At 65.0% G+C, this 112,441-nt stretch carries 103 protein-coding genes, 3 tRNA genes, 3 pseudogenes and 1 riboswitch (1 of these 110 cut by a window edge); of the genes and pseudogenes, 39 read left to right on the top strand and 70 right to left on the bottom strand.

The window, feature by feature from the left end; all coding sequences use genetic code 11:
- Nucleotides 1-1,063, bottom strand: the 5' portion of a protein-coding gene (locus tag ACTHQS_RS13760) for an adenylosuccinate synthase (RefSeq protein ID WP_175319083.1). Its footprint begins 227 nt before the window's first position; 1,063 of the gene's 1,290 nt are visible here — the first part of the coding sequence; it begins with the start codon at nt 1,061-1,063; the stop codon falls past the left edge of the window.
- A 410-nt stretch (nt 1,064-1,473) separates the two neighbouring features.
- Nucleotides 1,474-1,578, top strand: a riboswitch (SAM riboswitch).
- A gap of 13 nt (nt 1,579-1,591) precedes the next feature.
- Here ACTHQS_RS13760 and ACTHQS_RS13755 point away from each other — a divergent pair.
- The gene (locus ACTHQS_RS13755; RefSeq protein WP_440169858.1) at nt 1,592-2,800 is read left to right on the top strand and encodes a cobalamin-independent methionine synthase II family protein; all 1,209 of its coding nucleotides are present in this window, start codon (nt 1,592-1,594) and stop codon (nt 2,798-2,800) included.
- 210 nt (nt 2,801-3,010) lie between these two features.
- Nucleotides 3,011-3,643, top strand: a complete 633-nt coding sequence (locus ACTHQS_RS13750; protein WP_440169855.1) for a uracil-DNA glycosylase — start codon at nt 3,011-3,013, stop codon at nt 3,641-3,643.
- Nucleotides 3,644-3,730: 87 nt separating this feature from the next.
- Here ACTHQS_RS13750 and ACTHQS_RS13745 read toward each other — a convergent pair whose 3' ends face one another.
- From ACTHQS_RS13745 to ACTHQS_RS13730, 4 genes are all read right to left on the bottom strand, one after another.
- Nucleotides 3,731-4,153 carry a DUF3151 domain-containing protein gene (locus tag ACTHQS_RS13745; protein WP_440169852.1) on the bottom strand — a complete coding sequence of 141 codons (423 nt, stop codon included), beginning with the start codon at nt 4,151-4,153 and terminating at the stop codon, nt 3,731-3,733.
- Nucleotides 4,154-5,173 (bottom strand): class II fructose-bisphosphate aldolase, encoded by a 1,020-nt coding sequence (gene fbaA / locus ACTHQS_RS13740; protein WP_141158310.1) that lies wholly within the window; start codon nt 5,171-5,173, stop codon nt 4,154-4,156.
- A gap of 163 nt (nt 5,174-5,336) precedes the next feature.
- Nucleotides 5,337-6,170, bottom strand: a complete 834-nt coding sequence (locus ACTHQS_RS13735) for a hypothetical protein (protein WP_440169848.1) — start codon at nt 6,168-6,170, stop codon at nt 5,337-5,339.
- Between the two features lie 233 nt (nt 6,171-6,403).
- Nucleotides 6,404-7,063 carry a TrmH family RNA methyltransferase gene (locus ACTHQS_RS13730; RefSeq protein ID WP_440169845.1) on the bottom strand — a complete coding sequence of 220 codons (660 nt, stop codon included), beginning with the start codon at nt 7,061-7,063 and terminating at the stop codon, nt 6,404-6,406.
- 72 nt (nt 7,064-7,135) lie between these two features.
- On the opposite strand from ACTHQS_RS13730, the gene ACTHQS_RS13725 reads away from it, so the two are divergent.
- Nucleotides 7,136-7,972, top strand: a complete 837-nt coding sequence (locus ACTHQS_RS13725) for an HAD-IIA family hydrolase (RefSeq protein WP_440169842.1) — start codon at nt 7,136-7,138, stop codon at nt 7,970-7,972.
- Here ACTHQS_RS13725 and ACTHQS_RS13720 read toward each other — a convergent pair.
- The 5 genes and pseudogenes from ACTHQS_RS13720 to ACTHQS_RS13700 form a co-directional block, all read right to left on the bottom strand.
- Complete coding sequence (locus ACTHQS_RS13720; protein WP_440169840.1) at nt 7,969-9,009, bottom strand: alpha/beta hydrolase; 1,041 nt, start codon at nt 9,007-9,009, stop codon at nt 7,969-7,971. The two genes, ACTHQS_RS13725 and ACTHQS_RS13720, sit on opposite strands and share 4 nt — an antisense overlap.
- A gap of 69 nt (nt 9,010-9,078) precedes the next feature.
- The gene (locus tag ACTHQS_RS13715; protein ID WP_440169838.1) at nt 9,079-9,699 is read right to left on the bottom strand and encodes a hypothetical protein; all 621 of its coding nucleotides are present in this window, start codon (nt 9,697-9,699) and stop codon (nt 9,079-9,081) included.
- An 82-nt stretch (nt 9,700-9,781) separates the two neighbouring features.
- Nucleotides 9,782-10,528: a GAF and ANTAR domain-containing protein gene (locus ACTHQS_RS13710; protein WP_440169835.1), complete on the bottom strand. Its 747-nt coding sequence runs from the start codon at nt 10,526-10,528 to the stop codon at nt 9,782-9,784.
- A 143-nt stretch (nt 10,529-10,671) separates the two neighbouring features.
- Nucleotides 10,672-11,256 (bottom strand): orotate phosphoribosyltransferase, encoded by a 585-nt coding sequence (pyrE, locus tag ACTHQS_RS13705; RefSeq protein WP_440170132.1) that lies wholly within the window; start codon nt 11,254-11,256, stop codon nt 10,672-10,674.
- 48 nt (nt 11,257-11,304) lie between these two features.
- Nucleotides 11,305-12,564, bottom strand: a pseudogene (locus ACTHQS_RS13700) (FAD-dependent oxidoreductase); the annotation flags it as partial.
- A 75-nt stretch (nt 12,565-12,639) separates the two neighbouring features.
- On the opposite strand from ACTHQS_RS13700, the gene nadE reads away from it, so the two are divergent.
- Nucleotides 12,640-13,494 carry an ammonia-dependent NAD(+) synthetase gene (gene nadE / locus ACTHQS_RS13695; RefSeq protein WP_440169832.1) on the top strand — a complete coding sequence of 285 codons (855 nt, stop codon included), beginning with the start codon at nt 12,640-12,642 and terminating at the stop codon, nt 13,492-13,494.
- A gap of 105 nt (nt 13,495-13,599) precedes the next feature.
- On the opposite strand, the gene ACTHQS_RS13690 is transcribed toward nadE, so the two are convergent.
- Nucleotides 13,600-14,397 (bottom strand): IclR family transcriptional regulator, encoded by a 798-nt coding sequence (locus tag ACTHQS_RS13690; protein WP_440169830.1) that lies wholly within the window; start codon nt 14,395-14,397, stop codon nt 13,600-13,602.
- 162 nt (nt 14,398-14,559) lie between these two features.
- Here ACTHQS_RS13690 and ACTHQS_RS13685 point away from each other — a divergent pair, with 162 nt between their 5' ends.
- Genes ACTHQS_RS13685 through ACTHQS_RS13670 form a run of 4 tightly spaced genes read left to right on the top strand, consistent with a single transcriptional unit; the run spans nt 14,560 to nt 18,665 of the window.
- On the top strand, nt 14,560-15,315 hold the full coding sequence (locus tag ACTHQS_RS13685) for a CoA transferase subunit A (protein WP_440169827.1): 756 nt from the start codon (nt 14,560-14,562) through the stop codon (nt 15,313-15,315).
- 29 nt (nt 15,316-15,344) lie between these two features.
- Entirely contained in the window at nt 15,345-16,787 is a 1,443-nt protein-coding gene (locus ACTHQS_RS13680; protein WP_440169825.1) for a short-chain fatty acid transporter, read from the top strand.
- Nucleotides 16,788-16,812: 25 nt separating this feature from the next.
- The gene (locus ACTHQS_RS13675) at nt 16,813-17,484 is read left to right on the top strand and encodes a CoA transferase subunit B (protein WP_440169823.1); all 672 of its coding nucleotides are present in this window, start codon (nt 16,813-16,815) and stop codon (nt 17,482-17,484) included.
- Nucleotides 17,481-18,665, top strand: coding sequence for an acetyl-CoA acetyltransferase (locus ACTHQS_RS13670; RefSeq protein ID WP_440169821.1), 1,185 nt, complete (start codon nt 17,481-17,483; stop codon nt 18,663-18,665). The genes ACTHQS_RS13675 and ACTHQS_RS13670 overlap by 4 nt, the downstream gene beginning before the upstream one ends.
- A 125-nt stretch (nt 18,666-18,790) precedes the next feature.
- Here ACTHQS_RS13670 and ACTHQS_RS13665 read toward each other — a convergent pair whose 3' ends face one another.
- Nucleotides 18,791-19,480 carry an ankyrin repeat domain-containing protein gene (locus ACTHQS_RS13665; RefSeq protein ID WP_440169819.1) on the bottom strand — a complete coding sequence of 230 codons (690 nt, stop codon included), beginning with the start codon at nt 19,478-19,480 and terminating at the stop codon, nt 18,791-18,793.
- 9 nt (nt 19,481-19,489) lie between these two features.
- Complete coding sequence (locus ACTHQS_RS13660) at nt 19,490-20,053, bottom strand: GlcG/HbpS family heme-binding protein (RefSeq protein WP_440169817.1); 564 nt, start codon at nt 20,051-20,053, stop codon at nt 19,490-19,492.
- Between the two features lie 256 nt (nt 20,054-20,309).
- On the opposite strand from ACTHQS_RS13660, the pseudogene ACTHQS_RS13655 reads away from it, so the two are divergent.
- The 5 genes and pseudogenes from ACTHQS_RS13655 to ACTHQS_RS13635 form a co-directional block, all read left to right on the top strand.
- A pseudogene (locus tag ACTHQS_RS13655) lies at nt 20,310-20,930 on the top strand (sensor histidine kinase); the annotation flags it as partial.
- Nucleotides 20,927-21,553 carry a response regulator gene (locus ACTHQS_RS13650; RefSeq protein WP_440169814.1) on the top strand — a complete coding sequence of 209 codons (627 nt, stop codon included), beginning with the start codon at nt 20,927-20,929 and terminating at the stop codon, nt 21,551-21,553. The pseudogene ACTHQS_RS13655 and the gene ACTHQS_RS13650, both read left to right, overlap by 4 nt.
- Nucleotides 21,554-21,685: 132 nt before the next feature.
- The gene (locus tag ACTHQS_RS13645) at nt 21,686-21,889 is read left to right on the top strand and encodes a cold-shock protein (protein WP_013599688.1); all 204 of its coding nucleotides are present in this window, start codon (nt 21,686-21,688) and stop codon (nt 21,887-21,889) included.
- 120 nt (nt 21,890-22,009) lie between these two features.
- On the top strand, nt 22,010-22,345 hold the full coding sequence (locus ACTHQS_RS13640) for a hypothetical protein (RefSeq protein ID WP_440169809.1): 336 nt from the start codon (nt 22,010-22,012) through the stop codon (nt 22,343-22,345).
- A gap of 68 nt (nt 22,346-22,413) precedes the next feature.
- Complete coding sequence (locus ACTHQS_RS13635; RefSeq protein ID WP_440169807.1) at nt 22,414-23,199, top strand: MerR family transcriptional regulator; 786 nt, start codon at nt 22,414-22,416, stop codon at nt 23,197-23,199.
- A gap of 19 nt (nt 23,200-23,218) precedes the next feature.
- Here ACTHQS_RS13635 and ACTHQS_RS13630 read toward each other — a convergent pair whose 3' ends face one another.
- From ACTHQS_RS13630 to ACTHQS_RS13615, 4 genes are all read right to left on the bottom strand, one after another.
- Nucleotides 23,219-23,887 (bottom strand): DedA family protein, encoded by a 669-nt coding sequence (locus ACTHQS_RS13630; RefSeq protein WP_440169805.1) that lies wholly within the window; start codon nt 23,885-23,887, stop codon nt 23,219-23,221.
- A 118-nt stretch (nt 23,888-24,005) separates the two neighbouring features.
- Nucleotides 24,006-24,782, bottom strand: a complete 777-nt coding sequence (locus ACTHQS_RS13625; protein ID WP_440169803.1) for an enoyl-CoA hydratase — start codon at nt 24,780-24,782, stop codon at nt 24,006-24,008.
- Entirely contained in the window at nt 24,779-25,795 is a 1,017-nt protein-coding gene (gene mmsB / locus ACTHQS_RS13620; RefSeq protein WP_440169801.1) for a 3-hydroxyisobutyrate dehydrogenase, read from the bottom strand. Before mmsB ends, ACTHQS_RS13625 begins: the two co-directional genes overlap by 4 nt.
- Complete coding sequence (locus tag ACTHQS_RS13615; RefSeq protein WP_440169799.1) at nt 25,788-26,912, bottom strand: enoyl-CoA hydratase/isomerase family protein; 1,125 nt, start codon at nt 26,910-26,912, stop codon at nt 25,788-25,790. The genes mmsB and ACTHQS_RS13615 overlap by 8 nt, the downstream gene beginning before the upstream one ends.
- 158 nt (nt 26,913-27,070) lie before the next feature.
- Between ACTHQS_RS13615 and ACTHQS_RS13610 the strand changes: the two genes are divergently transcribed.
- A complete protein-coding gene (locus tag ACTHQS_RS13610; RefSeq protein WP_440169796.1) occupies nt 27,071-27,877 on the top strand; it encodes an exodeoxyribonuclease III in 807 nt (268 codons plus the stop codon).
- Between the two features lie 34 nt (nt 27,878-27,911).
- Nucleotides 27,912-28,802: a hypothetical protein gene (locus ACTHQS_RS13605; protein ID WP_440169794.1), complete on the top strand. Its 891-nt coding sequence runs from the start codon at nt 27,912-27,914 to the stop codon at nt 28,800-28,802.
- A 19-nt stretch (nt 28,803-28,821) separates the two neighbouring features.
- On the opposite strand, the gene ACTHQS_RS13600 is transcribed toward ACTHQS_RS13605, so the two are convergent.
- The 5 genes from ACTHQS_RS13600 to ACTHQS_RS13580 all read right to left on the bottom strand — a co-directional run bounded on the left by ACTHQS_RS13600 (nt 28,822) and on the right by ACTHQS_RS13580 (nt 33,514).
- Nucleotides 28,822-29,877, bottom strand: coding sequence for a LacI family DNA-binding transcriptional regulator (locus ACTHQS_RS13600; RefSeq protein WP_440169792.1), 1,056 nt, complete (start codon nt 29,875-29,877; stop codon nt 28,822-28,824).
- Between the two features lie 161 nt (nt 29,878-30,038).
- Nucleotides 30,039-30,287, bottom strand: coding sequence for a hypothetical protein (locus ACTHQS_RS13595; protein ID WP_440169790.1), 249 nt, complete (start codon nt 30,285-30,287; stop codon nt 30,039-30,041).
- The gene (locus tag ACTHQS_RS13590) at nt 30,284-31,183 is read right to left on the bottom strand and encodes a carbohydrate ABC transporter permease (RefSeq protein WP_440169788.1); all 900 of its coding nucleotides are present in this window, start codon (nt 31,181-31,183) and stop codon (nt 30,284-30,286) included. The genes ACTHQS_RS13595 and ACTHQS_RS13590 overlap by 4 nt, the downstream gene beginning before the upstream one ends.
- A complete protein-coding gene (locus ACTHQS_RS13585) occupies nt 31,180-32,217 on the bottom strand; it encodes a carbohydrate ABC transporter permease (RefSeq protein WP_440169786.1) in 1,038 nt (345 codons plus the stop codon). The genes ACTHQS_RS13590 and ACTHQS_RS13585 overlap by 4 nt, the downstream gene beginning before the upstream one ends.
- Nucleotides 32,218-32,224: 7 nt before the next feature.
- Entirely contained in the window at nt 32,225-33,514 is a 1,290-nt protein-coding gene (locus ACTHQS_RS13580) for an ABC transporter substrate-binding protein (protein WP_440169784.1), read from the bottom strand.
- A gap of 140 nt (nt 33,515-33,654) precedes the next feature.
- On the opposite strand from ACTHQS_RS13580, the gene ACTHQS_RS13575 reads away from it, so the two are divergent.
- Nucleotides 33,655-35,478 (top strand): glycoside hydrolase family 13 protein, encoded by a 1,824-nt coding sequence (locus ACTHQS_RS13575; RefSeq protein WP_440169782.1) that lies wholly within the window; start codon nt 33,655-33,657, stop codon nt 35,476-35,478.
- 21 nt (nt 35,479-35,499) lie between these two features.
- Here the strand turns inward: ACTHQS_RS13575 and ACTHQS_RS13570 are convergent, their stop codons facing one another.
- The 7 genes from ACTHQS_RS13570 to ACTHQS_RS13540 all read right to left on the bottom strand — a co-directional run bounded on the left by ACTHQS_RS13570 (nt 35,500) and on the right by ACTHQS_RS13540 (nt 40,405).
- Nucleotides 35,500-36,111, bottom strand: a complete 612-nt coding sequence (locus ACTHQS_RS13570; RefSeq protein ID WP_440169780.1) for a hypothetical protein — start codon at nt 36,109-36,111, stop codon at nt 35,500-35,502.
- A complete protein-coding gene (locus ACTHQS_RS13565; protein ID WP_440169777.1) occupies nt 36,108-36,746 on the bottom strand; it encodes a hypothetical protein in 639 nt (212 codons plus the stop codon). Before ACTHQS_RS13565 ends, ACTHQS_RS13570 begins: the two co-directional genes overlap by 4 nt.
- Complete coding sequence (locus ACTHQS_RS13560; protein ID WP_440169775.1) at nt 36,743-37,123, bottom strand: hypothetical protein; 381 nt, start codon at nt 37,121-37,123, stop codon at nt 36,743-36,745. The genes ACTHQS_RS13565 and ACTHQS_RS13560 overlap by 4 nt, the downstream gene beginning before the upstream one ends.
- Nucleotides 37,120-37,311, bottom strand: coding sequence for a hypothetical protein (locus ACTHQS_RS13555; RefSeq protein ID WP_440169772.1), 192 nt, complete (start codon nt 37,309-37,311; stop codon nt 37,120-37,122). Before ACTHQS_RS13555 ends, ACTHQS_RS13560 begins: the two co-directional genes overlap by 4 nt.
- Entirely contained in the window at nt 37,308-37,757 is a 450-nt protein-coding gene (locus ACTHQS_RS13550; RefSeq protein WP_440169769.1) for an Asp23/Gls24 family envelope stress response protein, read from the bottom strand. Before ACTHQS_RS13550 ends, ACTHQS_RS13555 begins: the two co-directional genes overlap by 4 nt.
- Nucleotides 37,758-38,096: 339 nt before the next feature.
- Complete coding sequence (locus ACTHQS_RS13545; protein WP_440169766.1) at nt 38,097-39,590, bottom strand: tyrosine-type recombinase/integrase; 1,494 nt, start codon at nt 39,588-39,590, stop codon at nt 38,097-38,099.
- Nucleotides 39,591-39,592: 2 nt separating this feature from the next.
- Nucleotides 39,593-40,405 carry a hypothetical protein gene (locus ACTHQS_RS13540; RefSeq protein WP_440169763.1) on the bottom strand — a complete coding sequence of 271 codons (813 nt, stop codon included), beginning with the start codon at nt 40,403-40,405 and terminating at the stop codon, nt 39,593-39,595.
- 116 nt (nt 40,406-40,521) lie between these two features.
- Here ACTHQS_RS13540 and ACTHQS_RS13535 point away from each other — a divergent pair, with 116 nt between their 5' ends.
- Together ACTHQS_RS13535 and ACTHQS_RS13530 are read left to right on the top strand one after the other, a co-directional pair.
- Nucleotides 40,522-40,740 (top strand): hypothetical protein, encoded by a 219-nt coding sequence (locus tag ACTHQS_RS13535; RefSeq protein WP_440169760.1) that lies wholly within the window; start codon nt 40,522-40,524, stop codon nt 40,738-40,740.
- 923 nt (nt 40,741-41,663) lie between these two features.
- The gene (locus ACTHQS_RS13530) at nt 41,664-42,233 is read left to right on the top strand and encodes an HNH endonuclease signature motif containing protein (RefSeq protein ID WP_440169758.1); all 570 of its coding nucleotides are present in this window, start codon (nt 41,664-41,666) and stop codon (nt 42,231-42,233) included.
- Between the two features lie 530 nt (nt 42,234-42,763).
- On the opposite strand, the gene ACTHQS_RS13525 is transcribed toward ACTHQS_RS13530, so the two are convergent.
- Entirely contained in the window at nt 42,764-43,687 is a 924-nt protein-coding gene (locus tag ACTHQS_RS13525) for a hypothetical protein (protein ID WP_440169756.1), read from the bottom strand.
- 238 nt (nt 43,688-43,925) lie between these two features.
- Here ACTHQS_RS13525 and ACTHQS_RS13520 point away from each other — a divergent pair, with 238 nt between their 5' ends.
- Both ACTHQS_RS13520 and ACTHQS_RS13515 read left to right on the top strand, forming a co-directional pair.
- Nucleotides 43,926-45,176 carry a hypothetical protein gene (locus ACTHQS_RS13520; RefSeq protein ID WP_440169754.1) on the top strand — a complete coding sequence of 417 codons (1,251 nt, stop codon included), beginning with the start codon at nt 43,926-43,928 and terminating at the stop codon, nt 45,174-45,176.
- 825 nt (nt 45,177-46,001) lie between these two features.
- Entirely contained in the window at nt 46,002-46,577 is a 576-nt protein-coding gene (locus tag ACTHQS_RS13515; protein ID WP_440169751.1) for a recombinase family protein, read from the top strand.
- A gap of 65 nt (nt 46,578-46,642) precedes the next feature.
- On the opposite strand, the gene ACTHQS_RS13510 is transcribed toward ACTHQS_RS13515, so the two are convergent.
- From ACTHQS_RS13510 to ACTHQS_RS13470, 9 genes are all read right to left on the bottom strand, one after another.
- On the bottom strand, nt 46,643-48,931 hold the full coding sequence (locus ACTHQS_RS13510) for an AAA family ATPase (RefSeq protein ID WP_440169748.1): 2,289 nt from the start codon (nt 48,929-48,931) through the stop codon (nt 46,643-46,645).
- 89 nt (nt 48,932-49,020) lie between these two features.
- The gene (locus ACTHQS_RS13505; RefSeq protein ID WP_440169746.1) at nt 49,021-50,934 is read right to left on the bottom strand and encodes an AAA family ATPase; all 1,914 of its coding nucleotides are present in this window, start codon (nt 50,932-50,934) and stop codon (nt 49,021-49,023) included.
- A gap of 133 nt (nt 50,935-51,067) precedes the next feature.
- Nucleotides 51,068-53,065, bottom strand: a complete 1,998-nt coding sequence (locus ACTHQS_RS13500; protein ID WP_440169743.1) for a hypothetical protein — start codon at nt 53,063-53,065, stop codon at nt 51,068-51,070.
- Between the two features lie 26 nt (nt 53,066-53,091).
- Nucleotides 53,092-54,603, bottom strand: coding sequence for an AAA family ATPase (locus ACTHQS_RS13495; protein ID WP_440169741.1), 1,512 nt, complete (start codon nt 54,601-54,603; stop codon nt 53,092-53,094).
- A 388-nt stretch (nt 54,604-54,991) separates the two neighbouring features.
- Nucleotides 54,992-55,843: a DNA-methyltransferase gene (locus ACTHQS_RS13490; RefSeq protein ID WP_440169738.1), complete on the bottom strand. Its 852-nt coding sequence runs from the start codon at nt 55,841-55,843 to the stop codon at nt 54,992-54,994.
- 481 nt (nt 55,844-56,324) lie between these two features.
- Complete coding sequence (locus ACTHQS_RS13485) at nt 56,325-56,648, bottom strand: hypothetical protein (protein WP_440169736.1); 324 nt, start codon at nt 56,646-56,648, stop codon at nt 56,325-56,327.
- A 296-nt stretch (nt 56,649-56,944) separates the two neighbouring features.
- Nucleotides 56,945-57,020, bottom strand: a tRNA-Phe gene (locus ACTHQS_RS13480).
- 48 nt (nt 57,021-57,068) lie between these two features.
- Nucleotides 57,069-57,142 (bottom strand) — tRNA-Asp (locus tag ACTHQS_RS13475).
- A 90-nt stretch (nt 57,143-57,232) separates the two neighbouring features.
- Nucleotides 57,233-57,305, bottom strand: a tRNA-Glu gene (locus tag ACTHQS_RS13470).
- 164 nt (nt 57,306-57,469) lie between these two features.
- Here ACTHQS_RS13470 and ACTHQS_RS13465 point away from each other — a divergent pair.
- Nucleotides 57,470-58,486: a PHP domain-containing protein gene (locus ACTHQS_RS13465; RefSeq protein WP_440169734.1), complete on the top strand. Its 1,017-nt coding sequence runs from the start codon at nt 57,470-57,472 to the stop codon at nt 58,484-58,486.
- Between the two features lie 40 nt (nt 58,487-58,526).
- Here ACTHQS_RS13465 and ACTHQS_RS13460 read toward each other — a convergent pair whose 3' ends face one another.
- Nucleotides 58,527-59,210 (bottom strand): DsbA family protein, encoded by a 684-nt coding sequence (locus ACTHQS_RS13460; protein ID WP_440169730.1) that lies wholly within the window; start codon nt 59,208-59,210, stop codon nt 58,527-58,529.
- A gap of 79 nt (nt 59,211-59,289) precedes the next feature.
- On the opposite strand from ACTHQS_RS13460, the gene ACTHQS_RS13455 reads away from it, so the two are divergent.
- The 4 genes from ACTHQS_RS13455 to ACTHQS_RS13440 all read left to right on the top strand — a co-directional run bounded on the left by ACTHQS_RS13455 (nt 59,290) and on the right by ACTHQS_RS13440 (nt 63,305).
- Nucleotides 59,290-60,267 carry a DMT family transporter gene (locus tag ACTHQS_RS13455; protein ID WP_440169727.1) on the top strand — a complete coding sequence of 326 codons (978 nt, stop codon included), beginning with the start codon at nt 59,290-59,292 and terminating at the stop codon, nt 60,265-60,267.
- A 9-nt stretch (nt 60,268-60,276) separates the two neighbouring features.
- A complete protein-coding gene (locus tag ACTHQS_RS13450; protein ID WP_440169725.1) occupies nt 60,277-60,705 on the top strand; it encodes a metallopeptidase family protein in 429 nt (142 codons plus the stop codon).
- A 10-nt stretch (nt 60,706-60,715) separates the two neighbouring features.
- Complete coding sequence (locus tag ACTHQS_RS13445; protein WP_440169723.1) at nt 60,716-61,636, top strand: cation diffusion facilitator family transporter; 921 nt, start codon at nt 60,716-60,718, stop codon at nt 61,634-61,636.
- A 184-nt stretch (nt 61,637-61,820) separates the two neighbouring features.
- Nucleotides 61,821-63,305 (top strand): C40 family peptidase, encoded by a 1,485-nt coding sequence (locus ACTHQS_RS13440; protein ID WP_440169721.1) that lies wholly within the window; start codon nt 61,821-61,823, stop codon nt 63,303-63,305.
- A 46-nt stretch (nt 63,306-63,351) separates the two neighbouring features.
- Here ACTHQS_RS13440 and ACTHQS_RS13435 read toward each other — a convergent pair whose 3' ends face one another.
- The 5 genes from ACTHQS_RS13435 to ACTHQS_RS13415 all read right to left on the bottom strand — a co-directional run bounded on the left by ACTHQS_RS13435 (nt 63,352) and on the right by ACTHQS_RS13415 (nt 70,455).
- Nucleotides 63,352-64,236 carry an ABC transporter permease gene (locus ACTHQS_RS13435; RefSeq protein WP_440169719.1) on the bottom strand — a complete coding sequence of 295 codons (885 nt, stop codon included), beginning with the start codon at nt 64,234-64,236 and terminating at the stop codon, nt 63,352-63,354.
- Nucleotides 64,226-65,257, bottom strand: coding sequence for an ABC transporter ATP-binding protein (locus ACTHQS_RS13430; protein ID WP_440169717.1), 1,032 nt, complete (start codon nt 65,255-65,257; stop codon nt 64,226-64,228). Before ACTHQS_RS13430 ends, ACTHQS_RS13435 begins: the two co-directional genes overlap by 11 nt.
- 45 nt (nt 65,258-65,302) lie before the next feature.
- Nucleotides 65,303-66,454, bottom strand: coding sequence for a LolA family protein (locus ACTHQS_RS13425; RefSeq protein ID WP_440170130.1), 1,152 nt, complete (start codon nt 66,452-66,454; stop codon nt 65,303-65,305).
- 87 nt (nt 66,455-66,541) lie between these two features.
- Nucleotides 66,542-69,376, bottom strand: a complete 2,835-nt coding sequence (locus ACTHQS_RS13420; protein ID WP_440169715.1) for a PEP/pyruvate-binding domain-containing protein — start codon at nt 69,374-69,376, stop codon at nt 66,542-66,544.
- Nucleotides 69,377-69,414: 38 nt separating this feature from the next.
- Nucleotides 69,415-70,455: a universal stress protein gene (locus ACTHQS_RS13415; RefSeq protein ID WP_440169712.1), complete on the bottom strand. Its 1,041-nt coding sequence runs from the start codon at nt 70,453-70,455 to the stop codon at nt 69,415-69,417.
- Nucleotides 70,456-70,880: 425 nt separating this feature from the next.
- Between ACTHQS_RS13415 and ACTHQS_RS13410 the strand changes: the two genes are divergently transcribed.
- On the top strand, nt 70,881-71,516 hold the full coding sequence (locus ACTHQS_RS13410) for an NAD(P)-binding protein (RefSeq protein WP_440170128.1): 636 nt from the start codon (nt 70,881-70,883) through the stop codon (nt 71,514-71,516).
- A 55-nt stretch (nt 71,517-71,571) separates the two neighbouring features.
- Here ACTHQS_RS13410 and ACTHQS_RS13405 read toward each other — a convergent pair whose 3' ends face one another.
- On the bottom strand, nt 71,572-72,216 hold the full coding sequence (locus tag ACTHQS_RS13405; RefSeq protein ID WP_440169709.1) for a copper resistance CopC family protein: 645 nt from the start codon (nt 72,214-72,216) through the stop codon (nt 71,572-71,574).
- A gap of 111 nt (nt 72,217-72,327) precedes the next feature.
- On the opposite strand from ACTHQS_RS13405, the gene ACTHQS_RS13400 reads away from it, so the two are divergent.
- Entirely contained in the window at nt 72,328-73,770 is a 1,443-nt protein-coding gene (locus ACTHQS_RS13400) for an NCS2 family permease (RefSeq protein WP_440169707.1), read from the top strand.
- An 80-nt stretch (nt 73,771-73,850) separates the two neighbouring features.
- Here ACTHQS_RS13400 and ACTHQS_RS13395 read toward each other — a convergent pair whose 3' ends face one another.
- Complete coding sequence (locus ACTHQS_RS13395; RefSeq protein WP_440169705.1) at nt 73,851-75,155, bottom strand: cation:proton antiporter; 1,305 nt, start codon at nt 75,153-75,155, stop codon at nt 73,851-73,853.
- A gap of 201 nt (nt 75,156-75,356) precedes the next feature.
- Here ACTHQS_RS13395 and hutG point away from each other — a divergent pair, with 201 nt between their 5' ends.
- On the top strand, nt 75,357-76,307 hold the full coding sequence (gene hutG, locus ACTHQS_RS13390) for a formimidoylglutamase (RefSeq protein WP_440169703.1): 951 nt from the start codon (nt 75,357-75,359) through the stop codon (nt 76,305-76,307).
- Between the two features lie 33 nt (nt 76,308-76,340).
- Here hutG and ACTHQS_RS13385 read toward each other — a convergent pair whose 3' ends face one another.
- Together ACTHQS_RS13385 and ACTHQS_RS13380 are read right to left on the bottom strand one after the other, a co-directional pair.
- Nucleotides 76,341-77,006, bottom strand: coding sequence for a response regulator (locus ACTHQS_RS13385; protein ID WP_440169701.1), 666 nt, complete (start codon nt 77,004-77,006; stop codon nt 76,341-76,343).
- Entirely contained in the window at nt 77,003-78,583 is a 1,581-nt protein-coding gene (locus ACTHQS_RS13380; RefSeq protein ID WP_440170125.1) for a sensor histidine kinase, read from the bottom strand. The genes ACTHQS_RS13385 and ACTHQS_RS13380 overlap by 4 nt, the downstream gene beginning before the upstream one ends.
- A 310-nt stretch (nt 78,584-78,893) precedes the next feature.
- On the opposite strand from ACTHQS_RS13380, the gene ACTHQS_RS13375 reads away from it, so the two are divergent.
- Genes ACTHQS_RS13375 through ACTHQS_RS13360 form a run of 4 tightly spaced genes read left to right on the top strand, consistent with a single transcriptional unit; the run spans nt 78,894 to nt 82,387 of the window.
- Nucleotides 78,894-79,904, top strand: coding sequence for a Bug family tripartite tricarboxylate transporter substrate binding protein (locus ACTHQS_RS13375; protein ID WP_307431234.1), 1,011 nt, complete (start codon nt 78,894-78,896; stop codon nt 79,902-79,904).
- Nucleotides 79,901-80,404 (top strand): tripartite tricarboxylate transporter TctB family protein, encoded by a 504-nt coding sequence (locus ACTHQS_RS13370; protein ID WP_440169698.1) that lies wholly within the window; start codon nt 79,901-79,903, stop codon nt 80,402-80,404. Before ACTHQS_RS13375 ends, ACTHQS_RS13370 begins: the two co-directional genes overlap by 4 nt.
- Nucleotides 80,405-81,943 carry a tripartite tricarboxylate transporter permease gene (locus ACTHQS_RS13365; RefSeq protein ID WP_440169696.1) on the top strand — a complete coding sequence of 513 codons (1,539 nt, stop codon included), beginning with the start codon at nt 80,405-80,407 and terminating at the stop codon, nt 81,941-81,943.
- A 51-nt stretch (nt 81,944-81,994) separates the two neighbouring features.
- Entirely contained in the window at nt 81,995-82,387 is a 393-nt protein-coding gene (locus tag ACTHQS_RS13360) for a universal stress protein (RefSeq protein ID WP_440169694.1), read from the top strand.
- Here the strand turns inward: ACTHQS_RS13360 and ACTHQS_RS13355 are convergent.
- The gene (locus ACTHQS_RS13355) at nt 82,384-83,265 is read right to left on the bottom strand and encodes a fumarylacetoacetate hydrolase family protein (RefSeq protein ID WP_440169692.1); all 882 of its coding nucleotides are present in this window, start codon (nt 83,263-83,265) and stop codon (nt 82,384-82,386) included. The genes ACTHQS_RS13360 and ACTHQS_RS13355 overlap by 4 nt on opposite strands.
- Before the next feature lie 205 nt (nt 83,266-83,470).
- Here ACTHQS_RS13355 and ACTHQS_RS13350 point away from each other — a divergent pair, with 205 nt between their 5' ends.
- A complete protein-coding gene (locus ACTHQS_RS13350) occupies nt 83,471-83,731 on the top strand; it encodes a hypothetical protein (protein WP_440169689.1) in 261 nt (86 codons plus the stop codon).
- A gap of 75 nt (nt 83,732-83,806) precedes the next feature.
- Here ACTHQS_RS13350 and ACTHQS_RS13345 read toward each other — a convergent pair whose 3' ends face one another.
- The 5 genes and pseudogenes from ACTHQS_RS13345 to ACTHQS_RS13325 form a co-directional block, all read right to left on the bottom strand.
- Nucleotides 83,807-84,052 carry a hypothetical protein gene (locus ACTHQS_RS13345; protein ID WP_440169687.1) on the bottom strand — a complete coding sequence of 82 codons (246 nt, stop codon included), beginning with the start codon at nt 84,050-84,052 and terminating at the stop codon, nt 83,807-83,809.
- A gap of 162 nt (nt 84,053-84,214) precedes the next feature.
- A complete protein-coding gene (hutH, locus tag ACTHQS_RS13340; protein ID WP_440169684.1) occupies nt 84,215-85,807 on the bottom strand; it encodes a histidine ammonia-lyase in 1,593 nt (530 codons plus the stop codon).
- Nucleotides 85,808-85,915: 108 nt separating this feature from the next.
- Nucleotides 85,916-87,661: a urocanate hydratase gene (gene hutU, locus ACTHQS_RS13335; RefSeq protein WP_440169681.1), complete on the bottom strand. Its 1,746-nt coding sequence runs from the start codon at nt 87,659-87,661 to the stop codon at nt 85,916-85,918.
- A 170-nt stretch (nt 87,662-87,831) separates the two neighbouring features.
- A complete protein-coding gene (locus ACTHQS_RS13330; protein WP_440169678.1) occupies nt 87,832-88,689 on the bottom strand; it encodes an IclR family transcriptional regulator in 858 nt (285 codons plus the stop codon).
- A 157-nt stretch (nt 88,690-88,846) separates the two neighbouring features.
- Nucleotides 88,847-90,410: pseudogene (locus ACTHQS_RS13325) on the bottom strand (DUF222 domain-containing protein).
- A 189-nt stretch (nt 90,411-90,599) separates the two neighbouring features.
- On the opposite strand from ACTHQS_RS13325, the gene ACTHQS_RS13320 reads away from it, so the two are divergent.
- Nucleotides 90,600-92,084, top strand: coding sequence for an amino acid permease (locus ACTHQS_RS13320; RefSeq protein WP_440169676.1), 1,485 nt, complete (start codon nt 90,600-90,602; stop codon nt 92,082-92,084).
- 81 nt (nt 92,085-92,165) lie between these two features.
- Here the strand turns inward: ACTHQS_RS13320 and ACTHQS_RS13315 are convergent, their stop codons facing one another.
- Nucleotides 92,166-93,029 (bottom strand): SDR family oxidoreductase, encoded by an 864-nt coding sequence (locus ACTHQS_RS13315; RefSeq protein ID WP_440169673.1) that lies wholly within the window; start codon nt 93,027-93,029, stop codon nt 92,166-92,168.
- 121 nt (nt 93,030-93,150) lie between these two features.
- Here ACTHQS_RS13315 and ACTHQS_RS13310 point away from each other — a divergent pair, with 121 nt between their 5' ends.
- Nucleotides 93,151-93,525, top strand: a complete 375-nt coding sequence (locus tag ACTHQS_RS13310) for a winged helix-turn-helix transcriptional regulator (RefSeq protein ID WP_440169671.1) — start codon at nt 93,151-93,153, stop codon at nt 93,523-93,525.
- Nucleotides 93,526-93,692: 167 nt separating this feature from the next.
- A complete protein-coding gene (locus tag ACTHQS_RS13305; RefSeq protein ID WP_440169668.1) occupies nt 93,693-93,956 on the top strand; it encodes a hypothetical protein in 264 nt (87 codons plus the stop codon).
- 4 nt (nt 93,957-93,960) lie between these two features.
- On the opposite strand, the gene ACTHQS_RS13300 is transcribed toward ACTHQS_RS13305, so the two are convergent.
- Both ACTHQS_RS13300 and ACTHQS_RS13295 read right to left on the bottom strand, forming a co-directional pair.
- Nucleotides 93,961-94,710, bottom strand: coding sequence for a 3-hydroxybutyrate dehydrogenase (locus tag ACTHQS_RS13300; protein WP_440169666.1), 750 nt, complete (start codon nt 94,708-94,710; stop codon nt 93,961-93,963).
- Between the two features lie 75 nt (nt 94,711-94,785).
- Nucleotides 94,786-96,165: an MFS transporter gene (locus ACTHQS_RS13295; protein ID WP_440169664.1), complete on the bottom strand. Its 1,380-nt coding sequence runs from the start codon at nt 96,163-96,165 to the stop codon at nt 94,786-94,788.
- Between the two features lie 127 nt (nt 96,166-96,292).
- Here ACTHQS_RS13295 and ACTHQS_RS13290 point away from each other — a divergent pair, with 127 nt between their 5' ends.
- A complete protein-coding gene (locus tag ACTHQS_RS13290) occupies nt 96,293-97,189 on the top strand; it encodes a LysR family transcriptional regulator (RefSeq protein ID WP_440169662.1) in 897 nt (298 codons plus the stop codon).
- A 49-nt stretch (nt 97,190-97,238) separates the two neighbouring features.
- On the opposite strand, the gene ACTHQS_RS13285 is transcribed toward ACTHQS_RS13290, so the two are convergent.
- From ACTHQS_RS13285 to ACTHQS_RS13235, 11 genes are all read right to left on the bottom strand, one after another.
- Nucleotides 97,239-98,153, bottom strand: a complete 915-nt coding sequence (locus tag ACTHQS_RS13285; protein WP_440169660.1) for a spermidine synthase — start codon at nt 98,151-98,153, stop codon at nt 97,239-97,241.
- A 60-nt stretch (nt 98,154-98,213) separates the two neighbouring features.
- Nucleotides 98,214-99,749 (bottom strand): D-glycero-beta-D-manno-heptose 1-phosphate adenylyltransferase, encoded by a 1,536-nt coding sequence (rfaE2, locus tag ACTHQS_RS13280; protein ID WP_440169657.1) that lies wholly within the window; start codon nt 99,747-99,749, stop codon nt 98,214-98,216.
- Entirely contained in the window at nt 99,746-101,188 is a 1,443-nt protein-coding gene (locus tag ACTHQS_RS13275; protein WP_440169653.1) for an aldehyde dehydrogenase family protein, read from the bottom strand. The genes rfaE2 and ACTHQS_RS13275 overlap by 4 nt, the downstream gene beginning before the upstream one ends.
- A gap of 84 nt (nt 101,189-101,272) precedes the next feature.
- Entirely contained in the window at nt 101,273-101,989 is a 717-nt protein-coding gene (locus ACTHQS_RS13270) for an SDR family oxidoreductase (RefSeq protein ID WP_440169651.1), read from the bottom strand.
- 43 nt (nt 101,990-102,032) lie between these two features.
- Nucleotides 102,033-103,430, bottom strand: a complete 1,398-nt coding sequence (locus ACTHQS_RS13265) for a PfkB family carbohydrate kinase (RefSeq protein WP_440169647.1) — start codon at nt 103,428-103,430, stop codon at nt 102,033-102,035.
- Complete coding sequence (locus ACTHQS_RS13260; protein ID WP_440169645.1) at nt 103,427-104,152, bottom strand: D-sedoheptulose-7-phosphate isomerase; 726 nt, start codon at nt 104,150-104,152, stop codon at nt 103,427-103,429. Before ACTHQS_RS13260 ends, ACTHQS_RS13265 begins: the two co-directional genes overlap by 4 nt.
- Nucleotides 104,149-105,414 (bottom strand): glycosyltransferase, encoded by a 1,266-nt coding sequence (locus tag ACTHQS_RS13255; protein WP_440169643.1) that lies wholly within the window; start codon nt 105,412-105,414, stop codon nt 104,149-104,151. Before ACTHQS_RS13255 ends, ACTHQS_RS13260 begins: the two co-directional genes overlap by 4 nt.
- A complete protein-coding gene (locus ACTHQS_RS13250) occupies nt 105,411-106,445 on the bottom strand; it encodes a glycosyltransferase (RefSeq protein WP_440169641.1) in 1,035 nt (344 codons plus the stop codon). The genes ACTHQS_RS13255 and ACTHQS_RS13250 overlap by 4 nt, the downstream gene beginning before the upstream one ends.
- Nucleotides 106,442-107,530, bottom strand: coding sequence for a glycosyltransferase family 9 protein (locus tag ACTHQS_RS13245; RefSeq protein ID WP_440169638.1), 1,089 nt, complete (start codon nt 107,528-107,530; stop codon nt 106,442-106,444). Before ACTHQS_RS13245 ends, ACTHQS_RS13250 begins: the two co-directional genes overlap by 4 nt.
- On the bottom strand, nt 107,530-108,066 hold the full coding sequence (locus ACTHQS_RS13240; RefSeq protein WP_440169635.1) for a D-glycero-alpha-D-manno-heptose-1,7-bisphosphate 7-phosphatase: 537 nt from the start codon (nt 108,064-108,066) through the stop codon (nt 107,530-107,532). Before ACTHQS_RS13240 ends, ACTHQS_RS13245 begins: the two co-directional genes overlap by 1 nt.
- A 128-nt stretch (nt 108,067-108,194) precedes the next feature.
- Nucleotides 108,195-109,151, bottom strand: a complete 957-nt coding sequence (locus ACTHQS_RS13235) for a sigma-70 family RNA polymerase sigma factor (protein WP_440169632.1) — start codon at nt 109,149-109,151, stop codon at nt 108,195-108,197.
- A gap of 146 nt (nt 109,152-109,297) precedes the next feature.
- Between ACTHQS_RS13235 and ACTHQS_RS13230 the strand changes: the two genes are divergently transcribed.
- A complete protein-coding gene (locus ACTHQS_RS13230; protein WP_440169630.1) occupies nt 109,298-110,338 on the top strand; it encodes an NAD-dependent epimerase/dehydratase family protein in 1,041 nt (346 codons plus the stop codon).
- Nucleotides 110,339-110,450: 112 nt separating this feature from the next.
- On the opposite strand, the gene ccmD is transcribed toward ACTHQS_RS13230, so the two are convergent.
- A complete protein-coding gene (gene ccmD / locus ACTHQS_RS13225; protein WP_440169628.1) occupies nt 110,451-111,263 on the bottom strand; it encodes a heme exporter protein CcmD in 813 nt (270 codons plus the stop codon).
- Between the two features lie 126 nt (nt 111,264-111,389).
- Between ccmD and ACTHQS_RS13220 the strand changes: the two genes are divergently transcribed.
- Nucleotides 111,390-112,379: a hypothetical protein gene (locus ACTHQS_RS13220; protein ID WP_440169625.1), complete on the top strand. Its 990-nt coding sequence runs from the start codon at nt 111,390-111,392 to the stop codon at nt 112,377-112,379.
- The last annotated feature ends 62 nt before the right edge of the window (nt 112,380-112,441 follow it).

Genomic DNA, 112,441 nt, shown 5'->3' with positions numbered 1-112,441 from the left:
CGTCATGCCGGACACCGTCCACGTCGTAGGCCACACATACCGGGATCTGCTCGATGCCGGTGAGGACGTCCAGCTTGGTGACGAAGTAGTCAGTGAAGCCGTTGACGCGGGAAGCGTGGCGGGCCAGGACGGCGTCGTACCAGCCGCAGCGGCGCGGCCGGCCGGTGTTGACGCCAAACTCGCCGCCGGTCTTCTGCAGGTACATGCCCATCTCGTCGAACAGTTCCGTGGGGAACGGGCCGGCACCAACGCGGGTGGTGTAGGCCTTGATGATGCCGATGGAGCGCGAGATCCGGGTGGGGCCGATGCCGGAACCAACCGACGCGCCGCCGGCGGTGGGGTTGGAGGAGGTCACGAACGGGTAGGTGCCGTGGTCCACGTCCAGGAACGTTGCCTGGCCGCCCTCCATCAGCACTACCTTGCCCTCGTCCAGGGCGGAGTTCAGGACCAGTGTGCTGTCGATGACCAGCGGGCGGAGCCGCTCGGCGAAGGACAGGAAGTACTCCACGATCTCGTCCACCACGACGCTGCGGCGGTTGTAGACCTTGACCAGGAGTTCGTTCTTCTGGCGGAGCGAGCCTTCCACCTTCTGGCGAAGGATGGACTCGTCGAAGACATCCTGCACGCGGATGCCCAGCCGGGCCACCTTGTCCATGTAGGCGGGGCCGATGCCGCGGCCGGTGGTGCCAATGGCCCGGCTGCCCAGGAAGCGTTCGGTGACCTTGTCCAGTACCTGGTGGTACGGGGCCACCAGGTGGGCATTGGCGGAGACCCGGAGTTTCGAGGTGTCGGCGCCGCGCGCCTGCAGCCCGTCGATTTCCTGGAAGAGGGCCTCAAGGTTCACCACGCAGCCGTTGCCGATAATGGGAACGGCGTTGGGGCTGAGAATGCCTGCCGGCAGCAGCTTGAGTTCGTACTTTTCACCGCCTACGACGACGGTGTGCCCGGCGTTGTTGCCGCCGTTGGGCTTGACGACGTAGTCAACACGGCCGCCCAGCAGGTCGGTGGCCTTGCCTTTTCCTTCGTCGCCCCACTGGGCTCCTACGATCACAATTGCTGGCATGGGATCCTCCCCCATTCGTTCGGGGCCGCCCGGTTCCGGCCACCAGGTGGCAGGCCTATGCAGCGCCGTTCATGAGAATGCCCCGAACATACCGGCCTTCGCACAGCCGCAGCACGGCGCAACGAAGCAAGAGTTCCGGGGCTCTTACCACCCAAGTTTAGCCGATAGGGCACTTTGTCCATTGTTTTTGCCCGCCGCGGCCCTTTCTGTGCAAGGACCGTGGCGTGCACCCTGGTGCTATGGTCCTCAGCCTCCCCGGCAGCCCGGGACGTCAGTTCGGCGAGCGTGTCCCATGCAGCGGCATGCTGACAGCTTTCGATTCCCGGGAGCAAGCGTGGCCACGACAGGCCGCCGCGACATAAAGCGGAGCCGACTTGCCCAAAGGGAGGCATCTGGATTTATGTGAGAGTGAACCATCCGGAGCGGCCGAGAGACCTGGCTCGATGACGCCGCAGCAACCACGGTCCAGCAGCATTCCTGCCGGCCGAAGGTGCTACTGCCAGGACCGATGGAAAGGAAGATTCCAGCATGTCCCTGAACACCGACCACATCCGCGTCACCCACGCGGGATCCTTGCCCCGCACCCCGGAACTGATCGCGGCCAACGCCGCCAAGGAAACCGACGGCGTCACCCCCGAGTTCCTGGAACTCCTGGAGTCCTCCGTGGTGGACGTGGTCCAGCGCCAGAAGGACCTCGGCATCGACATTCCCAACGACGGCGAATACGGGCACACGATGTCCAGCTCGGTGGACTACGGCGCCTGGTGGAACTACTCCTTCGCACGGCTCGGCGGCCTGGAACCGACCAACGTGGACCGCTGGGCCGATGCGCAGGTGCACCGTTCGTCCCCCGGCAACATCGTCCTGACCTCCTTCCCGGACCGGCGGGACAGGCAGGCCTTCAACGAGGCCTACAACGATCCCTCTTCGGGAATCCTGTCGCACCGCAAGAGCGTCACCCAGCCCAAGATCACCGGCCCCCTGACCTACACGGGCCAGGACCTGGTGGCCTCGGACATCAGGAACCTGAAGAAGGGCCTCGCCGCCGCAGGCCTCTCGGACGGCTTCGTCGCATCCCTCTCCCCCGGCTCATGCGCCCGCGTGGCCAACGAGTACTACACGTCGGATGAGGAACTCGTCTACGCCTGCGCCGACGCCATGCGGGAGGAATACAAGGCCATCATCGATGCCGGCCTCACCGTGCAGCTCGACGATCCTTCCCTGGCCGAAAGCTGGGACCAGATCAACCCCGAACCATCCCTGGAGGACTACGTGAAGTTCATCCAGCTGCGCGTCGAGGCCACCAACTGGGCCCTGCGGGACCTCCCGCAGGAACAGATCCGGCTGCACGTCTGCTGGGGTTCCTGGCACGGCCCGCACACCACGGACATCCCCTTCGCAGACATCATCGGATCGGTGCTGCAGGTTAACGCCGGCGCGTACTCCTTCGAAGCGGCCAACGTCCGCCACGAACACGAATGGCGGGTATGGGAGGACACCAAGCTCCCCGAGGGCAAGGTGATCATCCCGGGCGTCGTGTCGCACGCCACCAACGTGGTGGAACACCCCGACCTGGTGGCAGACCGCATTGTCCGCTTTGCCGATGTCGTGGGCCGCGGGAACGTCATTGCCTCCACCGACTGCGGCCTGGGCGGCCGGGTCCACCCGCAGATCGCCTTCGCCAAGCTGGAGGCCCTCGGCGAGGGTGCGCGCCGGGCCACCAGCCGCCTCTGGTAGCTGCGGGAGGCGGACCGGGAAACCGCCGGTTCCGTGCGCTGACTGAATCAGGTGCACGGGACCGGCGTTTCGTTTCCCGGGGCTTGCTAAACTGGGTAAGGCCGACCAGGAATCGGTCCACCCCAATCAACCGCCGCTGATGGTCGCGCCCCCGCGTGCCCATTTCTGTGGCGGCAGCAACGCCAATCCCCGCAGGAGAACCAGCACTTCATGACAGCCCTGGCACCCGAAACATTCCACGAACAGCTCATGAGCCGCCGCTACGAACCCAGCGTTGCCGCCGTTAACGAGCTGTGTGATTCCCTGCAGGAGGCCAAGCCCGGCACCGTGGTCCCCTACGTGGACCCCATGCATGACGTCGAGGAATGCCGCATCATCAGCCTGTTCTCCAATATCGCTGAGGTGGACCCGTCGGGGTTCATCACTGCCGGGGACCAGGATGCCGCCACCCGCATGCTTGGCCTTCAGTGGAAGCTGGGCCTGCGCCCCGAGTTCGTGATGCCGTGGAACGTCCACCCCTGGCACGTCCCCGGCGAAGCCAACGGCAAGTTCACTCCTGACCAGATCCAGGCGGGCCTGAAGCCGCTGCTGAAGTTCCTGGCACTGGTGCCCCGCGCCTCGGTCATCGTGGCACACGGCACCGAGGCCAACCGCCTGGCCAACCTGCTGCTGAAGACCGAGGTGCCCCTGCTGTGGCGCCGTGGCCTGAAGACCTACAAGGTCCGGTCACTGAGTGGCCGCGCGTTCGCCGGTTCCCCGGCGCGCCAGGAGGAGTACCTCGAGGACATGCGCGCGGCCTACGCCGACGCCATGGCCCGCACGGGCATCGCCCGCAAGGCCTAGCCAGCAGTTTCAAACACACGACGGCGGGTGGTCACCTTTCACAAGAAAAGGTGACCACCCGCCGTCGTTGTTTATGTGCCCGGGGACCTACTTGCCCTCGATGGCTGCCTTGGCTGTGGGATCGGAGTCGTTGAGGAACTTCTCGATCCGCTCCGGCTCGTCAGCCTCGCCGATGGCCGACGAAGCCCTGCCCAGGGAATAGAGGGCCCGCAGGAACCCGCGGTTGGGCTCGTGCTCCCACGGGATGGGACCCACGCCGCGCCAGCCGTTGCGGCGCAGTGCATCCAGGCCCCGGTGGTACCCAACCCGGGCGTAGGCGTAGGAGTCGATGGTCCGGCCCTCCGTCCACGCCTCCTCAGCGAGCACGGCCCAGAGCAGCGAGGACGTGGGGTGCTTCGCCACCAGGTCCAGGGGCTCGTGGCCGGCCTCAAGTTGCCCGTACACCTCGGTTTCGGCGGGCAGGAGCGTGGGCTCCGGCCCCATCAGGTTCCGGCGGAACTCGTCCGACATCTAGAAGGTCTTTCCGGCCGAACCGAGCTGCTTGGTGGCTTCGACCACGCGGGCTGCCAGGCCGGCTTCGGCGGAGGCGCCCCAGACACGGGGGTCGTAAGTCTTCTTGTTGCCCACTTCGCCGTCGACCTTCAGGACACCGTCGTAGTTCTTGAACATGTGGTCAGCTACCGGACGCGTGTAGGCGTACTGGGTGTCCGTGTCGATGTTCATCTTGATTACGCCGTAGGAAACGGCGTCGGCGATTTCCTGGTCGGAGGAGCCGGAGCCGCCGTGGAACACGAGGTCGAACGGGTTGTCCTTGCCGATCTTGGCACCCACCTGCGCCTGGATGTCCTTGAGGATCTCCGGGCGGAGCTTGACGCCGCCGGGCTTGTACACGCCGTGCACGTTTCCGAAGGTCAGGGCCGTGATGTAGCGGCCGTTTTCACCGGCGCCGAGGGCGTCGATGGTGGCCAGGGCGTCCTCCACCGTGGTGTAGAGCTTGTCGTTGATGGCGTTTTCAACGCCGTCTTCCTCGCCGCCCACGGTGCCGATCTCCACCTCGAGGATCATCTTGGCGGCAGCGGTGCGGGCCAGCAGGTCGCGGGCGATCTTCAGGTTTTCCTGCAGGGTCTCGGCGGAGCCGTCCCACATGTGGGAGTTGAACAGCGGGTTGCGGCCGGCCTTGACCTCAGCCTCTGAGGCTTCCAGCAGGGGCAGGACGAAACCGTCCAGCTTGTCCTTGGGGCAGTGGTCGGTGTGCAGGGCGATGTTCACGCCGTAGTTCTTGGCCACTTCGCGGGCGAAGGCGGCGAAGCCCAGGGAACCGGCAACCATGTCCTTGGTGGAGGCGCCGGACCAGTAGGCGGCACCGCCGGTGGAGACCTGCACGATGCCGTCGGACTCTGCTTCCGCGAAGCCACGCAGTGCCGCGTTCAGCGTCTGCGAGGACGTGACGTTGACGGCGGGGAAGGCGAATCCGCCCGCCTTCGCACGGTCGATCATCTCGGCGTAGATCTCTGGGGTTGCAATGGGCATGCTGGCTCCTCTGCTGAGTTTCGTCTGTGGGTGGATGACCCTCAAATAGACCGCTTACGGCTTGGCACCATCCTAGCCATTCCCGGGCGCGGAGTGCTCTGGGTTACGCCCCCTCCCCCCGCGGGATGGCAGTTCGCGGCAGTGTTGCGGCCAGGGATTGCCCTCATCTGCCATCTCGGGTCCAGCCGCGGCTCTGCAGTGCCTCCCGCACCTTACGCACGACGGCGGGCCGGTCACCTTCGAGGTGTTGCTTGCCCACGCGTACTTCAAGCCAGCCCAGCGCCAGGGTCCGGTCCTGGCGTTCGATGTCCCGCTGGTACTGCTCTTCCTCCGCATGGTGGCCGCCGTCGTACTGGAGGGCAATGCCAAACTGCGGATAGGCAGCGTCGGGCCAGAGTTGTGGAACCCCCCACTGATCAATCAGGACGTGGTTCAGCACTGGTTCGGGCAGGTGGGCGTCAATCAGCGCCAACCGCATGTGTGTTTCCGGAGCGGAGTCGGCGCCTACGCGCACCAGTTCGATCGCTTCCCGCGCTGTCTTTATGCCCCGCATGCCCCGATGCCTGCTGATGATGTCCCGGAGTTCGTCAGTGCTGCACAACGCCGCCCTCGGACGGGGAAAGCCGTCCCCATGGGAGCAGGCTAAATAATCTCCTGCGGCCACAAGGTCCTGAACCGCCAACCCCGAGGCCAGATCCAGCCAGGTCCGGGCAGGCGAGGTGACCCTGACGCCGTCGTACTCCACTACCTCGTCCGGCAGGAAAGACAGCAGGTGGCCCACGACGTTGGAGCGGCGGGGGAAACTGGATCCCCGCCGCCGGGCCAGGTGGATCCTCCAGTCGCCGCCGCAACCGGACGGCAGCGGTACTCCCCACACGTGCGCGGCGGACAGGGATGCGAGGACGGAGGTGTCATCAAGGTCGGTGTAGGCGCGCAAAGCCGCTGCCCGGTTGGCACCTGAGTGGACCGGCACCCGGACGCCCCTTGAGACGGTCACCAGGTCCTTCGCCGCCGTTCGCGTACGGGTGACTCCGGCTTTGTCGGAAGCCCGGAGGGAGAAAGACCCCGTCATCAAATGTTCTGGAAGGCTGGCCCTGCGCATGCCCCATTCTGACGCGCAGGACAGGCCCGGGAGAGGTTATCCACAGGTAAAGCGCACGAGGGACCCGCGAGGTGGCATTTGACGGCAATCATCGCCTCGGCGACTGCCGTCAAATGCCATCTCGCGGGTCAGGACACGTGCTGGTTGAAGACGTGCCGCCGGATCCAGGCGTGCATGGCGATCGCCGCGGCGGAGGCGGCATTGATGGAGCGCGTGGAACCGAATTGCTCGATTGACAGGGTGGCGACGGCGGCGTCATGGACCTCGGGCGTCAGGCCGGGCCCCTCCTGCCCGAAGACCAGCACGCAGTCCCGCGGCAGTTCGTACGTTTCCAGGGGCACAGAGTCCGGGAAAATATCGATTCCGATGATCGCCAGCCCCTCCCCCTGCGCCCACTGGACGAAGTCCTCAACAGTGGGGTGGTGGCGGACATGCTGGTAGCGGTCGGTGACCATGGCGCCGCGCCGGTTCCACCGCCGTCGGCCGATGATGTGCACCTCTTTGGCGAGGAAGGCGTTGGCGGTGCGCACCACGGTGCCGATGTTCAGGTCGTGCTGCCAGTTTTCGATGGCCACGTGGAAGTTGTGCCGCCGCGAATCCAGCTCCGCCACGATGGCCTCGTGCTTCCAGTACCGGTATTTGTCCAGGACATTGCGCCGGTCGCCGTCGGCCAGGAGGTCAGGGTCCCAATGGTCGCCTTCCGGCAGTTCCCCTTCCCAGGGCCCGACGCCGACCTCCGCCTTTGCGGGGTCGGCCTCCCCGGGCTGGTGGTCGGGTTCGTCTGTCATGCCGGGCGTTTGGTTCACCCTTCAACACTAGACTGGACTCTTCTGGGCAAACATCACAGGCGGAGGCAGGGCATGGCAGACGAGGACCAGGTAGCAGGCAACCCGGCGGTATACCGGAGCGGCCAGGAGATTGAGTGCTGGCTGACGGACATGGACGGCGTCCTGGTGCACGAAAACCAGCCCATCCCCGGTGCGGCGGAGCTGATCCAGCGCTGGGTGGATACGTCCAGGCGCTTCCTGGTGCTGACCAACAACTCCATTTTCACGCCGCGCGACCTCGCCGCCCGCCTGCGCGCTTCCGGGCTGGAGATCCCCGAGGAGAACATCTGGACCTCCGCCCTGGCCACGGCCCAGTTCCTGAAGGACCAGGTGTCTGCCGGTGGTTCGGAGTCGGGCAACCGCGCCTACACCATCGGCGAGGCAGGGCTGACGACGGCGCTGCACGAGGCAGGTTTCATCCTCACCGACCAGAACCCGGACTTCGTGGTGCTCGGCGAGACGCGCACGTACTCGTTCGAGGCAATCACCACTGCCATCCGCCTGATCCTCGCCGGAGCCCGGTTCATCGCAACCAACCCGGACGCCACCGGCCCGTCCAAGGACGGGCCCATGCCGGCCACCGGAGCCATCGCGGCCCTGATCACCAAAGCCACGGGGCGTGAGCCGTACATTGTGGGCAAGCCGAACCCCATGATGTTCCGCAGTGCCATGAACCAGATCGATGCCCATTCCGAGACCACCGCCATGATCGGAGACCGGATGGACACGGACATCATCGCGGGCATGGAGGCCGGCCTGCACACCGTCCTGGTCCTCAGCGGCATCACCCACAAGGACGACATCGCAGCGTACCCGTTCCGGCCCAACCAGGTGCTGAACTCCGTGGCGGACCTGAAGAACCAGATCTAGAAGATACTGACCCTGGAGCCGCCCCGGGGCAGCGGGAAGTATTCGTCCAGCAGTTCCGTCACCAGCGGCCGGTAGACCTGCGGGTTCCAGCCGGGGCTGGCGTGGGCGGGCGCCGCCCCGGTGGTCTGCAGGTTGCTGGAGACCATGTTGTCCTTGAACACCACGGCCCAGGTTTCGGCCGCGGTCTCGTAGTCCACGGTCCCGTCCTTGGGGTTGCCGATGTAGGCCATCTTGGCGGTGCCAAGATGGCCGGCGAACTGGCTTCCCTCGAAGTGGTAGATATAGGCGGACTCCGTTTGGACCAGGACATTGGACGGGGCGATCGGTGACAGCTGTTCCAGCGTCTGGTTCAGGATCTGCCGCCAGCTCCGTTCGTCCTTGTGGATGATCCGCTCCCCCAGTTCGTAGCCTCCGCGCAGGGTGGAGGGGAACCTGACGCCGCTCTCGTAGAGGAACACCACGCCGTCGAACCAGCTTTGGTCCAGGACGTCGTGGGCGCTGTAGGGGCTGGAGTCCAGGAGGATGAACTGCACCTGGACGTTCTGCAAGGCCAGGAGCCGGGCGGCCACCTGGGTGGCGAGCATGCCGCCGAAACTGTGCCCGTAAAAGAAGAGCTTGGTGATCTTCTCAGCGGCGATGTAGTCGGTGATCGCCTTGACCACCTCGGTGATGTTCAGGCCAAGGTTGGAATACCCGACGGCGGCAAGCCGGGCGCGCTTGTTCAGCGAACCCCTAAGCGTGTTCAGGATCCACTGCGCCTCTTCCCAGCTGGTTTTATACCCCGGGAACAGGAACCAACTGGCGTCCGGGTAGTAGGCATCGGCGAAGTCGTCCGCAACAGTCAGGATCCTGGTGGTGCGGCGCTGCGACTGCACTTCACGGGTCATCAGCATGTCCGCGGCCAACAGCCCGGACGCGCCGGCACCTGCCAGGAACGTGCGCCGCGAGAAGCGTTTCAGGGCAGCCGCTTCCACCAGCAGACGGGCATCAGAGACCCCGCGCCGGTTCTGCGGACTGACCTCCCCCTCATACGGCACAGTCCTACCGTAAGCCCACCCAAACGTCGCGCCGCAATGTGCGGCCGTAAGGGGTCGGTGGCCCGGGGGTCAGCTGGCGGCCTGTCCTTCCGTCGCCGGGAAGGGCGCCTGCGGTTCCTGCCGGCGGCGAAGGATTTCCAAGCCGATGTCGTTGTAACGGCCCAGCAGGTCAGCGCCGTCGGGTGCCTCCGGGGTGTCCAGCAGGGCAAAGGCGGAGTCACTGGCGTACAGCAGTTCCTGGTCCGTGTATTCGGTCAGCGGACGGCCGTAGAGCTCTTCAATCCACATGACCGGCAATTGCGGGTATTCTCCTGCGTACTCGCCACCGGGGAAAAGCTCCCTGATGTCATCGTCCATCAGGAGCGGCCGTCGGCTGGAAGCGTCCCGTACTGCCCGGTCGTGCACTGCGGGCGTGAGCTGAAGCGACACCCCGGCAGCCGGAAAGCCCGGCAGGGACGTGGTGTCCATGGCGTTGAGATCGCTCCGCAGCCCGGCCAGTGCGCAGGACTCAACAAGCTCAGCCTGTGAAAGATCGACGCAGATACGGCAGCGGATGCCCATCCTCCGGACGCGGCGGATGATGTGGACCAGTTCAGCGCGGGAGTGGTGGTGAAGGGATCCCCGGACTTCAATCCGGACAATGTCAGCGGGGACATCAAGGTTAACGAGTGCGTCTAGCGCGCGGTCCATAGGTACTCCAAAAGAGGTTCTATGGCCGACGGCTCAACCTCCGCAAGCGTAACTCTCCCTGCGTCCCTGCACAACCTGCCGTTCAGGAACGCGGACCCTGGCTGACTTTGCGCGGTTCCTGGTAATGGGTACGCGCACCGGCGCCGCCCACAGAATCCACCAACGATTTGGCAATGTCCCGCAGTTTGGTGTTGCTGTTGCTGGACGCCTCGGTAAGGATTTGGACGGCGGCTTCCTGGCTGCACCGGTTCTGCGCCATGACGATGCCGATCGCGATATCGATGATGGTCCGCGACTCAAGTGTCGCCCGAAGGTTCGATGCACTGTCTGCGTGCAGCGAGAACCGGACAGCCAGCCGCAGCGCTTCGGAAATCTCACGCGTGAAGTCCCGCGCCCTGTCCGCCGCCCGGCCGTCAAACTTGTGCGGGGCGTCGGAGTAGAGGTTCAGCGCGGCCTTGGCTTCCCCCTGCAGGTTGAACGGCAGGGAAAGCACCGAACGCAAGCCGTGGGAGGCAACCGCAGCGGCGTAGTCCGGGCCCCACCGGTGCTCCTGCAAGAGATCCGGGACGTAGACTTCGCGCTCTTCCTTTGCCGCGGACAGGCATGGCCCTTTGGCAAGGGAGTACTGGATTTCATCCACTTCCCGCGCCGACTCGCTGCTCCAGCCGATGGTTGCCGCCTTGCGGTCGCGGAGCAGCGTGATGCCGCACAGGGCGTCGTCGCCGTCGCCTGCCATCTGGTGCGCAGAGAAGCGGGCCAACTCGTTGAGGAAGGCCTCGAAATCGGCGCTTTCCAGGATGAGGTTCTGGACCTGATCGGTTGCGCTCAAAGGCTGTTGTGGGGGGAGCAAAGTGCAGGGTCTCCAAGCAACTAAAAAGTGTTAACGCATATCATAAAGCAGCCTTCAGTGGCCGGCCAAACACCGGCCCCGATACATTCCGGGGCCGGCCCCTGCGGCCGGCCCCGAGCTGCTTAAGCCAGGCCCAGCTCGTCCTTGCCGAACGCGAACAGGTAGGGAACGCCGGTTTCGGCTTCGATCTTTTCCTTGGCGCCGGTATCGCGGTCCACGATCACAGCCACTGCCACGACGTTGCCGCCCGCCTTCCGGACGCCCTCCACCGCGGTCAGCGCGGACCCGCCCGTGGTGGACGTGTCCTCCAAAACCAGCACCTTTCGGCCTTCAACGGACGGGCCCTCCACCTGGCGGCCCATGCCGTAAGACTTCTGGGCCTTCCGGACCACGAACGCGTCAACGGTCCGGCCGGCGTCAGCGGCAGCGTGCATTACCGCAGTGCCAACGGGGTCGGCACCCATGGTGAGGCCGCCGGCGCACTCGAAGTCGATGCCGGCGTCGTCCGCCAGTGCCAGCATGACCTGGCCCACCAGCTTGGACGCCTCGTGGTGCAGGGTGATGCGGCGCAGGTCGATGTAGTAATCGGCCTCGGCTCCGCTGGAGAGGATCACCTTGCCGCGGACAACGGCGAGTTCCTTGATCAGTTCGAGCAGTCGGGCGCGGGCAGCCGCGGTGTCTACCGCAGTGTCAGTGGGCGAAGTCATGGCCCCAAGTTTAGTGGGTGGCGGGACGGTGAGCGGGCGGGCGAAGCCTGGCGCGTGCTCGGGACGCGGCCCGATGGCAATGACCCGGGGCAGCACACGCCTGACCACGGGGTTGTGGCGCAGGATGAAGAAGAGCAGGCGCTGGAGGGAGAACGGATTCCCGGCGCCCATGCTGGCCAGCTTGCCCCCGGACAATGTCCCCGCGAAGAGCGGAACGAACACAACCCGGTGCATGACCCGCTGGACGGCCTGGACCACCACCGTTGGCAGGCTGCGGCGGCGCTGGATGGAAGCAAGGGTCCTGGTCCGTACGTGCCCTTGGCGCAAATCAGGGGCCAGGCGTTCCGCGGCCGCCACTGCATCCTGGATGGCCAGGTTGATGCCCACACCGCCCGCGGGCGACATCGCGTGTGCCGCATCCCCGATGCACAGGAAACCATCGGTGTACCAGCGCCGCAGCCGGTTCAGCCTGACATCCAGCCAGTGCAGGTCCGCCAGGCTGCGGATCGAATCAACACGGTCGGCGAGGTCCGGGCGGAGTGCTGCCACCCGCTGGCGGAACCGTTCCACGCCGCCTTCCCGGATTTTGGCATCCGAGCCCTTGGGGGCCAGATAGCCCATCTGGTAGTAGTCGGTGCGGTTGAGGGCGATCAGGGCATCCCGGTCCCCCAGGGCGGGGACCACCCCGGCAACCTCGCCCTGCTCGGAGGCGTGGCGCGGGATTTTGAACCACCAGGTGTCGAAGGGCACCGGGTACTCCTTCGCCCGCATCCCGGCTGCATCCCGCAGGACTGAATGCCTGCCGTCCGCGGCCACCACGACGTCGGCGTGCAGCACCTGTTCCGGGCTCTCCGCGCCACCGGCGGTGGACCGGTAGCGCACCCCGGTGACGCGTTCGCCGTCGAACTCCAAGCCGGTGGCCTCCGTTTCCATGAGCAGGGTGAACGTCGGTTCCACGGCGGCGGCCGAGGCGAGGAAATCCAGGAAGTCCCACTGGGGCATCATGGCCACGTAGTTGTACGGGGGCTTCAGGGAGTCAAAAGCCGCAAGCGTGACCAGCCCCGTTCCGGGGACCGGGACGGCGACGTTGCTCAGCCGGCTCTGCGGCAGGGCCCGGAATCCGGCCCCCAGCCCCAGCTCGTCGATCAGCCGAATGGTGGACGCATGCACGGTGTCACCACGGAAATCCCGCAGGAAATCACGGTGCTTTTCCAGGACTGCCACGTGCACTCCGGCCCGTGCCAGCAGCAGCCCCAGCATCATTCCTGCCGGGCCCCCGCCCACCACGGCACATCCCGTCCGCTCCATGCACTTAAGCTACGCCGCGCAGGGCCGGCCGGGAACAGTTGAGGGTTGTTGACAGCGCTGGCTAGGCTGGAGAACATGCGCGAACTCCAGGCCAAGATCATTGAAGAAATGGGCGTCCAGCCCCGGATCGATCCCGCAGGGGAGGTGCGCAAGCGCGTCACATTCCTCAAGGAATACTTGAAGGCCACCCACACCAAGGGATTTGTCCTGGGCATCTCCGGCGGACTTGATTCCTCGCTCGCAGGAAAGCTTGCCCAGTTGGCGGTTGATGAACTTGAAGCCGAGGGCGTAGAGGCCAACTTCGTTGCAGTCCGCCTGCCCTACGGCGTGCAGCACGATGAGGAAGACGCCCAGGCTGCACTGGACTTCATCAAGGCCAAGACCGAATGGACGTTCAACATCTCGGCAGCGGTGGACGGCTTCGAGGACGAGTTCGAGAAAACCGTGGGCTCGGAGATCTCCGACTTCCACAAGGGAAACACCAAGGCCCGCACCCGGATGATCGCCCAGTATGCGCTGGCCGGCGAGTTCAACTACCTGGTGCTCGGCACCGACCACGGCGCCGAGTCCGTCACGGGCTTCTTCACCAAGTACGGCGACGGCGGCGCTGACGTCCTTCCCCTGTTCGGCCTCAACAAGCGCCAGAACAGGGCCCTGCTGGCTGAACTGGGAGCCCCCGCGCGCGTCTGGGAGAAAGTGCCCACCGCCGACCTGCTCGATGACCGGCCCGGCCGCACGGACGAGGACGAGCTGGGCATCAGCTACGACCAGATCGACGATTACCTTGAAGGCCGCGATGTTCCGGGCGCCGTTGCCGAGTCGATTGAACAGAAGTACCTCCGGACCCGCCACAAGCGCACCGTGCCGGTGACCATCTTTGACACCTGGTGGAAGGGCGAAGGTCCCGTGGAGCCCCGCGCGGGCCTGTAGCCCCCGGCCTTCTGCTGATTTTCCCCACCTTCGGGGAGTACGACGGCGGGCCGCGCCGAAAAAGCGCGGCCCGCCGTCGTCGTGTCCCGGCAAAGCCGTGGGGGCTTAGCGTGTCCGGCGCCCGCCGTCGGCCCCTCCGCCCAGCTGCTGCGTAATCCGGTGCGCCTCCGCCATCAGCAGGCCACCCAGCTCCTCCTGCCGTTCGGCCTTGAACCGCGGCTCGATGCCGGTCAGTGACAACGCCCAGGCCGGCCGTCCGGAACGGTCGAACACCGCAGCGCCCATCCCCCAGCTTCCCTCCAGGACAAGCCCTGGGTTCACCGAATAACCGGCCAGCCTGGTGCGGGCAAGGTTCCTCCGGACCAGGTCAACAGTGTGGTTCACCGCGAAGGCGCCCGCATGCTCCGGCCACCGGCCCAGCAACTCCTCCTGCTCATTCTTTGGCAGGAAGGCCAGGATGGCTGTCCCGGCCGATGCAACCCCGAGCGGGAAGCGGACGCCCTCGTGCAGGACAAAGGACCGGACAGGGAAGCTGCCCTCCTCGCGCAGGAGGCACACCGTCTCATTGCCTCGGCGGATGGAGAAGAAAGCGCTCTCCCCCGTGGCCTGGGCAAGCCGGCGCAAGCTGGGCCGGGCGATGTCCTCCATGGGAAACCGTGCCGAGGCCACCGATCCCATCAGGAGGATTTCAGGGCCCAGGACCCAATTGCCCGTAACGGGATCGTGGTCCAGCAGGCCCTCCGCGGCGAGCGATGTCAGGAGCCGGTGGACCGTCGGGCGGGTGAGGCCTGATTCCCGGACCACGACGGCGAGGGGCATCCCCTCCGCGCTGCGGCCCACCAGCCGCAGCAGTTCAGCGATCCGTGCCACCACCTGGGCGCCCTGCACCGGCGTCGATGCCATCACTTCCCCTTTTGTCCATAATATGGATGCTTTACACCCTACTGTCCATACTGTAAGGCATGCGCCCGTGATTCTTGACACGTTCCGACAGGCGCCCGTAGTCTCCAAACTCAGATCCCAAGCGTCCACTAAGTGGACTCCCGCGCTCAACGAGGAGACGTCATGAAGAAACTCCAGGCTTCTGCCGCCACAGCCCTGGACGGGGCCCTGCAGGACGGCATCACCCTCGCCGTCGGCGGGTTTGGCCTGAGTGGCATCCCGGCCGACCTGATCGAAGCCGTCCGGGACTCCGGCGTGCGGGACCTCACCGTGGTTTCCAACAACATGGGCGTGGACGGCAAAGGGCTGGGCATCCTCATCGAGGCGGGCCAGGTCCGCAAAGTGATCGCCTCCTATGTTGGCGAAAACAAGCTGTTCGCCGAGCAGTACCTCGCCGGCAAGCTGGAGGTGGAGTTCACCCCGCAGGGCACCCTGGCTGAGCGCCTCCGCGCCGGCGGCGCCGGAATCCCGGCCTTCTACACCAAGACCGGTGTGGGCACCCTGGTTGCCGAAGGCAAGCCGCACGAGGTGTTCGACGGCGAAACGTACGTCCAGGAGCGCGCCATCCGCGCCGACGTCGCACTGGTCCATGCCCACACGGCAGACACGGACGGCAACCTTATCTACCGCTTCACGGCCCGCAACTTCAACCCGGTGGTGGCCACGGCCGGGATCCTGACCGTGGCCGAGGCGGAAGTGATCGTGGAGCCCGGTGACCTGGACCCGAACCACATCGCCACCCCCGGCGTCTTTGTCCAGCGGCTGGTTCAGGCCGCGGACCGGGTCAAGGACATCGAGCAGCGCACCGTCCGGCAGCGCAGCGGCCTTGTCCCCGGCCTGACCGAACCCACGCCTCACCGAACCCACGCCCGCCCCTGAAACAGCACTCAATGGAGAGAAACACCCTCATGACCAGCACGCAGCTCAACCACCAGGACGTCCGCCAGAAGGGTTTGGCCCGGATGGCTGAAACGCTGGCCGGCTGGACGCAGAAGTGGTTCCCGGACGCCTACATTTTCGCCCTGGCCGGCGTGCTGCTGGTGGCCATCGCGGCCCTTGCCATCGGTGCCTCCCCCAAGGCTGTCGTGGATTCCTTCGGCAACGGATTCTGGGACCTCACAGCCTTCACCCTGCAGATGGCCATGGTGGTACTGACCGGCTACGTGGTGGCAACATCACCGCCCGTGGCCCGGCTGATCGACCGGCTGGCACAGGTTCCCGGTACAGCACGCTCCGCCGTCAGCTTCGTCGCCGTCCTGTCCATGTCCGTCTCGTTCGTGAACTGGGGCCTGAGCTTGATCTTCGGCGGGCTCCTGGCGCGGGCCGTGGCCCGGCGCACGGACCTGCACGTCGATTACCGCGCCCTCGGCGCCGCGGCCTTCATGGGCCTGGGCGCCGTCTGGGCCCTGGGCATGTCTTCCTCCGCCGCCCAGCTGCAGGCGACCAAGGCCTCCATTCCCCCGGCACTGCTGAAGATCACCGGCGTCCTGGACTTCGGGACCACCATTTTCACCTGGCAGTCCCTGGTGACCCTTGCCATCCTTATGCTCCTGACCACGGTCATCGCGCACTTCTCGGCCCCGACGGGAGCCGGCGTGAAGACGGCGGCCGATCTTGGCGTCGACCTCGATGACCAGCCTGAACCGCCGGCCGAAAAGTCCCGGCCCGGCGAATGGCTGGAATACAGCAGGGTCCTGCCCATCCTGGCCGGCGTGCTGACCCTTGGCTGGCTGGTGTCCCAGCTGCTGACCCTGCCCATCCTCAGCGTGGTCAGTTCACTCAACGGATACCTGCTGGTCTTCCTGATGCTGGGACTGGTGCTGCACGGCACCCCGCGCAAATTCCTGCAGTCAGTCACCAAGGCCGTCCCCGCCACGGCAGGAATCCTGGTGCAGTTTCCGCTGTACGCGGCGATGGCCGCCATCCTGACCAAGGCCACCGGGGCCGGAGGCCTGTCCGTATCCGAGCACCTGGCACACTTCTTCACCAGCATCGGCGGCAACGGGGCGTTCGCCGTCATCATCGCCATCTACACGGCCATCCTGGGCATGTTCGTCCCGTCCGGCGGCGGAAAGTGGCTCGTGGAGGCGCCCTACGTCATGCAGTCCGCCACGGACGTGAACATGAACCTTGGCTGGACCGTGCAGATCTACAACATGGCCGAGGCCCTGCCCAACCTCGTCAACCCGTTCTTCATGCTCCCGCTGCTCGCGGTGCTGGGCCTGCGGGCCCGCGACCTGGTGGGCTTCACGTTCCAGCAGTTCCTGTTCCACCTGCCGGTGGTGCTGCTGCTCGCGTGGCTGCTGGGCATGACGTTCGAGTTCGTGCCGCCGGTAATACCAACTAAGTAGAGCTAAAAAGATTAGGAGAAACCCCATGGGATGGACCAGGGATGAAATGGCTGCCATCGCGGCCGAGGAACTGCACGACGGCGACTACGTGAACCTGGGGATCGGCATCCCCACGCTGGTGGCCAACAACCTGCCCGAAGGCGTGCGGGTGGTCCTGCAGAGCGAGAACGGCCTGCTGGGCATGGGCCCGTTCCCCTATGAAGGCGAAGAGGACGCGGACCTGATCAACGCCGGCAAGCAGACCGTCACGGTGCTGCCGGGCGGGAGCATCTTCGACTCCGCCACCTCCTTCGGCATGATCCGCGGCGGGCACGTCAAGGTGGCCATCCTGGGAGCCATGCAGGTCTCCGGCAACGGCGACCTGGCCAACTGGACCATCCCGGGCAAGATGGTCAAGGGCATGGGCGGGGCCATGGACCTGGTGGCCGGGACCCCGCGCGTCGTGGTCCTCACCGAGCACAACGCCAAGGACAGCACCGCAAAGATCGTCCGCGAATGCACGCTGCCGCTGACCGGGCTCAGCTGCGTGGACCGGATCATCAGCGACCTCGCCGTCTTCGACCTTTACAAAACGGACGACGGCGGGCGGCAGCTCACGCTGACCCGCCTGGCACCGGGGGTCACCGAAGAGGAAATCCGGGAGAAGACCGAGGCCGGCTTCGACGTGCGGCTTGAGACCAAGGGAGTGGCGGCATGAGCCTGAAGGAACAGTTCGGCAAGGACGTCCTGCTCACCGGCTGGGGACACAGCCGGTTCGGCAAGCTGGCGGAGGAGACCCTCGAGTCCCTGATCGTCCAGGTAGCCACCGAGGCGATCGGCAATGCCGGAATCGAGCCCGGGCAGGTTGACGAGATCTACATCGGCCAGTTCAATTCGGGCATGATGCCGCTGGCGTTCCCGTCATCGCTGGCCCTGCAGGTCTCCCCCGACCTGGCCAACGTCCCTTCCACACGGGTGGAAAACGCCTGCGCATCGGGATCGGCCGCGTTCCAGCAGGGCACCAAGTCGCTGCTGGCCGGCACTGCCAGGACCGTGCTTGTGGTCGGCGCCGAGAAGATGACCCACGCCGGAGCGGACGTAGTGGGCGCCGGCCTCCTCGGAGCTGACTACGACATGGCCGGCAAGCCCTCCACCACCGGCTTCACCGGTCTTTTCGCCGAGGTCGCGAAGCACTACGAAAAGCGGTACGGGCCCGTCTCCGACGTCCTGGGCACCATCGCGGCGAAGAACCACCGCAACGGCGTGGACAACCCCTATGCCCAGCTCCGGAAGGACCTTGGCGAGGAGTTCTGCCGGACCGTCTCGGACAAGAACCCCATGGTGGCAGACCCGCTGCGCCGCACCGATTGCTCCCCCGTTTCCGACGGCGCGGCCGCAGTGGTGCTCAGCGTCGCCCCCACCGGCGGCACCACCGCCCCGGTCCGGCTCGCGGGCTTCGGCCAGGCCAACGACTTTTTCCCGGCCGAGCGCCGGGACCCCACCGCTTTCGCAGCCACCCGCGCCTCCTGGCAGCGCGCCATGGCAATGGCCGGCGTCGGACTCGAAGACTTGGACTTCGCCGAGGTGCACGACTGCTTCACCATCGCGGAGTTGCTCATGTACGAGGCCATCGGCCTGGCCGAACCCGGCCAAGGGGCCAGGGCGGTAATGGAAGGCTGGGTCTTCAAGGACGGCAAGCTTCCCATCAACGTCTCCGGCGGCCTCAAAGCCAAGGGCCACCCGGTGGGTGCCACCGGCGTCTCCCAGCACGTCATCGCCGCAATGCAGCTCACCGGTACTGCGGGCGGCATGCAGTTGCCGGCGCCACGGCGGGCGGCTGTGCAGAACATGGGCGGCGTTGGCATCGCCAACTACGTCAGCGTCCTGGAAGCGGTCTGAGTTGAGGGGCCGCTGAATTTCCCGGCTTCCAAACCCGACGGCGGCGCGTCGCACCAAAAGTGCGGTGCGCCGCCGTCGTTATCCCGCAAAGGTGGGGGAATTCGGCGGTTCGGCAAGCCAGCGGGCTAACCCTGATCCCTGATCACGGCCGCAATCTCCAGGAAACCGAGCCGCTCAGTGTTCTGCAGCGCCGTCCGGCCTTCCGGGTCGCGGACTCCGGGGTCTCCGCCCGCCGCCAGCAGCAGCCGCACCACCTCCTGCTGGCGCGGCCCGCCGTTGTTAAGCAGGATGGCCTCCTGCATCGCGGTCCAGCCAAGGTTGTTGACATGGTTGACCGGGACTCCGGCCGCAATGAGGATCTTTACCGTTTCGACGTGTCCGTGCTCGCTGGCCGGGATCAACGCGGTGCCGCCATACCGGTTGGTGCTGGCAACATCTGCCCCGGCAGCCAGCGTCAACTGCAGCACCTCGTCGAAGCCCTCAGCTCCGGCGAAAAGGAACGCAGAGTCCTGGATGGAGTCCTTGGCGTTGACGTTTCCACCCCGGCCGATGAGTTCGGCCACCAACGGGGCGTTGTTGGCTTTGGCGGCTGCAATAAGGTCCTGGTCCAGCCGTTCCTGGTCCGCGCGGGAAAGCGCAGGTGGGGACGCAGTGGAAGGCGGCGCGGGTGTCCCGGCACCGGCGCTCGGACTGACCGAAGCAACTGGTGGTGGGGTATCAACTTCCTGTGGCGCGCCGGGACTGGCCTGGCAGGCGGCAAGGAACATCGCCAGCGCGGCCGCAGCCATGAGCGCTGATGTGCTGCCACGCCTCATGCGGCCAGCCTATTTCGCGGCGCCGGCGATGGCTTCCGCCCCGGCCGCCGCACAGGCTTCGTCCAAGGCGCCGTCAGGGGCCCCGCCGACGCCGATCCCGGCCACCGAAACGCCGTTGACCTTCAGGGGCACACCTCCTGCCAGGAACAGGGTGCCCGGCAGGTCCGCGATTGAGGGACCGTTGCCGTTGGCGCGCTTGGCCAACTCGCTGGTGGGGGCGCCAAAGGCGGCCGCCGTATAGGCCTTCTGCTTGGCCGCTTCGATGGTGTGGGCGGCGGCGTTGTCACCCCGGAGCAAAGCCTGGACCATCCCAAAGCGGTCAACCAGGGCCACCGTGACGAACGGCAGCTTGTCGGCCTGGCACTTTGCGAGCGCAGCAGTGACAGCCTGGGCGGAGGCACCGGCCGCAATCCGGTTTTGCTGCACCACGGTTTCCGGAGCCGGCTGGACATCAACGGCAGGTACGACGACGGATGCTTCCGAAGTGCCGGCGTTGGCGGCAGCGGTTGCTCCGGCAGTGATCAGGAGGGCTCCGGCTGCGGCAGCGGCGAAAGCTTTGGTGGACTTCTTCAAGGTACTTCCTTAGGTCGGGGAGGGATCGAGTTGCCGGTTTCCATGTTTCCGGGAAGAACGGCCCATGCCATCGGGCCTTCGTCTGGTCCTGGCTCCGACGAAAGGCCAGCCGTATCAGCCAAAAGGCTGAGGCACCGGAGAGGCCGTGAGGCCTAGCATGGAAGGCAGCACTTCCCGCCACCAGATCCGGATCCAGCATGCCCGCCAGAGACACCACCGAACACACCGGGCCAGCGCAAGCGGTCGCCGGTGAGGGCGCCGGGCGGGCACCATTGCCGAACGGGAGCGGGTTTCGCGGGAAATCCACGACACTGTCACCCAGGGGCTCGCCAGCAGCCTGCTCCTGCTGGAGGCCGCCGCCCGCGGATGGCCCAGCGCAGCAGCCCGTGACGGCCTTCTCCAGGCCACCAGCCTGCTCCGTGAGAACCTGGCGGAGACCCGGAGCCTGGTCCACGAGCTGGCCTCGCCCGGTTTGGAATCGGTTCCATTGCCCGAGGCACTGCTGGCCACCGCCCGCCAGTACGTTCCCGGGGCTACGCTGCTGGTGACCGGTGAGCTGCGGCCGGTCTCCCCTGACGTTCGCCACGCCTTGCTGCGCGTCGTGCAAAGCGCGGCGTCGAACATCCTGCTCCACGCTTCGGCGTCGGCAGCCACCGTGACGCTGGGCTTCCTGCCGGACGCCGTGACCTTGGACATTTACGACGACGGCGCCGGCTTCGATCCGGCCGCGGCAGCTCCGCCGTCGCACGCGGGAGGCTATGGGCTGCGCGCCATGCGGCAGCGGGTGGAGCAGCTGGGCGGAACATTCTCCCTGCAGAGCGCCCCCGGCGACGGAACAATCGTGGCGGCGCAGCTGCCGGTGGAGGCGGGCACATGAACAGCATCACCGTCCTGCTGGTGGACGACCACCTGGTGGTCAGGAGCGGGCTGCGCGCACTGCTAAGCACGGAGCCCGACATCGAAGTGGTGGCCGAAGCCGCGTCCGGCGAGGATGCCGTGCAACTGGCCCAGGCTTTCTCCCCCTCGGTGGTGGTGATGGACCTTGCCATGGGACCGGGCATGGACGGGCTCGAAGCGATCAGGCGGATCAGGGACCTCAACGGCCGGCAGGCCATCCTGGTGTTCACCACGTACGACTCTGACGCCGATATCGTCCGGGCCGTGGATGCCGGCGCCATGGGCTACCTGTTGAAGGACGCCGCACCCGAGGAGATTTTTGCCGCCATCAGGGGGGCGGCAGTGGGCAGGAGCGTGATGAGCCCGCCGGTGGCATCCCGGCTGTTCCAGCAGCTCCGCAATCCCGACGAAGTCCTGACGCCACGGGAGGCCGAGCTGTTGGGCCTCCTCACCGAGGGCCTCAGCAACCGCGAACTCGGCCGGCGGCTCTTTATCTCCGAGGCCACGGTCAAAACCCATTTGGCGCACATCTACGCCAAGCTCGGGGTGGACACCAGGGCGGCCGCCATCGCCACCGCGATCCGGCGCGAGGGCATGCGTTGAGGGCACTTTATGGCGCATACCCTTGCACCCGGAGCCTGCGCCCCGTACGTTGGGGTCTGTGGGGGACTAACTCCCGCACACTCCGGGACGATTCCCGGGGAGAGAATCAGAGTCACATGAAGGAATGCAGCCATGGCAACAGGCACAGTTAAATGGTTCAACGCCGAAAAGGGTTTTGGCTTCATTGCCCCCGATGACGGGTCCGCTGACGTATTCGCCCACTACTCGGCAATCGCCTCCAGCGGCTACCGCTCACTGGACGAGAACCAGAAGGTCGAATTCGATGTGACCCAGGGTCCCAAGGGCCCGCAGGCAGAGAACATCCGCCCGCTCTAAGTCTTCGGCGGCCTCCGGCAGATGCCGGAACCCCATCCAGCGGCTCCTCCAACATCAGTTGGAGGAGCCGCTGTTTTGTGCGGCAGCTCTTTGGCTTTCCGCATTTGGGATAATTGATTCATGACTCGACAGGACCATGACAGGGATCCGTGGGAGGAATTCGACTCCCTGGGTCCCGCGGCGCCGGACCGCGTCCCTGGACAGCCCGGCGGGGAGCCTCACGGCTTCGGCTTCCGGACCGGGGTACGCAGCGCCCGGGTGGCCGTCGGCTTCGCCATTTATGCGCTGGCCCTGGGAACCATCCTGGCCCTGACCGGATGCATCGTCTTCATCAGCCGGCAGCAGTGGTTGCTGCTGGGCCTCATGCTGCTCATCGAGGCCATCTTTGTTTTCGCGTTCACGCGCCTGGTGGCCCAGGCACGGCACCGGAGGCCCCACGGCCGCCGGGTAGGATGACCATCCCGCACCGTTGACCTTGACTGCGCCCTTGACCTTGACGCTGCGTCAACCCCTAGGCTCGCAGCATGCAGGATTTCTCCGACACCGGCAGCAGGGACTGGTCCATCCAGGACGTGGCCAGGATCGCCGGCACCACCAGCCGCACGCTCCGGCACTACGACGATATCGGCCTGCTGAAGCCGAGCCGGGTAGGCCACAATGGCTACCGCTACTACGACGGCGACGCCCTCCTCCAGCTGCAGCGCATCCTGTTGCTGCGGGAACTGGGCCTGGGCCTGCCGGCCATCGCGGAGTTCCTCCAACGCCAGGCCGACCCCGTCACCGGGCTCAGCCGCCACCTGGACTGGCTCGTCCAGGAGCAGCAGCGGCTGGCCCTGCAGGCGGAGTCCGTCCGGAAAACAATAGAAACAGTGAAGGCAGGAGGCCAGCTAATGGCAGAGGACATGTTCCAGGGCTTTGACCACACCCAGTACAAGGACGAAGTTGAGGAACGTTGGGGTAAGGACGCCTATGCCGCATCCGATGCGTGGTGGCGCGGCATGGCGGCCGCGGAAAAGCGGGAGTGGAAGTCCCTTGCGGAAAGCCTTGCCCGGGACTGGACAGCCGCTGCGGGTGCCGGCGTTGCGGCGGACGGGCCGGAAGCCCGGGAGCTGGCAGGGCGCCATGTAGCGTGGTTGAAGTCCATCCCCGGAACACCTGCAGCCAAAAGCCGCGGGGATGTCCGGGCATACATCACCGGGCTGGCGGACATGTATGTCGAAGACCCACGCTTTGCCGCCAATTACGGCGGGGCGGAGGGGGCGCGCTTCGTCCGGGCCGCACTGCTCAGCTTCGTGGAGAAGCACCTCTAGGACAAGCGCAGAAGCCGCCCTACGGCGTTGAGTCTTCCCGCTGTGCCTTGGCCCGCTTGGTCCGCCGGATGACGAGCAGCACCACCGCAACGGCCAATGCACCGTAGACGGCGTAGTTCAGGAACCTGGAGTATTCCTCTATGAGCCGGTACTGGGTACCCAGGAGGTAGCCCAGCCCAATGAGGGCGCCGTTCCACAGCCCGCTGCCGGCAAGGGTGAAGAGGGTGAATGTTGCCAGCGGCATGGCCGCCGCGCCCGCGGGGAGGGAGATCAGGCTCCGGACCCCGGGCAGCAGGCGGCCGAAGAAAATGGATGACCTGCCGTGCCGCCGGAACCAGTGTGCAGCATGCTTGAAGTCTTCACGGTCCACCAGCGGGAGTTTTGACAACCAGCGGATGGACCGTTCCAGCCCCAGTTTCGCACCCAGCGAATAAAGCAACAGTGCCCCCAGGTATGCGCCAACGGTGCTGGTGGCAAAGACCAGGAAAAGATTCAGGGACCCCTGCTTGGCAAGATAGCCGGCCAGCGGCAGGATCACCTCGCTGGGGATGGGAGGCACCACCGTCTCCGCCAGTGTAAACGCCCCCACGCCCCACTCGCCCAGCGCGTCAATGGCCCTCGCCGCAAAGCCCACGATTCCCGTGAGCCCTTCGGTGGGGCTGGCTGCACCGGTCATGACTGTCCACATACGCTTATCCCGTTCCGCTGCGTGCCGCGGCCGCGTGCTGGCCCGCGCTGTCTACCTTACGGGGGCCGCGGGATGCGGGACCGCGCCGGCCGCGCACGGCACGGCTGTATGTGGCGGGCTACCGGTGTTTGAAGTCCGGCTGGCGCTTTTCGGTGAACGCCGCCATGCCTTCCTTCTGGTCCTCCGTGGCGAACAGGGAGTGGAACAGCCGCCGTTCGAATACCACCCCCTGGGCCAGTCCGGTTTCGAAGGCAGCGTTCACTGCTTCCTTCGCCGCCATGGCCACCGGCTTTGATTTTGCGGCGATCAGGCCGGCTACCTTGAGGGCCTCGGACACCACGTCTGCCGCCGGAACCATCCGGGACACCAGCCCGCACCGGTCCGCTTCCTCCGCGTCGATGAACCTGCCGGTGAGGATCATGTCCATGGCCTTGGCCTTCCCCACAGCCCGGGTGAGGCGCTGCGAGCCACCCATGCCGGGGAGCACGCCAAGGTTGATTTCCGGCTGCCCGAACTTGGCGTTGTCGCCGGCGATGATCAGGTCGCACATCATGGCCAGTTCGCAGCCGCCGCCCAGGGCGAAGCCGGACACCGCGGCAATGGTGGGGATCCGCAGGCGGGTGAAGTCTTCCCAGCCCCGGAACCAGTCCGCCACGTACATGTCCATGTAGCCCTGGTCCGCCATCTCCTTGATGTCGGCGCCCGCAGCGAAGGCCTTGCCGGAGCCGGTGATCACGACGGCGCCGACGCCCGGATCGGAATCCATGGCGGTCACGGCGGCCACCAGTTCTTCCATGGTGGCCTTGTTCAGCGCGTTCAGTGCCGAGGGCCTGTTGAGGGTCACCAGCCCTACCCTGCCCTGCTGCTCCACCAGGATGTTGGCGTACTCCGTCATTCCGGACTCCCGTCGTCGTGTGCTGTTGTGGCTCTGTGCCCGGCCGGTCTCTCCGCCTCGGCGTCCTCCCCTGCGGGCCTGTCCCCGCCCTGCCGCTCCGATGCGCCGCGGATGTCCGTGATGATGGCGGAGAAGTCGCGGCCCGCACCGCCCTCCGCGGCAAACCTATCGTAGATCCGGGCGGCGAGCGCTCCCATCTGTCCCGCCACCCCGGTACTGTCGAGCGCGTTGACGGCAAGGTTGAGGTCCTTGGCCATGAGGGCCGCGGCGAAGCCCGGCTGGTAGTCCCTGTTGGCCGGGCTGGTGGGGACCGGCCCGGGCACGGGGCAGTTGGTGGTCAGCGCCCAGCACTGCCCTGACGCGGCGGAGGCGACGTCGAACAGGGCCTGGTGCGTCAGGCCCAGCTTTTCCCCGAGGACGAATGCCTCGCTGACGGCGATCATCGAGACGCCCAGGATCATGTTGTTGCAGATCTTGGCGGCCTGGCCTGCTCCGTGGCCGCCGCAGTGCACCACCCGCTTACCCATGACCTCCAGGAGCGGCCGCACTGCCTCGAAGTCCTCCACCTCACCGCCGGCCATGAAGGTCAGCGTGCCTGCCTCGGCTCCCACCACGCCGCCGGAAACGGGGGCGTCAACGGAACGGTGGCCTGCTTCGATGGCCAGGCGGGAGGCTTCCCGGGCCTCATCCACATTGATGGTGGAGCAGTCCAGGAACATGGTTCCGGGCTGCGTGGCAGCCAGCAGCCCCGGCTGTCCGGCATGTCCAGCGCGGCCCCGGTAAGCGTCCAGGACCTCCTGGCCGCTGCGGAACATGGTCAGCACCACGTCGGCGCCCGCCACGGCTTCCGCCGCGCTGGCCGCCACCGCCACGCCTTGCGCCTGCGCCGCGTCCATGGCTGCTGGCACCACATCGAACCCTGCCACCCGGTAACCGGCACGGACTAGGTTCAGGGCCATGGGACCGCCCATGTGTCCCAGGCCCAGGAAGGCCACGCTGCTGTTGTCAGGCATGGTCCGCCTCCTTCGCTTCCAAATCCGGCCCGGGTTGCAGGTCCAGTTCCCCGCCGTCCAGCGGCTGGAAGAACCCGTCCACCCGCCCTTGCAGGACCTCGGCCAGCGTGGCCGGCTTCCACTGCGGGTTCCTGTCCTTGTCCACCACCTGGGCGCGGATACCTTCCCGGAAATCGGGCCCGGCCAGGAAGCGGATTCCTGCCCGGTACTCCTGGGCCAGGGCCTCATCAAGGGTCAGGTTTGCTGCCCGGCGCAGGGACGCCAAGGTGACCTTGACCGAGGTGGGTGACTTGGCTTCGATGGTGTCCGCCGCTTCCGTGGCATCTTCCCGGCCGGGCCCGGTCCAGGCCCGGAGCCGGGCAACAATGTCCCCGGCATCGTCGCTGGCGTAGCAGGCATCGATCCAGTCCCGCTGCCCGGCCAGTGCCGAGGCAGGAGGCTGTCCGGCGCAGCGGGCGACGGCGGCTTCGGGGCCTTCGTCCTCAAGCGCCGCCACCAGCCGGGGCAGCGCGTGCGACGGGACGTAATGGTCGGCAAGGCCCAGGAACAAGGCATCGCCCGCGTCAAGGTGTGCCCCGGTCAGGGCGGCATGGGTTCCCGTCTGGCCTGGTGCGCGGGACAGCAGGAAGGTGCCGCCGACGTCGGGTGCGAACCCGATGGTGGTTTCCGGCATCCCCATCCTGGTCCGTTCGGTGACCACGCGGACGTTCCCGTGCGCCGAGATACCCACCCCGCCGCCAAGGACCAGCCCGTCCATGAGGGCGATGTATGGCTTGGGGTACCGGGCGATGAGAGAGTTCACGCGGTACTCGGTCTGCCAGAAGTCAGCGGTCTGGGTTCCGCCGTGCAGCATGTCCCGGTAGATGGCCACGATGTCCCCGCCCGCGCACAGGCCCCGCTCCCCGGCGCCCTGCACCAGGACGGCGGCCACGCCGTCGTCCGTTGCCCACGCGGTGAGGTGCCGCAGGAGCAGGTCCACCATTCCCGCGGTGAGCGCATTGACGGCCCGCGGCCGGTTGAGGGTGATGACGCCGAGCCGGCCGCGGCGGTCAAAGAGTACTTCCGCGGTTCCGTTTCCTGCCGCGCTGTCCGTTGTGTTGCCCGTGGCTGCCGTCATCGGCTGGTGCTCCTTCGCATGGTGGCCGGCCGTGTGATCCAGGTCATTCTGCTGCGAATATACCCGCCGCCTGCTGCCCGGGACCAACCACACCGCGGCGCTGGCGCGCCTGCCCGGGGCTTTACCCCGTAAGCGGCGGCCAAGGTAAGTTAGGAACCGTGAAGATAGCTACCTGGAATGTGAATTCGCTCCGCGCCCGTGCCGACCGTGTTGAGGCCTGGCTCCAGCGCAGCGACTGCGACGTCCTTGCCATCCAGGAGACCAAATGCAAGGACGACAACTTCCCGTGGGAGCTCTTTGAACGGATGGGCTACGAGATTGCCCACTTCGGGGTGAACCAGTGGAACGGCGTGGCCATCGCTTCCCGGGTGGGGCTGGAGGACGTGGAACGGACGTTCCTGGACCAGCCGTCGTTCGGCAAGGCCGGCAAGGACCCCGTCCAGGAGGCCCGGGCCATGGCCGCCACCTGCGGAGGCATCCGCATCTGGAGCCTTTACGTCCCCAACGGCCGCTCGCTGGACGACGAGCACATGCCGTACAAGCTCAAATGGCTGGAAAGCCTTAAGACGCACGCCCAGGCTTTGGTCACGGACAACCCGCAGGCGCAGGTGGCCCTGATGGGCGACTGGAACATCGCGCCTTTCGACGACGACGTCTGGGACATCGACCTGTTCATCAGGAACCGTGCCACGCACGTCAGCCCGCCGGAGCGGGAAGCGTTCCACGCGTTCGAAACAGCCGGCTACACCGATGTGGTGCGCCCCTACACCCCCGGCCCCGGCGTCTACACCTACTGGGACTACACGCAGCTGCGGTTCCCCAAGAAGGAAGGCATGCGCATCGACTTCGTCCTGGCCTCCCCCGCCCTGGCTGCGCGCGTCACCGGAGCCTCGATCGACCGCGAGGAACGCAAGGGCAAGGGCGCCTCTGACCACGCTCCCGTTTTGGTGGAACTGGCGGACTGATGACTGCACCCCGGACCCAGCCAAGGAGACCGTGATGACGGGGAACCTCTACCGGGGCCAGGCCGGCCTGCCTTTTTCCTCCACCCTGCGCGTCTACGAGCCCCTGGAAGCCTTTCCGGAGGAACAACGCCCGGCCATCAAGGCGGCCGGCGCGCAGGCCGTGTCCCGGGCCGCCGTCGAAAACGCCGAACTGCTGGCGTCGCTGGGACGGATTACCCGGTCGGGCGGGGACCCGTTCCCCACCGGGCGCACCGACCTGGTGCGCGTCACCGCGGCGCCGTCGCCGGAAGGCGGAACGGCCGACGACGACGCTGACGCCGGCACTGAGCCCGTCCTTCTGTATTGCCCCAGCCAGCTTGTCCTGCGCGCCGGCTTGGCCGCCAACGCCCTGATGGAGGGGATCCACGGCCCGCTGGCCGAGCTCCTGATTCCGGAGGAGCAGCGGGACCGGCACCAGGAGCGGATCGACCTGATGAAGGCGCGTGACGGTTCCGTCCGCGTCCACACCCGGGCGTCCACCTGGGGAATCCCGTTCAGCTGGTTCTCCTTGTTCATGGAATCCGACCGCAAGGATGTGGTGGAAGCCGCCGGCCGTATCCTCACTGTGCGCGTCTGGGCATCCATCACCGATGCCTTGGAGCGGGCCCGCTACGCGGTGGCCAACCTGGCCCTCGCCGCCCCGGACCTGGACATGCTCGATGACCTGGCGCAGCTGAAGGAATGGCTTGAGCTGTTCCACGTGGACTCCATGGTGGAGCTGGACTACGGCGCCGTGGCGGACAAGGTGTACCCGGACGAGTCCCCTATGGACATCAGGCTGGGTATCGAATGCCTGGCGGAGGGTGATATGACCGGCGCTGCGGCGGCCTACCGGCGGCTGGCTTCGCGCTGGATTCCTATCCGGCAGCTGGCGCGCGCGTCGTAGGCCTTTGGTTCCCGGGCTGCTACAGGTTGCGGGGAGGCGCGGTGGTGCGCCGGATAATCAGTTCGTGGGGTGCGACGGCTGAGCGGACTGCCCCGTCCTCGCCATCCAGTTCGTCAAGCAGCATTTTGGTGGCCAGTTCGGCCTGCTCGTCAGGGCGTTGCCCCACGGTGGTCAGGCCCATGGCGTCGGCAAAGTCATGGTTGTCGATGCCCACTACGGACAGTTCGCCGGGAACGCTGACGCCCATGCTGTTGGCCTCGAAAATGATGCCCATGGCCATTTCATCCGAGGCGCAAAAAATGGCGGTGGGCTTCTGCCCGGGCCGGGACCACAGGCGGCGGAAGGCTTCCTGGCCGCTGCGGACGGTGAAGTCCCCCCATTCATCCCATTCCGGCCGCGTCGGCAGGCCGGCCGCCGCCATGACGTCCTTGAACGCCAGGATACGCACCCGCGGGACGTCGAAGTTCAGGTCGGTCTCGTCGTCGCCGTGCAGCAGGGCAATGTCCCGGTGGCCGAGGTCGATGAGGTGCCGGACTGCGGTGGAGGCGGCAGCGTAATCGTCGATGCCGATGTACGGGCATTCCTCCACGTGACCTCCCACCACAATCAGCGGGATGTCGATCTTCTGCAGGTGCTCGATCTCTTCGTGCGTCAGCGCCATACACAGGACCAGCAGGGCGTCGATCTGCTTGTAAACCATGGTCTTGCTGAAAAGCCGCTCCCGGTTGCTGCCATGGCCCCCGAGATTGAACAGCGAAAGGTTGTAGTGGCGGGCGTGCAGTTCCCGGTCTGCACCTTCGATGGCCTTGGAGAAGAACCACCGGCTGACGAATGGCGCCAGGACGCCAATGGTCTTGGTCCGTCCGGTGGCCAGGCCGGAGGCCGAAGAAGATGCCACATAGCCCAGGTTTCCCGCTACTTCCAGGATTTTCTCCCTGGTGGCCGGCGAAACCCTGGGCAGTCCGCGGACTGCCCGGGAGACTGTGGCTGTTGAGACTCCGGCGGCCGCCGCCACGTCCTCGATGCTGACGCCGTTATGGCCGCCCCGCTGGGACCTTTCCGTTGTCCGTGCCACAGTGGGCCCCCTCTTTGACTCCTTTGCGGCGTAAGGCCGGCCGGCCCTGCGTCTACCCTCGGCCCTGTATTTTTCCATTCCGCGGGCAGGGAATGTTAACCGGCCCGGTGGCTGCGCGCGCCTTCCCCGCCACGGCTTGGGCGGCCGGCGCCGTCCCCCAGCTACCGGCGGGCTGGAAGTTTCCTGCGCAGCCGGACCATGCCATACAGGGCCAGCAGGGTTGCCAGCAGGCCCAGCGCCCAGCCAAGGGCAGGCTGGGCGGTAACTTCCATCCACACCGTGACCACCAGGAGGACCAGCGCCCAGAATGCGAGGAAGCCAATGATGATGTCGAAGTCTTCGCCCGAGCGGACCAACCGGCTGCGGGTTCCCGCCCCCGGAGTGCGGGGGCGGGAACCGTTGCCGGTCACTTGACTGCACCTGCCGTAAGGCCGGCCACGATCTTGCGCTGGAAGACCAGTACCAGGATCACCAGTGGGATGGTGACGATGGTCCCGGCGGCCATGATGGCCGTGTACGGGATTTGGTTGGGCTGTGCACCAGCGAAGTTGGCAATGGCCACCGTCACCGGCTGGGTTGCGTCGCTGGACAGCTGGCTGGCAATCAGGAACTCATTCCAGGAGGAAATGAACGCCAGGATCGCCGTGGTGAAGATCGCCGGTGCAGCCAGGGGCATGATGACCTTGCGGAAGGCCTGTCCCTGGGTGCAGCCGTCCACCCGGGCTGACTCCTCAAGCTCCCAGGGCATTTCCCGGAAGAACGAGGTCATGGTGTAGACCGTCAACGGGAGCACGAACGAGATGTTCGGGATAATCAGCGCCTGGTACGTACCCATCCAGCCGATGTTGGTGAACAGCTGGAACAGCGGGGTGATCAAGGCAACACCGGGGAACATGGAGGCCCCCAGGATGAAGCCGAGCACCAGGAACTTGCCCTTGAAGTTCAACCGGGCAAGGGCGTACGCGGCGAATACACCGATCAGCAGCGAGATGGCGGTGACCACCGCGCCAATGAACACACTGTTCAGCAGAGCCTGGCCGAACCTGTTGCCGAAGGAGGTATCAAAGGCGGTCTTGAAGTTGTCAAGGGTGACGTGGCTGGGCAGGATCGACGTGTCGTAGGTGAAGCCCACGTCGCGGAACGCGGTGACGACCATCCAGTACGCGGGCGCCAGGCACCAGAGCAGGATGACCGCGGCGCTGATGTAGGTGCGCCCCTGTGCCCACTTTTCGCGGTTCTGCGCGGCCTTGCGGCCTTTGTCCTGCCGGGCCCGCAGTGCCGAGGCGTCTGCTGTTGCCGTGGTCATTTCTTCCCCTTTCCTGTGGCGCCGCTTTGCTCAACCACGTTTGCCCCGAGGAAGCGGACAAAGATGAAGGCGACCAGGAAGATGATGATGAAGGTGATGGTGGACAGTGCGGCCGCCGAATTGAAGCCTTGCCTGATCTGGTTGATCACCAGGATGGACAAGGTGGTTGTGTTGTTGGCACCGCCGGTAAGGATGTACGGCAGGTCGAACATGCGCAGCGCATCCAATGTACGGAACAGGATTGCCACCATCAGCGCCGGCTTTACCAGTGGGAGGGTGATCAGCCGGAACCGCTGCCAGGCACTGGCGCCATCAACCTTGGCTGCTTCATAGACTTCCGCCGGGATCATTTGCAGACCGGCGAGGATCAACAGCGCCATGAAGGGCGTGGTTTTCCAGACGTCGGCGATAATCACGGCCCATTTGGCCGGCCACTCGCTGCCCGTCCACAGGATGGTGGTGTTGAACAGCTTGTTGGCGATGCCCTCGAAGGCGAAAATGAAGAACCAGAGCTTGGCCGTCACGGCGGTGGGGATGGCCCACGGCACCAGCACGGCGGCCCGGACCAGGCTGCGACCGCGGAACGTGCGCGCCATGATCATCGCCATCCAGAATCCCAGGACAGTCTCCAAGGTAACCGTGACGATGGTGAAGAAGAACGTTGTGGCGGTAGCGGACCAGAACTGGCCGCCCAGGGTGCCCGGCGGGCAGGCGACGGTTCCGCCGCCCGGTGCCGAGCATTGCTGTGCCAGCCAGTTCACATAGTTCTGGATGCCCGCAGAGCCACCTTGCGTGAAGAGGCCAGTAGCGGGGTCCAGGCCGGCGTCCTTCTGGAACGACATAACGATGGCGCTGACGATCGGGTAAACGATCACCACAGCCAGCGCCACGATAGTCGGTGCCAGCAGCCATGAGGCCCAACGCCCCTGGCTTGCGATCCTGTTGTCCTCCCCTACGCCCTTGGGCGCATGATGGACGGGGGTACCGCCCGACGCCGGTGACTTAACCGGCGTCGGGCCTAGTTCGGTTGCCATGGCAGAACTACGATCCCGCACCGGCGGATTCGATGGACTTCTGCATGTCAGAGAGTGCGGCTTCCACTGACTTTTCTCCCTTGATAGCTGGGTATGCGTTGTCTTGGATTGCCTTGGTTACGGCAGGGTAGAACGGCGTTACGGGGCGGGGAACGGCGTTTTCGATCGACGTCTTCAGCACTGGCAGGTACGGAAGCTTGGCAACCAGTTCCTTATCCTCATACAGCGAGCCAAGCACCGGAGCCAACGAACCCTGGGTTGCGTAGAACTTCTCGGTTTCCGCCGACGTCATGAACTTCAGGAAGTCCAGTGCCGTGGCCTTGTACTTGGAGTAGACACTGACCGCGAGGTTGTGTCCGCCAAGGGAAGATGCACCGGGACCGTCCTTGCCCGGCAGGGCAGCCAGGCCGGTCTTGTCCTTCACGGCTGACGAGCCTTCCGTGGTGATCAGGTTGAATGCGTAAGGCCAGTTGCGCAGGAACATGAGCTTGCCGCTCTGGAACGCCTGGCGGCTGTCCTCTTCCTTGTAGGTGATGGCTTCCTTGGGGATGTTGCCATCGGCATAGGCCTTCGCCAGGTTCTCCAGTCCGGCTTTTGCCTCCGGCGTGTTCAGGTTGGGCTTGCCGTCCTTGTTCAGGACCGAGCCGCCGGCGGAGTTGATGGCCTCGGAAGCATTCACAGTGAGGCCTTCATATTTGGCGAACTGTCCGGCATAGCAGCCGATGTTGTTGGCTGTGGCGATGGAGCACATGCCCATCATCTCGTCCCAGGTCTTGGGCGGAGTGGGAACCAGGTCCTTGCGGTAGTACAGGATCCCGCCGTCAGAGGTCTGCGGAGCAGCGTACAGGGTGCCCTTGTACGTTGCGCTGTCCACGGTGGGCTTCAGCATGGCGCTGGTGTCGATCGCCATCTTGTCCTTCAGCGGCTGCAGCCAGCCCTTGGCCGCGAATTCCGCGGTCCAGACAACGTCCACATCCACAACGTCGTAGTCGGACTGCTTGGCCTGGAAGTGCTGGACGATGTCATCGTGCTGCTGGTCGGCCTGGTCGGTCTGTTCCTTGAAGGTGACCTTCTCGTTCGGGTGCGCCGCATTCCACTTATCGACCAGGGGGCGGACAACGTTGCTGTTGTCCTTGCCCTGGACATACGTGATGGGGCCGCGGCCGTCGAGGTTGGCGTCAGCGTCGCTGCCCCCACCGCCCGTGGAGCCCCCTCCACCTCCGCCGCCGCAGGCGGACAACGTAAGGGCCAGAATGCCGGCAGTGGCAGCCGGAAGCAGGAATCTCGGGGTTTTCATTAGCTTGAAGCTCCTCGCTGAGTGACAAGTAAGTCGACAGTGCGCTTGCTAGGTGAGGTTGATGTGGTGACCATCACACTAGTAAGGTTGCTGTCTGCAATGCAAGCGTTTACATCAAAAAGTTATCAGAGGGGAACCAAATGCCGAATCCGTCCGTTCCCGCGCCGCGTCCAGCCTCCACTGCATGGTGGGCCGACGCTGTGGTCTACCAGATCTACCCCCGCTCCTTCGCGGATGGCAACGGTGATGGCATGGGCGATCTCAGCGGCGTCACCGGCAGGCTTCCCTACCTTGAAGCCCTGGGAGTGGATGCCATCTGGCTGTCACCGTTCTACAAGTCGCCGCAGGCCGACGGCGGTTACGACGTGGCGGACTACCGCCAGGTGGACACCCTCTTCGGCTCCCTGGCGGACTTCGACGCCATGTTGCAGGAAGCCCACGGCCGCGGACTGAAGGTCATCGTGGACCTGGTTCCGAACCATACCTCGGATGAACATGAATGGTTCCAGGAGGCACTGACGGCAGCTCCGGGGAGCTCCGCGCGGGACCGGTATATCTTCAGGGACGGAAAGGATGAGGTGCCGGGATCCGGGGACGGCGGCCGGGCCCCCAACAACTGGAAGTCCATTTTCGGCGGTCCGGCCTGGAGCCGCGTGAATGAAGCCGACGGGTCACCGGGCCAGTGGTACCTCCACCTCTTCGACACCCGGCAGCCGGACCTGAACTGGGATAACCCGGAAGTCCAGGAGGAGATGCGGTCAGTGCTGCGCTTCTGGCTGGACCGCGGCGCCGACGGCTTCCGGGTGGACGTGGCCCACGGCCTGGTGAAGGAGGCGGGGCTTCCGGACTGGGAGGGCGTTGCAGCCATGGTGGAGGGGACCTCTGTTCCCCGCCTGGAGAGCCACCTGCCCGGTGATGCGCCCCATGCCCATACCGATGCCGAGGAACCCCACAGGGCAGTGTCACCCATGTATCCGCCGTCACCGTTCTTTGACCAGGACGGGGTCCACGCCATCTACCGGGACTGGAACCGCGTCCTGGCCGAATACGGTGGGAACCGCATGATGGTGGCCGAGGCCTGGGTGGAACCGGCCGAGCGCCTGGCCCGCTATGTCCGGCCCGATGAAATGCAGCAGGCCTTCAACTTCGATTTCCTGCTGGCGGGGTGGAATGCCGAACGCATGGCCGACGCCATCGTCGCATCCCTGGCAGCGGCAGCATCTGTGGGGGCTCCGTGTACGTGGGTGCTCAGCAACCATGACACCGTGCGGCACGCCACCCGCTTCGGACTCAAGGATCCCACGACGTTCCCGAAAGGCATCGGCCCTGCCGACGAACAGCCCGACCCGGCCCTGGGCCTTGCGCGCGCCCGTGCCGCCACGCTGGTTGCGCTGGCGCTGCCTGGCTCCGCCTACCTCTACCAGGGCGAGGAACTGGGACTTCCCGAGCACACCACGCTTCCCGACTCCGCCAGGCAGGACCCCACCTTCTTCCGGACCCATGGTGGCGAAATTGGGCGCGACGGCTGCCGGGTCCCGCTGCCGTGGACGCAGGACCAGCCCGGATTCGGGTTCTCCGGAACGCTCGCCGGCAAGGCGTCCGGGCCATGGCTCCCCCAGCCGGAAAGCTTCGGCCCCCTGGCCGCAGACCAGCAGGACGGCGAGGAGGGCTCAACGCTTGAGCTTTACCGGGCCGCCCTGGCTTTCAGGTCAGCACAGCGGCTGGGCCGCGGCAGCGTGGAATGGACTGGCGAACACGCGCCGGACAGCGGACTGCTGGCGTTCCGGAACGGAGATGTGGTGGTCCTGTCCAACATGGGCTTCGCCTCCGCTCCCGTGCCCGAGGGCTATGCCGTAGTCCTGTCCAGCGGTCCCGAACCGGCCGACGAATGGGCCGGCATGCGGGAAGTTCCCGTGGACAGCACCGTGTACCTCATGAGCGGCCGGGAGCGGCAGGTGCCCTGATCTCCACAGCGCGAAGGCAATTCAGCGGACGCGCTCGGCCCGGCCGAAACGCGTCCGCGCGCCCGCTCCGATGTGGATGAGGACGGGAATCTCCTTGCCCACCACAGATTCCAGGGCGTTCATAAGTCCATGGACCTCGGCGGCGAGCAGGTGCGGGGCCACCCCCTGGCGCGGCAGGAGCCGGACCTTCAACGCCGGGGAACCTTTCACGTCATAAGTGGTGACGGTGGCGCCGGCAAGGTCCGGCCGTCCTTCAAGGGCCTGCCGGAGGGCCTGCTCTGCAACCCCGCCGCCGATCCGGACATCACCGGGAACCTCACCCGGATCATATTCGGCGGCCAGCAGATTGGACCGGCCCTTGCCCTGCTGGGCGATCCAGGCAACCATGAGCCCCATCAGCGCCAGCAGAGCCAGCGCCACCACGATCCACAGCCAGCTCTCCGGCCTGCCCGGGAACCGGGTGGAGTCGAACAGCCGGCTGATGCCGTTCCAGGCTCCGGCGGACCAGGAATGCCACCAGGAGCCCACCGGAGGAACGGTTGCCAGCAGCACCAGGAGGAACCCGGTGCCCAGCAGGATCAGGCCCAGCACGGTGAGCAGGATGCGGTTGAGCAGTGCCGGGGTGCTGTTCATGCCCCGATCACCCCCGACGGGGTCACATTGATTCGCGGAGCAGGTGCCGGCTCCAGCAGCATCTGGTCCAGCTCATCCTGGACGGCGTCAAGGACAGTGTCCGGATCCACGGGCACACCGGAGGTGGGGCGGACATTCACCAGCACCTGCCGCTGGGAGACGACCACCATGACCTGTTCGGGGGTGACGTTGGCGGCCAGCCGCGCGCGTCGTGCGAGCGAGGACGCGATGACCTCGTCGTCAACCACAACGGCCGGGAGCCCCTCACCCGGCGCGCCGGCCAGCAGATGGCGCGCACGCCTGCCCGGGAGGACCCCGTTGAGCAGGAAGATCAATCCCAGCATGGCCAGCACGGCGCCGATGGCCACCAGCAGCAGCGGAGGGATTCCGGCGGGGAGGTCAACGATGCGCTGGGCAGCCACCTGCGGCTCGATCAGCCACGCCGGCTGCCCCACGGCATGCACGCCGGATTCGAGGACGCCGTAACCGGCCAGTACCAGGACCAGGACGGCGGCCACGACCGACACCACGGCCCGGGAGGAATGGGTCTCGCGGTAAATCACCCTACGCATGTCCGGGCCGTTGCGTCCCCGGGATCCGCTGTTGGCCCGGCGGTTTTCCACGCTGCTGCTCACCGTACCCGCCCTCCTGTACTGATCCTTGCACCGCTGATGCGGATGTCCACCCGGCTCAACTGGGAGCCGCTCAGTTCCGAGACCCTTGCCAGGATGCTTTCCTTGGCCCGCACCGTCCGGTCCCAGATGGATCCACCGGTACCATCGACCCTGGCTGGATCCAGTACAACGGTCCGCAAAGGCGGGATGCTGATGGGGGCGACGAGGGACAAAGCCAGCAGGCCGTCGTCGTCCGCCCAGTCCGCCCGCACGTCCTGGGCATCGACCCCCAACGCCTCCGCCGCAGCTGCCTTGGCGAGGCTGGTCAAAGCCTGCGTGCTGATCCGGTTATGGCCGCTGAGCGCCTGCCCACGCACATCGGGCGCGGGCGAGCTCATGAGGAAGAGCGCCGGCCGGTGATGGCATCAAATACGCCCCGCAGGTCCAGCTTCCCTTCCGCGGCACGGCCCAGAAGCGCCCCGATCGCCATGAAAAGAAGGGAAACGAGGAAGCCCCAAAGGCCGAACTGGAGGGACATGAATGCCACGAACGCGCCCATGGCCGCGCCTGCCACTGTGAGGTTCACAGCAGCGCCTCCCGTTCGGGAGCACCAGGGGCTGTCGTCTTGACCGGCGGCGGGACGTAGACGTCCGTAATCTCGACGTTGACCTCAATCACCTGCAGCCCCACCAGTTCTTCAACGGCACGGTAAACGGCGGCACGGACGTCATTGGCCAGCGCATGCAGGGGCGTTCCGTAGCTTGCCACCAGGGTGATATCCACGGCTACCTGCGTTTCGCCCACTTCGGCGTGGACGCCGGCGGCGTGGTCTGAACTTCCGACGGCGTCGCGGATGGCGCCCAGGGCACGGGACGGGCCCGAACCCAGGGAGTAGACGCCGGGAACGGACCGCGCGGCGATTCCCGCCACTTTCGCCACGGCGGTCTCGGAAATGACGGTCCGGCCCGGACCGGGAGCCGGGCTGGCGGCAGGACGGCTTGGCACCACGGGTTGCGGGTTCTGGTATTCCATCAGGCACTCCCCCTTCTGTTGGTTCCACCCTATCCCCAGGCTGCGACACATGCGCCGGAAGACTGCGCGGGCCGGGCGCAAGGGAATTTCCGGGTGTAGCCAGGGAGCAGGAGCGTGGGGCGGGGACAACATGGCGCCGTCACAGCCGTTGACTCACGAGGGGTTAAACGAAGAAAAGCACCAGTTCCGAAGAACTGATGCTTCCCAGTGGTGGCTCCGACCGGCGTCGATCCGGTGACCTTTCGATTTTCAGTCGAACGTTAGTCGTCGTTATTCCCTATGAAACTCGCGGTGGCTTGTAAAAATACCGGAGCTTTACCAAGGGATCACTGGGATGCGTTAGCTGGCGATCAGTTTGTCTAGCCCAGCCGCAGCGCTATAGAAGTCGTCCTCGAACAGCTCGGCGTAGGTGTTGAGCGTTGTCGTAGCGTCTTTGTGCCCCGCAATCCGCTGAACGTGCTTGACGTTCTTGGTGACCGCTAAGTACAGACTCACAGCAGTATGCCTCAGGTCGTGGAAGACGGGGGGCCGGAAATCGGAGTCGCCCAGGACTAGGGAGATGCGAGCTGAATCCAGCATGGATTGCCTTCGTGAATCCGGTACACACTCTGCTAGGGCGAGCCACATGTCCTTCCCAACCATTGGCCTGATCTCTAGACCCGACGATTGCTGAAAGTCGAGAACCGCAGTCAGCATAGAGTCGCCGAACACCGCGAGGCCCCTCCTTGATTCGGATACTCCAAGCGCCGTCTGCACCCTCGCCACACACCCAGCTGCCAAGAGACGGGCCGGCTGGTAGTACCGTCTGGTGAAGTTCGAATTACGCATGGCATGTCCCTCCGCCGAGGGGAATAGCAACGCTCCAGGGCCCTTACCAACAACAAGGCGCGAAAGATCGGCAACCAAAGATGCCGGAAGAGGGACGTCGCGGCTCGCATGCCCTTTAGTACTTCCCAGAATCAGCTTGCCCTTCACCTCCGAGTACGCTTTGTTGACGGATACGTAGGGACGAGAACCCAAATCTAAATCTTCCACTGTTAGGGCCGTTACTTCACCCCACCGCAACCCTGTAAGCCCGGTAAACCGGATCATGAGTTCATGCGTGCCCGCGAAAGCGGCAAGACGTTCCAGCTGGGGACGGGTGAGGTAGACGGATTCCCGGTGATCCCCTGCGGAGGGCACATAGTCACGGCCACCAACAGAGTCTTTAGCTGGGTTGATACGCAGAACTTTTATTGCAACAGCATGGTCCAGCATCCTTGAGAACTGCTTTGTCGCTCTTGCTCGCGTATCCGCGCTAGCAACACCGCCGTTAACGCCGATCATCTTCCTCGTCCACTCGGCGACACCCTCATAGGTGACGTTACTTAGGGGATAATCCTCCCAATATGGCTTGATCATCCGTGTGTAGAGCCACTCGTACCCTTGCACCGTCTTGGGAGTAGCCGCACGCCTCCCAGAAGCACCCACGGACCTGACCCGCTCAATCCAGCTCTCAAATAAAGCACCCACTGACATTCCTGCTGCGTACTTGGGGTCTACATATGTCCCTGTTCTGACCGCGCGCAGTTGCCCGTTAAGAAACTCATTCGCTTCATCCTTGGTTGCAAACCGCTTTGTCTTCCATCGGCCCTGATGGTCTTGAAACCCAGCCTCCCAACGCCTAGGTTTTAGCTTCACGACAGAAGGGACGTCAAGACTCAACTCCATCGCACGAATCTCTTGCCTAGCCGCAAACTCTCTAGCTCGCGCCTCCGTGTCGTACTCGTTCCGAAGCCGCTTTCCGGAGGCGGACGTATAGGAAACCGCCCAGTCGAGCTTCTTTACAGCCACTCCTACCGCCCCTCGTCAACTGAGGCGATGAACTCATCGAACTCACCCAGGGGTAGGCCGCCGCCGTCCGGACGCTCCGCTTGCATCCCTGCCCACACCCAACGCTCATCTAGGCCGTACTTGTCCGCGATCTCGCCAATCCTCATACGGGACTTGAACAACTCACGCATCCCGGGAAATTCCGGATCAGTATAGAGCGCGCCAAGCGGTGTTAAGGACCCAGAGGCACGTCCCCGATCGCCGCTCGAAAGAAGCAAGCGACGTCGCGCCTCCTTGACGCGCTGGGCCATCACAGGTGCAGACACGCCGACCTGTTGAGCAAGAGTCGCTGTAGCCTTCGAGTTGCCAAGGCGAACTTGTTCCGCATACTTGGCTGCTAGGGCAGCATATTCAACATTGCCCTTGGGCATCGACTTATCCGCCCAAGTCTCGAAACGAGAGTCGACGAATTCTGAGTTTCGCAGTGCTCGTTCCCGGTTTTCAATCATCGCCGACCGCCTGATGCGGGCTCTGTCGACAGCCTTGTCGAGGTAGGAGCGCAGGTCAGGAGTATTAAGGTCAGGCAAACCCCGCGCAGTTTCGCCAGGCAAAGCCAATACCTCCGCCACGGACCAATCCTCATCAGAGAAGTCCAGCCGTATACCAATTGCCCACCCCGATTCAGCAAGGAAGCCTAGAAGAGCGTGCTCTTCGTAGAAGCGCTCCTGGGGACGAGCAGGAATAGTCGGCCACTCCCAGTCCCGCGCCTGTTCCGTTAGCTTCCTCAGCATTGGGCCAATGTCGGGCGTCTTCATAGTTTCACTGTAGTCGTTCATAGGGCCGTCCCTTCGTTCATAGTTGACAACTTTGAATCGGTCCCCCTAATCTTACTGACGTGAGATCAAAGTTTACAACTATGAACAAAACCGAAAAGCCTTGAAGGAGTCTGAACATGCCCGCCCAACTCTCCTACGACAAACAAGAAGCCGATCTGTGCAGCTCCATCTATCTGACTCGAAAGGAAGCAGGAAAGTACCTCAACGTTCCTGCACACTGGTTGGCAAATAATGCCAAGCTGGGTCCTCGCTACATCAAGATCGGGGGCCTCGTCCGATACTCCGTAGCGGCACTCGACTCATACATGGCTTCGCATGAGGGCAAACATCAATGAGCACCGCCCGCTCACCACAGTGCTGACGAGGATGCGAGTGTCCGTCGGCCCGGTCCGGCTAAACCAAAACGACTTGGTGACGTCACTCCCCCGGGTGAAGCCGGGGGTTGCGCCCCGGTCATTGAGGGGGGTGAACCTCCGGAGGAACAGCCGATGCAAAGCCGACCACGCTAAGACTGGCGAGCGGCCACAGGGGTCCTTTATGGAACGCATCGTCCTTCAGAATCAGGTTCACCCTGCGGCACGTCACGAGCCATCAAGCCCGGCGTGGTTTCTTCGCCGCCAGCAGGCTCGTCCGAGGTGCGAGGCTGGAGGTGAGGACGCTGCATTTTCCGCTGATACTTTCCACGAACACCTGGAAGCTTCAAAACTCAAAGGGAAGGTGCGGGCCACTCTGCTCGAGGTGCTGTATAGCTCTGACGAGTTGGGTAGAACTACCGTCAGCGGCAGGCGACTAGCACGAAGACTGGACATCCGGGAAGCGACCGTCAGCTCACATCTCGCGAAGGCACGTGAGGCAGGGTTCCTGCTTACAAAGTACCGCTTCAACAATTCGCCCGTGCAGCAGCTGGCCTGGCCTGGAAGCGGTATCCATCCCCCTCAGCCCGGGGTATCGCCTATGACCAGCCGGATCTGGAGCGACGGCGAGTTGGCTTGGTGGGACTCGTTGGACACCGAGTGCCCGCAATCCCCGCCATGGGGTCCATGGGAACCTCCGTTCTAAAACCGCAATCTATATAAGGCGAGCGAAGCGATGCCTAGGCGAAGAAGTTCTTAGGTTACGGACCAAGACCTCCGCCAAGGGGCTTCGGTTCCATGCTCAGCAGCAGGCCCAGCAGGGGCCTGCGATCGTTACCGCGGATCCCCCATGACGCCGCGTGATCATACGCGGCAACCACCCACGATGAGTTAAAGGCTCACCCATGAAAGAGAGAAAACAGATGGTAACTACAACAACGGCTACAACAACTGAGGAACTGCTTATGACCACAGATGACCCAATCGACACTTGGCTGAGCCCCGCCCTACAGAGATTCTTCCGCAAGACTCAAGGTGACTGGGAGACCGGCTGTTGGAACTGGATAGCAGCCAAGGATAAGGACAACTACGCACGTTTCTGGCGAAACAACGGGAACAGGAAGGCTCACAGGTGGATTTACGAGATGATGGTGGGACCGATTCCGGCAGGGCTTGAACTGGACCATGTATGTGTGAACGCAAGATGCGTTGCTCCGAATCATCTAGAACCAGTAACCAAGGCAGAAAACCAACGAAGGAAGCAGTTCCGTAAAGCTGAAGCCGCGGCAGGACGGCCTGTCCGTATGAAGACGGGGGCGACTACGGTTCAGGAGCTGACGCTGGCGATTGCCTTGGGCTTGCCCACCGGGGGCACCGTTGTCCTGCCTGCTCGTCAAGGGGCACGAGCAGTAAGGTCGACGAGTCCCGCAACGTTTGACACCTTAAGCATGTCCCGGATGCCACGAACTAGTTAATCGGGGTCAGGCCACGGCTAGAGTCAAAGCTCGAGCTCCTCGCAGAGAATTTGGCTTTGGTCGTGGCCGCACAGTCGTGGCCGTACAACGGGCGCAGCGGTGTTCACCGCGGAGCTGATTATCGAGCCTGGGGTGCCGTATTGGCTCACCTGAGGTTTGTACCCCATGGAGTGAGCTAGAAGAACGAAGCCATTCCACAATTCGCCTCTTTGTGTTGGTAAAGCAGGCACGGCGGAGCCTTATCGATAGCGCCCTCAGAATGCATCAGGCCCTGCAACAGCAACAGTCTCTTCCTGCCCCCCCCCGCTTGGAGGCAGAGGTCTGGAATGTGCTTGTTCCGTATACCCGACAAACCTTTCAAGCGTTCGTGTATGACAGGAGCGTCGGCAATGCCTTCACCTTTCCGTAGACCATACTGGCTATAACGGGGATGGTCAGCGCGGTCGTGACCCTTTGGGCGCAGCTTTGGATACCGCTGGATATTGAGCATTACCACGCTATCTCACGCATGCTTGTGGAACAGACAGCCGCTATTGATCGAGTGAAACATCGCTAATCTCCGGGAGGTTACGGACAACTTCAGCTACTCGCCGCAGTGTTCTGCTGTCCGAAGACACAGGAGTGCCGAGACTTCCCGCAATAGTCGCCCTGGTGTAAGTCGAAGCGACATCTATAGGAGCTTCTGCCGGATTGATAGCGCGCAGATCCTGAAGGGAAACTGCGTCTAGTTGGCGCTCTTGAGCTGTCCTCAATTCGAGCCTTCCCATTTCCAAGGCCAACTTAGCGGCTTCGAGATCGACTCGCTGCTTACTCAGAGCAACCTTCGCCGACTCAGCATTCGTTTGCTCAGCGCCCAGTTTCGCCTTGGCAATTTCCGTCTCGACACGCACCTTTTCAGTAGATGCATTGACTGCCACTATGTCAGCCTGAGTCTTTTTATACTTTTGCCATGTAGTAATCAACCAAGCGACTCCCGCAACCACAGCCGCAGCTGTGGGGCCAGCAATTTGGATTAGAAAGTCTAGGGGATTTCTATACGATAAGCTGACAAGATGCCATTCTGCATCTACAGTTTCGGCCAGCGTATCAAGAACGTCGGGTTCAGAATCCAACAATACGTTCGCCAAAGCACTGCGAATTGGCGCACTTCCGGCATACCCAACACCATTGACAGATGCCAATACCCTGTCAAGATCTACGTGTTCACCTAAATTGAACTGCTCAAGAATGGCAACGAGAGAGTCTCTGGTCAGGTGAAGCGGCGCCCCAGGGCTAGCTATGAGTTGACTTCCGAAGGAATCATCGAGAACTTGATCATGTAGCTGGTCAAGAACCGTGCGTAGAACACCCACGCCCATGAGTGTCCGCAGCAGTGTCGTAAGATTCTCCACATTGCGAACCACGAGGATAACTGGCAACCGGGGGCCGAGTTCCGCCGTCAGGTGGAGTTGCATGCCCTCGAGTCGGACCCGCTGATCAGTCTTGGCCTCCACAGTTCCTCCCCGGCGTGTGAGGGGGGAGCGACCCAAGCCCCGATTTTCGGTAGTGGATCCTCGAGAAAGAGGAATACGGGATCGCTCTTTGCCCTCTTCTTAAGTCGGGGTGCAACATGACCTATTCATACCACACCGGGTGGGCTAATCTGAGGACCACTCTGGGGGCAGAGGTCGGTTGATAGAACGGAAGAGGAAAATGCCTGGGCAACTTGCAATCTCCCCCGAAGTCATGGAGGCACTCGGACAAGCGCGTGCCGACGCCATACGCAAAGAAGGCGCCTCAGGGCTTTGTCCAATTTGCCGAGCTGAAGTTTCAACCCTTCAGGGAGACGATGCCTCGGTTTTGGTTGAAAGCTATCTGAATGAAGGCGTTATCGTATTCGCCCACGACACGTGTGCCGAATCCCAAATCATCTATATGGGACGCGCCAGTTCGGAGACGCCTTCCGACGACGTAAGTTCCATCTGCATTCTAGTTCCCGGTGCTCGTGAGAATCGAGCTTTGATATTTGTGGCCCCGGACTCTCCGGGAGTAACTTTTCTCGCCAGCGGAGAGAGACTATCCCCTTGGGTGGCTGGACTTATGGCGGCAGGCTGGGAGGTGATGACTGCAGTCGGTAAACCTGCTGTTTTTCTTGGTGATTGGTCAGCAAAAATCGATCCTGCCACTTACAGTATGGCTATTTTAGACAGCAACGGGAGCCCAATGCTGGAACAACAGATGCGTAATGATAACGAGTTGTGGTCTACCCTCGCCTTACATCAGGGCGAGATAACTGTAGTAAGCGGGGACGTAGATATAGACCGCATCATTCTGTCCGGAAACGCGTTGGTTGAGCTACAACGCCTCGCTAAACTCGGACACTTAATCGGAGTACGGATTCCTGCCAAGCAGTGGCAGGCACAGAGTGATCCTTTTACGACCGCTTCCCGTTCCGTCGCCGACATGTTGGGGGCAGCGATTCGTAAACGTGCGAGACCAGTGACGCCTGGAAAAACGAAGGCTTTCGGCGTCAAGCTACACACCATCCCGCGGATTTCTCCATTCGTGGTGAGGGATAGCGCACTGCTGGTAATAGATCTCGACGACTTTGACGCCGACCGAGGCAAGAGGACCATTGAGGCGTTGGTTGCCGCCGGATTCCCTTCTGGGGTTGCTGACAGTACCGACCATTTCTTACCCAATGCGTCACGGGGGTGGAGCTGTCTGGTCTGGAGGTCACAAATCCAAATTCTCGGACGAGGGACAGACGGAAAACCTGAAGAGCATCTTTTTGTTCCCTTCCCAGCCACCGGTGACAAGTGGCTACAAGCAGTGCGGGCTCACAAGGCCCTGGGCATCGTCTTCGGCAACTCGGTTGACGACGAAAAGCTCACAAATCTAGTCGATGAAATCCGCTCTGGCACGATGATAGGTGCTGCACTTCTAGCTCTCCCCGCAATCTAGATCTCGCGGCGTTCCGGACTTTTCGCTCTTCCTGTGAAGGATTAAGAAGACTTCGGCTTGGTGAACATGCGAGTCAACGGCCCCGCAATGCAGTGGTTACGGGAAACTTCTAAACCCGTACACAAAAAAAGGAGCTAACCACCACCGGGGAGCAATAAGGGCGCGCGGGGGTGGTACCCCCACCCCCTTGACTCCCTCGCGAACCTAGGGTCGCGCCAAGATTTCGCGGATTCCTTTTTGAATGTTGTCACCAAAAATCCAGGCCTGCGCAGAGTCAGGATAAGGCGTCGTGCAGTGGAAATCTCCGGTCTCCTGGTCGAAGGAGTAGTGGGCGTCCCACGTCTGTTTCCCGGAAGCAGAGCTAAACGTTGCTGTGACACCAAGCCCCTGCACTGAGACGTTTCTGAGGCGGGCCATGTTCCACGTCGCGGAATCCACTAGCGTCTTAAAATCCGACTCCGTCAATTTCCCCACCCTGACCTCTTCCATTCCTATGCAAGTGACCGTCCTTCCCGCGAGCCTAGCACCGCATGGCACCTCGGTTAGGGGTACCGGCAGGAGACCTGTACCTATAATCGCGCTGCCCATCATCGCTCGATCCACCAGTCTCTATTCGTTCGACGGAGCCGGCATACCGGCATACCGGCATACCGGCATTGAGAAGGTCTCATTAAAGGATCGGTTATAAGGACTTCGTCTGGCCCGTCTCGCTTCTAGGGAAAAGACCGAAAATATATAACAGCCGACGTCTCAATAATGGGTCTCATCATGCTATTCTCATAAACTTAAACAGAGAAGCATTTATGAGACGCACATAGGAGGCTCGTGGGAACCATTGGATACGCCAGAGTCAGCACAGCAGAGCAATCTGCAGAGCTCCAGACAAGGGCCCTTAAGGAGGCGGGATGCGAGCGAATCTTTACAGATCATGGCGTGAGCGGTTCGCGAGCCAGTCGACCTGAACTGGACAGGATGCTGGACCACTTGCGCAAAGGTGATGAGCTGGTCATTTGGAAGCTCGACCGATTAGGGCGCAACACGAAGAATCTGCTGGAGCTGGTTGAACAATTGGAAGGTAAAGGCGTGAGATTCCGTTCCCTGACAGAGGGCATTACCACCGCAGGCCCGATGGGAAAGGCAATGCTCACAGTGATGTCGGCATTCGCGCAACTGGAGCGCGACACACTGGCTGAACGGACCAGGGCTGGCATGGCGGTCGCTGCGAACAACGGGCGAAAAGCGGGGCGGCCAAGCGTGACAGTTGACCATGACAAAGTGGCTAAAGCGAAGGCCTACCATAGCAAGGGGAATAGTGTGGATGAGATCCAAAAGCTAATCGGTGCCTCACGTGCAACTGTTTACCGGTACCTTAAAATGACCGACGCTCGCGAGCAAAGCTAAGTCTGTTGCTGCTGGGGTGACGTCAGCCGGAGAACCAAACTCTGCTGGGCGGTGCGCTCCGGGTGCTATTCGAGACCGCTCATGAGATGGTCGACGTCAAAGCTAGGGCCAGCCTTCGCAGGTTCTCGCCATAGTCCTTCCGCATCCAGATCTCGCTGTTCAGATACCCTGTCCAAGAAACTAGCTGCACGTTCGTAGCCCGGATAGAACTTCTCTGGGTCACTCGTCATTGACGCGTAAGAAACCATGCTCTCAAGATCCATTGAGTAATTTCCCCCATCGTATGGACCTTCGATGTCCTGCCAAGAGGCAAGTTCGTCTCTGACCATGTACTCCATAGCTTCTTCAATTAGGGACTCCAGGTGCCGGCTGTCAGACGTCGATAGCCGCCCAACGTGGGAAAGAGCCGACCTGGCATCGTCCCACGAGAACGCGCTTTCTGTTACGACATCAATTAGCTGCTGAAGCAAGCTCTGATACAGACCGTGCTCCTCCGGTAACTCCTCTAGCTTTTCGAGCAACGACACGGCCGGTCCAAAGGAGTCCAGGGTAAGGAGGTCCATGCTGCTGCCGCTGTCTTCAACCAAGCTAGCTGTAAGTTCCGATGCAATCTTTGCCTGGACTTGCGTGGAAACCACGCTCCAAAGCTGCACTAATCTTCGGAACCTTTCGGCCCCATCAATTACCGCAGACTCTGCAAGAGGATCGCCCTGCTCAACCAAGCGGTGATAGGCGTCGAACACCTTCGGTTGAAGAAACTCCTTCCATGGAGACTTGGCCACTTCAGCTGCACCAAAGTCTGCGCGGTAGCTAAATAGGCGGTGAATGCCCTCGACGTGGCGGAACGAGGGCGTCCTAACTAGTAACTCGGCCAGCACCCGTGGTCTTTCTCGCAATCGGCTTGCCATGAAGTCGTCGATGGATGGGTTGGCACTCGAAATCGTGGGAGAGCCGGCAGATCCTCCTACGGCGAGAAAGTCACCCTCCAAAACGCCCAAGTACCTCTCGAACCTGTCTTCCGAAGTGGATACATGCCCGGTGTCCAGCGCATCTGTCCAGATGTCTCTCAGCTGCGATAGACGCAGCCGGGCACCAATACTGGCGAAAACGTCAAGAATTCCTCTGGGCTCCTCAGCGAGCTGTCGAGTTATGGCATGTTCCCACAACTCCCCAGGGTTATCGAGATTCCTGAGCATGATTTGAGGGGCCGAAAGTTTTGCGTTGTCCTCGTGCTCACGCGAATAGCGTTCCAGACTAAGGCTCACGAGCCGGGGACTGTAATTCTTGTGCTCTAGGACGGGCCAGTAGACATCATGCTCAGCAAAGAGGGACTTCTCACTGGGCGTCAACTTACTTGCCCAGACGTGGTTGTAGAGAATTAGCGATCGAGACCGCAGGTCTAGATCCTGTACTTCTAGAAGACACTCAGCAAACTTCAGCGTCGGGCTGGACAGTCGATCGTAGGTGTCGCGGGCTTGACCTAAAATGTAGCCCCGCGTAGTCATTATGAAGTACTTGTCGCCTGCAGCATAAACTCTCTCCGCGAAAGCGGGTATATCGTCGTCCTCGTTTCGTTCAACCTGGTCACCTCGGGCCGACCGTCCTAGGAAGTCGTCGAAAACGAAAACCTGTTTCTTGTCCTCTTGCCACAATCTCAGTGCTTCGGAGATTCTGCCCGTGACTTGGATGGCCTCATAGCCGAGAGCCATCAGCTCAGCACAGAGGATACGTGCGAGCGTTGTTTTTCCGATGCCCGGCGGACCTGAGATTAGACAAACACGCTGCTTCTTAAGGATTTCCTGGGCCCTTGATAACGCTGGAGTATCAACGAATATGCTGAGTTCATCACGAATTTTGCGTATCAGATCTGCAGACCGCAGGGCAACGTCTTGATTCAGCGCCGCTTGCAGCACACTGCTGTTCGACAGCCAAAGGCGGAGATGTGATCTCACTGCATCTGGGTGCGTATCCAGGAAGTACTCGATTTGCTGCCTGCCATAGATGTCACTCTCTTGAGTAACAAAAGGAGCCATATCGGCTTTGAGCGAAGCCTTGTTTCCTTGCGTCAGCCCGGCGGACGTGAAGATAACGTACCGCTGCGGCTTTAATTCAAGCATCTTCGGGAGTTCCACGTTCTTAAACTGTGTCCGAAGGGTACCGATTTTAGCTGCAGGTGTGTGCTTGCACTGAACGATGAGTTGGCCGGCATCGCCACCCCATGCGTGGCGTAAATCAATACCTTTATCCCGGCCAGCTTTGTAGATCTCGAGATCGACTCCTAGAGTCTCGTCAAGCACAGTCTTTGCAAGTGACTCAAAATCGAAGGCTGTAAGCGCCTCAAGGTTATGGGACATTCCTACCTAAATGGTCACCTGCTCGACTTTGCTAGCGCTGGCCGAGGTCAAATTAGTACTGCCATTTTTACACATTGAGCCATGGGTGCTTAATTGCGGAGAGCCGCAATAACAGTTTTGAGATCGTCACAGACGAACCGTGCATCGATGTGCTTCGCAACTGAGACCGCGTCTGTTTTGAAGGCCGTCAGCACGGCTTTCCCACGCGCCTCGAGATATGTGCTTGCGGCGTTTGATCTTGTGAATTCTCCATTGATGAAGATCCCTTGATCCTCTTGGAGACTCCGGATCACCTGGTCTTCTGACAAACCAGTGGAACCGGCAATGGCAGAAGGAAGTAGGAGATAGTTCTCGATGTGGCGCCTCCGCCACTTAAGGGCCCTGAAGCCCGCCACCGATGTTGAGTCCTTATCCTCAAGGTTAGGACCGACAGTAGCGACCTCCCCTTCGTCGCGGTCTCGGAGACTTATGGCTTCGATGCCGGGGACGTCCTCGGTGAGCGCCTGCCAGAGCATCTTTCTCTCGCGCTGTCCGTGGGTGGTCCTCCAAGGAACCCACTCTGAACTGAGCGGTGTACCTAGCGTGTCCGCAATGGTTTTTAGGACGCTTAGGTCACTAGTCCCCTCATGGAAGAAGACCTTTTTAGTCTGCCTTATGCGGTCAATGTGGGGCGCGTAGTCAGATCCAATTCCCTCCAGCATTCCCACCTTTTGGAAGTCTCCGCTGAGGTATCGAGGTGACCTCCCAGGACGGAACTCCATTACTCTTTCAGCGGCGGCGCTTCGCAAAATCTCACTCGAGTGAGTCGCGATAAAGATTTGCTTTTGGGAACCCGCAACAATAAGTCCCAAGCGCCTCACGAGCTCCTTCTGCAGTTTCGGGTGAAGATGGGCATCCGGTTCGTCCAATAGAAGAACATCGACGTCCTCATTAGTTGCAAGGGCGAAGACACTCAGCCATTGGAGGAAACCGCTTCCTTCCACCATAAGGTCGCGCTTAGTGAAGTTGGGATACGCAGTCAGAATGTGTCCACTCACCGTGCCCTTCGTCACGAAGACCTGGATGTACGAGTGGTACTCCTCCCGGAACTCCCCCACTGTTAGTTCCGCACCAAAGACCTCTCTCAAAGACTGCTGCAGGATCTCCCAAGGGTCCGACCGTCGAAGCTCCTCCAAATCCCTTGACTTGATGCGTGGTTTCCGCACGCTGCCCTTAAGAGCTGCCGCGGTTAGGAGTTCCGCTCGCTTCCGAACGTTCGCTTGGTACATGTCGAGCAAGAGATTTCTCAAGACGGCCCCTGCGAGGCCTTCCCCGATCCGGCGCCTCCTCACAGCCCCATTGATTCGCCCTTCTCGCGAGGTGATACCCGCGAACGGTGGGAGGTAGGCCATTCGAGGGGTACGATCCAATGCCGATAGATTCGAGGCTTCAATGCGCACGAACAAACGATCGTTCGCCAGAGATAACCCGAAAGTCAGATGCTTCCGGCCGAGCCCGGTAATCCACTGACAACCGATCTTGAGTGTGTATCCGTCCTGCCCAACCTCTTTTTGCTGCGGCTTTAAGTTCGTCCACATGTGCTTGAGGGTAGGGATGTTGATCGGTGAAAACTCGTCGTCACCCAGTCCAAATCCTTGGAACCCAACCCGTTCCCTAGTCAGACCCTCCGGCCCCTTCTCCATTAGGGTTGCAAGACGACAGAACTCCCACACTGCCAAAGCCTGTAAGACCGATGACTTCCCTGAATTGTTTCCTCCAGCCATGAGGGTTATCCCCGGGGACATATCGACTTGAACTTCTTTGAATTGCTTGAACTTCTGGAGAGTTACACTCTCGATAGGCAGCAGGAGTGTTTCCCGGTTTAGGTCCACTTCTTCCATCTCTGCGAAGAGTGCGTCAAGGTCAAATTCCGGTTCAACGACGGTATAGCTGATGGAGGCACCCGCTTCGGAGCCGGAATCAGCCGGGAAGTCTCTCTCCTCGCTCCCCAGATCAGACTCCAATTGCCCCATAGTCGAGCTACACCTTTCTAACTGCTAGTACCGCAAGCTTGGACTCACATCTTATGCAGACACCGAGGCGTGCGAAGCTCCGTGAGGGCAGAATTTCTGTCCCTGGCTTCGAACCTCTGTGGCCTCAGGTATTCAAGTTCTCGGAACTCCTGTTTGAGAGCATTAACACGTCTATGGTGGCGCCAAGGACCTGCCCAGAGCCAATCAGACTGCGCCAAGCCTTTCTCCACTGTTGCGCACTCATCGTTTCGCGATGTGCCGCTGGAATCCGAAACTCTCGGTTCACGTCCCACCACAGCGGAACAAGTCTTTCGAGTTCGGGCTGGTTTAGTCCAGCACTGTGAAGATGTTCTCCGATGGCTTTCGAAAGCTTGTTACCTTTTCCTACGAGCCCGTGTTGAACTCCGTCAATCAGGGCTCCAAGCATAATGTGCCGACCATCGTTTGCATTCGAGTCTCGTTCCAGCACTGGACTTGCTAGAGCGTCATACATCACAACTTCTAAAGCGGCACAAAGCCCGACCACTGCAGACGAGTAGTCTGCAGTGTGACTAAGCGTGAAGCCAACATGTTCGGATGTGGCAAGCATGTTCTGCGTCGACGAGGTCAATGCCGCCCACCGTCGCTCTCCCAGCGCCATCTCCACACGAGCCCTCGACGCTTCGAGTCCAGGACCGAGTGTAACTTCGACGCACTTCAGCTCTTCGAGCCTGGATAAAATTACAGCTTCAGGGCGCCCCTCCTGTTCGGCCCGCCCATGCTCGCGGTTCCTTTGTTGTGGAGTGACATAACCAATTTGTTCGAGGATGCACTCTACGAGGGGTCGCAAAACCTGCTTACCAGCTTGCGGACGCAACGGATCCAGCGGAATGGCGAAAAGCTTCCCATTGTCATGGGTTTCATACGTATCTAGGGACAAGTCCTCTTTGACCGGCTCGTAATACGTCACTGCGCCAAGGGCTTGAGCCGAAAGCTGGTAATTCTCGAAGTAGCCCAAGATCTTGTATAGCTCTTCCGTGGGAACCGTTTGTCGCTGCCGTAGCTTCGGGTCGACGATGACAAGCCGCACGTCACCTACCGCGCTCGTGGCCTTGACCACAAGATCCGGGATGCCGCCGAGATCCTTTCTGCCCCCAGTCGTGCGCTTCCAGCGAGGCTGACGTTCGCCATTAGTGATGGTCGGGACTGACCGTTGGTACACCAGCTCGAGCAAGCCCCCGGGCCTTTCCCAGCGGTAAAGTACCCCATTGCTCCGCCAGCCGGCGCAGAGGTCGGGTTCTGCCAACAGCAGCGCGTCGCTTATGGTCTGGGCAAGCAGGCTGGCACACCAGAGTTCGAAGAGCCGAGTGTCAAAGGCTGGCCCGTAGTGAAGCCACTCTTTGGCACCCTCCTCGGAGAGAGTTCCCTCAGCGAATCGAGTCGTCCAATCCACAAGTTGTCTATAAGCCTCTGGGAACGCCACTTCACCGCGTCGGAGCCTAGTCCTAACCATGCGGGCTAGGCGTTGGCTATCTGGGCCGGTACGGAAATGGGACACCGACTTCAGGCAGGAGGTAAAGAGCGGAAGAACTAGGAAACGCTTCAAGGCCTTCGTGAGCCGGGTCAATTCACGTTTCTCGGGGCTATCTAAGGGGACATTGGTGAGCCGTGCCGTATCCCGAATCTCTTGAAGGAGCCAGATCACAGCGTGTGTTGCAAGTTGATTTTCAGGTGTGACTCGGCCGCGTTCTATGTTCAGGACGGGGAAGATCGCCGTCTCCGTCAAGACTCCTCTGGACAATGAATACTCAGTGACATCTAACTGCCCAACAACGGCCCCGACGCTCTGTGACTTTGTCAGCTCATACCGAAAGTTGGGCCTCGCTACCACTGCCTTTAGGATGCTTTCAAGTTCTCTGCCCATAGCAAGCGCCACGCGGAGTCGAAGGCCCACGATTGCCGCGTCAAGGGCTGAGTGTTTATCGGTAGAGGCGAAAGCTGCAATTGGCGCCAGCTGAGTTTGTCCTGAAACGAAGTAGGAAGCTACCAATGGCAAGGCAATGCGAGCAGCTGCGGCCCTAGCTTCTCGGGAAAAGTAGCCCTCGGGAAGACCAACTAGCTGCGCACCGTCTTCCTCCATCACCGCTGCCAGCCTGGATCGCCAGCCACTCAGGCCGACCCAAGAAGCAACAGATCCGCTAGAGCCGAGGCAGAGAGGGGGAGCTTGAGCTGCCCCATGAGTTCATTGAGCTGCTGTCCCTGGCCTATGTAGACATTAGACATCTGAGGGACAACGCCATCCGCTACAGCTAGATCGAGAGCACCTGCTGCATCCTTGCCGCCCCCTACCACTGCCAGAAGCATCATTCTCATTACATCTACGACTTGCGCTGTTCCTAGAGGGAGCCCCGGCCCGTCCTCTGTACTCGTCCTCAAAGTGTCTACCAGTTGCTGCAACGTCTCCATCGCCGGCTGTACTTTGGCCAGTGTATCTTCCGAATTTTCCATGGACACTGTCTTTCCATAAGTGCGAGACAGCCAATCGTAAGCGTTTCTAAAAGCCGCAAGAAGTTCCGTCGAGACGGGCAACTCCGTCGTGCCGCGGAGGCCTACAACGCCCACGGTGACAAAGCGGAAGCGCCTTTTTAGCCCTTGCGAAAGTGAATTGACGTAGGACGTGTCCAAATCGTTCATCGCCGCGATAATACGGAAACGAGCCGGAACCCAAAGCTGTTGGCTGCGGGGATCCTCCTCAAACCACAGATCTATAGGTGAACGATCGAGATGACCTGAGTCGATGGAGGACAAGACCGTGTAAAGCGAACCGATGGCCTTATCTATGTCCGCCCTATTGAACTCATCAATGAACAACCAAGTTGCTTGCTTTCGCGAGGAGTCACTGGGAACTTGGGCTTCTTCAGGAGCAGCAACTTCGTTGCTCTTGACCTCAGCTCGAACTACGTCCGCGCACCTAAGTATTGCCTCTGTCATCTTTCCATAGACAGGCATCAACCCGCCGTCCGCGTTTGGGCGGAACCCGCCGATAACGTGAAATGGTGACCAATCACTAGTTGCTGTGGACTCGAACAATTCGACATTGAAGGCCTCACCCAGAGCCCTCGCCAGGGTCGTCTTGCCGGTGCCGGGAGGCCCCTGAAGCACTAGATGTCCCCCAAGTAAAGCGATAACACATCGTCGAACCAAGTTCTCCGCGTCCGGGAGCAAGACGTGACGTGCATTGAGTATGTCCAATGCCCTCTTGCTTATCCCCTCCACATCAGCATCTCGCAGCGGCTCCACTACCGAGTTTCGCGTCCAGAGAAAGTCATCCATAGAGCCCTCGTCTTCCAGCTCTTCGACAACAGCTGCGCTTAGACCTCCACGTTTATGACGGCGGGCGTCTTCCACATCGATCTGTAACGCGTCAATTATTTCGTCGGCAGAAGGTTTTTCATTGGAAAACGGTTGTACATTTTGGAGCTCGGCTGGAACCTCGCTCGAGTAGAGAAGGTCAAGGTCGGTGCCCTTTGTAGGGAATTCTTCTTCAAACCAGGACGTGAGATCTTGCATTGTCGCCCCGGGAGCAAATTCGTGATCCCTGCTGAGCCAAGCGGCGAGAGCCGCTTTAGGTACGGTCCTAACGTTGATGGCCAACAGGGCGCTGCCGGCATCGGCCTTCAAAGCGAACTTCTCCCGTTTTTTCTTCGATGCGCTACTGTCATCGACGAAGGCTGCCCTGGCCTCTGAGTCTCGCGTCCTCTGTCGCTGAAGAGTTGACCCAGCGTAATCCGCGCGGACCAACTGGGGCGGTACTTTCTCATTCCACACTCCGACAAATGGCCGGGGACCCTCTGTTACACGAAAACATTTGAGTAGAGCATTCTCCTGCCCACTGCCAAATGGGCGAAGCTCCGTAGGAGCTGAGCGATCGATCGATGCCTGACGCAACAGCGCCGGAATGCTGATCAGGGTTAGCGGATGGCATCCGCGAAGTTCAGCGGCAGACAGTTGTAGGAGTTCCAGGCTCACGTATGGCACGTGGACAGGCTATCAATCTATTCAACCTTGATTACAAAGCAGCAGCAATCCCCGCTGCGAACGCAGGATTAAGCTCAATCCCGATGGCATCTCGACCCTCGTCCAAGGCTACGTCCATGGTGGTTCCTCCACCTACAAAGGGATCCAACACTACGCCCCCCTCAGGGCAACCGGCCGAGATTGCCCTTCGTACAAGGTCGCGCGGGTAAGGAGCATAGTGCGTCCCTCTTGCCAGGGACTTGCGTTCCGGCTCGATAAACCAAACATCCTCCTCGCCCGCAAGGCCTTCCCTGTTGAAGAAGTAACGCGGACTCTTGCTTAGGAGAAAGATGTGCTCAAACTTCCTCCAAGGGCGGTCCTTGGCGGTGGGTTCGGGTATAGCGGAATTACGAACCCAGATGATGTCGCTCCGCAGGGTCCATCCGGCCTCCTGCAAGCCGAGCACGGTACGCCACGGCATGCCGATCAATGACTTTCGTGGTAATCCGAGCCCCGGTCCGTCAACGGCCCGCAGTTGCGACATTCGCCGGCTTTTATGCTTCTTGTCTTCACCGTGCGGCCGCCCCTTGGCGCTGTAGTACGTGTCGCCTAAGTTCAGAAACACTGTGCCACTGGCCTTGAGCGCGGGTTTCAAAGCCTCGAAAGTTTGGACTATGTTATCGACGAACCCATCGATAGAGGGCTCCATGCCGAACTGGCCATCGACGTCATAGTCGCGCTGCCAGAAGTACGGGGGCGACGTGACGACACAATCGACGGACTCAGGGGCCAGTTCCGGCAACACCGCATGACAGTCACCGTTGTATAGGGTCCACCTCTGCAGGCCGCGGTGGCCGGTAGCAAACGGTGCTAGCTCCGATTGTTCGGGTACAGCCTGTGCCATGTAAGTCCTCATAGAAGTTCTAACGACAGCTAATGCGTCGCTGTGTCTGGTCTCAGTGTAAGACATCTCCGACGGTTTGTCTGATCACAACGCTCTAACTCCCGAGATACCTTTGTCAGATGGAAGACGTTCAGTTCCTCGCTGGAGCAGCCGAAGTCGGGGAGGTGCTCGGCGTAAATTCGAATACTGTCAACACCTGGAAAGTCAGGTCCGTAGGATTCCCCAAGCCCGTCGTTTTACTGCGAGGTGGCGCCCTCTGGGACATACGAGATGTCGTAGCCTGGGCGGACTCCTCCGGCCGCCCAGTTCTCAATCGTAACTACAGGGCGCGCCGACCCGTCTGACATTCCGACTTCTTATAGTTCCGCATTACGCGCGCCCCCTTCCCGCCGGGTCATGCAAGAAACCTAACAGCAGGCACTGACAATGCTTCGAGGGAACCGGCCCCAAGCTTCGGAAAGCCCGTCCAAGCGTGCACAAACTACAACTTGTCTATCCAAGTGTCTTCTTCGCGATCATCCCAAGCGCTGCCGCCTGCTGGACGTCCTGCCGCCCGCACACGCTGATCGATACGTTGTAGTATCCGTCGTACCTCGTCCGCACGCACGTCCCGCACTGATGCAACTTCGCGAAAAACGCACGACTCGATAATCGACTTCCGTTCAGCCTGGTCCATCACCCCCGCATGGGAGAACGCGTCGCGGATCTGCGCCACCTGGTAATCGCGAATGGGGAAGTCTTTGCTCTCTGTCACCGGAGCATCAGCACTAGTGTCGTCCCCAAAATCAAACAACTGCTCGCTCATCCTGCCAGCCAACTCCTCATCTCAGGTTCCAAAAATTTCAGCTCACATATGTAGGCGGAGGGTTGCGCGCCGAGCAAGCGGAAGCATCCCCTGCAACCTCACCCATCACGTCGTCCTCCAGCGCTTGTCCGCAGCCGCCAGGCTGCTTCAACTGCCGCTCGTCTACCAAGGCGATACCAGAGGTTCGCTTCAGAAGGAACCTGAACCTGTCCGACTCAGGACGAATTTTGCATGCCTGTGCTGGACGAAAAAACCCCGTCGTTCCCTTGTATTGCGGGGAACAACGGGGTTTTAGCTGGTGGCTCCGACCGGCGTCGATCCGGTGACCTTTCGATTTTCAGTCGAACGCTCTACCAACTGAGCTACAGAGCCTAGGTGACTAGTCACCATGACAGCCGGAATTTCTTCCAACAATCAGAGCGACCCTGACGGGACTTGAACCCGCGACCTCCGCCGTGACAGGGCGGCGCGCTAACCAACTGCGCTACAGGGCCTTGCGTTTCTTGCTTTGCAGTATCTCTACCGCTTTTTTCAAGGCTTCCAGCCTACCAGACTTTTTTAGCCTGCTTGACCAGTTCCTTGCGTACCCCCAACGGGATTCGAACCCGTGCCGCCGCCGTGAAAGGGCGGTGTCCTAGGCCGCTAGACGATGGGGGCCAGAACCCGTTCGGAACAAAATAAAAGGCGTCAAGCTGGGCTTTCCGTCTTTGTCCTCTGCGTTTCTCCGAACTGGACTCTAAAACTATAGGGGCTAACCGGGAATATTCCAAAATCGGCGAAAAACCGCGCCGTTGGGCCGCAGTCCGGGTAAAGATGGACGGATGGATGCCGTCGCTGCGCTCAACGAGATCGCTTTCTGGCTGGAGCGCGGACGCGCCGCCACGTTCAAGGTCCAGGCCTTCCGTAAGGCGGCGGCCGCCATCGACCCCCTCGGCCCGGACGAAGTGGCCGCCCGCGCCCGGAGCGGCCGGCTGAAGTCCATGAAGGGAATCGGAGATCGGACCTACACGGTGATCCGGCAGGCCGTGGACGGGCAGGTCCCCGACTACCTGGCGGACCTCAGGGAGAAGGGCAGCCAGCCGCTGGCGTCCGGCGGGACGGACATCCAGGCCGCGCTGCGTGGCGACCTGCACAGCCACAGCGAATGGTCCGACGGCGGCTCCCCCATTGAGCTGATGCTGGCCGCCGCTGAGGTGCTGGGCAGGGAATACCTGGCCCTGACCGACCACTCCCCCAACCTCACGATCGCCAACGGGCTGTCAGCCGGGCGCCTGCGGGAGCAGCTGGACGTGGTGGCAGGCATCAACGGCAACGGCGGAAGAACCCGGCTCCTGACCGGCATTGAGGTGGACATCCTGGAATCCGGCGAACTGGACCAGGAGCCGGAGTTGCTGGAGCGCCTGGACGTTGTGGTGGCCAGCGTCCACTCAAAACTCCGGTCAGACCGGAAGACCATGACCACCCGGATGCTGGGCGGCATCCAGGACCCGCAGACCAACGTCCTGGGCCACTGCACCGGCCGGCTGGTGGAAGGCTCACGCGGGACGCGGCCGCCGTCGGAATTCGATGCCAAGGAAGTGTTCGCAGCGTGCGCGGAACACAACGTTGCCGTGGAGATCAATTCCCGCCCCGAGCGGCAGGACCCGCCCGACGCCCTGATCCAGCTGGCACTGGAGGCCGGCTGCCTGTTCTCGATCGACAGCGACGCCCACGCACCGGGGCAACTGGATTTCCTGCAGTACGGTGCCGAACGGGCAGCCCGCAACGACGTGCCGCCCGATCGGATCATCACCACCTGGCCAGTGGACAAGCTCCTTGCCTGGGCTGGCGGGACATAGCGCCACCTCCCGCCCGGGGCAGTGTCAGCGCGGTGCAGCGCTACTTGACGGCATCTGCCAGCTTCTGGCGGAAGTCCGCCTTGGTGGACAGCGTCAGCCTCCCGCCGTTGAGGAAGAACGTGGGCGTGCCGCTGACCCCGAGGGCATTGCCGTCTGCGATGTCGGCCAGGATGCGATCCTCCGTCTTCTGGTCTGCGACGACGGCATCGAACTGCACCAGGTCCAGCCCCAGCTGCTCAGCGTAGGTACGGAAAAGCGGGGCCTGCGACTGCTGGCTGCCGGCCCACGCCGACTGGTTTTCGAACAGCTTGGCGGCCATCTGCTGGTACTGGCCCTGTTGCGCAGCCGCTTCCACCGCCAAGGCCGCCTGGCCGGAATTGGGGTGGGCAGACAGCGGGAAGTACCTGTTGACGAACGTAATCCTGTCCCCGAACTCCGCCTTGAGCTCCTCCACGAAAGGATGGACTGCGCCGCAGGACGGGCACTCGAAGTCCAGGAACTCCACCAGCTGGGCTTTCTCTTCGGCGGGTGTGGTGAGCCGGTGGCTGTCAGCCCGGACCAATTGTTCAGCGCCGGCGGCCGGGAGCGCTGCCTGCTGCGGTTTGGTGGCGGTGAAGATGGCGTACCAGGCAACGCCGCCCAGGACAATGACAGCCAGTGCGATCCAGATGATCTTCCTGACAAGGCGCGGGGTATCACGGGCGGGAACCGAAGGAGAGGACATGGTCCGCATCCTAGCCCGGGGGCACCGACGTGGCCGATTTCCGCCAGCCTGGTGCCTGCGCCCGCCGTACATTTGTCTCATGCCTTCCACCAGTCCCGCCCGCCAACCTCTGACTCCGCCCGCAGCAGCAGCTGCACCCGTGAAGGCGCTTGGCGTGGCGGCCATGGTGGTTACCGTGGTGCTGTGGGCCTCCGCCTTCGTCGGCATCCGCGCCATCGGCCCGCACTTCTCCCCCGGCTCGCTGACGCTGGGCAGGCTGGCGGTTGCCGCCGTCGTTCTGGGCGTCCTGGTGGTACCGCAATTGCTCAGGAGCCGGGTGCTGCCCCAGGGGCGCGAATGGCTGCCCATTCTTGCCTACGGCGTGATGTGGTTTGGCGGCTACAACGTTGCCCTGAACGCCGCAGAGCACATCCTGGACGCAGGCACCAGCGCCTTGCTGATCAATGTCAATCCCATCCTGGTGGCCATCATGGCCGGCGTCTTCCTCAAGGAGGGCTTCCCGCGGTGGCTGCTCATCGGCAGCACCGTGGCGTTCGCGGGCGTGGCGTTGATCGCCCTGGGCTCGGGGCAGCCGCGTACCCCGGGGGAAAGTTCGACGACGGACCTGGCAGGCGTGGCGCTTTGCCTCCTCGCGGCGGTACTCGCCGCAGTCAGCGTCATCATCCAGAAGCCGGTAGTGCGGAAGTTCCCTGCGGCGCAGGCCACTTGGTTCGGCATCGTGGTGGGCGCACTGTGCTGCCTGCCGTTCGCCGGGCAACTGGCGTCCGAAGTGCAGGCCGCCCCTCCGCAGGCCACCTGGGCACTGGTGTACCTTGGCGTTTTTCCCACTGCCATCGCCTTCACCACGTGGGCTTACGCGCTGTCACTGGTGGACGCCGGGAAGCTGGCCGCCACCACCTACCTGGTGCCCGGGACCACTGTCCTCATCTCCTGGCTGCTGCTCGGTGAGATCCCCACAGCCTGGGGGCTGGTGGGCGGGCTGGTATGCCTGGTGGGAGTGGGACTGACCCGGCGCAGGACTCGGGCGCCCCGCAACCAGCAGCGGCCTGCGCGTTAGAGTCGGGGTATGCCAGCCAGCCTCCCCCGGGGACTGCCCATCATTCCCGACGGCCCGCACGGGCCGCCGGGGTTCACCATGCCTCCTGACGAGTTCGAGGTGGCAGTCCAGGACGCCCTGGCCAGCATCCCGGAACGGCTGGCCCGTGCCATGGACAACGTGGCGGTCTTCATCGACGACGATTACGTGCCCGCGCCGGGGGAAGATCCGGACACCGTCCTGCTGGGACTGTACGAAGGCGTCCCGCTGACGGAGCGCGATTCATGGTGGGACGCCGGGTCCCTCCCGGACCGGATCACCATCTTCCGCGAACCTATCCTGGCGATCTGCGCCTCCCGGGAGGACGTGATTCACGAAGTGGCCGTCACCGTGGTCCACGAAATCGCCCACCACTTCGGCATTTCGGACGACCGGCTGCACGAGCTGGGCTGGGGCTAGCCTTGTAAGCATGGGACACGACCACAGCCACAGCCACGGAATCACCGCCACCGGGCGGCACCGGAAACGGCTGGTGGCCGTCCTGGGGATCACGCTTGGCGTCGTCCTTATCCAGATCGTGGGGGCGGTGCTCTCCGGTTCGCTCTCCCTGCTCGCAGACGCGGGGCACATGCTCTCCGACGCCGCCGGCGTCACCATCGCGCTGCTTGCCGCCTGGATCGCGGGCCGCCCCGCGAGCGACCAACGGACCTACGGCTACCAGCGCGCAGAGGTACTGGCGGCCCTGGCGAATGCGCTCATCCTGATAGTGATCTCCGTGGTGATCTTCACCGAGGCGGTCCGCCGGTTCGGGGCACCACCGGAGGTGCACACGGACATCATGCTGTTTGCCGCCGTCCTCGGCGCCGTGGCCAACCTCGTGTCGCTGTTGATCCTGCGTACCGCGCAGGACGAGAGTCTGAACATCCGCGGCGCCTACCTGGAGGTGCTGGGTGATCTCCTGGGCTCGGTGGCGGTCATCATTGCCGCGGTGGTCATCATGGTGACCGGCTTCCAGGCAGCAGACACCATCGCGTCCGTCCTTATCGCGCTGATGATCCTGCCCCGGGCCTGGAGCCTGCTGCGCGACGTGGTGGATGTCCTGCTGGAGGCCAGCCCGAAAGGAGTTGAGGTGCAGATAATCCGCGAGCACATCCTTTCGGTGGCCGGCGTGACCGACGTCCACGACATCCACATCTGGACCATCACCTCCGGGGTGCCCGTCTTCTCGGCCCACGTGGTGGTGGAGGACGGCGTGCTCAACGCACGGGGCGCCGACCAGCTGCTGGACAAGCTCATCACCTGCCTGGGCTCCCATTTCGATACCGACCACTGCACCTTCCAGCTGGAGCCTGCCAGCCACTCCGAGCACGAGGAACACCAGCACGCCTGACCCCGACACACCGCGCGGAATTCCATGGAGAATGACATTGTTGTGGTTTATGTTATTGATGTGACTGCTGTTGCTAATGTGCAAGTCGTCACGTAGCCTCGGACTGCTGGCGAGCAGCTGAGGGGCACCACCGTGCCGCATCCAGAACCTCACTCCCAGCCTTACCGTTGCGAGGTCTCTGCAGATGGCTTTACCCGGATCCGGCCGCAGGACGGCTGTGCTGTGCGCCGCCGTCGTACTTTTTGCATCCGTTGCAACGCCTGCGCTCGCCGTACCGGCACCGTCCGCCCCCATGGCACTTCCGGCGTCGCCGGAGATTCCCTCGCCGGACGACATTGCCGCAGCAAAAGCGAGTGAGGCCGCGACGGCGGACCAGGTCAGGGCCATCGAGGGCATCCTGGCGGACGCGTCCGCAGCCCAACAGGCAGCGTTCGCGGTGGCCATGCAGGCCAACAACTCCTACAGCGAGGCGCTGGTGGAGCTGCAGCAGAGGACAGAAGCGGCCACCGTTGCCGCTGCCAAAGCCTCGTCCGCCCATGACCAACAGGACAAAACACGGAAGCAGGTGGGGCAGCTCGCCGGTGACCTGTACCGGAACGGCGGCCTGAACCCCACTCTCGGAACCCTGGCCAGCGGCAGCGAAAGCCTTCAGCAGGCCGCCACGCTCGAGGCACTCTCCGCCAGCCGCAGCCGCGCGTTCGAAGCTGCGGACACCGCGGCAACCGCCTACCGCTCCCTGACCGCAGCGGCGGAGGACGCCACCAAAGCCGCTGATGATGCGGCCAAGACGGCCGAGCAGCGGAAGTCCCAGGCGGAGCGGGCCAACGCCGCGCAGGCCAAGGCTGTTGCCGATGCCAAGGCACAGCGGACCATCCTGGTGGACCAGTTGGCCCAGCTCCGCAACACGACGGTGGCGCTCGAGTCGGCCAGGGTGGACGCCCTTGACCGGCAGCGCGAAGAGGCACGTCTTGCGGCCTTGTCCGCCGCCGCCGACAAGGCAGCGCAGGACAACGCCGCGCAAGGCCGGGCCCCCAGCCAGAACAGTGCAGGGCAGAACAGCGGTGGCCAGGACACAGCGCCTGCAGCACCAGCCCCAGCCCCTGCCGCTCCGGCTCCGGTGCCAGCCCCTGCTGCACCTGCTCCTGCCCCGGCAGCTCCGCCGCCTGCGCCCGCTGCGCCTGCGCCTGCTCCCGTGGCCCCGGCACCCGCACCGGCCCCTGCTCCAGCTCCCGCACCAGCGCCCGCACCGGCTCCCGCACCGGCTCCCGCCCCGGCACCCGCGCCTCCCACCGGCTCAGGCACGTACGAGGCAGCCATCTCCGTTGCCTTAGGCAAGGTGGGCGCGCCGTATTTCTACCAGTGGGGCGGCACGGGCGTTTACGGCTTTGACTGCTCCGGCCTGGTGCAAAATGCCTTCGCTGCGGCCGGCACCTACCTTCCGCGAACCGCTTCGCAGCAGTATGCGGCAGCCCCGGTCCACGTTCCCATCTCCCAGGCGCGCCGTGGCGACCTGCTGGTCTGGGGATCCGCTCCGAACTTCTACCATGTGGCCATCTACCTGGGGAACGGCCAGGTAGTACAGGCCCTGAACCCGCAGGAAGGCATCACCGTTTCCACCATCAGCTCGATGGTGGGCATGGACCTGTACCCGTACGCTGCCCGCTACTGACCAGGAGCCTGGGCGGTGCGGGAACTCAAGGCTCCCGCCGCCGTCGTCAGCTCAGGATGTCCTTGGTGACGAAGCGGCCGTAGGCGAGCGCGCCAAACACTGCAACGTAGCCGGCCTGGAGCAGGGCATTGTCGGCGAAGGAATCCCACACCATGGGCTGGCGCAACAGGTCGCCGAAGCCAAGCCAGTAGTGGCTGAAGAGCCACGGGTGCAGCCACTCCAGCTGGGGAAGCTGGTCGAGGACCTGCGAAACCACCGAGACCACCACGGTGGCGGCCATCGCTCCAACGGGGACCACCGTCATGGTGGACAGGAACAGTCCGATTGCCGAGAGCCCGGCCAGCGACACGGCCAGGTACGCGGCGATCAGCAGAATCCGCAGGGCAGCCTCAGCGGGCTGGACCACCCCGCCGGAGAGCAGCGTCACCGGGCCTACCGGGAACAGCGCCGCCCCGATGGCTGCACCCGCGAGGCCAACGGTCACTGGAGCCACGACGCAGAAGGCCAGCGCGCCCGCGTACTTGACCAGGAGGAGCCGCACCCGCCCGGCGGGCGCCACCAGGAGGTACCTGAGGGTTCCCAGGTTGGCCTCCCCGGCGATCGTGTCCCCCGCCACCACCCCCACCGCGAGCGGCATGAACAACGGGACGGAGACAAGCATGGCGGTGAAGGCCACGAACAGCCCGTTCTGGGTGATCCGGTCAAGGAATGCAGGACCGCGCCCCGGTGGGACCGTGGAGGAAACCTTCACGGCCACGGCAATGAGGACCGGGATGGCAGCGAGCGCCAGGAGCAGCGCCCAGGTCCGCCGGCGCATGAACAGCACCTTGAGCTCCGAGCCCAACAGGGACAGTCCTGAGCTTCGCGGCGCAGCGGCCGTCCGGGTGGCTTTGGCGGTTTCCGGTATGTCGGCGGGAACGCTACTGGGCAACGTCGAATCCTTCCCCGGTCAGGGCAACGAAGCGGTCTTCAAGGCTTTCACGCTCGACGGCGAAGCCCCGGACGCGGACGCCGGCCTGGACCAGGTGCGCCACGACATCCTCCGGAAGCACCGCCTGCCGCGGGGCGCCAGCACCCAGCGCCGCCACGATCGTCTCCCCGTCCGGCTGTGTGCCCCGGGGTTCCGGCAGCTCCTGGCGGCTGGGAAGGACGGGACGCCCAGGCTGGGCAGCATCAGGGTCCCCGGGACCGGGTGCCAGCCCCAGCCCGGCCAGGACCTGCCGCGCTGCGCCGCCGTCGGGTGTTACCAGCCGGAGGCGCGTGCTCCCGGCCTGCCGCAGCTCCGCCAAGGGTCCCTGTGCCACGAGCTTTCCCGCGCTCATGACGGCAGCATGGGTGCACATCTGGTCCACCTCGGCCAGCAGGTGGCTGGACACGAAAACGGTGGTGCCTTGGTGTGCGAGCGACCGCACCAGATTGCGCACCTCGCGGGTGCCCTGCGGATCCAGCCCGTTGGTGGGCTCGTCCAGCACCAGCAGGTCCCGTGGCGAGAGCAATGCGTTGGCTATGCCCAGCCGCTGTTTCATGCCCAGGGAGTACGCGTGCACGCGTTTTCCTGCGGCGTGTTCCAGGCCCACGCGCTCCAGAGCCTGCTGGACACGGGCCTTGCGGGTGGCAGGCACGGTATGTGGGCTGGCGGAGTCGAGCCGGTGGAGGTTGGCGGCGCCGGACAGAAAGGGGTAGAAGGCCGGGCCTTCCACCAGGGCGCCCACGCGCGGCAATACCTCGTGAAGCTTGTCCGGCATCTCCTGGCCCAGCAGGTTCACTGTCCCTGCGGATGCGGCTGCCAGGCCCAGCAGCATGCGGATGGTGGTGGTCTTGCCGGAGCCGTTGGGCCCCAGGAAACCGAAGACCGTCCCGTGCGGGACGGCCAGGTCCACGCGGTCGACGGCGGCCTGCTGGCCAAAGTGCTTGCTGAGGCCCCGGGTCTCAATCGCCAGGCCGGCAGGCACCGGGCCAGCCCCGGCCCGGCTGCCACTCCCCCGTTCCGCCCGCACTTACTGGGCCGCTGCTGCTGCGGCCTGCAGCCTCTCCGGCGGCACCATTCCCGCGAAGATCCGGCCGTCGTCGGTGATCAGGATATTGAGCAGGGCCGTGGAGAGCAGCCGGCCGCCGGGTACGGCGACGGCGGCCTGGGACAGCAGCGGGTCCTGCAGCACTGTGTCGGCCGCCGAGGCCGATCCACGCGCCGTGCCCACTACTGTCTCCCAGCCGTTGCCGGTGACGGAGACGTTTCCCTTGGGATCGCCGCGCATGGCAGCCGGACCATGGGCATCGGCAGGATCATGCGACTTGGCGGGATCATGGGACTTCTCCGGCACCGGGCGTTCCTTGACGGTGCTGCCCGGCGGCGGGGTGAAGGCGAAGACTGACGGGTCCGGTGCGTCCAGGGAAAGGCTGGTGAAGCCGGAGGCGAACGCAGGCTTGTCCGCACCGCGCGCCGTCACCTGGACAGACAACGGCATCCCGCTGGCACCGTCGACGGCGATGGCCACTTTGCCCACCAACGTTGCGTCCGTGCGGGGCTCGATCAGCAGGTTGTAGGCCGCGCGCCCGGCAACGGAAACGTCCGGGCCCACGGAAACGGCAGTGGTGGGGTCGACCTTGGCCAGGAACTGCCGGGCCAGCTCAGCGGGAGTGTGCATGCCGGGTGCGCCCTGCGTTTCATCCGCAAGCGCAGGGTCTTTCCCCTGGGCAGCGTCCTGGGTGTGCGCGGGCAGGGCCAGGTGTGCTGCCGTGTTGTCCTTCGAGGAGTAGAGCCAGACATCGCTGCCGTGGCGGACCACGTCCCGTTCGGCCAGTTGGTCCATTACCTGCACACGGGCATTATCCTTACCGTCCACGTAAATGCGCGCGGTGTGCTTGCCGGAGAGCAACTCCATCACCGAGGCCACGCTGCTTGCGGACGAAGGTCCGGATGCTGACCCGGACGGCTTCCCGGCAGCCGGCAACTCCGGCAGCCCCAATTCGGCGGACTGCTCCACCGTCCCCGAGAACGTCTTCACCTGGTGGCTGGCTGCCAGTTCCAGGACCTGCGCGGGTGTCTTGGCGGGCAACGGATCGCTGGCGCCGGCCGGCAGGGAACCGACCAGGGCACCGGAGGCGATGGCCACCGGAGCCGCCACGGCGGGCAGCCACCGCAGCCACATCCTGCGCCTTGGGGTGCTGTTTCGTTGCACCTGTATGTTTTGGAACGGTCCGCTGGAATCCAGCCTTTCGGAGCCCATAGATAAAGACTACGCCCGTGCCGGTGGGTCCGTGCCCTTGGACGCCCGGCCGTCCTGCTGAGTACCGGGACGCTCCGGCACCACCGTTCCCGCACCGCCGTCGACCGTTATCTTTTGGCCCGTGCTGATCAGGCCGGTGGCGTCTGCCACTCCAACAACTGCGGGAATGCCGTATTCCCTGGCCACGACGGCGCCGTGGGAGTTGGGTCCGCCCATCTCCATCACCAGTCCTCCTGCCGTCAGGAACAGCGGAGTCCAGCCCGGGTCGGTGGACGGTGCAACCAGGATCTCGCCCGGTTCCAGGCGCGCTCCGACGGGGTCCAGGATGACACGTGCCGCAGCGGTAACCGTTCCCGCAGAGGCCGGACTGCCTGCCAGGGTTCCGTTCGCGGCGGGTCCGACGGCGTGCACCGCCTCGGGTTCGGTGCCGTCCGAGAGCAGCACCCGGGGGATGTGCCGGCGCCTGAGCTCCAGGGCGTAATCCTGGCGCCGCGCCGCCACGAGAGCCCGCAGGTCCGGGGCCGGCGCCCTGTTGCCCCCGGTTGTTCGCGCCAAGGCCTGGCGGACCTCCGCGAAGTCCAGGAAGAACACGTCGTCCCGGCGTTCCACAATGCCTGCCTGCTCCAGTTCCGTGCCCACCAAGAGCAGCTGCCGACGGACTTCCCCGAGGCCAACCACCAGCTGGTACTTCGGCAGCTCCCGCAAGCCGGCGAACAGCCGCGCCCGGCGGAGGGCGGCGCGCACCAGCCGTCCCCGGATCCTGCCGCGGGCGGCGGCCTGGGCAACGAGCCGGTCTACCTGGGCTTCGGCGTCCTCGGCGGCCTTGGTGAACTGGGCGTCCGGCGCCATGGCGGGGTCGTCCAGCCGGAGGTAGTTGGCGAGGATGCCGAGGATGTGTGCCGGCTCCTCCGACCACCGGGGCAGTCCGACATCGATCTCGCCAACTGCCCGGTGGCCGTACCGGTCCAGGAACCTGGCCAGGCCTGCGTCCAGGCGCGCGGGCAGCTGCCCGGCCTGGAAAGCGGCCGCGAGGGCGGCGGAATCGCACGTCATCAGGGCGGTGCGTGATTCGGCGTCGTCCTGGATTGCCTTTGCGAGGTCCCACAGCTCCAGGTCCATCCGGGTGGTGATGTTGTTGGGCAGTCCGCGGATCACCGGCTGCAGCTCGTCCCACGGGTCGCCTCCCAGCAGTTTCCCCGCCATCCCCAGCATGGCGAAGCCCAGGGCGGGAAGCGGAAGGATGGCCGGAACGATGGGGAACAGGCGTGATCCCACCAGCGACTCGGCGTGGTCAAGGCGTTCCAGTGCGGTGGCGCGGGGGCCGGGAGCCAGGGATGCCTCGAACGTCCGGGTGAACCGGTCCAACCGGCGCAGCGCCGTGCCGGGCCTGGCCAGCGCGCGGAGGAAGGTGGCGGGGACTCCTGCACGGATGGCCGCGGGCCCGACGTGCCGCAGCAGTCCGAGGGGCGTCCTGGTGGTCACCGAAAAGGCGGGATCCGCGAACAGCTGCCGCATTACTGTTGCCGTCCGCGCCTCCATGATGTCGAAGACCCGGGGAACGAGCCGGCGGCCCACGGCGCTGCGGATGGGAGTGGTGAAGTCGACGTAGATCCGCTGCCCCGCCTCGGCGTAGGGGGACGGCCCTCCCCGGGGATCAGGAACAGGGAAGCCCGCGGCTGTGGCGACGGAGGAGGCGATGAGGCGGACAACAGCGAGGCCCATGGGCGTCAGCGGCCGCGTCAGTCCCTGCGCGAGGCTGAAGCAAAGGTACGCCCTTGTCCCGCCAAGGCCGGACGCACCTTGCGGAACCCTGCCGGCAGCACCGTTGCTTTTGGGGACCGGGTAGAGCGTGGTGATGGGCCTGGACTGGGTGAGCCACAGCGCGCCTGCTCCGTCGACAGCCCACTCGGTGTCCTGCGGGGCACCGAAATGCCCTTGGGCCTGCAGCCCCAGCCGCATCAGGCCCACTACCTGGCTGTCCGGAAGGCAGGCCGTACCCCGGGCACCCTGCAGCCGGCGCATTTCAGTCCCGCCACCGGCAAGTGGCCGTATCTCCACGCCCTTGTCGCCGGGTTTGCGTTCCAGCACCCTGCCGGTCAGGGCGTCCACCACGAAGTGGTCAGGATTGACGGCGCCTGAGACCACGGCCTCGCCGAGGCCGGGGCTGGCGTCGATCACCACCTGCCGGCGGCTGCCGGTGAGCGGATTCGCCGTGAACATCACGCCCGCGGTCTCGGCGTCCACCATCCTCTGGACCACCACCGCGAGCGCCACGGCCGCCGGGTCGATCCCAAGGCTTGTCCGGTACGCGGCCGCCCGGTCGGTCCACAGCGACGCCCAGCACCGCCGGACGGCGTCCAGCACCGCGGGTACTCCCACGACGTTTAGGTAGGTGTCCTGTTGACCGGCGAAGCTGGCGAAGGGCAGGTCTTCAGCGGTGGCCGAAGACCTGACTGCCACGGGAACATCGGGCCCCAGTGCCCTGTAGGCCTGTTCCACGGCCTGGGCGACGGCTGCCGGAACCGGAGCTGCAAGGATTGCCGCCCGTGCCGTTCCGGCCAGCCCGGCCACGTCGGGCAGATCCCCGTGGGCGGACCCTGCCGTGTCCAGCAGGGTGGCGTATACCCCGGCCAATGCGGGGAGCAAGGCATCGGGGGCGCCTATTGCCTGGCGGTATGCGGCAGTGGTGAGGCAAAAGCCCTCCGGAACGGGCAACCCGGCGGACAGCAGCTCGCCAAGGTTGGCTGCCTTGCCGCCCACCAGCGCCAGCATCCCGGCGCTGAGGTGGCCCAGGCCGAGCACCAGCCCGCCGGGCCCGTCACCAGCTGTGCTGTCCTGCGTCATGTCCGCGGTTCCCTGCCGGCTGCCCGCAACGGTGCGGGCTAGGCGGCGTCGCCCAGGATGGGGCCGAAGCGTCCGCGGTCGGCCAGGCGGGGGTCGTCCCGGTCCGGGACCACCATGACCGGTCCCTTGGCGTGGTGGAGCACACCGTCTGACGTTGAGCCCAGGAGCATTCCGGTGAAGCCGCCACGGCCGCGGGTACCCACCACCACCAGTTCCACGTGCCGGCTTTCCTCAACGAGCACGTCCACCGGCGAGCCGTCCTTCAGCTCGTAGCCTGCCTGCAGGTTGGGGTAATGGCTGCGGAGCCATGCCATGCCCGCATCGAGGGTGACCCGGATGTCGTCGAACAGGGCCTTGCGGTCCATAGGGGCCGGAACCCAGGCCAGGGAGCCGCTGTATTGGGGCACGGCGCAGACCACGCGGAGGGACGCGCCAAGGCGTTCGGCCTGGTCCGCTGCTTCGAGGACGGCCACGCGGGCCTGCTCGGAGCCGTCCACGCCAACCACCACCACGTTCTCCACCGGCCGATGCCCGGATTTGGCCTGCTCGGCCTTGACGCGGCGGTCCTCCGTGGTCTCACCGAGCCGGTCCGAGCAGAACAACGGGACTGTCACCGTGGGGCACTTTGCATGGGCGGGCAGGGCACTGCTGACGGATCCCAGGAGCCGCCCCACGAAGCCGCCGCGGCCGCGGGTGCCAACCACCAGGAGTTCCGCAGTCTCGGATATGTCCAGCAGGACTCCTGCGGCGTCGCCGTTCTCTACGGAGGAACTGACGTCCACGTCGTAGGCGGCGACCTTCTCCAAGGCCTGCCGGGCAATGGCCTCGGCGCCTTCACGGATCACGGAATCATCCACCGTGGCGTAGCCCCCGTCCAGGCCGGACGCGGCGAAGATGGGCACTGAGTAGGCGGTGACGATATGCAGCGGACGACGGCGGCGCTGGGCTTCCCGCGCGGCCCACACCAAGGCGCACTGGCCATGGTCCGAACCGTCAACGCCCACCACGATGCCGTGGGGAGCGGCTGAGCCACCCCCACCGTCCCGGGCCGGGTCCGGATGCAACTCTCGTGAGCCCATGGGGGCCGCCTCCTCGCGATACGCCTGATGTTGCGGCTATTCTGCCAGAAAACGGGCCGTTCCCTGCGCACCCGGCCCGGCAGTGGCACCGGCAGGAAAAGGACCGCTCCCGATCCCCACTATTCTCCGTCCCCTATGGCTTAGCAAGCCTGTTCAGGGGCGGATGGGCGTAGTTATCCACAACGTTTCGGGTGGGTTCCGGAAAGCGCCTTCACACGAAGAAAATGTTTTCTTCGTTGGGCTATCCACGGCCGGATTTGTTCTGTAGTCTTCAGGACATTGTTGGTCCGGGACGCCAACGGCATCTTCCTGTCTGTTCGGTCCCGGCCATGCGCTATGACCGTACTTGGGGGTAACGGGACGCGAGCCGGCGAGGATGCCGGCACCTGCCGAAGCTCCAAAGGAGGGAAACTGTAGTGTCAAGCATGCCTGGGAATGCCGGGACCGAACAGACCACCACTGTCGTCATTGGCACCGGGCTCTCCGGACTGGCCGTGGCCGCTGAGCTGCGCCGCCACCGGGTCGACGCCATCGTGGTGGACGGCCTGGACATCCTGGGCCAGGCCCAGCCCGCGAATACCACGTCATTGCAGCGCTGCGATGCGGCGGACAGCGGCACCCTCCGCGAGCGCAACGAAATCCTGCGCCACCTGCGCAATTACGCCGCAAGCCACAGCGTGGACGTACGGAACACCACCCGCGCAGTCCAGCTGACCATGCTTGAAGCACCGGACCAAGCCGCGCCTCAGTGGCAGGTGCACACCCCCACCGGCCTCCTGGTGGCAGACCACATCGTGCTCACCCGCTGCGCCCACAGCCAGTTGCGGCGCATGCTCAACGACTTCGGCATTGCCGTGGGCCGGAACGTGGCAGCAGCCATGCGGGCCATCGGCATCTACCTGGTGGGAGTGGGCGAACTCATCACCCCATCGCCCAAAGAAGTGCTGCGCCAGGCCAAGACCGTGGGGCAGGCCATCTCCACCAAGGTCAATCCGGACGGCGCCCACCCGTCTACCGGCGTCTTCCCGGCAACGGGAAGCTTTGCTGTGCTGGGCTGCTGACTTCGGCCCGGGTACGCGCCGCGAGGCTGGAGAGATCCGGCCTTGCCGACGGGTGCTACACCCCGGCCCTGTCCCCTGGCTCCCCTTCGTCTTCGGCCTCTCCGTCCCCGGTGAGCCTGCGCCGGGCGATGACGCCGAGCGCCACCAGCAGCCCCACGGCGACCACCGCAAAAATGACAATGCTCCACTGGAACGGCTCACCTGCGCTGGCCGGCTCCGAGGGCTCTTCCGTGACTCCCGGCTGTGCGGTGCCCATGCCCGGGACCGCGCCCGCCGCCGTCGAACTTCCCGCTGTAGGCGTCCCCGCCGAAGCGGCACCGGACGCCGCTGTGAAGGTGAACGTTCCCTCGATGGGATGCGAGTCCGAGCTCACCACGCGCCACGCCACCGTGTACATCCCCGCCGGACCGCCGGGCCGCAGCTTCTGGGTAGCCACGTTGTCAACGATCTGCACCGAGCCGTCAGCCCACTCGGTGCCGCCGGCATCCTTGACGGAGAAGGACGAGCCGATGCCCAGCGGCTTGTTGCTGAAGGTCACGGAAACCTCGTTCGGCGGGGCCGCCAGCGAAGCCCCCTGCGCCGGACTGGTGGACTCAGCAGCATCATGCGCGGAGGCCGGGCCCGCCAGGCCCAGCGCAGCGAATGCAATGACAAATACACCGAGCACAAGGCTCAGCAACTGGCGGCGGACCTGGCGCATGATGGGGCTGCTCCTCGTGTTGGCTTCCTTACAGACTAGGCGAATTTGCCGGCCCACTCCCTGCCGCTCCCTTAGGATGCAGGTATCCCCACACACTTCCCCGGAGGACTAATGCTTAAGCAAGGCTCTGCCCTGGACCGGTATTTCAGGGTCACCGAGCGCGGTTCCAACCTTTCCCGCGAGATCCGCGGCGGGTTCGCCACGTTCTTCGCCATGAGCTACATCGTGGTACTGAATCCATTGATCCTGTCCGGCCCGGACTCCAGCGGCACCACGCTGGGCTTCACCGCAGTGGCTGCCGTGACCGCACTGGTGGCAGGCATCCTTACCATCCTCATGGGGGCCTGGGGGAGGCACCCCTTCGCCCTGGCCACCGGCCTGGGCGTCAACGCGTTCGTGGCCGTCACCGTGGCCACCAATCCGGGGCTCACCTGGCCGGACATGATGGGCCTGGTGGTCCTCTCCGGCGTCACCATGCTGATCCTGGTCCTCACCGGCTTCCGCACCGCCGTGTTCAAGGCGGTGCCGGACGGCCTGAAGACGGCCATCGTTGTCGGCATCGGCCTGTTCATTGCCCTGATCGGCCTGGTCAACGCCGGGTTCGTCCGGCGCATCCCGGATGTCGCAGGCACCACCGTTCCGGTTGGCCTGGGCTTTGAAGGCAAGCTCCTGGGCTGGCCCACTGCAGTGTTCGTGTTCGGCCTGATCCTGACCATCGCCCTGGTGGTGCGCAAGGTCAAGGGCGCCATCCTGATCGGCATCATCACCTCCACGGTGCTGTCCGTCATCCTTGAGACGACCCTGCACATCGGCCCCAGCTTCGACGGCAAGAACTTCAACCCGCAGGGCTGGTCACTGGTGGCTCCGGCGTTCTCCGGCTGGGCCGCACCGGACCTCTCCCTGATCGGCAAGGCCAACCCGTTCGGCGCGTTCGAGCACCTCGGCTTCGTTGCCGCCTCGCTGCTGGCCTTCGTCATCCTGCTGAGCATCTTCTTCGACGCCATGGGCACCATGGTGGGCCTGGCCAACGAAGCCGGCACGGTGGATGAACACGGCAACATTCCCGACGTCGACCGCGTGCTCCAGGTAGACGCACTCGGCGCCATTATCGGCGGCGGCGCCTCCGTCTCCTCCAACCAGATCTACGTCGAAGCCGGTGCCGGCATCGGCGAAGGCGCCCGCACGGGCGTCGCCTCCATCGTCACCGGCCTGCTGTTCCTGGTGGCCATGTTCTTCACGCCGCTGATCAACCTGGTGCCCTTCGAGGCCGTGGCCCCGGCACTGGTGGTGGTGGGCTTCATGATGGTCTCCCAGGTGGGCAAGATCGACTGGCAGGACTGGGGCATCGCCATCCCCGCGTTCCTCACTTTCACCCTGATGCCCTTCACCTACTCCATCGCCAACGGCCTGGGTGCAGGATTCATCGCCTACGTCCTGATCCGCACGGTCCAGGGCAGGGTCAGGGACATCCACCCGCTGATGTGGGCCGTAGCCGCTGCGTTCGCGCTGTTCTTCGCCATCGGCCCCATCGAGGCGGCTTTGGGGATGAAGTAACACCTGCGCAAGGAAAGGGCTGGTGCGGCGTCTGCCGTACCAGCCCTTTTGTTTACACCGGGGTTTCCATGACCGGGGGCCTAGACCGGGGTGTTTGGGGCGAGCCCCTCGTCGCCCGACACTGCCAGCGCCTTCTTCTGGCGCAGCCGGTCGAGCCGGTTCATCAGGGGCGAGGTGGTGGCGCCGTGGATCACGATGGACAGCGCCACCACCAGCCCGATGAAGGACCAGAGCCACTGCGCCTGGCCCGTGAAGTGGCCTTCGCCCAGCGCAAAGGCCAGGTAGTACAGGGAACCGATTCCGCGGATGCCAAAGAAGGACAGCGCCACCCGTTCCCGCGGGCCGGTCTTGCCGCCCAGCAGGCCCAGCCAGCCCGCCAGCGGCCGCACCACCAGCAGGAAAGCAAGTGCCACCAGCAGTTCCGCCGGCCCGATGCCGGCGAGCAGTCCGCGGGCGATGGCACCGCCGAGCAGGACCAGGATCACCACCGTCAGGAGCCGTTCCAACTGCTCCACATAGGAGTGGAGCACCCGGTGGTAGCCGTGGGTACGTTCTGCAGCCCGGATGGTCACCGCACAGACAAACACCGCAATGAACCCGTAGCCCGCCACCATCTGCGTCAACCCGTACGCCAGGAACGTCGCCGCCAAGGCCACGAACCCTTCAGAGTGGTTGGACAGGCGCAGACTTTCAGCGCGGGTTGAGAAGAACAGCCTGGCGAGTAGCTTGCCGGTCAGGAAGCCCACGAGAAGCCCGATGGCAAGCCGCCACAACACGTCCAGCCCGAACCATTCCGCGAACCAGGCGGACGGGCTGGCCCCGGCGACGCTGATGGCAATGGCGAGGTACACGAACGGGAACGCCAACCCGTCGTTGAGCCCGGCCTCCGAGGTGAGGCCGAAGCGGACCTCGTCCTCCTTGTCCGTGGATTCATCCTGGTCGGCTGGCTCGCCCACCTGCACTTCCGAGGCCAGGACGGGGTCCGTGGGCGCCAGGCTGGCCGCCACCAGCAGCGCCGCGCCCAGCCCAAGGCCAAGGAACCACATGCCGAGCAGGGTCAAGCCCACAATGCAGAGCGGCATGGCGATGCCCAGGAGCCGCCATGTGGTGGACCAGCGCCTGCGTCCCACCGGCCGGTCCAGGGCCAGCCCTGCACCCATCAGCGAGATGATGACGCAAACCTCCGCAAGGTGCATGACGAAGTCGCTGTGTCCCACGGGGTCCGGGTCCGGCAGCGAGGGGATCAGCGCAAACGCACCCATCCCTGCGCCCAGGAAGACCATCGGCATGGACAGGGGTATATCGCGCAGCAGCTTGGGCAGGACCGCCGCGATGAACACGGCCACTCCCGCGGCGGCAAAGAGAATATCGGGGGCTTCAAACATGGGCTCTCCAGCCTGGAATTGTTTCATTGCCGGCGGGCAGGACCCGCAGCAACTGCTGCGGACCAACCGTCCCACCCTATTCCCCGTACCCACCAGGCGGGCCGTTCCCCGCGAGCGCCTGATGCACCCGGTTCTTGCATCCCGGACAGGACGACGGCGGCGGTGCTGGTTTTCGTGCTTGGCATGCGGTGAGCTTGAGTCATGTCCCTCAAGCTTCCCGCCGTCGACGTCCCGCCCCAGCCCTGGACCGGCAGGTTCGACGGTGACGGTCCTGGCCACCGCCGCTGGTGGCAGGCCGTCACCAGCTCCGGTCCGGCACAGCCCACGCCGGGAACCAGGCCCGCTGCCCTGTTGGGCTTCGCCAGCGATGAGGGGGTGCGCCGCAACAAGGGGCGCACCGGCGCAGCCGCCGCCCCGGCGGCGCTGCGGAAAGCGCTGGGCCCGCTGGCCTTCCATCTGGACCGCGCGGTGACGGACGCTGGTGACGTAGTGGTCTCCGGGGAAGACCTCGAGGCCGGCCAGGAACGGCTTGGCCAGGTGCTGGCAGCCCTGCTCGACGCCGGCCACCAGACTGTTGTGCTGGGTGGCGGCCACGAAACCGCCTACGCCAGTTACCTCGGCGTCAGCACGTCAGCCGCAGTTCAAGGCGGGCAGCGCCTCGGCGTCCTGAACCTCGACGCGCACTTCGACCTCCGCGACGAGCCGGTGGCGAGCTCCGGCACGCCGTTCCTGCAGATGGCCCGCGCGGAAGCGGACGCCGGGCGCGAATTCCGCTACACCGTCGTCGGCATCTCGGAACCGAACAACACCCAGGTCCTGTTCGACACCGCGGAAAAGCTGGGCGTCCGGTACCTGCTGGACGAGGACTGTGAAGCGGACCGGGTGCGGGACTTCGTGACGGCCTTCCTGGCGGAGATCGACGTCCTGTACCTGACCATCGACCTGGACGTGCTGCCCGCCGCGGTGGCACCCGGGGTAAGCGCGCCGGCAGCCTACGGCGTGCCGCTTCCGGTCATTTCGGCGGTATGCCGGCAGGTGGCGCGGAGCGGCAAGCTGCTGCACCTGGACGTGGCGGAGCTCAATCCGGCCTTCGATATTGATGGCCGGACGGCCCGGACCGGGGCGAGGCTGGTGGACACGCTGCTGCGCTGACGGCCTTGGCCCGGCGGTGGGTTTTTGGCCCCGTCAGGCCTTCAGGACGTACCGGCGTTCGGGCCGTCCCACCCCGTACTTGAGCCGAACGTCCAGCGTTCCTTCGTCGTGCAGGTATTCGAGGTAGCGGCGGGCGCTGACCCTGGAGGTGCCCAACTCCTCGGCCATCTCGGCCGCGGACACGTCTCCGGCGGCAGCGTTGAGGGCCGCCTCCACCAGCTTCAGCGTCTCGATGCTGCAGCCTTTGGGCAGCGGCCGTTCAGCGCGGTCCAGGCCGAACACGCGGTTGACGTCCGACTGTTCGGCCACGTCCTTGGACGCATCCAAGCCTTGGTAGGCATTGCGGTAGTGCTCCAGCCTCTCCTGCAGGTCTGTTTGGGAGAAAGGCTTGATCAGGTAGTGGACAATGCCGCCGCGCAGCGCTTTCCGGACCGTCTCGACCTCGCGGGCGGCACTGATCACCAGCACGTCCAGCTCCGGAGCGACAGCGCGGAGGCGTTGCATCAGGTCCAGGCCGTTGATGTCGGGCAGGTGGATGTCCAGCAGCACCAGGTCGGGCTGGAGGCGTTCGGTCTCGGCAACGGCCTGCACTCCGGTATGGGCGGCCCCCACCACGCTGAAACCGGGCGTGCGCTGGATGAAGCCGGCATGCACCTTGGCCACCATGAAATCGTCATCGACGATCAAAACCTTGATCACGGCCTGGTACTCCCTCGTTTCAGCACGGCGGTAAAGACTGCCCCATTATCGTTGGCCACCGTCAGGTTCCCGCCGCTCCTGCGGCACACTGCCCGCGACAACGCCAGCCCGAAGCCGCGGCCGCCGGCCGGGCCAGGGTCCTTGGTGGTGAAGCCCTGGCGGAAGATGTGGTCGGTGGAGCCGCCGGGAACACCCGGGCCGTTATCCCGCACGGTGACCACCACGTCTCCCCCGGCCTTGCCATCCACCCGCACCGTGACGGCTGCCTGCGGGAGCCCCGTGACGGCGTCGAACGCGTTGTCCACCAGGTTCCCCACCACGGTGGTGAGGTCCCGGGACAGCCCGTCATCAACCTTGTCCAGCGCGGAGGCCGCGTCCAGCTGCAGGGCCGCGCCCCGTTCGGTGGCGAGGCTCGACTTGGCGATCAGCAGGGCGGCGAGCGCGGGGTCCTTGATGCGGGCGCCCACTTCGTCATTGAGCCGGGTCCGGTCCACGGTGGCCCCGTTGACGAACTGGACTACCGAATCGTACTCGCCGATTTGGATCAGGCCGGAGATGACGTGGAGCTGGTTGGCGAACTCGTGCGCCTGGGCGCGCAGCGTGTCCGTGGCGGTGCGGGTGGTGCCGAGCTCATGCTCCAGTTCCGAGAGTTCCGTCCGGTCGCGCAGCGTGGTCACCGAGCCGACGACCCGGCCGCGGGACTGGAAGGGCATCCTGTTCATCACCACCAGCCGGTCGCCCACCAGCACCAACTGGTCCGGCCCCGGCTGCTCGCGGGTGAGGACTTCCTTGAGGGCGGGCTCGACGGCGAGGGCGGCCACGCGCTTGCCCACACAGTCAGGCGGGAGGCCCAGAAGGGCACGCGCACTGTGGTTGGCCACCGTGATCCGTTCGTGCAGGTCCAGCGCCACGACGCCCTCCTTGAGGCCGTGCAGCATGGCCTCGCGGTTTTCCACCAGGCTGGTGATTTCGCTCGGCTCCATTCCCAGCGTCTGCCGCTTGACGCGGCGGGACAGCAGCAGCGAGCCCGCGATGCCCAGGACACTTGCTACGCCCAGGTAAGTGAGGAGGTTGGGGACGGCGTCGCCAAGGCGTTCGAGCACCGTTGGATAGTTGCGGCTGATGGAGGCGATGCCGATCATGCGCCCGGTGTCATCCAGGACCGGAACGTGGGCCGACAGGAGCGGGGCGGGGGTCCCGCCCACCACTCCGGTCCAGGCGCGGCCTTCCATCACCCTGCTGGCACCGAGTTCCAACGGCTCACCGAGGAGGCTGGGATCAGAGGACGCCACTACGGTGCGGTCGATACGTGCCAGCGCCACCCGGGACGAGCCGGAGACGATCCGCACGGACTCCGCCACGGCCGGCAGTACTGCCCCGCCGCGCGGCTCTGTCTCCGGAAGGAGTTCCCGCACCACCGGGTTGCCGCCCAAAGCTTCCGCTGCCGACAAGGCCCGCCGGCCCTCGATCCGTTCAAACGCTGCGGCGGACTGGGCAAGGGAGATGGCAACGACGCCCACCAGGACCGCCAGGACTATGAGCAACTGCAGCAGAAGGTACTGCCCCGCAAGGGACATTCCTCGTCGTCGAGTCACAATGGTCTTCCTGGTGTTGCGGCAGGGCAAGGGGTTGTCCGGCGGATCGGGCAGGCCGCGGTGCGCGCAGGAATATGGGGCGCAGCGCCTGGGGTGGTACCGGGAACTATATCCCAAAGCCCGCAGCAGGGCCGCTGTGGGGATTCGGAAATGTGAACGCAATGAACACAACTTTCTCTGCGTACACAAGCGTGATCACCGTCACGGCCGCCCCTAGCATCGGAACCACAAGGCATCGGAACCACAAGTAAGCCGGTGCTGACCAGATTTGTTTTTGAGAGAAGAGGAACACATGCGCCAGATCCGCGCATTGCGAGTTGCCGCCGTCGCCGCCGGCATCGCCCTGATGGCCACCGGCTGCGGTGCCACCGGCAAGAGCTCCACCGGTTCGGAAAGCTCCGGCGCCGCAGCCGGACCCATCACCGGCCTTCAGATCATGGTCCCCAACACGCCCGGCGGCGGCTACGACACCACGGCCCGCGCCGCCGCAAAGGTCCTCGATGACGAGAAGATTTCCACCAACACCGAGGTGTTCAACCTGGCCGGCGCCGGTGGCACCGTGGGCCTTGCCCGGATAGTCAACGAGAAGGGCAACGGCGACCTTGCCATGCTCATGGGCCTGGGCGTTGTGGGTGCCAGCTATACCAACAAGTCCGAGTCAAAGCTGACGGACACCACCCCGCTGGCCCGCCTCATCGAAGAGCCCGGCGCCATCATGGTCAGCAAGGATTCGCCCTACAAGACGATCGATGACCTGGTGAAGGCCTGGAAGGCAGATCCCGGCTCCATCTCCGTGGGCGGCGGCTCCTCCCCCGGCGGTCCGGACCACCTGCTGCCCATGCAGCTTGCGGGTGCCGTGGGCATCGACGCCACCAAGGTCAACTTCGTCTCCTACGACGGCGGCGGCGACCTCCTGCCCGCCATCCTGGGCAACAAGCTGGGCTTCGCCGCTTCCGGCGCCGGCGAGTACCTGAAGCAGATCGAATCCGGCGAGGTCCGCGTCCTGGCCACCAGTGGCGAGAAGCGCCTTGACGGCGTTGACGCACCCACGCTCAAAGAATCCAACATCGACCTGGTATTCACCAACTGGCGCGGCGTCGTGGCCCCTCCGGGCATCAGCGACAAGGATAAGGCGGCCCTGATCGCAGCCCTGGAGAAGATGCACGGCACTGAGGGCTGGAAGGAAGCGTTGAAGACCCACAGCTGGACCGATGCCTTCATCACCGGCGACCAGTTCAAGACCTTCCTGACCGAGCAGGACAAGCGGGTGGCCGACGTCCTCACCAAGCTTGGGCTGGCGTGACGTCCCTGACCACAGGTCTCAAAGGCCGCTCCGAGCTGGGAGTTGCACTCCTGCTCGGGGCGGCCGGCGTCTTGGTCTTCCTTGACGCCAACGGCCTGGTAACCCCGTATTCGAAGTCTGATCCGGTTGGGCCCAAGACCGTCCCGTTCATCGTGGCCGGGATGCTGGTGGTCTGCGCCGTCCTGCTGGCCATCAACGTCCTGCGCGGCGGCAAGGGTGAGGCCGAGGGCGGCGAGGACGTCGACCTGGCGCACCCCGCCGACTGGAAGACCGTCCTGCCGCTGGCCGGTGCCTTCATCCTGAACATCCTGCTCATCGACTGGGCCGGCTGGGTGGTCTCCGGAACGGTCCTGTTCTGGGGCAGCGTCCTGGCCCTGGGCAGCCGCCACTTTGTCCGGGACGGGTTGATCTCCGTGGCCCTGTCCCTGCTGACCTTCTACGGCTTCTACCTCGGCCTGGGCATCGCACTGCCGGCCGGCCTCCTGGAAGGAATCCTCTAAATGGACGTCTGGTCCTCCCTGATGGACGGCTTCGCCACCGCCCTCACCCCCATGAATTTCCTGTACGCCGTGATCGGCGTCATCCTGGGCACCGCCGTCGGCGTCCTCCCGGGCCTGGGCCCGGCCATGACCGTGGCCCTGCTGCTTCCCGTCACGTACGCCCTGGAACCCACCAGCGCCTTCATTATGTTCGCCGGCATCTACTACGGCGGCATGTACGGCGGCTCCACCACCTCCATCCTCCTCAACACCCCCGGTGAGTCGTCCTCGGTGGTCACGGCCATCGAAGGCAACAAGATGGCCAAGGCTGGCCGCGCGGCACAGGCACTTGCGACGGCGGCAATCGGCTCATTCGTCGCCGGCACCATCGGCACGGCACTGCTGGCCGTCTGCGCACCGATCGTGGTGAAGTTCGCCGTGAGCCTGGGCGCCCCCAGCTACTTCGCCATCATGGTGCTGGCCCTGCTGGCCGTCACGGCCGTACTCGGCTCGTCCCGGCTGCGCGGTTTCGCCTCCCTGGGCCTCGGCCTGGCCATCGGCCTGGTGGGCATGGACTCCGTGACCGGCCAGCGCCGCCTGACGTTCGGCCAGCCGCTCCTGGCGGACGGCCTGGACATCGTGGTGGTGGCCGTGGCCATCTTCGCCGTGGGCGAGGCCCTCTGGGTGGCGGCACACCTGCGCCGCACTCCCCTGCACGCCATCCCGGTGGGTCAGCCGTGGATGGGCAAGTCCGACTGGAAGCGCTCCTGGAGGCCGTGGCTGCGCGGCACCGCCTTCGGCTTCCCGTTCGGTGCCCTGCCGGCCGGTGGCGCCGAGATCCCCACGTTCCTGTCCTACGTGACGGAAAAACGCCTCAGCAAGCACCCCGAAGAGTTCGGCAAGGGCGCCATCGAAGGCGTGGCCGGTCCGGAAGCAGCCAACAACGCTGCGGCCGCCGGCACCCTGACCCCCATGCTGGCGCTGGGACTGCCCACGAACGCCACCGCGGCCGTGATGCTGGCTGCCTTCACGAGCTACGGCATCCAGCCGGGTCCACAGCTCTTCGAAAGCCAGGGGCCCCTGGTGTGGGCCTTGATCGCCAGCCTGTTCATCGGCAACCTGCTGCTCCTGATTATCAACCTGCCGCTGGCACCGCTCTGGGCCAAGCTGCTCCAGCTGCCCCGGCCGTACCTGTACGCGGGCATCCTGTTCTTCGCCACGCTTGGCGCCTACTCGGTGAACCTGCAGGCGTTCGACCTGGTGATCCTGCTGGTCCTGGGCGCACTCGGGTTCATGATGCGGCGCTTCGGGCTTCCCGTGCTGCCGCTGATCCTCGGCGTGATCCTGGGCCCGCGGATCGAAGGGCAGCTCCGCAAGACCCTCCAGCTGAGCGCCGGCGACCCGGCAGGGCTGCTTGGTGAGCCGATCGCCGTCGGCATCTATGTCATCATTGGCCTCATCCTGCTCTGGCCCTTTGTCTACAAGCTGTTCCGCCGCAACCGGCCGGAGCGCCGGCCGCTGCTCCCCGCGAACTCGGGTGCAGCGGATTACAGTGACTAAGCAGCCGCACCAAAGCCACCTACCCATGTCGAGCAGAAACAAGGAGACACCATGACGGTCGTTGTGGGATACGTCCCGACCCCCGAGGGCGAAGCTGCCCTGACGCAGGCCATCACCGAGGCACGGAAGAGCAACACCACCCTGGTGCTGATCAACTCCTCCAAGGGCGAGGCAGCCGTGGACAACCGCTTTGCCCAGGAAGGCGACATCCAGGACATCGAGCAGCGGCTGGCCAGCCAGGGGATCCAGTACCTGGTCAAGCGGCCCGTCCGCGGCCATGACGCCGCCGCCGAGGTGCTGGATGCCGCCGAGGAGCACAATGCCGACCTGATCGTGATCGGCCTGCGCCGCCGCACCCCGGTGGGCAAGCTGATCATGGGCAGCACGTCCCAGCGCATCCTGCTGGAAGCGGACTGCCCGGTCCTGGCCGTGAAAGCGGTCTAAACCGCTGTGGCCGCCCGGGTCCGGTACAGCTCCTGGCGTTGGCGGCCCAGGCCCTCCACCTCTACCTCCACCACGTCGCCGGGCTGGAGGTAGGGGAAACGGCCGCTTAAGGCCACGCCTTGCGGGGTCCCGGTGAGGATCACGTCGCCCGGCTCCAGCCGCATGTACTGGCTGCAGTGGTGGACCAGCGTGGGCGCATCGAAAATGAGCTCTGCCGACGTTGAATCCTGCCGCGGCTCACCGTTCACCCAGCTGCGCAGCCTCAGGTTCCCGCCGTCGGTTTCAGCTGCCGGAACCAGCCACGGACCGAGGGGCGTTGACCCGGGAAGCGATTTTCCCTTGGTCCACTGGCCCGCGGCTCCCGGCAGCTGGTACTCCCGTTCAGAAAAGTCATTGGCAGTGACGTAGCCGGCAATGCAGGCTGCAGCTTCCTCCGTTGAGCCGAGGTAGCTGGCCTCCCTGCCGATCACGATCCCGAGTTCCACCTCCCAGTCGTATTGCGTGGAGCGGGGCGGAAGCGGGGCCGGGTCGAAGGGGCCGGTGACCGTGTTGCTGGGCTTGAGGAAGACCACGGGAATGGTAGGCGGCTCCGCACCCGATTCCGCGGCGTGGGCGGCATAGTTCATCCCAATGCCCACTACAGAGCCCGGCCGCGCCACAGGGGAACCAACCCTGAGCTCAGCGGCCCCTTCCAGGACCGGCAGCTCCCCCGCCTCCAGCGCGGCCCTGACCTTGTCCAGGCCGCCGGCGGCAAGGAATGCCCAGTTCACGTCAGCGGTAAGGGGCAGAAGGCTGAAATACCGGTCGGCGCCGTCCGCTGAGGGCGTCAGGACGGCGGGCTGTTCGCTGCCGATTTCGCCCAGGCGCATGATTCTCATACCGGATTCTCCTCAAGCTGTATCGATACGGGTTCCAGGCCCTCTGGTACCCGCTTCCATGGTCCTTGATTTCCCTTTGGCGCCGGGAACAGAACGCTTTATGACCGTCTCCGTTTCCTGGGAAAGGACAGTCATCTGACGTATGACGGAAGCAGCCGGTAGAATGGTGACGCCATCCTGGCACGAAACACAGAAAGTTCAGTACATGACTACAGCCACCATGGAGCACGTTCCCACCGCTGCCCAGACCGTCGACGGACCCGCCCCGCGGTCCATCAGCCTGGAGTTTTCCAGCGCCGATGAGGTCCACGCCGGACTGGAAGAGGCGGTGGCCGAACTGATTGAGGTTGCAGCACAGGAGGCCGCCTGCGGCATCCTGGTCACCAGGCTGCACCCGGGACGCTACACGGTAGCCCTGGATGAATCTGTACCGTTTGGCGAAACGTACGAGTCCATCGCCGCCTGACCAAAACCACAAAAATCCCCGCACGCCGTTACGGTGTGCGGGGATTTTTGTTGCTCGGTGCTGCCGGCCGGACTGCTAGCCGCGGCGGACCTGAACGCCGTCGGACTTCAGGAAGAGCTGCTTCTCGGCCGGACCTGAGGGCCCAGCCGGCACGAGCCAGAGGACGTTGCCGCTCTGCGACACCTCTTCCACCTCCCCGGCTGCCACCACATGCGCATGCTTGATGATCTCGACCCGGTCCCCGGCCTGGAGTGCCTTCCAGTTGGATACCGCGGCGGAATGGGCATTGCGCCTCGACAGGACTGCCCCACGTGCTTTCATTTGAACTTCTACCCCTTTGTATCGTTCTGCCGCCACAGCCTCTTTGATGTGACTTTCACTACATCTTCAGTTCTACTACACTCCCGGCGCCACGGTGGGCCGTGGCGCCGGAAATTCCGCACTTCGGACGGATGCGCAGCAGGCCTTGAAGATCCTTCGGTTTCAGGCGAGGGGCCCGACGGCGGATTCGGCCGCCGCCCGCACCTCCCCTGATGCGACCAGCCGGTCAGCCGCTTCGAGTTCCGGGGACAGGAAACGGTCCGTCCCCGGCCCCTCCACCACCTCGCGGAGCGCTGCCACCACCGCAGCGCCCGCAGGTCCCGGGGTCAGCACGCCGCCGGAGAGCTGCGTGCGGATGTCCAGGGCCCGTGCCGAGGTCACCAGTTCGATGGCCAGGACACGGCGGAGGTTCTCCACGGCCTTGCGCAGCTTCCGCGCCGCGTGCCAGCCCATGGACACATGGTCCTCCTGCATGGCGGAGCTCGGAATGGAGTCCACCGATGCCGGCACGGCCAGCCGCTTATTGTCCGAGACCAGGCCGGCCTGGGTGTACTGGGCGATCATGAGGCCGGAGTCCACCCCCGGATCAGCCGCGAGGAACGCCGGAAGGCCGTGTGAACGGGCGGGGTCGAGCATCCGGTCCGTCCGGCGTTCAGCGATGGAGCTCAGGTCCGCGACGGCGATGGCCAGGTAGTCCAGGACGTACGCCACCGGCGCGCCGTGGAAGTTGCCGTTTGAACTGACGCGGCCGTCGGGAAGCACCACCGGGTTGTCGATGGCTGCCGCCAGTTCCCGGGTAGCCACCAGTTCGGCGTGGTCCACGGTGTCGCGGACAGCACCGGCAACCTGCGGGGCGCAGCGCAGCGAGTAGGCGTCCTGCACGCGGGAGTCCCCCACCTTGTGGGAGGCGACAATCGGCGAGTCCGAGAGCACGCGGCGCATGTTGTCTGCGCTGGCCGCCTGCCCCGGGTGCGGCCGCAGCGCGGCGTGCAGCTCGGGCAGGAACACCTGGTCAGTGCCCAGCAGGGCCTCAACGCTCATCGCGGCGGTGATGTCCGCCGTCGCCAGGAGCTGGCGAAGGTCCGCGATGGCCATGAGGAGCATGCCCAGCATGCCCTCCGTGCCGTTGACCAGCGCCAGCCCTTCCTTTTCAGCGAGGGTGACGGGCTCGATGCCGTGCTCTGCAAGCAGCTCGGCGACCGGCCGCCCGCCGCGCCCACCGTATGTGACGCCGTCGGGCCCTTCCGCTTCCCCTTCACCCATCAGGACCAGGGCGCAGTGTGACAGCGGGGCCAGGTCACCCGAGCAGCCCAGGGAGCCGAACTCGCGGACCACCGGCGTGATCCCGGCGTTGAGGACGTCCACCATGGTCTGCAGGACCACCGGACGGACGCCCGTGCGGCCGGACGCCAGTGTCTTGGCGCGCAGGAACATGATGCCGCGGACCACTTCCCGCTCAACTGCCGGCCCCATGCCTGCCGCGTGGCTGCGGATCAGGGACTTCTGCAGCTGGGTGCGGAGTTCGTTGGGGATGTGGCGGTTGGCCAGGGCGCCGAAGCCGGTGGAGATGCCGTAGGCAGGGGTGTCGCTGGAGGCGAGGTCGTCGATGTGGGCGCGGACCTTGGCCACGGTTTCCAGGGCCTCCGGCGAAATGGTGACCTTTGCGTCATGGCGCGCGACGGCGAGTACATCCTGGGGCGTGACGCCGGCGGACCCAAGGGTGACGGTCAGCGGTTCGTGGGTGAGGATAGTCAATTTAGGTTCCTTGAAGAGGTTCCATCGACTGCTCCGTACCTGTCGTTTTCGGGACTCTAAACGACACTTACGGAGCAATCGATGCGGGGTTTGGCCGGGTCAGCGATTTTATGGGGCCACGCGGACAGGGTTCCCTGGCCGAGCTTGCGAGGTTAGGGAGTCCGTGGGGAGCATGGGAATCCGGACGCCGCGTTCCTTGGCGACGTCGAGGGCGCGCTCGTAGCCGGCGTCGGCATGGCGGATGACGCCCATGCCGGGATCGTTCGTGAGGAGGCGTTCGAGCTTTTCGGCGGCGAGGTCGGTGCCGTCGGCGACGGAGACCTGGCCGGCGTGGATGGAGCGGCCGATGCCCACTCCGCCGCCGTGGTGCAGGGACACCCAGGTGGCACCGGAGGCCGTGTTGAGGAGGGCGTTCAGCATCGGCCAGTCGGCGATGGCGTCGGAGCCGTCCGCCATGGCCTCGGTTTCGCGGTACGGGGAGGCCACCGAGCCGGAGTCCAGGTGGTCGCGGCCGATGACGATGGGGGCCTTGACCTTGCCTTCCTTGACGAGCTGGTTGAAGAGCAGGCCGGCCTTGGCGCGTTCGCCGTAGCCCAGCCAGCAGATGCGGGCCGGCAGGCCTTCGAATTCCACCCGTTCCTGGGCGGCGTCGATCCAGCGGTGCAGGTGCTTGTTCTCGGGGAACAGCTCCTTGATGGCCTCATCCGTGACGCGGATGTCCTCAGGGTCGCCGGAGAGGGCCACCCAGCGGAACGGGCCCAGGCCTTCGCAGAAGAGCGGCCGGATGTAGGCGGGAACGAAGCCGGGGAACTCGAAGGCACGATCGTAGCCGCCCTTGCGTGCCTCGTCGCGGATGGAGTTGCCGTAGTCGAAGACCTCGGCGCCGGCGTCCTGGAATTCCACCATGGCCTGCACGTGCCGCGCCATGGAGGCCTGGGCCTTCTTGGTGAAGCCTTCCGGATCGGCTGCAGCCTCACGGTGCCACTCGTCCACCGTGATGCCCTCGGGCAGGTAGCTGAGCGGATCGTGCGCGGAGGTCTGGTCGGTGACGATGTCAACGGTGAGCTCGCCCGCCTTGTGGCGGCGCAGGATCTCCGGGAAGACCTCGGCGGCGTTGCCCACGTAGCCTACGGACCAGCCGCGGCGCTCCTCCTTGGCTTTGAGCACCTTGGCGATCGCGGCATCGAGGTCGGTTTCGACCTCATCCAGGTAGCGCTTGCCGGCGCGCCGGCGCAGGCGGGACTCGTCGACGTCGACAATCAGGCAGGCGCCCTCGTTCAGGGTGACGGCGAGCGGCTGGGCGCCGCCCATGCCGCCGCAGCCACCGGTCAGGGTCAGGGTGCCCGCGAGGGTGCCGTCCTCGTCGCCCGACAGCTTCCGGGCGATCGCGGCGAACGTTTCGAAGGTGCCCTGCAGGATACCCTGGGTGCCGATGTAGATCCAGGACCCGGCGGTCATCTGGCCGTACATCATCAGGCCTTCGGCCTCCAGGCGGCGGAATTCCGGCCACGTGGCCCAGTCGCCCACCAGGTTGGAGTTGGCCAGCAGCACGCGGGGCGCCCACTCGTTGGTGCGGAACACGCCCACCGGCTTGCCGGACTGGACCAGGAGGGTTTCGTCCTTTTCCATGGTTTCCAGCGTGCGGGTGATGGCGTCGAAAGCGGCCCAGGAACGGACGGCGCGGCCGGTACCGCCGTAGACCACCAGGTCATCCGGGCGTTCTGCGACCTCGGGGTCCAGGTTATTCATCAGCATGCGCAGGGGCGCTTCGGTCTGCCAGGACTTGGCGGTGAGCTCGGTGCCGCGGGCTGCTTTGACCGGGCGGGCACCGGTAGTGAAATCGGCGGGTGCCATGGTGGGCTCCTTCTGGTGGTGTCTGTTGGAGGAAAGAAGTTCTGTATCCACTAAAGCCCTTTGGAAACCCTCTTCACAGGGCTTTTGCATGGGCGCTGTCCGGGATGCCAGACGCGGCTCGAAGCTCATTCCTGCTGCGCGCATTTGCCGGGCATTCAGTTGCCGGGCATTTACTTGACGGGCCGTCCGTGGATCCGGACCCTGAGCTCATCCGCCACCTTCTGGACTCGGGCAGCAAGCACCGGCCATTCTTCCGGAGCCAGTTTGTCTTCCAGGAAGGTGACTGCCACGGCCGCCGTCGGCCAGCCCAGATGATCGGTGACAGCGGCGGCGATGGACCCGAAGCCGGGGGTCACTTCTCCGTGCTCGGTGGCGTACCCTCGCTGCCGCACCTGGTCCAGGTGCGAGGAGAGGGCCGAGTACTTCATGATGGCGCCCTCCACCTCGTGCCGTGCACTGAAGGCAGCAGCGTTGGGGTAGAGCGCGCGCACCTGGGATTTGGGCAGTGCGGCCAGGATGGCGCGGCCGCTGGCGGTGAGGTGGCTGGGAAGGCGGACGCCGACGTCGGTCACCAGGGACGGGCGGTTCTTGGCCCGCTCCTCCACGATGTAGAGCACGTCCCGCCCGTGCAGCACCGCGAGGTGTGCGCTCTCGCCAATTGCGTCCACGAGGCTCGCAAGCAGGGGCCGGCCGAGGCGCGACAACGGCTCCTGCCGGGAGTAGGCGGAACTGAGCTCGAAGGCACTGATGCCCAGCCCGTACCGCTGCTCCTCGTGGAGATGCAGGACAAAGCCATTCGCCTCCATCACCCCAAGCAGGTGATAGACGCTTGACCGCGGCAGGTCCAGGTTGGAAGCGATCTGGGATGCCGCCATGGGACCCCGCCGCGAAGCCAACAGCTTGAGGATGCGCAGGGTGTTTTCCGCGGCGGGAACTTTCGACGACGCCTTGCCGGATGTCCGGGGAGCCTGGGCTTCGGCGGTTGATGTTGCGGAGCCCCGTGTTGCGGCGCTTAGTGCAGTGCTCATGGAGTGGAGTGGTCTTTCTGGCTAGCTCTGTCCGGTATCCCGTACTTAAGCTTGCGCCCTCTTGGGCAGTTGGTGCAGGGCCAACTGAACGCCAAGTGTCTGGGGTCCCAGACAAAGCCTCCGGGAGCAGGACGGAACTCCACTGGCAGCCGGGACGTTAGGAGTGGGCGCGCAGGAACCGGGCCAGGGCATCCTCCCAAGGCGACCCTCGGTGATGAACGACGTCGATGCCGCCGACTGACAGACCCTCGGGCCATCGTGGTGGTTCCCAGTCCTGGTGTTCGCTTGCGTAGAGGCGGCCGGCGGGTGAGGTCCAGCCGGGTGGCTCATTTCTGGTGGCCGGGGTTGGTTTCCAGCCCGTGGTGTGGCGGAGTTTGTGGTATTTCGGGCAGGGCTGGCCCAGGTTGCTGATCCCGGTGGTCACGCCGTTGGCCCAGCCGAGGATGTGGTCGGCGTCGTTGTCCAGGGAGTTGTTGCTGCAGCCCGGGAAGGGGCATTTACCATCCCGCATTCTTAGCCAGGCCCGCATCGCGCCGGTCACCCGGTAGCTCGTCCGCCCGATCTCAAGCGGCGCCCCGTCCCGCGGATCCACCAGCACCCGGTAAAACGACCCGGCGCCGCTCGCGACCAGGTCCCGTGCCATCGACGGCGGGATGGGCCCGGACCCGTCCAGCATCGCCGGCTCATCGGTCAACCCCATTAGGGAGAACACCGGGACCGTGAACAGGACCTGGGCGCGGATCGGCGAAGACCAGGGCTGCCGGACAGCGCCGGCATTCCCAGCACCACTGTCATCGACACCCACACCGGCGGCGGCAGTGTCGCCCGCGCCGTCCCTGGGGGCAGCCTCGTCGTCGCTGACTGCGTCGGATAAGGGCGTGGCACAGGTACCACCGCCTTGGGTGATACTGGCGCCGCCAAGAACCGCATGAACAAAGTTGTCGGCCCGCAGCTGCGGCATGCTCCGGGACTCTTCCGGGCCCTGCATGCTGCGGGAGATGGCGGTGAGCCGGTTCCACCCGGCCAACGCCTGGTCCGCGGGCAGGCAGGCCGACAGCCAGGCCATCCCCAATCTGGTCCGGCCGGAACTCCACCCGCCGCTCAGCCACCCCCTTGGCATGGCGCTTCTCAATGCTTTCCGAGTGGTGACGTTCCCGCCACGTCCTGGCCTTGGCCCTGAACCGGTGCGCCGGCATCTCCCAAGCAGGGCACCCACGCGCCGCGTCAGGTGCATCCGGGTCCAAGAAATGCGCTTCCAAGGCCGCCGCCCCCGCAGAATCCAGACACGCGGCCTCATCGGCCATCACCACCGCGTGCTGCCACGACAACGTCCCTGCCTGCAGCCCCGCAAGGGTCCGCGGCAACGAGGTAACAACGGCGTGCGAGATTGCCAGGAACGATGACGCCGCCCGCGGCCCCAAGGCCAGCACACAACCGATCTCCGCCGCGACCGCCATGTCCTGTGCTTGCACCGGCGTATCCGGCCCTGCAACAGCGTCAGCGGTAATGGCGTACCTTACCGCAGCCTTAGCCTTCAACGCGGCGATCCCTGATTCCACCTCCCGGCACCCGGCAAGAATGTCAAGGCAACCATCCGCCAAACCAGCCAACGGATCACCCGCCCGGAACGGCTCCGAACCGGAGCCCTGGGTCTCGCCGTTGAGCACAGCAAGAGCAGCCCGGATCTCCTCATATGCCCTGGCCACCGCTGCCCTTCCCATAAACACATCATCGCGCGAGGGTCTGACAATCCATGGCGGACAGGACTCCCGGCTGCGCCCCGTCGCAGCTCGAGTTGGCGGCGACAGTCTGGAACCGAAGACACCAACCCTGCGTGAGCCTCATCACGACGGACACGGAAATGGTCTGCTGGTTACCGGCTCCCCTCCCAAAGACGAGAAGGTAACTCTATGCAACCCACCCCAACCCGGACCCAAAGTCCGGTGGAAACGCAAAAGCCGGCAGCCGTCGTCGGACAGGTCCTCAACAGGGGCCTCAATATCCGGCACATCCGCTTCATGGCCCTGGGCTCGGCCATCGGCACGGGCCTCTTCTACGGCTCCGCCTCCGCCATCCAGAAAGCAGGGCCGGCCGTCCTGCTGGCCTACATCATCGGTGGCGCGGCCGTGTTCATGGTGATGCGGGCGCTGGGCGAGATGGCGGTTCGGCACCCGGTGTCCGGCTCCTTCAGCCAGTACGCGAGCCGCTACCTTGGCCCCCTGGCCGGCTTCGTGACCGGCTGGACATACGTGTTCGAGATGGCGATCGTAGCCATCGCCGACGTGACAGCCTTCAGCATCTACATGGGATTCTGGTTCCCGCAGGTGGACCGGTGGATCTGGATCCTGGCCGTCATCTGCTTCCTGGCCGCGCTGAACCTGCTCAGCGTTAAGGTCTTCGGCGAGCTGGAGTTCTGGTTCTCGCTGATCAAGGTCGCAGCCATCATCGCGATGATCGCCGGCGGCGCGGCCATCATCGTTTTCGGCTTCCAGGCCGCGGATTCCAGCGTGGCGCCCGGACTGGGCAACCTCGTTGACCACGGCGGCCTGTTCCCGAACGGCTTCGAAGGCCTGCTGGCATCCTTCGCCGTGGTGATGTTTGCCTTCGGCGGGATCGAAACCCTCGGCATCACGGCCGGTGAGGCAGCGGATCCCAAGAAGGTCATCCCCAAGGCCGTCAACACCGTCCCCGTGCGCGTGCTGCTGTTCTACGTCCTGACCCTGGGCGTCCTGATGAGCCTCTTCCCCTGGGACCAGGTTGGCACCACCGGCAGCCCGTTCGTGCAGATCTTCAGCAGCCTTGGCATCCCGGCGGCACCGCACATCCTCAATGCAGTGGTCATCACGGCGGCGCTTTCGGCCATCAACAGCGACATCTTCGGTGCCGGGCGCATCCTCTTCGGGCTCTCCAACCAGGGCCACGCACCCGCCGCCTTCGGGAAGGTCTCACGACACGGAGTCCCCTGGATGACCGTGGTGATGATGGCCGGAATCCTGCTGGTGGGCGTGGTCCTCAATGCTGTCATTCCAGAGGACGTGTTCCTGGTTATTGCATCGATCGCCACCTTCGCCACCGTGTGGGTATGGGTGATGATCCTGGCGTCGCATGTGGCCATGAAGCGGGAAATCGCGCGGAAGGGCCTGCCGGCGTCGGAATTCCCATCCCCGTGGTGGCCGGCCGCCTCTGTCCTCACCATCGCGTTCATGGTCCTCGTGATCGCCGTGCTGGGGGCCTTCGAGGATACGCGGATCGCCCTGTACGTTGGCGTGGTGTGGCTGGGGCTGCTGGTCCTGGCGTACCGCCTGTGGATCAAGGGTGACGGACGACGCCGGGCCCACCTTGAGGACGAAACGTCGCCGCTGCCGGTGGTCGGGGCTCCCCGCAGCGGCGAATAACGCCCGTCCCCTGCCCAAAGGTTAAAAGACAAAGGTGCCCGGTCCCCAAACAGGGGCCGGACACCTTGCCGTTCCGGTGCCCTAAGCGGCAGCAGCGGCGGCCCGAACCGCCTGGCCGAGGGACGTCGTCGGGCGCCCGATCAGCCGGCGGAGGTCGCCGGTGCTCACCAGGAGATCGCCGCGCGCGATGCCCAGGTCGGAGTCCGCAAGGATTTCCGCGAAAGCCTCCGGGACACCCACGGACGTGAGCAGGCCCGCGTAGTCCTCCGCGGGGAGGTCGTTGTAGCTGATGGCCTTTCCGGTGGCCGCGCTGATCTCCGACGCGAGGTCCGCCATGCTGAACGCCTCGTCGCCGCCCAGTTCGTAGACCTTGCCGGCCTGGTCGTCGGCCACCAGCACCGCGGCAGCCGCATGGGCGTAGTCGAGCCGCGAGGCACCGCTGACCTTGCCGTCTCCGGCACTCCCTGCAACGGCTCCCTGCGCGAGCGTCCCGGGCAGCTGCTCCGTGTAGTTTTCCAGGTACCAGCCGTTGCGCAGCAGCACGAAGGGAACGCCCGATTCGCGCAGCAGGGCTTCAGTGGCCTTGTGCTCGTCAGCCAGCCTCATACCGGTGGTGTCCGCGTTGGCGATGCTGGTATAGGCAAGCAGCTCCACACCCTCGGCCCTGGCGGCGTCGATGACGGTGCGGTGCTGGTCCACCCGCTGTCCCACTTCGCTGCCGGAGATCAGCAGCACCCGCGTGGCACCCTTCAGGGCAGCGGCAACTGAACCGGCGTCGGCATAGTCCATTGGCTGTACGCGGACCCCGCGCCCAGCGAACCCTGCCAGCTTGTCCACGGACCGGCCGGCCGCGACGATATCTCCGGCCGGCACGCCGCGTTCCAGGAGGGCTTCAAGAACGTGGCGGCCAAGCTGTCCGGTGGCGCCTGTAACAACGATGCTCACAATGATTCCTTTCGGGAACTTTTACTCTGTCAGTGGGCACAACCGGCCCGCCCGCAGATAACTTCCCGAAAGAGAGTACGCACTTTGAAGTAAGGTACTGACCTCCGGGTAAGCTGAGGTCATGAAAGCAGCTCCCCTGCCTCCCGCATTTGCCGACGGCGTGTTCGCGGCCGGGTGCCCCAGCCGGACCGTCCTTGACCACGTCACCAGCAAATGGGGCGTCCTGATCCTGGTTGCCCTGTCCGAGGGTGAGCAGCGGTGGAGCGATTTACGACGGCGGGCCGAGGGCATCAGCGAGAAAATGCTGGCACAGACGCTGAAGACGCTGGAACGCGACGGTCTGGTCAGCAGGAACGCGCAGCCGGTCATCCCTCCACGAGTGGACTACAGCCTCACGGAGCGGGGCTACGAGTTGAGCGCGCTCCTGGTGCCGCTGGTGGCCTGGGCGTTCGACAACGCCGACGAGATAATCAACGGGACCCAAAAGACCAAGTAGTACCGGCACCAGAACTCGAGTACCTGTTACTGGTGTGACTGGTGTGAATAGTGCATAGCGTTTGCGTACGGTGGCGGCCGGAATGGGAGGACCATCCTCTGCTGGGAGCATTCCGCCGATCAGCACCGTTAGCAGGCGGCGGGCTGCCGCTTGGAGGAGTTGGTCACATGGCCAAGGACTACGTACAGGATCTCACCGGCATGGGCCGGCCCCTCAGCCTCGGGGCTGCACTTGCCGGGGCATGGGGCCGGACGCTGACGGCCTTCAGCCCCCGCTGCCCCTACCGGGTTGGGGACACGGTCATCGGCGACGACCCCTTCAGCGGCAGGCGCGAAGGGGTCGTCGTGTGGCAGGACCGCCGGTCAGTAGGAGTGAAGACCCAGTACGGCGTCTTCTTCTTTGACCACCGGCTGGTCAAGCCCCTGGACTGAAGGACTAGCGGGCAGACCAGCCGCCGTCCATGGTGTAGCTGGCACCGGTGACCATGCCGGCATCCGGGGACGCCAGCCAGGCCACCAGGGACGCCACTTCGTCCGGTTCCACCAGGCGCTTGATGGCGGCTTCGGTGAGCATCACCTTGGCCAGGACCTCGGACTCGGGGATGCCATGCATCTTGGCCTGGTCCGCGAGCTGCTTCTCCACCAGGGGCGTGCGCACGTATCCGGGGTTGACGCAGTTCGACGTCACACCGTGCGGGCCCCCTTCCAGCGCGGTTACCTTGCTGAGTCCTTCGAGGCCGTGCTTGGCGGAGACATAGGCGCTCTTGAACGGGGATGCGCGGAGGCCGTGCACCGATGACAGGTTGATGACACGGCCGAACTTGTTGGCGTACATGTGCGGCAGGGCGGCCCGGATGAGCAGGAACGGGGCCTCCAGCATCAGGCTGATGATCCGGCGGAAGTCCGCGGGATCGAACTCCTCGATGGGGTTGATCCGCTGGATGCCTGCGTTGTTGACCAGGATGTCGCAGTCCAGGCTCAGTGCGGCCAGGGCGTCAACATCCAGCAGGTCCACTTCCCACGCACTCCCGCCCACCTCATCGGCGAAGGCCGAAGCAGCGGCGGCGTCGACGTCGGCCACCACCACCTTCGCTCCCCGCGCCGCAAGTGCGCGTACGCACGCTGCCCCGATTCCGCTGGCACCGCCGGTGACCAGCGCCTTGCGTCCATTCAACGTGTTGTCCATTGCAGTTCTCCTTGTGTACAGCCAACGACTTGTGCGCCCAAGCGGTCAAAGGGCTACCTCAGCCCAACGTCCGGGTCAACGCCGCCCAGCAGTCAGCAGCCCCTCGCGGGCGGCGTCTTCCTTGTCCACGTCCTCCAGGGCTATGCCCTTGGTTTCCTTCAGGCTTAGCACGGCCACGGTGGTGATGGCACAGGCCACTACGAGGTAAATGGCGGTGGGCACCCACGAGCCGGTGTCGTTCAGCCACTGGGTGGCCAGCAGCGGTGCCAGGGATCCGGCGAAGATGGACGTGACCTGCGAGCCCAGGGATGCGCCGGAGTACCGCATGCGGGTGGGGAACATCTCGGCCATGATGGCAGGCTGCCCCGCGTACATGAGGCCGTGCAGGCACAGGCCGATGGTCACGGCCAGGACGATGACGACGGCGTTCCGGGTATCGAACATTGGGAAGGCAAAGAACGGCCAGGTGGCGCCCAGGATGGCGCCTGCCAGGTAGACGGGCTTGCGGCCGATCCGGTCAGCGAGGCGGCCATACTGCGGAATGATGGCGAAGTGGATGACGTGTGCGATCAGCAGTGCCAGCAGGAGCGATGAGGTGTCGTACTTGTGCACGCTCTTGAGGTAGACAATCGCGAAGCTGACCACCAGGTAGTACATGATGTTTTCCGCGAACCGCAGCCCCATGGCCTGGAAGATGCCCTTGGGGTACTTGCGGAGGACCTCGAAGACGCCGTAGCTGACGGCCTGTTCCTTCTCCACCAGTTCCTTGGCTTCGAGGAAGATGGGCGACTCGCTGACGTTGGTGCGGATGTAGTAGCCCACGAAGACGATCACGGCGGAGAGCCAGAAGGCTACGCGCCAGCCCCAGCCGAGGAATGCCTCGCTGGTGAGGGTGGTGGACATGATGTACAGCACCAGGGTGGCCAGGAGGTTCCCCACGGGGACGGCGGCCTGCGGCCAGCTTGACCAGAAGGCGCGGGTCTTGTCCGGGCTGTGTTCGGCCACGAGGAGCACGGCACCGCCCCATTCGCCGCCGAGCGCGAAGCCCTGGATGAAGCGCAGCGCCACCAGCAGTGCAGGTGCCAGGTATCCGATGTCGGCGAAGCCGGGGAGGCAGCCCATCAGGAACGTCGAGACGCCGATGATCACGATGGTGAGCTGCAGCGTGGGCTTGCGGCCCAGTTTGTCGCCGATCTGGCCGAATACGATGCCGCCCAGCGGGCGGGCGATGAAGCCCACGGCATAGGTCAGGAAGGCCTGGATGATCCCGTCCAGGTCATTGCCTGTGGCGGGGAAGAAGTACTTGCCGAAAACCAGCGTGGCCGCGGTGGCGTACAGGAAGAACTCGTACCATTCCACTACCGTGCCCACCATGGAGGCGGCAACAATCTTCTTCAGTCCCGATCCCTTTGGTGCATGCCCGGCGTCGTTTGCCTGGCCTTGCGCAATGCTCATGGTTCTCCTCAGTGTCCACATTGACACGTGCTGTGATCTCCAGCACAAGTGACTCAGCTGAGTATTCCTGCACAAGCCAGGCAGTTCAATGGCCAAAGTGGCAGTCAACCTGTGCACAATTGCAGATATGAATGCGAACCCCGATGACCTGCTGGTGCTCCTCGCGGTGTCCCGCTCCGCAAGGTTTACGACGGCGGCCCAGGCTTTGGGCTTGAACCACACCACCGTCTCGCGCAGGATCGCCGCACTTGAGAAGTCGCTCGGCGGCCGGGTCCTGTCCCGGGCCGCGGGCGGCTGGGAACTCACGGAGCTGGGCGAACGGGCCGTGCGGGCGGCGGAACAGGTGGAGGCGGTGCTGGGCACGCTGGGACCAGCAGGCCAGGCACCCGACCCGGTCGCCGGCGTCGTACGCATGACCGCCACGGACGGCTTCAGCGCCTACATTGCCGCTCCGGCCGTGGCGCGGCTGCGCCGGGACCATCCCGGCCTCAGCGTCGAGGTGGTGACCATGACCCGCCGGGCCCTGCAGCAGCGGTCCGGGCTGGATATCGAGGTGGTGGTGGGTGAACCGCAGGTGCACCGCGCGGAAGCCATCCGGCTGGGCGACTACCGCCTCGGCATGTATGCGTCCCGCGCCTACCTTGCGGAGCACGGGACACCGGCCACCGTGGCGGAGCTCAACGGGCACCCGCTGGTCTACTTCGTGGACTCGATGCTGCAGGTGGACGACCTTGACGCGCCGCGGCGGCTGGTTCCTGCCATGAAGGACGGCCTGACCTCCACCAACGTGTTCGTCCATGTCGAGGCCACCCGGGCCGGCGCGGGCGTCGGGTTCCTGCCGTGCTTCATGGCCGACCTCCACGATGACCTGGTCCGCCTGCTGCCCGGCAAGATCGGCGAGTTGCTCCCCTACTGGATGGTCCTGCGCCCGGACTCGCTGCGCCGTCCCGCCGTGGCCGCCGTCGTGCAGGCCATCCGGGAACGCATGGCCGAGCACCGGGACGCTCTTCTGGGCCGTGGTTAATCCTCATCGATTGCTGAGTAGGTGTCGTTTAGGAGGCTGAAAACGACAATTACCCAGCAATCGATGGGGTGGGAGCGGGGTCGTGGCGGACCGGGGTTCCGGCGGCGAAGGCCCGTACCTGGGCGTCATCCCACAGGTGCGCGGGGACCGCACCGCCCAGGAGGCGGCGGCGCAGCTGCGGGTCGTCACCGAAGGGCACGTCGCTGCCGGCCATCACCATGTTCCCGTACCGCCGGCCCTTCAGCATGGCGGGATCGGCAATAATCACGGTGTGCTTGAAGGCAGCCGCGATGGTGGCGGCGTCCTCGCGGGCGTTCTTCAGGTCCGGTGCGTCCCCGGAATTGGCAACGTACAGGCCGCCGGGTGCCAGCACCCGCTTCACGTGCTGGTTGAATTCGTTGGTGGTCAGCGGCCGGGGAGTGAACGCGCCCGCAAAGACGTCGCGGATGATGAAGTCCCGGGTCTGGGCGGTGAGGGTTTCCGTCACTGCGCGGGCCTCCCCCACACGGATCCGCAGCAGGGGCGCCTTGGGGAGGTCGAACCAGCCGCGCACGTACTCGGCGAGTTTCCCGTCCAGCTCCACCACCACCTGCCGGGCGTCAGGGTAGGCGGCGGAGAAGTAGCGGGCCAGGGAGCAGGCGCCGCCGCCCAGATGCAGCCCGCGCAGCTTTGCCGAAGAAGCGTCCGACGGCGGCCAGCGGGACTCAATGAGCGCCGCCATCCACCGCATGTATTCGAAGTCCAGGAACAGCGGGTCGGCAAGGTCGATGTGCGAGCTCATGACGCCGTTGATCTTCAGGAGCCAGCCGGTGGAGTTGTCCTGGTCCGCCACCAGTTCACAGTCGCCGGTGTCGATGTAGTAGACGCCCTCCACCGGACCGTTCACCGCGGCCCCCTTGGGCACCTCGACCACACCGGCTGCCGGGCGGCCGGCCCTGCCTCCTGACTTTCCGCGTTTGCCCATTACCCGTGCCCCGCTACAGTCATGCCTCAACCCTATGTGACAGGCCCTGCTTGACGGGCCCTAGTTGGCGGGGCTGGCTGCGCCCTGGCCGTCCCGGATCCGGTTCACCACGGCAGTGGTTGACCTTTCCGCCACGTAGTCCAGGATGGCCACGCGGCCACCGTATTCCTCCACCGCTGGGGTCTCCGCCAGCATTTCGGGGGTGTAGTCCCCGCCCTTGGCGTACACCTCGGGCCGGAGCCGGCGGATCAGCGGAGCTGCCGTGGGGGTGTCGAACACCGTCACGTAGTCCACGCAGCTCAGCGCTGCCACCACCGCTGCCCGGTCTGCCATGTTGTTGATGGGCCGGCCCGCACCCTTGAGCCGGCGTACGGACTCGTCACTGTTCAGCGCCACCACAAGGATGTCACCCAACTGCTTGGCCTGGTTGAGGTACCGGGTGTGGCCGCTGTGCAGGACGTCGAAGCAGCCGTTGGTCAGCACAATGCGCTGGCCCTGGGCGCGGTGCAGCTCCATCTGCCGCTCCAGTTCGTCCTCATTCAGGGCAGTATCGGCAAAGGCTTCCAGGTACCGGCTGAGCTGGGCGGTGCTGCACACCGACGTTCCGGGCTGGTGCACCACCACGTCGGCGGCAGACTGGGCCAGGTCCAGGCTGGCGGTCAGTGGCAGGCCGGCGGCGCGGGCCAGCGTCAGGGCCGCGACAAACGTATCGCCTGCCCCGGACGCCTGTTTCTCCGCGGCCGGCCGTGCCCACGTCCGGTGCCGCACGCCGTCGGGCGTCAGCAGGACGGTTCCGTCCCGGTCCAGGGTGACCACCACGGCCCGGGAGCCGGTGCCCTGGAGCAGGGCCTCCGCCTCCGCGGCAACGGCTTCCACCCGTTCCTGGCCTTCCGGCAGCTTCCGGTCGAGCAGCCGCGCGGTTTCCTGCGCATTCGGGGTCACCAGGTCGGGCTGCAGCGCTGCCCATGCCCGGGGGTCGTGGGCATCAACCACCACCAGTGGCCGGTCTTCTCCGCCCGCCCCACTCCCGAGGACGCCGGCCAGCGCTGTCCGGACGGGGTCGGCCACCACCCCGGTCCCGTAGTCGCAGACCAGGACAGCGTCCCGGCGGTCGACGGCGGCGCGCACCGAGGCGGCGAGCGCGGCCAGGGCGTCGGCCGGGACAGCCTTGGCCGAGTCGTCGAGGCGCAGCATTACTTGGCCGCCGCTGCTGATGCGGATCTTGGTGGTGGTGACCATGTCCGGATGTGAGTGCAGGTGCTGGACATCGATGCCGGCCGCGGCAAGTTGCCCGCGCAGGTCCTCCCCGGCGTCGTCGGTGCCGATGATCCCGGCCACCGCCACTTTCGCGCCCAGGGCCGCCAGGTTCATGGCAGTGTTGGCCGCCCCGCCGGGGACCGATTCGCGGGACTGGATATCCACTACGGGCGCGGGGGCTTCGCGGCAGAGCCGTTCGATGCTCCCGCTCCACCAGCCGTCGAGCATGACGTCGCCGATCACCAGGATGGACGGCTGTTCCGCCGCCAGCCTGCCGGGCAGCCAGTCGGACAGTGCCCGTTGGGTGGAGAGGTCGATGGAGTCCGGGGACGTGCTCATGACTGGTCCTGGTCATCGGGGCTGGCTTCCGGGGCCGCCGGTGCCGGCGCAGCTTCAATGTGCACCACCTTGACCTGGGTGAATTCGTCCAGCAGCTCGGGTCCGTAGCCGAACCCGGCGCCGCTCCCGCCTCGGGGCTGGGCTGCCCCGCCGGGGGCGCCGCCAAAGACCGCGTTGACCTTCACGGTTCCCACCGGCAGCACGGCCACTGCCTGCTGGACGTGGGCGATGTTGCTGCTCAGGACGGTGGCAGCCAGCCCGTACTTGCCGCTGCACGCAAGGCGCAGGCCGTCGTCGAACGTGTCCACCACCTGGACCGGGGCCACGGGGCCGAACGTTTCCTCTGTCATCACCTGCATCTCCTCCGTGCAGCCCAGCAGGACGGTGGCGGGGTAGAACGAGCCGGGCCCGTCGGGCAGGGCACCGCCCTCGACGGCGAGCGCGCCCTGGTCCAGGGCATCGGCGACGTGCCCGTGAACGGCGTCGCGCATTCGGAGGTCCACCAGCGGGGCCACGGATCCGTTGCTGTTCCGCAGCGCGGCCTCGGCCTCCAGCGCGCTGCAGAACGCCTCGGCGATGTCCTTGTGGACGTAGATGCGTTCCACGGCGGTGCAGATCTGGCCGCTGTTGCTGAAGGCGCCGATCGCGGCCTGCTCCGCTGCCCATGCCGGGTCAACATCGCGGTCCACCAGCAGGGGATCATTGCCGCCGTTTTCCCTGATGACATGCGCGCCGGTAAGGGCCCCCGCCTGTGCGATCCGGGCACCTGAGGCACTGGAACCCACGTGGGCGATGACGTCCACCTCCGCCTGCGACAGGGCTGCCCCCACGTCCGCGCCGCCGGAGATGGTCAGGAAAACGCCTGCGGGGAATGCCGGTGCCAGGACTTCACCCAGCGCCTCGCCCAGCCGTGGGCAGCGCTCGCTGGGTTTGTGGATGACCGTGTTGCCAGTGACCAGTGCCGCACCGATCAGGCCGCAGGCTACTGCCGCCGGATCATTCCAGGGGGTCAGCAGGACGGCCACGCCGCGTGGTTCGGCGATGGTGTAGTCGGAGGCGAGCCGGCTGCCGCGGAGGCTGTGGCCGCGATGGACCGGCCCCAGCTCGGCATATTGCTCCAGGGTGGCCACGGCGGCGGCGATGCCGGCCAGCGCCTCGTCTTCCGGCCGCCCGGTTTCACTGGCGTTCAGCCCGGCGAGCTCCCCGGCAGCAGCATCGAGCGCCTTGGCGGCGGCGCGGAGTGCGGCGCCCCGTTCGGCAGGAGCTGTTGCCGCCCAGCCGGGTGCAGCCTTGCGGGCCACCTCCACGGCATCCTTCACTGCCTGGGGTCCCGCCTGGGGCACCGTCCAGAGCACTTCACCGGTTCGCGGGTCCCGGATGGTGATGCCGTCCTGGGCTGTTTCGATGCCTGCGGTTGTTTCGATAGCTGTGGTGGGCATGGTGTTCCTCCCGCCTTTCAGTGCTGGTATGTCGGTGCTGGTGGTCCTGCTGTTTTTGCCATCACTGTGTGGTGGCCGTCCGGTTTAGGGCCAGGAGCCCTCTTCCTCGTGGCAGATCAGCATTTCCCTGACCTCGCAGCCGGTGGGCTGGTTCAAGGCGAACAGGATGGCCTGCGCGGTGTTGGCGGGATCGTTGAGCCGGGAATCGTCCTGCGGCTTGTACTGTTCTGTCCGGTCATCGAAGAAGCGGGTCTTCATGCCGCCCGGGATCATGGTGGTCACGCCGATTTCCCCGCCGGTTTCCGCGGCCAGCGCGTGGCTGAACCCCACCACGCCGAATTTGGAGGCGCAGTAGGCGGTGGCATCGGCCACGGCCCGCTTGCCCAGGGTGGACGCCACGGTGACCACGCGGCCGTGGGTTTCCTTGAGGTAGGGCAGGGCTGCGCGCACCACGGAAACAGTGCCCATCAGGTTGACCCCGATGACCTTTTCCCATTCGGTGGCTTCGACGTCGGCGAGCTTCCCGCAGCGGTCGATTCCGGCAGCAGTGACCACCGCGTCCAGGCCGCCCAGGGTTTCTGCGGCTTCCCGGACTGCCTGCTCCACGGCAGCACGGTCCGCGACGTCCACTTCGAAGGCCTTTACCCCGGAGACGGTGCTGATGTCGCGGTCCAGGACCACCGGCGTTCCGCCTGAGCGCAGGACGGCGTCGACGACGGCGGCCCCGAGTCCGGAGGCACCTCCGGTGACCAGGACGCGTCCGGGTGTGGTGGCGGCAGTTGCAGTTGTTTCTGCGGTCATGGTGTTCCTTTCAATGGGAAAACAAGACAAAGAGGGAAGAAGTTCAGCTGACCTTGGCGAGTGCGTCCGCCAGGCCTGTGGTGGAGCGGGCCGGGTGGAAGGGGACGGTAAGGCAGCGGCCGCCCCACCTTTCCACCAGGTCGGCCTCGGGCAGGCGGGCCCCCTTGTAGTCGCCACCCTTGACCCAGATATCGGGGCGGAGCCGGTCCAGCGCGGCTTCGGGAGTGTCCTCGTCGAAGACCATCACTGCGTCCACGCATTCCATGGCCAGGAGCAGTTCCGCCCTGTCATGCTGGCCGATAATGGGACGCTGCGGGCCTTTGAGCCGCCGCACCGAATCATCCGAGTTCAGGCACACGATAAGGCAGTCGCCAAGTTCCCTGGCTGCTGCGAGTGACCTGATATGGCCGGCGTGGATGAGGTCGAAGCAGCCTCCGGTCGCCACCACCTTCCCGCCGCTTTCGCGCACGGAGCGGGCCAGCAACAGTGGTTCGGTGGTGCGGCGTCCCCTTACGGGCGCCGCCCCGGGGTTGTCCGTGGCCGCATCCTGGCCCTGGGTATCAGGCAGCGCCGCAACACCTCCGGCGGCCAGGAAGTCGGCGGCATCGTGCACTGCCAGGGCGGCAGCTTCCGGAAGGTCCCTGCCGGCCAGGAGGTGCACGGCCAGGCTGGCGGCCAGGCGGTCACCGGCCCCGCAGGGGTCGCCGACTTCCACCCTTGGCGCGGGAACGGCACGGGAAGTGGCTTCGCCCTCCTGCAGCAGGACAGCCCCGTCCTCGCCCCTGGTCACCAGGACGGCACGGCTCCGCCAACGCTCCAGCAGGACCTGCGCAACACCCTCCACCGAGGTGGGGACAGTGCCCTGGCCGGCCTGGACGGCCTTGGTTGCTTCGGAGATGTTTGGCGTCACCACGGCAACTCCCGGCACCGGCTCCGGGCCTGAGGGGTGCGGGTCCCACACGATGGGCACGTCAGCCGCCAGCCGGCCCAGCAGCCCGCGCAGCTGTGGATTGGCTGCCAGTCCCCTGCCATAGTCGGCCACGATTACCACACCGGCTTTTTCCACCGCGCGCAGCATTGCCGGGCTGACGTCCGGGACCGGGGTTCTTTCGCAGCCCTGGTCAAAGCGGACCACCGGATGGGCGCCCGCCCGGACCCGGGTCTTGACCGGTGAGGGGTAGCCGCTGGTCCCCGCCACGAGCTGCACTCCGGCGAGGTGCGTGCGCAGCTGGCTGCCGGCGTCGTCATCCCCCAGCACTGTCACCAGGGTGACGGGCCAGCCGTCCTGGGCCAGCATGCGCGCCACGAGGCCCGCCCCGCCGGCCCGGCGCCGGACACCTGAAATGTCCACCACGGGGACGGGGGCGTCCGGGCTGAGCCGGGTGGCTTCACCGGAGAGGTCGACGTCGAGCATCACGTCGCCCACGACGACGATCCTCATGGCCGGCCCCCTTTCGCCACTCCGGGGAGGAAGGATGGCGTGTGCCGGGCAACTTCGAGGTCAAAGGCGCGGCAGATGGCGTGCAGGGCGATCAGGTGCCCTTCCTGGGCATTGGCGTTCAGGGCGTCGATCATGACCGCCTCATCGCAGGCATCCGCCAGCGGATTGGGGCCGGCGCCGGTCAGCGCCCAGGTGGTCACATTGAGCCGGGCGGCCACGTCCGCGGCCCGCAGCAGGTTGGGGCTCTTGCCGCTGGTGGACAGCAGTATCAGCACGTCACCGGAGCGGCCGTGGGCGCGCACCTGCCGGGCAAAGACGTCATCGAAGCCGTAGTCGTTGGCGATGGCTGTCATGGCTGACGATTCGGCGTGCAGGGAGATGGCGGAGAACGGGACCCGCTCGCTGTCGAAGCGGCCCACCAGTTCCGCAGTCAGGTGCTGCGCCTCCGCGGCCGACCCGCCGTTGCCTGCAGCCAGGAGCCGCTGGCCGCGCAGCAGCCGCTGTGCCAGCTCCACACCCCAGGCCGCGAGCCGGCCGGACTGGCTGCGCAGTGATTCCAATGCCGGAACCACGTTGTCCAGGTGCATCCGGACGGCGTCGGCGCTGGCGGGATCAACGAACGTGGCGCCTGGAAGCACTGCAGGCAAAGCCGGGGGTACGGTCAGGGCGCGCAGGTCTGCTTCGCGCAGGTTTGATTCACGCAGGGACGATTCGGCAGTCACAGTGCGGCTCCTTCCATCGGTACGATTCCGGCCGGAGCGCTGGCCGGCGCCCCGGCCACAGCGAGCTGGTAGGCCTTTTCCGTTTCCGCGGCAACCCGGTCCCAGGAGTAACGGGTGCGGGCGCGAAGCTCTCCGGCCTGGCCCAGCTTTGCCCTGAGGGCGGGGTTCTCCAACAGAAGCGACAGGGCCGAGGCGATGGCTTCCGGGTCCCGGGGTGGCACGTGCAGGCCGGTGGCGTGGTCCACCACGGTGTCCCGCAGTCCGCCCACTGCCGCAGCGACCACGGGAACGCCGCAGGCCATGGCTTCGAGCGGGACGATGCCAAAGGGCTCGTACCAGGGGGCGCACACCACGGCGTCGGCGCTGCGGAAGATGCCTGGCATCTCGGCCCGGGACACCTGTCCCTGCAGCGTCACCTGTGGGGACACGCCAAGTTCGGCGGCAAGGTCCAGCAGGCGGCGGATTTCCGGGTCGGCGTGCATCACGTTCGAGTCGCCCCCGCCGCCCACGATCAGGAGTTCGACGTCGTCGAATCCCGCCGCTTTGAGGTACGGAAGTGAGCGGATCACCAGGTCAACGCCCTTGCGCGGCACCAGCCGCCCCACCGACAGGATGCGGTAGCGGCGCTTCCTTGCGGCCACCGGCCCCTCCGGCGAAAAGAAGTTAAGGTCCACGCCGCAGGGCGCTATTGAGATCTTCCCGGTGGCGATGCCCATGGCTTTGAGTTCGAAGACCTCGTCCGAGCACGTGGCGATGATCCGGTCCGCAGAGCGTCCCACCCCGGGTTCCAGCCAGCGGCGTTCCTCCGGGCTCGTGTCTTCGGCACCTTGGTGCCTCCGCTTGACGGTGCCCAAAGCGTGGAACGTCTGCAGCATGGGTACCCGGTATCCCGTATCCGGACGCCGTGCGGCGTCCAATGCAGCCAGCCCTGACATCCAGAAGTGGCCGTGGACCACATCCGGCGGCCGCTGTCCCCAATCGTTGGCCACCCCGTCCGCGAGTTCCCCCATATAGGGCAGCAGCTCGTCCTTGGGGACGTGCCGGGCCGGGCCGGCGTCCACGTGGACCACCTCCAGGCGGCGTCCCACCCGGACCCGTTCGGGGAGCTCCGTTGCGTCCCTGCGGGTATAGACGGTGACGTTGTGGCCCCGCTTGGCCAGTGCCTCGGACAGCGCGGCAACGTGAACATTCTGGCCGCCGGCATCCACCCCGCCCAGTGCCGCGAGCGGACTGGCGTGTTCGGAAATCATTGCGATCTTCATGGGGTCTTCCTCTCCCGCGCCGGAACGAGGATCCGCTCGTCCGGACGTTCGTTGGCGGACTGCCGGGGCCGGATCCGCAGGTCGGCAAGGAGCCCATCCCAGTGGTCCTGGAACTTACCCAGGCCGTAACGCTCCAGCGCCGCCTCCCGGGCGGCGAGTCCCCGCCGTCGGGCTTCCTCCGGATGGGCGACCAGCCGCTCCGCGCACCGACGCAGTTCGTCGATATCTGCCGAAACAACGCCGGCTTCCTGGGGCACTGCCCTTGGGGCCTCCGTGGCTGCGAGCACCACCACCGGCATCCCCAGGTGCATGGCCTCCAGGAGGGACAGCCCCAGCGAGGTCCACCGCATGGGGTGGACGTAGACACGGCAACGTGCGAGCTCCCGGTGCAGCTCGCGGGTTTTCAGGTCGCCGCGTGAGGCCAGCCTTGAGGGGTCGATTCCGGTCGCTGCGGCCAGCCCGTCGGTCTTCATGCCGAACACCTGCAGCGGCGCAACGGAGGCGAAGGCAGGCAGGAGGTCCGTCCCTGTGACGCGGCCACGCCGCACGGGCTCATTGACCACGACGCCCAGTTCGGGCAGCTCTCCCGTGTAAAGCTGTCCCGGGTCCGGGATGCCGTGCTCTATTACCGTGGCGGGGGCAGAGCCGTTGTCCCAGGCAAGCCGGTTGAAATGGGTGACGTGGACAATGGGGATGCTGTTCTGGTCCGCCAGCGGGTGGCTGATGTTCGGGAAATTGCCTTTGGGCGTGTTGTGCTCCACGAACACGGCCGGCAGGTCGACGCCGGGCATCCGGCCCAAGGTCCGTGCCACTTCGTCGATCTCTTCAGGCCGTTGAAGGACGACGGCGTCCACGGCGTCAGCGTCGAGCGTCGCCAGGTCCACCTCCCGCGCTGATTCCGGCCAGTCCCTGTCGGCGCGGCCCAATCCCCAGGGGCCGCCCTCGGGCAGGATGGGAAGAAGGTACTCATGACGGCCGCGGACAAACGCGTCCGTCCAGGAACCGTGGACATGCCAGAGCAGGATTCTCATCTGTTGCGGGCCTTTCTACGGGTGCTGACGTGGGTGCTGAAGGAGCTCACTCCGCTGATCAGGCGGTCCACCGCCGCCACGACCTCCTCGGGTGAGACCGAGTCAAGGCAGGGGTGGCCGGGAACCGGGCAGTCCCGGGCGCGGGACATGCGGCAGGGAGCATTCTGGTCCCCGAGGAGTTCCAGGGGCACGCCGTAGGGTGCCCAGCGGATCGCCGGGACGACCGGGGAGAACAGGCACGCTACGGGTGTTCCCACCGCGGCCGCCAAGTGCGCCGGGCCGGTGTTGCCACTGACCACGGCGTCGGCGCCGGCCATGACGCCCGCCATGGTGGCAAGGTCGGTTCGGCCGCCGAGGTCGAGGGCGGATGGCCCCGCCACCGTCGCCGTCAGCGATGTCTCGCCGGGACCGCCGGTCACCACTACCCGGTACCCGGCACCCTGGAGGAGTTCGACGGCGGCCGCATGGTGCAGCGGCGGCCACGCCCTGGCGGGGACGGCCGCTCCGGGGTGGACCACGACATAGGGCTCCGTACCCACGAGCCCTGCCACTTCGGCCACGGAGTGGACGCGCAGCTTTCCGTCATCGCCCGGGGGGAGCCGGAAGCCTGCGGCCTCGGCGATGCCCAGCGCCCGTTCCGCTTCGGGCTGGTCTTCGGGAAAGTCCTCCCCCGGTTTCAGGCGCACGTCAAGCAGCGAGCCCGCGTAATCGGTGGAGGCGCCGGTGATGCGCTCCACGCCCGCCAGGCGCAGCAACAGGGCCAGCGGCAGGGGTGACTGGTGGAAGGAGGTGAGGATAACGGCTTCTGTGATGCGGGAATTACGGACGTATTCGATCAGCCGGTCCGCGTGCGGGCCGGTCATCCGGGGCGCCGGATTCATGATCCAGGGGCTGTCCCAGCTGTAGACTTCGGCGACGCCGGGAAGCATGGCAGCGGCCGCTTCACCCTGCCGGCCGCACAGCATCACCACATGGTTGGTGCCGCCGCCGTGCTGGGCGCGGCCGTTGGCCACCGCGCGGACGGCGGGGCCGGCCAGGAGGACATCGCCCATGCTGTCCAGCCGGGCCACCAGGACGCGCCCCATCAGGGCGTCTCCTGCAGCAGGCCAACGGCGGACGCCAGATCGGAGGCGACCAGCCGCGCCGCGGCCACCTCCTCGGCACGGGTCACGGGCGTGGGGACGAGGACCCCGGTGGCGCCGGCAGCCTCTGCTGCTCCGACGTCGGCACCGATGTCCCCGATGAGGGCCGACTCCGATTCGTGGATCCCCAGTTTGCGGCAGGCGCTGTGCACCATGCCGGGGGCGGGTTTACGGCAGGAGCACCCGTCCTGCTCCGCGTGGGGACAGACCTCCCACACATCGAAGGGACCCAGGAGTTCCTCCACCCGGGCATTGACCTTTTCCACGTCTTCGGACGTAATCAGTCCACGGGCAATACCCGACTGGTTGCTGATCACGCCGGTGGCGATTCCATCCGCCCGCAGACCATCGAGCACCGCTTTGGCGCCGGCCACGGGCCTTACTTTGCCGGGGTCCCCGTTGTACGGCACATCGATCACCAGGGTCCCGTCCCGGTCGAACAGGACAGCCCGGAGCTTGGACATTTCAGAGCTTCCCATATCCAACCTGTTCCCTCCTGCTGCTGATCCTAAACAAGGCTGTGGTCTATTCGGCTGCGTCAGCGGCTTGTTGATACCTCGTTTGAACAGGCAAGATAAGGGTTTATGCGGTGCCGCGCAGCAGGCTGCTACCTTGTCCCGGTGCCGCCATGGCGCCGGTCCATACGGGTGCCGGCAGTGCCCGGGTGGCCGGCCCTCCCTGGCCGGTGGAACGGTGCAACAGGGCCCGCCGGATGGCCTGGCCGCCCAACACGGCCGGGCATTCCGTTGCCGGCATCCTCCGGGCTCCCGAACTGCGCGCTTTCCTCCAGCCTGCGCTGCAGTTCCACCAGCACTTTGGCGAGGCGGCGGGATACCTGCATCTGCGACATGCCCAGGCGCTTCCCCAGCTGCACCTGTGTTTCCTCGCAGAAATAGCGGCGGTACAGGAGCTCGCGGTCCGAGTCGTCCAGGTCCTGCATCGCGTCCCGGAGGCAGGCAAGTTCTTCCAGCCGTTCCAGTGGCGTTTCCGGGCAGGCCAGCACCTCACCGATTGAAGGTGCATCAGAATTGGGGTTCACCGCGTCGAGGGAATCCGGGTGCATGCTGCTGGACGCCGAAATAGCTTCCTGCACCTCCGCCGGGTCACTCCCCAGCTCCCCGGCCAGCTCCGCAACGCTGGGGTTCCGGCCAAGGGACTGGGTCAACTCCGGCTCTGCCCGGAACAGCCGGGTCCTCAGGTCCTGGATATGGCGCGGCGGACGGACAACCCACGTCCGGTCGCGGAGGTATCTCTTGAGTTCGCCGGTAATGGTGGGCGCGGCGTAGGCAGGGAAGCTCTCACCCTTGGCCTGGTCGAAACCACGCGCTGCCTTGACCAGTCCCAGATAGGCAACCTGGTTGAGGTCCGCCCGCTCCCTGCCGCGGGCTTCAAAGCGCGCAGCGAGAGCTTCGGCAAGGTCCAGGTACCTGAGGACCAGGTCGTTTTCGAACGCCTCCCGAAGCCGCCCTGAGGTGGCCGGAGGTGTCTGTTGGGGTGCGGGTACCGACTGTTGATGGTGGACAGGTTCAGCGCCCACTGCTAGTGCGGCAAAGGATTCGGGCATGAGTATGGTTTCCCTCGGTCTGGTTCCGAAAGCCTGCGGCAAGACTTAGAAGTAGGAAATCATAAGCTTGCTTATAAAACAATCCTTCTCCGCTATAAGCTCGGAATGTAAACGGCAACCGGACCAACCCGCAAGGAGTCTTTGTCATGCGCATCGCCATCACCGGAGCCAGCGGAAACGCGGGAACAGCACTACTGCGCAAGCTGCAGGGCCAACTGGAAAGGAAGCCCGGAAGCCTGCAGCTGGTGGGAATCAGCCGCAGGCTTCCCGACGCGTCCCGGGAACCCTACAGCGGCGTGGAATGGCACACCCTGGATGTGGGCCTGGAGCAGGACACGCCCCTGCTGGAAAAGGCGCTCGCGCGGGTTGATGCCGTAGTCCACCTGGCGTGGCAGATCCAGCCGAACCACGATCTGGACCTCCTGCACCGGACCAACGTCACGGGGACCAGGAACGTCCTGGACGCCGCCGCCCGAGCGGAAGTCAAACAAGTTGTATGCGCTTCCTCGGTGGGCGCCTACAGCAAGTCCAGCAAGGACCAGCGCAGGGACGAGTCATGGCCGGCGGGCGGGATGGCCGGCTCGCACTACAGCCGGCACAAAGCCGAGCAGGAAAAGCTCCTGGACGCTTTCGTGGCCGCAAACCCAGGCATCGCCGTGGCCAGACTGCGCCCGGCGCTCATCTTCCAGAAAGATGCGGGAGCTGAAATTGGCAGGTACTTCCTGGGCCGCGTCCTTCCCCGGCTGGTATCACCCCGGCCCTGGCTGCCAATATTGCCGGCGCCGGATAACCTGGTTTTCCAGGCGGTCCACGCGGACGATGTCGCGGAGGCTTACTGGCGGGTGGTGGACCAGCGAGCCAGCGGAGCCTTCAATATCGCCGCCGAGCCGGTCCTGACACCGCAGGAACTGGGGCGCATCCTCGGCGCCAAGAGAATCCTCCCCATCCCCATGCGGCTGCTCCACGCAGTCGTGGACCTGACGTGGCGCGCCCGGGTGCAACCCACCGACTCAGGGTGGGTTGAGATGGCCGCCAGCGCCCCCATCATGGACACCAGCCGCGCGGAACGCATTTTGGCCTGGGAACCGAAAGTGTCATCGATCGATGCTGTCAAGGAACTGCTTGCGGGCATGGGGACGGGGGAAGGGGTCAGCCCTTCCCCCGTACTCAAGCCGCGCCGCCCCTAACGGCAGCCGCTTAGGGGCGGCGCCGCAGCGGGCCGGCGTCCGGCATCTTCAGATGCCAGTGCGTTCTGGTGCCGGCGCGTCCTGATGCCCGGATCTTCAGATGCCCGGGCCTTCAGATGCCGGTGCGCGGATCGCCCTCGCCGCGCTCGTCACGTACGCCATGCCCGGCGGCGTCCCTGGCGTCAGCCTGGCGCCTCCGCCCGGACTCACCCTCCCGGATTCCCGTTTCCGCACCGGCGGGAGGAGCGTCATGGCGACCGTCAAGGCCGTGGCCGGTGTCGGCCTTTACACCGTCGGCGTACCCCGAATCCCCGCCCATGTCTCCGCCCAAGTCCCGGGCAGGACCTGGATTGGCCGGACCTGCATTGGCTGGACCTCGACCATCGTGGCCCGCATCCCCGGGCTGAACTTGCCGCACATCGTGCCCCTCGCGGCGATCCTCCCCGGCGTTGTATCCCTCGCGGCGATCCTCCCGGGCGTCGTGCACTACTCGGCGATTCTGCCGGCCGCCTTCCGCCCCTACGTCGGGATCAAGCTCGTCGGCTTTCCGTGCACGGCTGGCAACATCGCCCCGCAGGGACTGGGCTTCCTGGCTGCGCTTCTCGGCTTCCTGCCGCAGCCGGGCCGCGTCTACCTGCGCCTGCTCCGCGTCGGCACGCGCCCGGATGGCCTTGGCCTCCCGTTCACGCGCATCAATTTCCATGTTCTCGGCTTCGCGCCGGATCTCGGCGGCCTTTTCCCGGTGCTCCTGGTCCCGCTTCTCCTGCATTGCTTTCCGGCGCCTTCCACCGGCCAGGAGCAGCAGCACAATCAGCACCACAACAACAACGGCAACTACCACCCATACCCATGGAGCTGTGTCCACGTTTCCCACCACTTTCCACTTCGTTGTGACCGGGCAGGCCTTCGCCATTCCGGCTGACATTTTTGGAACGGTTATAACTCGCTTAGCAAGGGTACTTACCTTTTATTAGTAATCATGCTTATCATTTTACGGCCAGTATTGCTGGTTCTTGAATCAACAACCGGCCTTCTTGGAAAGAGAGCGAAGATGACAGAGAACCAATGGCCCGAGGATCCCGCTTACACCGCTCCTCCGGCAGGTACAGGAATGCCCGGCGAGCGTGAGCCCGCCACTTTCCCCGCAACCGCCGCTCCGCTGACCGGTGATAGTCAGGCCGGTTACGCCCAAGCCGGTGATACCTCCGGCACGTCCCGCAAGGACGCTGCAAAGGAAGAAGCAGCTGACGTGGCCCGCACGGCCAAGGGGTCGGCGCAGAATGTGGCTGAGACTGCGAAGGATGAGGCCGCGAACGTGGCGCATGAGGCGAAGGCCAATGCGCAGGACTTGCTGCACCAGGCGAAGTCGGGCCTTACCAGCCAGGCAGGCACGCAGCAGCAGAAGGCCGCGGAAGGCATCCGCACCATCTCCAGCCAGCTGCACAGCATGGCCAGCGCCCCTGACCAGCAGGGCATGGCCAGCGACTTGGTCCGGCAGGCGGCGGAGCGCACGTCCTCGATGGCGTCCTGGTTGGAAAACCGCGAGCCCGGTGACCTCCTGAACGAGGTCCAGCGGTTCGCCCGTAACCGTCCCGGAACCTTCCTGCTCCTCGCCGCGGGCGCCGGCGTCCTGGCCGGACGCCTCACCCGCGGCCTCACCGCAGGCGCACCCGAAACGTCCACAACTGCTACCGGCACCGGCGCGTCCGGGCTGTCCGCCCAGTATTCCGGCGCCACCTACGGCGACCAGTACAACCAGTCATACCCCGTTGCGGGTGGGACAGTTCCGCCCCCGCCGGCCCAGCTTCCCGGCCCGGCCACCACAACGGCAGGATACGACGGCGGCGCACCGGGCAGCAGCTACCCTGAAGCAGCGGGTCCCGCCAGTGGCCTGGACAGCCCCCAGCTTGTGGAAGAACCCTGGTCAGGAAACCAGCTCTCGGACGACCCGCTCCGTGACCGCACCCTCGCCGACGACCCCATGGCGAACGACCCGCTTACCCAGGACCGCACCCGGGGCGGCCAGACGGGTGGTCTGTGATGAGCAGCCAGATTCCTGAGCCGCCGCCCAGCGCGGCGCACATGAAAGCAGACAACGCATCA

The sequence above is a fragment of the Arthrobacter sp. SAFR-044 genome (genome assembly GCF_051965175.1).
GTDB lineage: Bacteria > Actinomycetota > Actinomycetes > Actinomycetales > Micrococcaceae > Arthrobacter.
The sequence above is the reverse complement of the archived record's forward strand: the minus strand, read 5'-3'. Positions and strand labels throughout refer to the sequence as shown.

Bases quoted from the DNA above. Each gene is read 5' to 3' on its own strand.
- ACTHQS_RS13755 (WP_440169858.1), top strand. From the start codon at position 1,592: ATGTCCCTGAACACCGACCACATCCGCGTCACCCACGCGGGATCCTTG.
- ACTHQS_RS13750 (WP_440169855.1), top strand. From the start codon at position 3,011: ATGACAGCCCTGGCACCCGAAACATTCCACGAACAGCTCATGAGCCGC.
- ACTHQS_RS13745 (WP_440169852.1), bottom strand. From the start codon at position 4,153: ATGTCGGACGAGTTCCGCCGGAACCTGATGGGGCCGGAGCCCACGCTC.
- fbaA (WP_141158310.1), bottom strand. From the start codon at position 5,173: ATGCCCATTGCAACCCCAGAGATCTACGCCGAGATGATCGACCGTGCG.
- ACTHQS_RS13730 (WP_440169845.1), bottom strand. From the start codon at position 7,063: ATGACAGACGAACCCGACCACCAGCCCGGGGAGGCCGACCCCGCAAAG.
- ACTHQS_RS13725 (WP_440169842.1), top strand. From the start codon at position 7,136: ATGGCAGACGAGGACCAGGTAGCAGGCAACCCGGCGGTATACCGGAGC.
- ACTHQS_RS13715 (WP_440169838.1), bottom strand. From the start codon at position 9,699: ATGGACCGCGCGCTAGACGCACTCGTTAACCTTGATGTCCCCGCTGAC.
- pyrE (WP_440170132.1), bottom strand. From the start codon at position 11,256: ATGACTTCGCCCACTGACACTGCGGTAGACACCGCGGCTGCCCGCGCC.
- nadE (WP_440169832.1), top strand. From the start codon at position 12,640: ATGCGCGAACTCCAGGCCAAGATCATTGAAGAAATGGGCGTCCAGCCC.
- ACTHQS_RS13690 (WP_440169830.1), bottom strand. From the start codon at position 14,397: ATGGCATCGACGCCGGTGCAGGGCGCCCAGGTGGTGGCACGGATCGCT.
- ACTHQS_RS13685 (WP_440169827.1), top strand. From the start codon at position 14,560: ATGAAGAAACTCCAGGCTTCTGCCGCCACAGCCCTGGACGGGGCCCTG.
- ACTHQS_RS13680 (WP_440169825.1), top strand. From the start codon at position 15,345: ATGACCAGCACGCAGCTCAACCACCAGGACGTCCGCCAGAAGGGTTTG.
- ACTHQS_RS13675 (WP_440169823.1), top strand. From the start codon at position 16,813: ATGGGATGGACCAGGGATGAAATGGCTGCCATCGCGGCCGAGGAACTG.
- ACTHQS_RS13670 (WP_440169821.1), top strand. From the start codon at position 17,481: ATGAGCCTGAAGGAACAGTTCGGCAAGGACGTCCTGCTCACCGGCTGG.
- ACTHQS_RS13665 (WP_440169819.1), bottom strand. From the start codon at position 19,480: ATGAGGCGTGGCAGCACATCAGCGCTCATGGCTGCGGCCGCGCTGGCG.
- ACTHQS_RS13650 (WP_440169814.1), top strand. From the start codon at position 20,927: ATGAACAGCATCACCGTCCTGCTGGTGGACGACCACCTGGTGGTCAGG.
- ACTHQS_RS13645 (WP_013599688.1), top strand. From the start codon at position 21,686: ATGGCAACAGGCACAGTTAAATGGTTCAACGCCGAAAAGGGTTTTGGC.
- ACTHQS_RS13640 (WP_440169809.1), top strand. From the start codon at position 22,010: ATGACTCGACAGGACCATGACAGGGATCCGTGGGAGGAATTCGACTCC.
- ACTHQS_RS13635 (WP_440169807.1), top strand. From the start codon at position 22,414: ATGCAGGATTTCTCCGACACCGGCAGCAGGGACTGGTCCATCCAGGAC.
- ACTHQS_RS13630 (WP_440169805.1), bottom strand. From the start codon at position 23,887: ATGTGGACAGTCATGACCGGTGCAGCCAGCCCCACCGAAGGGCTCACG.
- ACTHQS_RS13625 (WP_440169803.1), bottom strand. From the start codon at position 24,782: ATGACGGAGTACGCCAACATCCTGGTGGAGCAGCAGGGCAGGGTAGGG.
- mmsB (WP_440169801.1), bottom strand. From the start codon at position 25,795: ATGCCTGACAACAGCAGCGTGGCCTTCCTGGGCCTGGGACACATGGGC.
- ACTHQS_RS13615 (WP_440169799.1), bottom strand. From the start codon at position 26,912: ATGACGGCAGCCACGGGCAACACAACGGACAGCGCGGCAGGAAACGGA.
- ACTHQS_RS13605 (WP_440169794.1), top strand. From the start codon at position 27,912: ATGACGGGGAACCTCTACCGGGGCCAGGCCGGCCTGCCTTTTTCCTCC.
- ACTHQS_RS13590 (WP_440169788.1), bottom strand. From the start codon at position 31,183: ATGACCACGGCAACAGCAGACGCCTCGGCACTGCGGGCCCGGCAGGAC.
- ACTHQS_RS13585 (WP_440169786.1), bottom strand. From the start codon at position 32,217: ATGGCAACCGAACTAGGCCCGACGCCGGTTAAGTCACCGGCGTCGGGC.
- ACTHQS_RS13580 (WP_440169784.1), bottom strand. From the start codon at position 33,514: ATGAAAACCCCGAGATTCCTGCTTCCGGCTGCCACTGCCGGCATTCTG.
- ACTHQS_RS13575 (WP_440169782.1), top strand. From the start codon at position 33,655: ATGCCGAATCCGTCCGTTCCCGCGCCGCGTCCAGCCTCCACTGCATGG.
- ACTHQS_RS13570 (WP_440169780.1), bottom strand. From the start codon at position 36,111: ATGAACAGCACCCCGGCACTGCTCAACCGCATCCTGCTCACCGTGCTG.
- ACTHQS_RS13560 (WP_440169775.1), bottom strand. From the start codon at position 37,123: ATGAGCTCGCCCGCGCCCGATGTGCGTGGGCAGGCGCTCAGCGGCCAT.
- ACTHQS_RS13550 (WP_440169769.1), bottom strand. From the start codon at position 37,757: ATGGAATACCAGAACCCGCAACCCGTGGTGCCAAGCCGTCCTGCCGCC.
- ACTHQS_RS13540 (WP_440169763.1), bottom strand. From the start codon at position 40,405: ATGAACGACTACAGTGAAACTATGAAGACGCCCGACATTGGCCCAATG.
- ACTHQS_RS13535 (WP_440169760.1), top strand. From the start codon at position 40,522: ATGCCCGCCCAACTCTCCTACGACAAACAAGAAGCCGATCTGTGCAGC.
- ACTHQS_RS13530 (WP_440169758.1), top strand. From the start codon at position 41,664: ATGAAAGAGAGAAAACAGATGGTAACTACAACAACGGCTACAACAACT.
- ACTHQS_RS13525 (WP_440169756.1), bottom strand. From the start codon at position 43,687: ATGCAACTCCACCTGACGGCGGAACTCGGCCCCCGGTTGCCAGTTATC.
- ACTHQS_RS13520 (WP_440169754.1), top strand. From the start codon at position 43,926: ATGCCTGGGCAACTTGCAATCTCCCCCGAAGTCATGGAGGCACTCGGA.
- ACTHQS_RS13510 (WP_440169748.1), bottom strand. From the start codon at position 48,931: ATGTCCCATAACCTTGAGGCGCTTACAGCCTTCGATTTTGAGTCACTT.
- ACTHQS_RS13490 (WP_440169738.1), bottom strand. From the start codon at position 55,843: ATGGCACAGGCTGTACCCGAACAATCGGAGCTAGCACCGTTTGCTACC.
- ACTHQS_RS13485 (WP_440169736.1), bottom strand. From the start codon at position 56,648: ATGAGCGAGCAGTTGTTTGATTTTGGGGACGACACTAGTGCTGATGCT.
- ACTHQS_RS13465 (WP_440169734.1), top strand. From the start codon at position 57,470: ATGGATGCCGTCGCTGCGCTCAACGAGATCGCTTTCTGGCTGGAGCGC.
- ACTHQS_RS13460 (WP_440169730.1), bottom strand. From the start codon at position 59,210: ATGTCCTCTCCTTCGGTTCCCGCCCGTGATACCCCGCGCCTTGTCAGG.
- ACTHQS_RS13455 (WP_440169727.1), top strand. From the start codon at position 59,290: ATGCCTTCCACCAGTCCCGCCCGCCAACCTCTGACTCCGCCCGCAGCA.
- ACTHQS_RS13450 (WP_440169725.1), top strand. From the start codon at position 60,277: ATGCCAGCCAGCCTCCCCCGGGGACTGCCCATCATTCCCGACGGCCCG.
- ACTHQS_RS13445 (WP_440169723.1), top strand. From the start codon at position 60,716: ATGGGACACGACCACAGCCACAGCCACGGAATCACCGCCACCGGGCGG.
- ACTHQS_RS13440 (WP_440169721.1), top strand. From the start codon at position 61,821: ATGGCTTTACCCGGATCCGGCCGCAGGACGGCTGTGCTGTGCGCCGCC.
- ACTHQS_RS13425 (WP_440170130.1), bottom strand. From the start codon at position 66,454: ATGTGGCTGCGGTGGCTGCCCGCCGTGGCGGCTCCGGTGGCCATCGCC.
- ACTHQS_RS13420 (WP_440169715.1), bottom strand. From the start codon at position 69,376: ATGACGCAGGACAGCACAGCTGGTGACGGGCCCGGCGGGCTGGTGCTC.
- ACTHQS_RS13415 (WP_440169712.1), bottom strand. From the start codon at position 70,455: ATGGGCTCACGAGAGTTGCATCCGGACCCGGCCCGGGACGGTGGGGGT.
- ACTHQS_RS13410 (WP_440170128.1), top strand. From the start codon at position 70,881: ATGCCTGGGAATGCCGGGACCGAACAGACCACCACTGTCGTCATTGGC.
- ACTHQS_RS13405 (WP_440169709.1), bottom strand. From the start codon at position 72,216: ATGCGCCAGGTCCGCCGCCAGTTGCTGAGCCTTGTGCTCGGTGTATTT.
- ACTHQS_RS13400 (WP_440169707.1), top strand. From the start codon at position 72,328: ATGCTTAAGCAAGGCTCTGCCCTGGACCGGTATTTCAGGGTCACCGAG.
- ACTHQS_RS13395 (WP_440169705.1), bottom strand. From the start codon at position 75,155: ATGTTTGAAGCCCCCGATATTCTCTTTGCCGCCGCGGGAGTGGCCGTG.
- hutG (WP_440169703.1), top strand. From the start codon at position 75,357: ATGTCCCTCAAGCTTCCCGCCGTCGACGTCCCGCCCCAGCCCTGGACC.
- ACTHQS_RS13380 (WP_440170125.1), bottom strand. From the start codon at position 78,583: ATGTCCCTTGCGGGGCAGTACCTTCTGCTGCAGTTGCTCATAGTCCTG.
- ACTHQS_RS13375 (WP_307431234.1), top strand. From the start codon at position 78,894: ATGCGCCAGATCCGCGCATTGCGAGTTGCCGCCGTCGCCGCCGGCATC.
- ACTHQS_RS13365 (WP_440169696.1), top strand. From the start codon at position 80,405: ATGGACGTCTGGTCCTCCCTGATGGACGGCTTCGCCACCGCCCTCACC.
- ACTHQS_RS13360 (WP_440169694.1), top strand. From the start codon at position 81,995: ATGACGGTCGTTGTGGGATACGTCCCGACCCCCGAGGGCGAAGCTGCC.
- ACTHQS_RS13355 (WP_440169692.1), bottom strand. From the start codon at position 83,265: ATGAGAATCATGCGCCTGGGCGAAATCGGCAGCGAACAGCCCGCCGTC.
- ACTHQS_RS13350 (WP_440169689.1), top strand. From the start codon at position 83,471: ATGACTACAGCCACCATGGAGCACGTTCCCACCGCTGCCCAGACCGTC.
- ACTHQS_RS13345 (WP_440169687.1), bottom strand. From the start codon at position 84,052: ATGAAAGCACGTGGGGCAGTCCTGTCGAGGCGCAATGCCCATTCCGCC.
- hutU (WP_440169681.1), bottom strand. From the start codon at position 87,661: ATGGCACCCGCCGATTTCACTACCGGTGCCCGCCCGGTCAAAGCAGCC.
- ACTHQS_RS13330 (WP_440169678.1), bottom strand. From the start codon at position 88,689: ATGAGCACTGCACTAAGCGCCGCAACACGGGGCTCCGCAACATCAACC.
- ACTHQS_RS13320 (WP_440169676.1), top strand. From the start codon at position 90,600: ATGCAACCCACCCCAACCCGGACCCAAAGTCCGGTGGAAACGCAAAAG.
- ACTHQS_RS13310 (WP_440169671.1), top strand. From the start codon at position 93,151: ATGAAAGCAGCTCCCCTGCCTCCCGCATTTGCCGACGGCGTGTTCGCG.
- ACTHQS_RS13305 (WP_440169668.1), top strand. From the start codon at position 93,693: ATGGCCAAGGACTACGTACAGGATCTCACCGGCATGGGCCGGCCCCTC.
- ACTHQS_RS13300 (WP_440169666.1), bottom strand. From the start codon at position 94,710: ATGGACAACACGTTGAATGGACGCAAGGCGCTGGTCACCGGCGGTGCC.
- ACTHQS_RS13295 (WP_440169664.1), bottom strand. From the start codon at position 96,165: ATGAGCATTGCGCAAGGCCAGGCAAACGACGCCGGGCATGCACCAAAG.
- ACTHQS_RS13290 (WP_440169662.1), top strand. From the start codon at position 96,293: ATGAATGCGAACCCCGATGACCTGCTGGTGCTCCTCGCGGTGTCCCGC.
- ACTHQS_RS13285 (WP_440169660.1), bottom strand. From the start codon at position 98,153: ATGGGCAAACGCGGAAAGTCAGGAGGCAGGGCCGGCCGCCCGGCAGCC.
- rfaE2 (WP_440169657.1), bottom strand. From the start codon at position 99,749: ATGAGCACGTCCCCGGACTCCATCGACCTCTCCACCCAACGGGCACTG.
- ACTHQS_RS13275 (WP_440169653.1), bottom strand. From the start codon at position 101,188: ATGCCCACCACAGCTATCGAAACAACCGCAGGCATCGAAACAGCCCAG.
- ACTHQS_RS13270 (WP_440169651.1), bottom strand. From the start codon at position 101,989: ATGACCGCAGAAACAACTGCAACTGCCGCCACCACACCCGGACGCGTC.
- ACTHQS_RS13265 (WP_440169647.1), bottom strand. From the start codon at position 103,430: ATGAGGATCGTCGTCGTGGGCGACGTGATGCTCGACGTCGACCTCTCC.
- ACTHQS_RS13255 (WP_440169643.1), bottom strand. From the start codon at position 105,414: ATGAAGATCGCAATGATTTCCGAACACGCCAGTCCGCTCGCGGCACTG.
- ACTHQS_RS13250 (WP_440169641.1), bottom strand. From the start codon at position 106,445: ATGAGAATCCTGCTCTGGCATGTCCACGGTTCCTGGACGGACGCGTTT.
- ACTHQS_RS13245 (WP_440169638.1), bottom strand. From the start codon at position 107,530: ATGGGGCGCGTCCTGGTGGCCCGGCTGGACAGCATGGGCGATGTCCTC.
- ACTHQS_RS13240 (WP_440169635.1), bottom strand. From the start codon at position 108,066: ATGGGAAGCTCTGAAATGTCCAAGCTCCGGGCTGTCCTGTTCGACCGG.
- ACTHQS_RS13235 (WP_440169632.1), bottom strand. From the start codon at position 109,151: ATGCCCGAATCCTTTGCCGCACTAGCAGTGGGCGCTGAACCTGTCCAC.
- ACTHQS_RS13230 (WP_440169630.1), top strand. From the start codon at position 109,298: ATGCGCATCGCCATCACCGGAGCCAGCGGAAACGCGGGAACAGCACTA.
- ccmD (WP_440169628.1), bottom strand. From the start codon at position 111,263: ATGTCAGCCGGAATGGCGAAGGCCTGCCCGGTCACAACGAAGTGGAAA.
- ACTHQS_RS13220 (WP_440169625.1), top strand. From the start codon at position 111,390: ATGACAGAGAACCAATGGCCCGAGGATCCCGCTTACACCGCTCCTCCG.